Here is a 115343-nt window from a genome sequence, read left to right as displayed (position 1 = left end):
TTCATCACGTGAAAAAATGCTAAAAACGCCTGAAACAACAAAAGTTTTACCTACCAATTTATCGGTTGCATTCGGATTGAATATTTCTATCAATTCCAACTGAACTCCGTAGTTTTTAAGTCGATTGATGAGTAATTTATTATCATTGTTTTCAAAAAACTCCAGAACACTTTGGGCAATCTTCTCACCTATTTCATCCACCAAAATCAAATCAGTTAAGCTGGCTTTTGAAAGCGCTTCAATATTTTTGTAATGTTTGGCTAACTTCTTGGCAACCGTTTCTCCCACATAGCGAATTCCTAAGGCATAAAGCACACGGTCAAACGGAACTTCCTTAGATTTTTGCACTCCATTGACCAAGTTTTCTGCTGATTTTTGCGCCATTCTATCAAGTGGGAGTAACTGTTCAACTTTCAAATCGTATAAATCAGCATAACTGTGGACTAATCCGTTTTGATACAAAAGCGCCACCGTTTCGCCTCCCAACCCTTCAATATCCATTGCTTTTCGGGTGATGTAATGCTGCACACGTCCAATGATTTGCGGCGGGCAACCATAATAATTTGGGCAATAATGATTGGCCTCACCTTCATGACGAATGAGCTCAGTCATACATTCCGGACAATGTGTAATATAATGTATAGGAGATGCTTCTGAGTTTCTTTGAAATAAATCTACACCAATTATTTTAGGAATAATTTCACCCCCTTTTTCTACATAAACCACATCGCCAAGACGAATATCTAGCTTTTCAATTTGATCAGCATTGTGCAAAGATGCACGTTTTACAATGGTTCCTGCAAGTTGAACAGGTTCTAAATTGGCCACCGGCGTAATAGATCCTGTACGACCAACTTGATAATCAATTGAATTGATTCGGGTTGAGACTTGCTCCGATTTAAACTTATAAGCAATGGCCCAACGCGGTGACTTAGCTGTGTAACCGAGTTCATCTTGATGCTGAAAACTGTTTACTTTAATAACTACACCATCGGTTTCATAAGGCAAGTCATGTCGATGAACATCCCAGTAATCGATAAAAGCAAAAACATCCTCTAAATTTTGGGCAAGCTTAGTTTGTTGCGGAACTTTAAAACCCCACGAGCGCGCATGCGACAAACCATCGAATTGGGTATTAAACGGAAGATTATTTCCTATCAGAAAATAAAGCAAACAATCCAGCGGACGTTTGGCAACTTCAGCACTATCTTGCAACTTTAAACTTCCTGAAGCTGTATTTCTGGGGTTTGAATAAGGTGTTTCGCCAATTTCGATGAGTTCTTGATTCATTTTTTCAAAACCGGACAACGGTAAAATAATTTCACCACGGATATCAAACTTCTCAGGAAAATCATCGCCTTTTAATTTAAGCGGAACAGATTTAATAGTCTTGATGTTGGTAGTAACGTCATCGCCTTGAAAACCATCACCGCGGGTAACGGCTCGTTTTAGTTTGCCGTTTTCATAGGTAATGCTGATGGATGCTCCGTCATATTTGAGTTCGCAAGTATAAGCTAAATCAACATTGCCCAGCACTTTTTGAATGCGCGCTTCCCAATCTTTTAAATCGTCTTTTGAATAAGAATTATCCAATGAATACATGCGATATTCATGCTGTACGGTCTGGAAATTCTTGGTAATCGCACCGCCTACTCTTTGTGTGGGTGAGTTTTCATCAAAATATTCAGGATGTTGGCTTTCTAAATCTTGAAGTTGCTTGAGTTTTAAATCAAATTCAAAATCTGAAATCGTTGGTGCATCGAGCACATAATATTGATGATTGTGAAAGTTGAGTTCTTCGCGTAAGCTTTGAATGGTTTTGAGCACATCCATAAATTAACTGTTGTAAATCGATTGACTAAAATAGCTAATTTATCACAGTCTGACGGAAAAACTTACGAACGAATTACCTGCATGAGTTGTTGATACATTTCGCCTCCGCTAAGATATGCGCCTTGTTGTATCAAGCTGAAAATATCTGCATTGCGCTCTTGCGTATAGTTTTTCCGGCCTAATCTGATTTCAACCTCAGGCCCAAACATTTCTTGGTTGAGCCATTGCAAACCTTCTTGACTGAGCAAATCAATATCCGGGCGCAATGATTTGATGATGATGGATTCGATGTGCGATTCAAAACATTCAAACAAAAATACATGGGTATTTGAAAAATGCTCTAAGTAACGAGTTCTTGAAAGCACGCCTTCCCAAATAAGATCTGAAAAAACATCAAGTTCCTGTTCAGCTACTTCTGGTTTCTGAGCTTTGAGTTCGTCCCATTCGTTTTTATCAATGGTTTGAGATGCGAGAAAGTTAATGAATTCAGGGTGTAATTCTTCAAACTGTTCTTGGGTTAATCGAGCGTATTTCATGATACGAATGCTAATTTGTAGTTGAATGCACTAGCCCATTTGATATTAAGAGGAGGGAGTCCAGTGGACTTCAGGTATCATTCCTTATAAATATGCAAATAAAGCCCTAAGGTGTTACTAAAACCCTAGCCCGGATAGAAGCGATATCCTTTTGTTCTGGTGTTCAGAACAAAAGATAAAGCGGATAGCCGGATGAGCTTTAAATTAAAAAAAAATCCCGACTTAAAAATCGGGATTCTTGAAAAAAGTATTTCGAAATATTATTGCTCAGCAATTACTTCGTATGATAATTCAACCACAACTTCTCTGTGTAAACGAACGTTGGCAGTATATTTACCTGTACGTTTAACGATTCCGCTGGTGATGAATTTTCTGTCAATATTATGACCTGCTTTTTCTAATGCTTCAGCGATGTTCATGTTGGTCACTGAACCAAACAATTTTTCGCCACCTGCTTTAGAGAAAATTTTGATTTCAACCGCTTTCAAAGCTTCGCCTAATGCTTGAGCATCACTCACTAATTTTGCTTCTTTGTGCGCTTTTTGTTTTAAGTTTTCAGCCAATACTTTTTTAGCTGAAGGTGTTGCCATGTGAGCAAAACCTTGTGGAATAAGGTAGTTGCGACCGTAACCAGCTTTTACTGTTACGATATCATCTTTAAAACCTAAATTCTGTACGTCTTTCTTTAATATAAGTTCCATAATTGCTCTTCCTTATTATTTTAGTAAATCAGCCACATATGGCAATAATGCTAAATGTCTGGCTCTTTTGATAGCAACTGACACTTTTCTTTGATATTTCAAAGAAGTTCCTGTCAGACGACGAGGTAAAATTTTACCTTGCTCGTTTACGAATTTCAACAAGAAGTCCGGATCTTTATAATCTACATATTTGATACCGGCTTTTTTAAAACGACAGTATTTTTTGGTTTTGTTCGTTTCTATATTTAAAGGTGTAAGATATCTGATATCTCCATCTTTCTTACCTGAAGCTGATTGTTGGATATTTGCCATGATTACGCTTTTGCATTTAATTTGGTTCTTCTTCTCTCTGCCCAGGCAACCGCATGTTTGTCTAAGCTAACTGTAAGGAAACGCATCACTCTTTCGTCGCGTCTGAATTCAGTTTCAAAAGCCAATAAAACTTCTGGTGTTACTTTAAATTCGAACAAATGGTAAAAACCACTTTTCTTGTTTTGGATTTCATAAGCCATCTTTTTTAGGCCCCAATCCTCTTTAGAAATCATTTCGGCTCCACGGGAAGTAAGAAAATCTTCAAATTTGCTCACTGTTTCCTTTACCTGAACATCAGATAAAACGGGATTTAAAATGAAAACAGTTTCGTAATGTTTCATAATAATTAATTAAGGTGTTTTTTGAATAATCGCGCAAAAGTAGTAATTAAATTTTAATAAACAAGAAAAATGCATTTTTTATCGTTTAAACGCAAAAAAAACCGATAAACATTAGGTTGGTAATATAAAAGATTCTACATTCGCCTCACCAAATCTATAATAAATTAGAATTATGAAACTAAATTGTGTTGTAGTTGATGATAGTTCCATCCAAAGGATGATCATCGCAAAGCTAGTAAATAATCATCCAAATTTACATTTAATTGGAGATTTTTCTAATGCAATTGAAGCAAAAAATTGCATGTCGGTTCATACTGTTGATCTCATCTTTCTAGATGTTGAGATGCCGGTCATCAGTGGATTTGATTTTCTTGATGGTTTAAAGTCTAAACCACAAATCATTTTTATTACTTCAAAAGCAGAATATGCAATGAAAGCGTTCGATTATGACGCTACTGATTATTTGCAGAAACCTATTGCTTTAGATCGTTTTAATGCTTCGGTTAAAAGAGCAATGGATTTCCATATGCTCAAAAAAGAAAATCAAGAAGAAGAAGGCGAACATATTTTCATTAAAAGTAACCTTAAAAAACTAAAAGTGTACACTTCAAAAATCAAATGGATTGAAGCTTTTGGTGATTACGTGAAAGTGGTAACCGAAGAAGACAGCAACTTGGTTCTTTCAACGATGAAATCATTTGAGAAAGATTTATCAAAAGAAAAATTTATCCGAGTACACAAGTCTTACATCATTAATATTGATAAAGTAGAACGATTCAACAGTAAATACGCCGAAATCGGAATTACAAAAATACCACTAAGCCGCAACAAAAAAGACGATTTGATCAGAGCTTTGGCTATTGCCTAGTAAAAGTCAACGTTAACAGAAACTTTTACAGCTCTGAATTGCGCAACCGTATCAAAACTATCCAGTATTTTCTGGATAGTTTTTTTTATGCCGTTTAATGACTGATCTTGAGGGATTTTGATCAAAATCAATCGAATATATTCATTGCGGATTCTTCCCACCGGCGGCTCTTCAGGACCAAGAACAGGAATATTCAGATGTTGCTTCATAACATCAGTAAGCCACTGTGCCGATTGTTTGAGTTTTTCAAAATCGCGATGTTTAAGCGTAAGTCTTACCAATCGGGTATAGGGTGGATATTGATAAATTTTGCGTTCATATAATTGTTCGCGATACATGGCTAGATAATCGGTTCGGGTAACTTGCTGGATAATGTTATGATACGGATTATATGTTTGTATCATCACTTTACCTGATTTTTCAGAACGCCCTGCCCTGCCCGACACTTGAGTCATCAGCTGAAAACTCCTTTCAAAAGCTCTAAAATCAGGGTGATACAACATATTATCGGCATTCATGATACCCACTAAGCTGACTTTTTCAAAATCAAGCCCTTTGGCTAGCATTTGGGTTCCGATTAATATATCAGCCTCATGATTTTTAAAACTATCAATGATTTTCTCAAAGGCATATTTGGCACGGGTGGTATCTTGATCCATTCTGATGATGCGCGCCTGCGGAAATATCTGCTCTAGTTCTTGTTGCACTTGTTCGGTTCCAAAACCTTTGGTTTCAAGATCAACACCAGAGCAGCTATGACATCGCGACGGATTGGCCATTGAATAACCGCAATAATGACAACGCAACTGATTTTTGTGTTTGTGATAAGTCAAACTCACATCGCATTGCGGACATTGAGCCACATGACCACAAATCATACATTCAACCACCGGTGAATATCCTCGTCTGTTTTGAAATAGAATAATCTGTTCTTTGTTGGCTAAAGCATTTTGAATCTCTTCGATCAATGCATCACTGAAATGCCCTGTCATTTTCTTGCGGAAATATTTATCCTTAAGATCAACTAATTCAATTTCAGGCAAGCTAAAATTTCCAAATCTGTGCATTAATTCAACTAAACCATATTTGCCGTTTTGCGCATTGAAATAACTTTCAAGCGAAGGCGTAGCTGACCCCAACAAAACCTTGGCCTGATATTTTGCTGCCAAAACAATGGCTGTATCACGTGCATGATATCGCGGAGCCGGATCGTGCTGTTTGAAGGTTTGCTCGTGCTCTTCATCAATAATCACACAACCTAAAGTTTTAAACGGCAAGAACAAAGCCGAGCGCGCACCAATAACAATTTGTGCTTTTGAAGCATTTTGCAAAACATTGCGCCAAACCTCTACACGCTCATGATTACTGTATTTTGAATGATACACTGAAACCAATCCGCCAAAATGATTTCTCAAACGATCAACCAACTGAGTCGTTAAAGCAATTTCGGGCAACAAATACAAAACTTGCTTGTTTTGTTCTAAAAGCGATTTAATGAGTTCAATATAAACTTCTGTTTTTCCGCTTCCGGTAACACCATGCAAAAGGCAAACCTCTTTGGTTTTCCAATGTTCGAGTATTGAATCTTTGGCTAATTGTTGTTCGGCACTGAGTTCTAAGTTCAATAAAGCAAAATTTTCGGTAAAATCGACTCGGTCTTTCTGCAAAAAATAAACTTCAAAAACACCTTTGTCAATCAAACTCTTTACGGTGGCTGAAGACACTTGGGCAATATCAGTAAGTTGTTTAACCGAAATAGCTTCGGTTTGTATTGCTTTGAGCTGAAAATAATGCATCATCAGCTGAGTTTGTTTGCTGCCTTTCAAGCTATTGAGCAAATCATTTAAATGCACATCCTGAGCATAATCAGGATGCAATCGAATATACTTTATCAGTTTAGGTTTATAGGTTTCGGTAACTTCTTCGTGTATTGAAAGCACTTGTTTTTCAAGCAATCGATACAAAATCGGAAAAACTTTTTTCTTGTTTAATATAGATACAATCTCATCGATTTTCAAAGATGATTGATGTTGTAAAGCCTGATAAACCAAAAATTCATCATCGGTAAATTCTGAAGCATCAAAATATCGTTCAGTATTGCGGGTAACAATCGTTTCGCTTTCAAGCAATAATGAACTCGGCATGGCTCCGCGATATACTTCGCCCAGAGAACACATATAATACTGAGCCATCCATTTCCAATGTTCTATTTGAATTTCACTAACAATGGGTTGTTCATCAAGAATCTGATCAATTTCTTTTGCTTCATACAACAAAGGTTGGTTTTGATGCAAATCAAGAACCAAGGCTGTGTATAGTTTGCTTTTTCCAAACGGAACTACCACGCGCATTCCTTTTTTTATAAAATGAAATTCTGCCTCAGATATCTGATAAGTAAAAGTTTTGGGCAATGCCAAGGGCAAAATCACTTCGACAAAAAAAGGCATGGTAATGAATTTATTTAATACGTTCCCAAATTTGCGTGCGGCCTAACAAATTAATCCCAATAAATCCGCGTACTTTGAGGCGGTCACGGCTTTCAAGTGAAATGGAGCATTTGTATAGTTTTCCGTGTTTTGGGTCAAGAATTTTTCCGTGTGTATATTCGTCTTTGTCTTTAACCAAACCTTTAATGACTACTAACCCCAAAATTGGTTTGTTTTTATCTTCTCCTTGGCATTGTTCGCAGCGTGGAACTTTTACTTTGGGATTGAAAATTTCTATGACTTTCCCGTAAATTTTGTTCTGTTTCTCATAAATCTCAATAATCGAAACTGCTTTTCCGGTTTGATCGTCGATGGTTTTCCATCTTCCAAGAACAGAGTGATGTTGTGCTGATAAAAGCGCAGATAAAAACAAAAATGCTATAATCAGACCTTTTTTCATATTAAGCAGACAGTTCTTTTTCGCGCTTAAGTTTATTAATGAGTGCATCTAACTCAAAGCCCATGAGCAAAATCATACAGTTGAGCCAAATGTAAAACATCATGATCAGCAAGGTTCCTATTGAACCATACAGCTCATTATACTTAGAAAACTTTACTACCCAAATACCAAAACCGTAAGACGAAATAATAATCAGAATTGTTGTAAACACTGAACCGATTGATATAAAAGAACGTCGGCGATCATGACTCACGCCAAAGCGGAATAAAATTGAAGTTGTAAACAAAATCATCAAAATAACAAAAGCATATCGCCCCATAATAATCAGCGGAATGCGGTCACTGAGTACATCTTGAATAGATGTTGTCTGAATAAATACCTCAAAAACAACAATCATTGCTACGGTAAACAGTAATAAAAATGACAACACGAGCGAGATGCCCAAAGCCACAAAATACTGTCTGAAAAAACCGCGTCTGATGATGACGTGTTGTGAAGTTTCAAATCCGCCTAAAATAGCATTGAGCCCATTGGCCATCAATAAAATAGCCATCAAGAAACCCGTTGATAACAAACCTGAATGACTGTTGTTGAGGATATCACTGATGATGGAAGCCACAGCATCATAGGTTTTAGGCGGGACACTCTCGCCTACAAATCGCATAAAATCTTGCTGAAAACCTTCAATGGGTATGTACGGAATCAAGTTCAAAATAAACAGCGCAAACGGAAACAACGCCATAAAAAAGCTAAAGGCAATCGCTGCAGCTCTGTACGATAAGGCTCCTTCAGCCACCCCCAGAATATATAATTCAAGTAAATCATACAACGAAAGACCATGCAGCCAAGGCAAAGGTACTCGTTGGGTAACCCGCATCAAATTGCGCGCAACCGGAATTTTATTGATGACATTTTCAATCGGTTCGCTCATGTTTAAAACGCTTTAAGGCTTAAATCCATGTTGTATACCGAGTGCGTTAAAGCGCCCGATGAAATATAATCAACGCCACAATCTGCATATTGACGAATGGTTTTTTCGTTGATGTTTCCCGAAGATTCACTCTGACATTGAGTGCCGATGAGCGCCACCGCTGTTCGGGTGTCTTCAAAATTAAAATTGTCAATCAGAATGCGATGCACACCGTCACTTTGCAGGATTTCTTTGATTTCATCTAGGTTTCTGGCTTCGACAATAATCTTTAAATCAAGGTTATTTTGAGACAAATATGCTCTGGTTTTGGCAATGGCTTGCGTAATTCCGCCGGCAAAATCAATGTGATTGTCTTTGAGCATAATCATATCATACAAAGCAAATCGATGGTTTTCACCGCCGCCTATTTTGACCGCCCATTTCTCGGTAGCCCTAAATCCGGGGGTTGTTTTGCGCGTATCGAGAATTTTGGTTTGGGTGCCCGAAAGCAGCTGCACATACTGATGGGTTTTGGTAGCAATGGCCGACATGCGTTGCATAGAATTGAGTACCAATCGCTCGGCTTTAAGAATCGATTGCGAACTTCCGCTCACATGAAAAACCACATCGCCGTGTTGCACTGAGCTTCCGTCTTGAATAAAAACTTCTATTTCAAGCGATGGATCCACCGTTTTAAAAATCATTTCGGCAAACGATACGCCTGCAATAATGCCCTGATCTTTGACCAAAAGTTTGGCTTTACCACGCGCCTCTGCCGGAATACAAGCTAGAGAACTGTAATCGCCCGGACCAATGTCTTCGCGGATTCCGTTGTTGATAATCAGTTGTAATTCGTTTAGAAATTGAGCTTCAGAAATCATGTATTTGGGTATTTCAGGCTAAAAATAATCTTTTTTTACGGATAATACTACAGAGAAAAATTCCAAGGCAAAGTACTGTATAACAATTGCCCGTTTTTGACTTCAAGCGGCGATTCAAAATTGTTGGTATACAAAGCGCCGGTGCCCAAACCTTGCGGCATTGGATTGTTTTGCATGAAAGCCCATTGCGCAATGGCATTCAGACCAACATTACTCTCCAGCGCAGACGTGACCCACCAACCCACCTTATATTTTCGGGCGATATCAATCCACTGAGATGAACCTTTGAATCCGCCCACAAAACTGGGTTTGAGAATAATATATTGCGGTTTGATTTGCTCGAGTAAAGCTTCTTGATCTGAAGCCGAAAACACACCAATGAGTTCTTCATCTAACGCTACCGGAATCGGGCTCTGAGCGCATACATTGGCCATCTCATAAATTTGCCCTTTGGCGATAGGCTGTTCAATGCTATGAATTTTAAATTCAGAAAGTTGCGACAGTTTATCTAAAACATCATTTGATGAAAAAGCGCCATTGGCATCGACGCGAATTTCAATTTGTTCCGGGGAATAATGCGCTCTGATAAATGATAAAAGTGCGAGTTCTTTATGAAAATCAATAGCGCCGATTTTGAGTTTGATGCAATGAAAACCACTGTGCAATTTTTCATCGATTTGTTGGCGCATTGATGCTTGGTCGCCCATCCAAATCAAGCCGTTGATGGGGATTCCTTGTTCATGACGCGTAAAGGCTGATGGGAAAAGCTCAAATGGATGTTTTGAAGCCAACGACAAAAAGGCCATTTCTAAACCAAACTGTATCGACGGGAACTCGATCAATTCATCGTATAAAACGGCTAAACCCAAATGTATATTTTGGCAAGTCCAGCGCAGTTTTTCTTCGTAACCCGGACGATCGTCGGCGCTTAGACCGCGCAAAATTCCGCACTCGCCTATGCCGGTTTTGCCTTCGTGTTCTAAAAGAATAAACCAAGTTTCTTTTTGATGCAAAACGCCGCGCGAAGTTCCGGCAGGCTTTTTAAAGTTGAGTAAATATTGATGGTAACGCGCTTGCATTATTCTAGTTGCTTTAAAATGCGTTCAAAATCAGGGTGATGAATACCCATTTTTTCAAAAGTTTTGATGTCGGTTTGCGCTTGCTGAGCCCAACTTGTAGTATCAGTTACATTTTGTGAACGGAATTTTTTATACAAAGCTTTGGCATCAGAATAATGATCTTTGAGCAAATAAACATGCGACAATCTGAGTTGGGTGAGCAAATCAGTTGGATCGGCTTTTTGTCCTGCTTCTAAATATTTAAGCGCTTTGTCATATTGTTTGGTGAACAAATAACACAAACCCAATTGCCCGAAATCTGATGAACGCGGCGCCTCATTAACCACCGGAAGTAAAACCTTAATGGCTTCACCATATTGTGCTTTTGCTATGAAAGCTTCGGCTTGAGCTCGTTGCTTGTCAAATAAAACAACCGCAGCTCCGGATTCTTTATAACAGGCCAAACCGGCATCGCGAAACGCTTTGGTTTTTTCGGCCGCCAACAGTTTTTGATATTCGCTGTATTTGTATTGCTTTTGAATTTTATTCGAAACACAAACACAGTAATCATCGGCATCGGGAAGCTTTTGAGACAAATCGGTGGTTTTGCAAATATCAATGACCGATTTGCGTTTGTCGGGTGTCCAACCGCGGCTGAGTTTATAATCAACCCACGGAACGACTTCTAAGGCAATGCGCTGTTTGAGAATCCAGTTTTTGCTTTCAAAACCAAACCAAATAACTTTGTTTTTGAGACAAGCTGAGCTTTCAAGCGAAAGCCTGCGCGCATCTTTGTTGATGGGTTCTGATTGATAAAAACAAGCTGGCTCGGTGGTGCCTTCTTTTTGGTAGGCTAAAGCGGCTTCAGACGAGCTGAACAATCCGTAACGACACTGATCATCACCGGAAATTTTGGATAGCAGAAACACCGCTCCGGCCGAACCCGCACTAATACCGGTTGGGTCGGGAATGGCTTTGAGCAAAGAAACCAAACTTGAAGACAGCTTTTGATTTTCATCAAGCAGTGTAATTCTAAACACAATTTCGGTAGTGCCAACAGGTAATTCTTCTGTTGGAACGACGATTCGATCGCGTGCTGATACGGTAATCAAACGCGAAGTGCTGCGGGCTTTATCCCAGTAACCATCGGATTGAACCAGCACAAACAACGGAAATATCAGCAACCACAAAAAGTTGATTTTCATAGCGGGTTTTGAAGTGAAACTACTGCCCTAGCCCCGATTGCAGCCGATATCCTCGCGAAGTTTACGCAGCGAGATAAAGGCGAAAAGCGGGATTGAGCTTCAAAAAAAATTACAATTCGATACTTTGACCGATTTCAAGCAACATCAAATCTTTGCCTTTGTCAAAAAACTTGCGCTTGGCCTGGTCGTGGTTGATTTCAATATATCCGAAGGTATCGTAGTGATAACCCATGATTTTGTCGCACTCGATAAAATCTGAAGCGATGATGGCATCGTCAACATCCATTGTGAAATTGCTTCCGATGGGCAAAATGGCCAAGTCGAGTTGGGTGCGCATCGGAATGAGTTTCATATCGAGCGTTAAAGCCGTATCGCCGGCGATGTAGATGTTTTTGTGCTCGCCTTCGATGACAAAACCGCCCGGGTTTCCACCATAGGTACCATCGGCAAACGAACTGGAGTGAATGGCGTTGACATATTTGACCACTCCGAACTCAAATTTCCAGCTTCCGCCGTGGTTCATCATGTGGCCTTTGTAGCCTTTGGCCGCATAATGCGTCACGATTTCGGCATTAGAAACAATCACTGCCTGAGGGTTGTGCGCCATGATGAATTCAACATCGAGCGTGTGGTCTTGGTGCGCATGCGTTAAGAAAATATAATCAGGCTTAAGCGATTCAAGATTAATGTGAGCGGCTTTTGGATTGCCTGAAATAAAAGGATCTACTAAAATGAATTTGCCGGAAACTTCGATTCCGAGTGAGGCATGGCCGTAAAATGTAATTTTCATAAGAAGCTTTTTAAGCGTTGTTGACTAGGATATCTGAAAGGAAATAAATGAGGCATAACGAAAGTAAAACCGAAAGCATAAAAGTGCTCAAAGCCAATTTTTTAAGCTCAGGGTCTAAATCGCGCGGTTCGGTGTTGTTACGCACCGTTTTGAGGTGTTTGATCAGCGGAATATATACGATTAAAAACAAGTATTGATCAAAATGAAAATCGTTGAGCAATGCAAACAAAACTACCAAAAGCATAGCGCCAACGATTAAGAAATAGTGATATTTTTTGGCATTTTCACCGCCCATGCGCACCACCAAAGTTTGTTTGCCTGATTTTCTGTCAGAAGCTTCATCACGCATATTGTTTAGGTTGAGCACACCTACGCTCAGGAAGCCAATGGCGGTAGCCGGCAAGAAAAGTAAATAACCGTTTTCAAGTGATTTGGCAAACATAAAGTAAATGCCGACGGTACTCACCCAGCCAAAAAAGATAAACACAAATAAATCTCCGTAACCGCGGTATCCGTAGGCTGAGTTGCCCACAGTGTAGCGAATGGCAGAAGCCACGGCTAACAATCCGAGGATAAAAAAGAACACCGAATAACCAAAATGATAGGTTTTGAACGAAAAATAAATCAGCAAACTGGCCGAAAGCATGGTGAGTACTGAGGTAATCAACATGGCGCGTTTCATCTGTGCAGGTGAAATCACTCCGCTTTGTATGGCGCGTTTGGGCCCAATGCGATCATCGTTGTCGGTACCTTTGACACCATCTCCGTAATCATTGGCAAAGTTGGAAAGTATCTGCAAGCCCAAAGTAGTTGAAAGTGCCAAAAGCACAATTTTCCAATTGAACATAGATTGCGACATCGCGTAAAAACTTCCGAGAATAATGCCCGAAACCGAAAGCGGTAAGGTTCTGAGTCTGGCAGCTTGTATCCAGTGTTTCATTTGATTTATGATTAATTATTTTTTTGATTTACATCCAATTAACATCGGTTTTTTCAAGTTCATACAACCATTTATTCACATAGGGTTGAATGAGTTTCATCTGTCCCAAATCTAAGCGAATATTTCCGCCGGCAGTATGCAAAATCAAAGAACCGATTCCGATGCTTTTGTGCCAAAACAACTGTGATATGGTGATGCCTTGGATTTTTCCGGGTTCGATAATTTCATGGGTAATATCCCAAGCGCCACTTTGTTTGATGATAAAATGGTCATGTACAAACAATCGGTGATTTCTGTATTTAAAATATTGAACCAGCCCCACAAAAATAGTATAAATCAGCGCCGCAAAATCAAACATAGGCTCGGGATTTTGATACTGTCTGAAAAAGAAATAACCCACCAACGGAAGAACTATGGTCAAGAAAACGGCAAAACCCAACTTGCGAAAATTAGGGCTGAGCATCACGCCTTTTTCTGGGTTTTTTTGATACAGCAAATGCAGCATTGCGTCTTTTTCTGAAGCATTGCAACCGGGAATTTCAATGTGCGTATTTTTTTCTTCGCGTTCACTGTGCGCCGTTTGCTTGATTTGCAACTGAAGCACATTGAGTTTTTTCTGAAAATAATTTTGTGTAATCGACACAATTTGAACTTTCTCGGGCTTAAGAATCGTGCTCTTGGTATTGATGAGCCCAAATGACAAAAGCAATGAGCCTTTTTGACGCGTAATTTTGTAATCAAAGTAGCGAATAATGGTGCGCACTAAATTTATGACCACCACAACTACAAAAATCAAAAGAACCAAAAACAACAAGCCTAAAGCCATCGAACGACCTTCAACCATATGGTCATAACGATTGGATTCAAAAACTTCATCGCCAAAAAACTTCTCGATATAATCAAGCATCGTAAAAAAGAATACGAGCAACAGAGAAAAACTTTTGACGTAATTTGAAGTAATACCCACTTTAATCAAACTTGACAAACCAATACTTATAAATGGCTGACTTTCAGATTCTGAAATAAAATTATTTTGATTTTCGTCAGAGGCAATTTCTGAGGCTTTTTGGTTGTTGAGCAACTCTGATTTTAAGGCCAATGCCAAGTCATGCGATACGGCTTTGATTTTTCCTTCTTTGGAGTTGCTTCCGGCGGTATCAACCTCTAAACCATAAACGCCAATGAGCCTCTGAATGAGCGATTGTGTAATGTTGACTTGCTGAATTTTGTGCAATTGAACCGTAGTTTTGGTTTTGCTCAAAATGCCTTCTTGAATGATAAATTCTTGATTTTGGCGATCGAGATGAAAAGTAAAATTGATAAAACGCAGATAGGCAATAACGCCAATAACCACCAGCGCAGCCACTAAAATCAACACAAAATACAACATGCTGAATTCTTTGGCTTTAAAAAGCGTGATGGCCAAAACCGGCAAAAAAGCCCGTGCATACTCCTGAAGCGTATCGGCAAACATGACCAAAACACCCACTGGCGACTGCTTTTGCGGTTGATCAAAATCAGAAATCATGAAAGTTCTTTTTGAATTTTACCCATGAGTAATTGCTTGATATCTTCGGCTTGATGCTTTTTGATTCCGGGAATTTCAATATCGCCTGAATGACCGCCGGCAGTGAAGATCTCAATTTTAGCCAAACCAAACATTCTTGAAAAAACACCTTCGTGCAAAGCAACGTGTTGAATTCGGTTGTAGGGAATGACAATCGTGCTGGTAGCAATAACACCGCTTCGATACAAAACATCGTGTTCTCTGAAGGCAAAAGCTTTTTTGTTAAAACTAATTCTAGAAAGAACTAACGCAAGAACCCATGAACCAGTTAAAAAACCCAAATAAGGAATTACCTCCGGTTGATTCAAAACAACATACAAAACAACTCCAACTACAATTAATAAAATTATTAATAATTGTAGCAATATAACTTTCCAGTAAGATGCGCTCAAAGGCACAAACGCTACAGATTCATAACGTGGTAACTTAGATACATCAAGTGTTTCATTGGTGAAATTTTCCATAGAATTTTAATTTATGGCAGCCATTTATTTTTGCCGAAATCAGGTTTGCGTTTTTCTAAAAAGGCATTGCGTCCTTCTTTGGCTTCGTCGGTCATATAGGCCAGACGTGTAGCTTCGCCGGCAAATACTTGTTGCCCAACCATACCGTCATCAGTCAGGTTCATAGCAAACTTGAGCATCTTGATCGAAGTGGGCGATTTAGCGAGAATTTCTTGTGCCCATTCATAAGCGGTATCTTCTAGTTCAGCATGCGGAACCACGGCATTGACCATGCCCATCTCAAAAGCGTCTTGAGCAGAGTAATTTCGGCCTAAGAAGAAAATTTCACGGGCTTTTTTCTGACCTACTAATTTGGCCAAATAAGCAGATCCATAACCGGCATCGAAGCTCGTTACATCGGCATCGGTTTGTTTAAAAATAGCGTGTTCTTTGCTGGCCAACGTTAAATCGCAAACCACATGTAAACTGTGACCTCCGCCCACAGCCCAACCTGGAACCACCGCAATAACTACTTTGGGCATAAAGCGAATGAGTCTTTGAACATCGAGAATATTGAGTCTGTGGTAACCGTCAGCGCCTACATAACCTTGGTGTCCACGGGCATTTTGATCGCCGCCGGAACAAAATGACCAAATACCGTCTTTGGTAGACGGGCCTTCGGCAGAAAGTAAAACCACACCAATAGAAGTATCTTCTTGGGCATCGTGAAAAGCTTCGAGCAATTCTGCTGTGGTTTTAGGGCGAAAAGCGTTGCGTACATTCGGTCTATTGAAAGCAATTCGGGCAACACCGTTGGATTTTTTATAGGTAATATCTTCAAATTCTTTTACGGTAATCCAGTCAATCATATCAGTAATTGTATTAATTTAGCGTAAAAATAAAGCATTTTTTATATTTTCGACCTCAAGAAAATCCCTGAATCTGATTTATTTTTGAACAATCAAAAAGCTATGAACCGTTTTTTATCCACTAAGAATTTTTATACCGTTGGCATTCTCTGGACTTTGGTTTTGGGAATGATTTTTCTACTCTATATCGGACTCAAAAAAGAGCATGTCCCATTTTTTCCGGTGGTGGTTTTATCTGCTGTAATTGTATTGATTTTGTGGATATTACTCGACACACGCTACGTCATTAAAAGACATTTTTTACTGTATCGTTCCGGGCCTTATCGCGGTAGAATTGACATTGAAAAAATCAAGAAAATCAAGTATTTCTCAGGGTTATATGTTCCGGTGACGATGAAGCCAGCCTTAGACACCAAAGGTTTTATCATTACCTATAATCAATACGACGATGTCTATGTTTCTCCGGCGAAGCGCGAAATTTTCTTGTCAGAATTGCTTAAAATCAATCCGAATATTGAAGTGGTAGAAAATTAATCTATTAGGTAAATTCCGTCTTCTTTAATTTCTATCAGACGTTCGCGATAAAGTGTTCCCACTGCTTTTTTGAACGTTTTTTTGCTCATATTCAACAGTACTTTTATGTCATCAGGATGACTTTTATCATTGAGTCTGAGAAAACCTTTTTTGCTTTTGAGTTCATCTAAAATAATTTGAGCACTTTCTTCAACGTTTTCAAAACCTTCTTTTTGGAGTGAAATATCCAATTTATGGTCAGCGCGAATGGCTTTGACATAACCTTTGATTCGGTCGCCTAATCTGATGCGTTCGTCAAAAATTTCATCTTTGTAAATCAAACCTTTATGCTGTTGATTGACAATTACATTGAGCCCAAGTTCTGTAGTGTGCGATACAATTAAATCAACTTCTTGGCCTTTTTCAACGGTTAAATTTTCATTGCTCAAAAACTGATTTGTTTTACTAGAAGCCACCAATCGCTGAGTTTTGTCATCCAAATACAAATAGACTAAATAACGTTTGCCTTGCTCCATTTTGCGTGCTTGTTCTTTAAACGGAACAAACAAATCTTTCTCTAATCCCCAATCGAGAAAAGCACCCAACTGATTGGTATAATTGACCCGCAACAAAGCAAAATCATTCAAGTGAATATAAGGCTCAAGCGTTGTGGCCACGGGTCTTTCTTGCTGATCGAGATAAACAAAAACGCACAACTCATCGCCCACTTGATAATTTTGAGGAACATATTTATTAGGCAATAAAATTACATCTTCAGTCTCTGGGTTTCCTAAAAACAAACCTACTCCGGTTGACCTGAGAATGGTGAGTGTATGGTGTTGTCCGATGGCTATCATAGCAATATTTAAAGCGCGAAGATACGGAAGTTTCAGGCATGTCTACCTCAAATCTACCTATGATTTTATAGCTCAGAAACTTTATTTTATACTTTTGATTCAAAGAGCAAATTCTATGAAAAAAATACTTTTAATTGGTGCGGTCCTTTTTATCTATCAAATTCACGCACAAACCTTTGAATGGGTCAAAGCACCCGAAATTGATTTCAATAACAATCCGGATTTGATTGGTTATGTAACTACAGTTGATTCTGATAGCAATATTTATCTTTCTGGTTTTGCAGACAACCGATACATATACACCGACATTTTTGGCGACTTGTTTTTCAAGAAATACAATGATCAAGGCCAACTTTTGTGGGAAAAAACATTTACCGGAAAGGGTCAGATTTTTAAAATAACAACCGACAGTCAAAAAAATACGATTGTTGCTGCGGCCTTTATTGACCAATTAAATATTGAGGCCACCACATTGACATCTAACGAGCAAGGTGTTGAAGCTGTTTTACTAAAATTCAGCCCCGACGGAACATTGCTATGGCACGAAATCATTGAATTGGGCGAGTTCAACAACGTTAACTTTAAAGCTGTCGTAGTTGATGCGCAAGACAATATCTATCTGGGTTATGACAATTTCTGGAACTCAAACATCCAAAAACGATCTCCCGATGGGCAATCACTTTTAACCATCACGCAAAATAATGTGAGTCTTATTTCATCCGTAAGTATTGACAATCAAGGAAACATCTACGCCGCCGGTTCTTGTGCCGAAAGCAACGCAACCTTTAATGGTGTGAGTGCGCCAACTTCACTTACCTACAATACCTACATTTCAAAATACGACACACTTGGCAGTTTTCAATGGGTAAAATATGTTGAAGATATTACTTGCCCAACTCCGCAAGTGGTAGCTTATTCGCCAGATGCGGTGTATTTTTGTTCTGAGTTAAATGGTGATTTTTCATTCGACGATATTCAAATTGAAGGCCCACAGACGAGTTTTATGAGTGATTTTTTTCTAGCAAAACTCAATGCCGCTGGCCAATTTCAATGGGTGAAAGAAATCATCGGTAGCGGTAGAGCCTATCTTGGTAACCGAAACTTTTTAAATCTCGATGCACAAGGTAATATTTATTGGGTGGGCAGTTTTTCTGAAAGCATCAGTTGGAACAGTCAATTTCAATCGCAATCCAACGGTTTTAGAGATGCTCTAATACTCAAATATAATCCCGAAGGCGAAGTGGTTTTGGCCAAATCTGTCGGCGGTGATTCATATGATCGATTTGACAGTGTGGCCGTAGATCAAAGCGGAAACATCTACTTGAGCGGAATAGGCAGTAATAATTTTACTTTTGATGCAATCCCATTTTCGGGAAGTTCATTATATAATCCGTTTTTGGCTAAATTAAATCCAACTTCATTGAATTTGGCAAAACCAGAAAGCATGAATTCTTTGATTTATCCGAATCCGGCACACGATGTATTTTTTCTCAATTCTACAGGTGTAAAACAGCTGAGTATTTACAATTTACTCGGTCAAAAAATTAAAGAAGCAAACAACCCAATGAGCGGAATAGACATTTCAGACTTGTCATTCGGTACTTATTTAGTCAAAACAGATATGGGGGTTACATTTAAACTCATCAAAAACTAAGTGAGTTCATTAAAGTATTGCAGTAATATTTTGTTGTTTTCATGCGCGGGTGTAAAAACTTCTAAAATTGAAGGTTGATTATTAAACGAAAACAATCGTTTGGTATGTACAATGAGTTCACTTTCATTGTGGGCCGCAGCATAGGATAATCCGAACATTTTGGCTAAATGCTCAGCTGTAAGATTGTGCGCAGTTTCAAAATATTTGTGAAAAACTTTGTTTTCTTGATGGCCCGGCAAAATTCTAAAAATACCGCCACCGCCATTATTGATCAAAACAATTTTAAAATTCTTCGGAATATATTCGTTCCAAAGCGCATTGCTATCGTAGAGAAAACTAATGTCACCGGTAATGAGAACGGTAGGTTTTTGATGCATGGTGGCTGCGCCGATGGCCGTTGAAGTGCTACCGTCAATTCCGCTGGTACCGCGGTTGCAAAAAACACTTACTTGAGCATCAATTTCAAACAATTGCGCATAGCGAATGGCCGAACTATTGCTAATTTGCAACATCGATGGCTTGGGCAATTGCGGAAGCAGAATTTCAAAAAGCTTTAAATCTGAAAAAGGAATCTTGCTCAAATAAGCTTTGTGCTTGCGACTGCGCAGAATTTTTAACTCTTGTATTTGCGCGGCATATTCACTTTTGACTTGTTTAGTAAAAGGTAATATCTGATGAAAAAACTCATTGGCCTGTGCTTCAAAATGATGGGCTAAAGCGCCGAAAGTATTATAAGCCCTAAGCGGATCAATATGCCAATGATGCTCAGGTCTGTGTGTACGCAATAAAGATTTGATGCGTTTAGAAACAATCATTCCGCCAAAAGTAATCAGAACTTCGGGCTTAAATTGAGCAATATCTCTATCTTTAAAAGGCGTAATTAAAGTGTCGATATGGTTGATAAATGTCGGATGATGTAAATTCGAACTCGCTTCAGTCATCACCACAATTGACGGATCAGCAGCCCACCAATCAATAATTTCAGGATCAATTTCATTCGGATCTAAACTTCCTACCAAAATCAATTTCTTTTGTGCCGAATTCCAAATATTGGTACAAGCGATAACATCCTCGATAGAAATATTTTTAAAAACCTTCGCAAAACCGGAAATAGTTGGGTCAACCGATAATTTGCGCGACATCAAATACAACGGTTCTTCAAACGGAGCATTGATGTGCGTCGGACCTTTTTGAATATGTGCCACCGTAATGGCTTCATTGATTTTATAATCGTTTTCAAAACTTTCGCCTTCAGTTAAATTGGCATTATAAAGCGAATGATTTTGAAAGACATTCACCTGACGGATGGTTTGCCCGTCGCCAATGTCAATTTTGTTCTGTGGACGATCAGCCGAGATAACAATCAGTGGAATTTGACTGTAAAAAGCTTCGGCAAAAGCCGGATAATAATTGAGCAGAGCCGAGCCCGAAGTACACACCAAAGCCACGGGTTTTTTGATTTGCTGCGCGATGCCCAAAGCAAAAAAACCAGCGCAACGTTCATCGGCAATACTGTAACAATGAAATTGCGGATTAGCTGTAAAACCAAGTGTTAACGGAGCATTGCGCGAACCCGGAGAAATCACAATATGATGAACGCCTTTGGCCAGACAAATCTGAATAATACTCTGCGCTAAAGGTATTCTGGGGTAATTCATCTTATAAAAATGTGTCGCAAATTTACAACAACCATTTAATTTAGCAGACCGTTAGCGTTTAATTTGTCACAAAACCCAATATATTTGTTCGCATTTGCTTTAAAACCTTATCCATGAATCCGAAGCTATTCATTTTTGTATTCAGCTTTATAGCTTTGAACTTATCAGCTCAAGGCAAAATTGATTTTGACAGTTCCGGGTATAATTCGGTGATGCAACGCGCCAAAAAAGAGCACAAGCCCGTTTTTTACATGATGTATGCAACTTGGTGTGCGCATTGTAACAAAATGAAACAAGAAGTTTTTACCGATACACTCGTCAGCAATTTTATCAACAAACACTACATCAGCGCTTGGCAAGACATTGAAAAAGGCGAAGGCGGAATGTTTAAAAAGAGATTTGGTATAAAATACTTTCCAACGTTTATTTTTTTTGATGAAAACGGCAACGAACTCTACAACATCAGCGGTGAATTTAAACCTGCTGAATTTGTAGCCGAAGCCAAAAACGCCTTGATTCGTGAAAAACAATTGCCCTATTTAGAAGCTCAATTCAATGCCGATGTGAGCAATGCCGACAAATGTCTGGCTTACTTAACCGCACTCAACAAAGGACGCGACCGACAACTACTCTCGCCTATTGCAGCTAAATATCTAGCCACGCAAAAAGACGAGCAATTGGTGAGTGCCAACAACTGGAAGATTATTGCCAATGGTGTAACCGACATCAAATCGCGTGAGTTTCAGTATGTTTTGAGTCATATCAAAGAATTTGAAGGCGTTTCATCGGCCAAACGCGTTCAGCGAAAAATTGAGAATACCGTCAATGAATTCTTAACGCCGGCGGTTGAACTCAGCGATACCTTAACTTATAACAAACGACGCGCAATTGCGCAAACCATCAATATGCGCCGCGTAGATTCGTTGCTTTTTGGTTTTGATACGCAATTAGCGGTCAAAGTCAATAACTGGAAACTTTACAAAAAAGTAACCGCAGCTTCGGTTGAAAAATTTGCTTGGAATGATGCCAAAATGCTCCTGGATATTGCTGGGAATTATCAAAAAAACATCTCAGAACCGGCTGCGCTTTTAGAGGCCATTAAATGGACACAAAGAGCAATCACACTCAATGAAACTTATGATGCCGAGATTTTGCTCGCTCGTTTATACCTCAAAAATAAAGACAAAAATCAAGCGCGTGTTTGGGCCGAGAAAGCCAAAGCTAAAAATGCAGCTTTTGGTTGGAAAACACAAGAAGCGGATGATTTACTCAATCAATTGAATCAGAAATAAAATGGCTGAGATGACCATTCGCAATGCGGTTTTTGAAGATCTTGAAAGTATATTGAGCATCGTCAATCATGCGATTTTGCATACCACTGCCAATTATTTGTACGAAGCACAAACTGTAGAAGATCAGCAAAAATGGTGGGAAGAAAAACAACACAAAAAGTTCCCGATCTTGGTGGCCATGGTTGATGAACAGGTGGTTGGATTTGCTACGTATGGAACGTTTAGAGAAAAAATCGGCTATCGGTTTACCGTTGAACATTCTGTATATATTGCGCCAGATTTCATCGGAAAAGGCATAGGTTCTTCACTGCTCACCGAACTCATCAAACTAGCAAAATCTGAAGGTTATCATACCATGATTGGCGGAATTGACGCCGAAAATCAAGACAGCATTAAGTTTCACGAAAAATTTGGATTTACCCAAGTCGGGCTCATCAAGCAAGCGGCCTTTAAGTTTAACCGCTGGCTCGATTTGGCCTTTATGCAATTGATGCTTTGACTACGATTGGATCCAATGAAGGATTTCGGCATCGGTTGGTAAAGTTTGTGGCGAAACTACTTGAACCAAATGGCCTTTTTCATCAATGAGGTATTTTTGAAAATTCCACTCAACTTCTGAATCTTTGTAGCCGTTTTTCTCTTTTTGAGTCAAGAACTGATATATCGGATGCATGTCTTTACCTTTCACCGAAATTTTAGCCATCATCGGAAAACTCACTCCGTAATTGAGCGCGCAAAACTGACTGATTTCAGCATTGGTTCCGGGTTCTTGTGCGCCAAAATTATTAGCCGGAAAGCCTACGATCACCAAACCTTGGCTTTTGTATTTTTTGTATAAAGCTTCTAAATCTTTGTATTGAGGCGTTAATCCGCATTTTGAAGCGGTGTTGACAATCATGATTTTTTTGCCTTTAAGGTCTGAAAAATCAAAGGTTTTTCCGGATAAATCGGTTACTTTAAACTGATAAATGGTTTGCATAGAATTATTTTTGGAAGGTTGATTTTTTTTCTGCGCCCAAAATGAATTGGTTATAATCAAGCAGAACAATAAAGTAAAAGCTGTTTTCATGTGATTTATTTTGAGCTAAATTATTTATTCTAAAGAATTAGAAACCAAAACGAATCATAAAGTTATCAAAAATGAGAAAGCCCGCACATTTGAATCTACGGGCTTTCTACCAACACAATTAAAACAAACAACAAAACTGTTTAGCAATTTCAGAGTTAGATACGCAGAAGATGAAACTTTGGTTTTAAATAGTTTATCACAAAGGTTGTGTATGAGGTTAGTTTTTTTAGATTTGTAGAAACCAATCCAAACATCCATGACACAAGATGACTTATTACCGCTCATTCGAGCACAAGAAAGCCGAGGATTTACCATGCTCTATGATATGTATTCAAAGAGTTTGTTTGCTGTAATCAGCAATTTGATCAAAGACAAAGAAGAAGCTGAAGATGTACTTCAAGAAGTATTTGTCAAAGTTTGGAAAAACATTGATTCATACTCTGAATCTAAAGGCCGATTTTATACGTGGATGCTCAACATTGCTCGAAATTCAGCCATCGACAAATTGCGTTCAAAAGGTCATAAAAACAGCATGAAAAACCTCTCAGCAGATAATTTCGTACATCTGCTCGACGACAATAGCAGAACAAATCACAAAATTGATACGATAGGAATTCAAGATTTTGTCAAAAAACTAAAACCTAAATGTATTGCGCTTATTGAATTACTGTTCTTCAAAGGTTACACACAGCAAGAAGCTGCCGATGAATTAGAACTTCCGTTGGGAACCGTAAAAACCCAAAACAGAAATTGTATTAATGATTTGAGAAACTATTTAAAGATTAATTAATGAGTACATCAGAATATATCAGTTCAGGTATTTTGGAGTTTTATGTGTATGGATTGCTGAGTGAATCAGAAAACGAAACCATTGCACAATTAGCCAAAGAAAATACCGAAGTTCAGCAAGAAATTATTGAAATTGAAAACGCCATTATAGATTTATCCTCTAGTTTTTCTCCGGTATTATCCTTGAAAAATTTTGAAGCCATCAAAGAAAAACTCGCTTTAAAACAGGGCAAAACCATCGCTCTAAAACCCGATTCAAACAAATCTAAATATTGGGGATGGGCCGCAGCCGCAGTATTATTGCTGACATCAGGGCTACAATATATGCGCATCAACGAGACGCAATTTGACATGGCCAATATTGAAAACGAGAAAATTAAACTTCAAGAAAGCTTGGTCAACAGCGAGATTAAAAATCAACAAACCGAAGACAAATTATCGGTTTTGATGGATGCCAACAACTCCGTTGTTTCATTAGTCGGGCAAACCGTCGCACCCAAAGCTTTTGCCAAAGTATATTACAACAAAAATACGCAAACCGTTTATGTAGATGCCACCGGATTACCTGAGCCGCCAGAAGGAAAAGTGTATCAGGTTTGGGCTTTAAAACTCAATCCGCTTACCCCGACCAGTATTGGTTTATTGGCTGATTTTAAAGGTGATGACCACAAACTTTTTGCCGTAGATAAAGCTTCAGGAGCCGAAGCATTCGGAATCACGCTTGAGCCAGCCGGCGGAAGCAAAAGCCCAACGCTTGAGCAATTATACACACTCGGAAAAGTGTAAATTAAAAATATTGAATGATGTAAAACCGCTCTTAAATAGGGCGGTTTTTTATTTTTTACGGCCCACAAACCGAATCACCGAACCCAAACCGTTGTGGTATAAACCTTCGCTGAGTTCAATTTCTTTTTCTTCGAGTAGGATGATTTCATAATCTGAAAAATCAGCTTGAATTTCTTCCATTGAAAATAATGAAGCTAAATCTCTCGGGCCGCCTACTTTTTCGTTTCGGGCAATATATTCAAGGTGATTCTTGCTGAACGCTTCAAAAATAACATAGCCGCCGCTTTTGAGATAAGTATTGAGCACTTGATGCAATGATGATTTAATCTCTGCCGGAAAATGTGCATAAATTAAAGCGATGGTATCAAACTCATTTGGATTAAAGCCCAAATCTTCAAGTAACCCAACGCGATAATCAATGGTGACTTTGTTTTTTTTAGCCAATGCCCATGCTTTTTTTTGACCTTCAATACTGATATCAAAAGCCGAAGCATGCCATCCTTGTTGCGCTGCATAAACGGCGTTTCGCCCCTCGCCTTCGGCTGCCAATAAAATCTTGGCCGGAGCTAATAGGTCAAGCTGAAGTTTAAAAAATTCATTGGGCAATTCGCCATAGGCAAATGCATCGTCTTGATAGCGCTGGTCCCAACGCTGTGTCCAGAGGTCGCTCATGTTATTTTTTGTAGTGTTTTCGATAAAAGATATATGAAACAATGCCCAGCAAAGCAACGCATGCTACTGAATAATAGACAAATGATGGTGTAACCACTTTATCACCGCTGGCGTATGAATGCATTCCGGTGAGGTAAAAGTTCACCCCAAAATACGTCATCATAATCGAATAAAAAGCCACCACGCTCATGAGGTTAAATACCCAACGTCCGCGCAAACTCGGAACAAATCGGGCGTGAATCACAAAAGCATAAATCATGATGCTGATGAGCGCCCAAGTTTCTTTGGGATCCCAGCCCCAATAGCGTCCCCAACTTTCATTGGCCCATTGTCCGCCCAAGAAGTTGCCAATGGTAAGCATAATGAGCCCGATGGTAAGTGCCATTTCATTGATATAAGTAATCTCTTGGATGTTGAGTTCCATTTTGGCTTTGTTTTTCTCGTTGGTAAAAATCATCAGCAAAAGCGAAACAACGCCCAATACCATTCCGAGTGTAAACGGTCCGTAACTGGCTACTATCACCGCTACGTGAATCATCAACCAATAAGAATTGAGCACGGGTTGAAGGTTGGCAATAGACGGATCCATCCAGTTCCAATGCGCAATCATCAAAATCATTGATGCGACAAATGTTCCCGAAGCCACCGTGAGTTTTGATTTGATGTCAAAAGCCAAAGTAAAAAACATTGTTGCCCAAGCTACATAAATCATACTTTCGTAGGCATCACTCCAAGGCGCATGACCCGAAATATACCAACGCGCAGCCAGTCCGGCGGTATGCAACAAAAACAATAAACCGACAAAAATATGAAATACATTGATGGTCACACGCAAAAACTTCTTTTCAAAAAAGATATTTAAAATCGTTACGAGCAACATCAAAACACCCGTGAGCATATATAAATAATACAGCTTTTTGAAGATGTCGTACTTGTTGTAGGTAATTTCAGAATTGATTTTGTCATCGCTCGGACGCACCGCTGAACCGAATTTCTTTTGATAATTTTCAATGCTTTGCAAGAAGAAATTAGCGTTGACATAATTACCCTTGATAGCTGCACTGTCAAGCGCCTGCATATACAACGGCAAAATGTTTTTGGTAAACGTTGAATCAATACCGTGAATGTTGGCTTTGTCTAATTCAAGATACGAAACCCATTTGTTGTTTTTGTCATTCGGAACCGGATAGATGCGCAAAATGCTTCCGCTCAGAGCCGAGTTGAGCAAATTGACTTTGCGGTCGGTCTCGATAAAATCTTTTTGAAACTGATCCGGAACCGCCGCTTTGTAGGCCTCTTCTAAATAGCTTGAAAGCTTATAATTTCCGTTGTTATCAAAAAACTTGATAAACGGCGCATATTTTTGTTGGGCATCAACACCAATAATTTTGCGAATACTGTCATTGCCCGATTTGAGATAAATGAGCGGAACTTCAAACCACAACCTCGGAAATTGCGTCATCGATAAAAATACTTGGTCTGAATTGAGCTCTTTATACGTATCACTTTTACTGACTTTCCGCAACAATTCTGATGAAAACGTATTGATGGGTTTCATACGTCCGCCTTCGTCTTGCACAATCAATCGGCCAAATTTGGCGGCATGGGCTTCAGAAGTTTTATATCGATTGATCAGTGAATCAATTTGTTGCAACTTAGGCGCTTGATGCAGATGGTTTTGCGAGAACATTTGAACGCTTAAAAACAACATCAAAATCGAGAGCAATTGTGCTTTTTTCTGTTTGACTGTTTCGAGTTTGCGCTTGACTTCGGCAAAACGCGAATGTTTGGTAAACATAATGGCCATCAGCGAAAAGAATAGTAAAAAGTATCCAATATACGTGATGGTTGTTCCCCAGAAATCATGGTTCACCGAAAGCACCGTTCCTTGCTCGTCGTGATCAAACGACGATTGAAAAAAGCGATATCCTTTATAATCTAAAATGTGGTTCATATAAATGCGCGCATCTTGCTTTTGTTGGCCATCGAGCACGGTTACTTTACTTTCAAAAGCGGCATAGCTTTTTTCAGTTCCCGGGTATTTTTTGGCGATAAAATCATTGAGTTTAATCTGAAACGGCAACTCATAAACCTTACTGCCAAAACTTAAGGTAAAATCAAGTTTTCCGAGCGTAAAAGTTTCGGGAGCTCCCGCGCTTCCTTTGGTTCCGAGCAAAGTAACTTCTTTGGTTTTGCCTTGTGATTCAACCGTGACAATCAAGGCATCTTCGTGTTTTTTTGATTTAAAATCGTTTTTAGGTATAAAGGTTTTGAATCCTTTTTTGGCCGGCTCCGGAAAAACAAACTGTGTTCCGCCCACGCGATACAACGAGCGCAACATGAGCGGCTGTTTTTCATTTTTGACCAATTGGCCTTGCATACGATCAGCCATGCGCATGTATTGCCCATCAAACGGAGCTTGAATGGTGTAAATGTTTCCGGAAGTATTGATGTTGATGGCGCCTTGTACAAATTTGTTCAGTGAAAAAAGCGTATTGTGGATGTTCTGAACTTCGCCTTCTTTAAGATAATGCTCATGACGCGAACCATCGCCTGATTCAACCATTTTTAAGTATAAAGTTCCTTTGGCGTCTTCGCGAATGGTTTCGGTGGCGCCCATGAGGTAATTTTTATAACTGACTTTGAAAGGAATATCGGCAAAATCAGCTTGAATATCAAAATCATTGTTGGTCACCGGCGAAAGCAATAAGGGCTTTTCAAATACACGACGTTTCATGCTTCCTTGATAATCACCATCCACAAAAAGGGTCAAGAAAGTTCTGTCTGAATAGACCTTATTTTCAGTGGCTTGTTCGCGAATCGGCATCATACCTTCATAGCTGATATAACGCGTGATAGCGGCTCCGATGATGATGAAAATAAAAGACAAATGCAGTAATAAAGTGGCCCATTTTTCTTTGCGCATCAATCGATAACGCGGAATATTCCCAATGAAATTAATCAGGAAGAACAGGTGAATCGCTTCAAACCATTTGGAATTGTAAATCAGAATGCGGGCAGTATCAGTATTGTAAGTGCTTTCGATAAAAGTTCCGGAGGCCATGGCAACAGCATAAGCTATAAATAAAAACGCCATCAGTCGGGTTGAAAACAAGAAGGAAAGTATCTTTTTTTCCATCAAAATAGGATTAGTGAAACGACACGCAAAAGTAGATAAAAATGTTGATTGAATCGAGCGAACTATGATTCTTCAAATGTTAATTCTCCGCCAAAATTTTAAGATAAAATCGTTCTGACTTTATTCTGGTTGATATGGCATAAAATCAAGACTTTTTCAATAATTTTGCGGCATGATAAAAATCGGAATTGTAGGTTCGGGCAACGTGGCGCATCATCTGATTCAAGTCTTCCAAAAAGCTGAAGGCATGGATTTAGTTCAGGTGGTTGCTCGGAATCCGAATGCTCTTGAAGGCGTTATCGATGCTTCAAAAATCATCAACTCACCTTCGGATTTGCTTCCTTTAGATTTGTGTATCATTGCCGTAAGTGACAACGCCATAAATACTGTAAGCCAAGAAATTAAAATCATAAACTGTGTAGTTGCGCACACTTCAGGCAGCATGCCATTAGATGTTTTGTCACAAAACCAACGCGGGGTTTTTTATCCGTTGCAAACCTTTTCAAAAAACAAAGCCGTTGACTTTAAAAACATACCGATTGCCATTGAAGCATTGAATTCTGATGACCAAAAATTATTAGAAACGGTGGCCAAAAGTATTTCAGAGCATGTTTATAATATCAACTCTGAACAGCGAAAAGCCTTGCATGTGGCGGCGGTTTTTGCTTGCAATTTTGTGAATCATATGTATTCTTTGGGCGAAGAAATTTGCCGTGAACACCAAATGTCGTTTGATTTGTTGCGTCCGTTGATTGCTGAAACTGCCTCAAAAATTGAAGTTTTGTTGCCTAAAGATGCACAAACCGGTCCGGCCATTCGCCATGATCAAAAAACCATAGAGACACATTTAGCGATGCTCTCAGACGAAAATCAAAAAAATATTTACGCATTATTGACCCAATCCATTCAAAATCATGAATAAAAGTTACAAAGAAATCATGAACCAAATAACGACGTTTGTTTTAGACGTAGACGGCGTTCTGACCGATGGTTCAGTGCATGTAAGCCCAACCGGTGAAATGTTGCGCATCATGAATATTCGCGATGGTTTTGCCATGAAAGCTGCCTTGGAAAGTGGCTATAATGTTTGCATCATTTCTGGCGGAAACAATGAAGGCGTTCGTATTCGCCTCAGAAATTTAGGCATTACCGACATTCATTTGGCCTCACCTGATAAGGTTGAAACTTTTAAAGAATACACCGAGTTATATCAAATCAAACCTGAACAAGTTTTGTATATGGGTGATGATATTCCGGATTATCACGTGATGCAATTGGTAGGTTTGCCCACTTGCCCACTCGATGCCAGCCCAGAAATTAAAGCAATTTCAAAGTACATTTCGCACAAAAATGGTGGCCGAGGAGCGGTGCGTGATGTGATAGAACAAGTGATGCGCGTTCAAGGAAAATGGCATACCTATTACAACGGTCAACACGATTAAACCCAATCCCAACAAATGATTTTAGATTTTTTCAAGCTAATTCGCTACCGCAATTTACTCATGATTGCGCTCATGCAGTTTTTGTTTCGATATACCTTTTTAATATGGCAAAATGTTCCGTTGGCGCTGACGGATGTACAATACAGTTTGTTGGTTTTATCAACCATTTTAATTGCAGCGGGCGGTTATGTAATCAATGATATTTTTGATCAATCAACCGATACTGTAAACAAACCGCACAAAGTTTTCATCGGAAATGCATTTACCGAATCTGCCGGATACAATATATATGTAGCGCTCACTACTTCTGGCGTTGCGCTGGGTTTTTATTTGTCTAATCTAATCAACAAACCGAGTTTTGCTACCTTATTTATATTGATTGCTGCAACACTATATTTATATGCTTCGAATTTGAAGCAAAACTTACTCATAGGTAATTTTATAATTGCAACATTACTATCGGTAAGTGTTGTTATCATTGGTGTTTTTGAACTTTATCCAGTAACAACTCCGGATAACCAACCGCAAATGCGCGTATTGTTTTCCATCATGATTGATTATGCAGTTTTTGCATTTGTAGTGAATTTGATTAGAGAAATTGTTAAAGATCTCGAAGATGTCAACGGCGATTATAACCAAGGCATGAACACTTTACCGATTGCCATAGGCGTCAAAAGGGCAACACAAGTAGTTTTTGTTTTGAGTTTTGTTCCGATTGGAATGATACTCTACTATATCAACGAATATTTTATGACCAATAACCTATGGATTTCGGCGGGTTATACGCTCATTACTGTGGTGGCTCCACTCATATATTGTACTATTAAAATGTGGTCAGCCCAAAAAAAGAAAGAATTCAGCCATTTGAGTGGTGTTCTAAAATTGGTTTTACTATTTGGGATTCTATCAATAGCAGTGGTTACCTACAACATTCATCATCATGCTTAGAGAAAAATTCAAAAACCACAAAATCATATTGGCTTCTGGTTCACCCAGACGTCAGCAGTTTTTTAGAGATTTAGATCTGGACTTTGAAATTCGACTCAAAGAAGTTGATGAAGTATATCCGGATCATTTACAGGCCGAGGAAATTCCGATTTATTTAGCAGAATTGAAAAGCCTAGCCTTTGATGGTGAATTAATTGAAAATGAAATTCTCATTACCAGCGATACCATAGTTTGGCATGAAGGAAAAGCACTCGGAAAACCTGTTGATTATAATGATGCGGTTCAGATGTTGCAATCGCTTGCCGGCAAAACGCACATGGTATTTACTGCCGTTTGTTTTAAAACAATTTCAAGTTTTGAGGTAATAACTGCCAAAACTGAGGTAACTTTGCACAGTATATCACAAGAAGAAATAAAATACTATCTAGATCATTGTAAACCCTTTGATAAAGCCGGGAGCTACGGAATTCAAGATTGGATCGGTCAAATTGGCGTTGCCTCGATCAACGGAACCTACACCAATGTGATGGGATTACCGGTTGATTTGGTTTATAACTACCTAAAAAAATATAATATTTAGAAAAAATAACTTACAAAAATAACCAAAAAGAGCATTTTGTCGATGTTTTTTGTTAATTCGTCTGCTTTTTAAAAAAAAATAATACTACTTTTACACCCAGATAATGGCAATTCCGTATATGACTCGAATTGCAAATTGTTTAAAACATGAAAAGATTCGTACTTACATTATTGATAGTAATTATCTTTACGCACTTATCACAAGCCCAATCTGAAGCAAAACAAACCAGCACTGCTCCGTTGGTAGATCCGGTTACAAATTGTCAATTGCGCTATTACTATTTTCCGAACATTGAGGCTTATTTTGATACACAAAAAAGGTTTTATTACTTTAAACAAGACGGTGATTGGATAACCGCTGATGAAATTCCAGAAGGTTATAGAGGCTATTCAATTTATAATAAAGTGAACATTTTCATCAATGATTATGACGATGAAGATCCGTGTCAGTTTATTGAATTACATCGAAAAAAATATCCATATATAAATAACGACCGTGCTCTAAAGCTAATGCTTTCAAAAAAATAGTGGTTGTTAAAATAATCATAGGTATTATCACGATTTTTAATTTATAATTACATTTGAGGCTGTTGCAAAAAATAATTCATGCAAAAGCTTTACTTCTTCTTAATCATTTTTACATTCGGTTGTATACAAAATATTGAGGCTCAAAAACCTCTTAAGCCCAATTCAATAAATATTTATCATCAAATTCAAAAGCTCAACTTTTTGGGTTCAGTATTATATATTGCTGCACATCCAGATGATGAAAACACACGACTGATTACTTTTCTAGCCAACGAAAAAAAAGCGCGTACCGGATATTTATCACTCACTCGTGGTGATGGAGGTCAAAATTTGATTGGTCCTGAATTACGCGAATTGTTGGGAACAATAAGAACGCAAGAACTTATTGAAGCTCGAAAAATTGATGGAGGCGAACAATTCTTTACCAGAGCCAATGATTTTGGTTTTTCAAAAACTCCGACAGAAACCCTCAACATTTGGAACAAAGATGCTGTGCTTAGCGATGTTATATACAACATCCGAAAATTTCAGCCTGATGTGATTATCAATCGTTTTGATGCTAGAACACCCGGAACCACACATGGTCATCATACTGCATCAGCCATGCTCAGCCTTGAAGCTTTTGACAAAACCAATAAAAACGATATTTACCCAGAGCAATTAAATCTGGTAAGCACTTGGCAACCAAAACGTGTTTACTTTAATACATCGTGGTGGTTTTACGGAAGTAAAGAAAAATTTGAAAAAGCTGATAAATCTAAGCTTAGTGCATTAAATATTGGTGTTTATTATCCTTCAGTTGGAAAATCAAATCAAGAAATTGCAGCTTTGAGTCGAAGCCAACACCAATCACAAGGTTTTGGAAGTACCGGAACTCGAGGAGATGAAATCGAATATTTAGAATTACTCAAAGGTGATATGCCGCAAAATCCGAATGATCTTTTTGAAGGGATTGACACAACATGGAACCGCATTAAAGGCGGAAAAACCATTGGTGATTTACTTACTCAGGTAGAGAAAAATTTTGATTTTAAAAATCCATCGGCTAGTGTTCCAGATTTGATTAAAGCCTACTCTATGATTCAATTACTCGATGATCATCATTGGAAGGAAATTAAATCTGAAGAAATCAAAAACATTATTGCCGCCTGCACCGGTTTGTATTTAGAAGCTGTTACTTCTGTAAATGACGCTACACCCGGAAGCAAAATCAAAATTAAACTTGAAGCTATCAATCGCAGTAACCTTAACATAAACTGGCCGTCTTTTACATTATTACCAACAACAAATATTGACGCACAAACATTGCTCAGACCGGTTCAATCAGAGACTTTTACCCTCAAAAACAACAAAGATATTACAGAAGAAGTTGATTTTATCATTCCAGAAAAAATAACCTACACACAACCTTATTGGCTTGAAAACGAAGGCAATGTAGGTATGTACCGCGTTGATGATCAAAAAAAAATTGGGCTTCCAGATGTGATTCGTGAAGTGAAAGTAATTTTTAACCTTGACTTTTCAGGTGTGAGCATTCCTTTTGAGCGAACCGCTGTTTACAAGTACAATGATGATGTTAAAGGCGAAGTTTACCAGCCCTTTGATATTGTACCTGAAATCAGCACAACAATAACTAATAAAGTACTTTTGTTTAACAAACACCGAGCTCAAGAAATCGAAGTAAAAGTAAAAGCAGGTCGCGAAAAAGTAAATGGTCAGCTAATGTTGCAGCTTCCGCCCGAATGGAAAATCACTCCGACAAATTTTAACTTTGATTTAGACCAAAAAGGTGCCGAACAAACCTTTATTTTTGAAGTAACACCACCCAAAAATCCTATCGAAATAACGGCACAAGTTATTGCCTTGGTAAACAACAAACCGTTTAATCAAGAGCGAATCAACATCAGCTATCCACACATTGCTCAACAACAAGTGCTCAAAAATAGTCAGGCGCGACTTATTAAACTTGACATTAAAACCGGTGATGAAAAAATCGCTTATATCATGGGGGCCGGTGATGAAGTCCCGAAATACCTCAAACAAATGGGTTATGAAGTTAGCATTGTAAATCCAGAAGATATTACAGCTGAAAAACTCGCTTCATTTGATGTAGTCATGACGGGCATTCGTGCATACAACACCATACAAGCTTTGGCGCTTAAGCAATCAATATTGCTTGATTTTGTAAAACAAGGGCATACTATGATTGTGCAATACAATACTTTAGATGATTTGGTTACACCCAATATGTCGCCATATCCTTTAAAAATTTCACGAGATCGTGTAACTGAAGAAAATGCCGAAGTAACTTTTTTAGATCCGGAAAATCCTATTTTGAACAAACCTAATAAAATCACAACCAAAGATTTTACCGGTTGGAAACAAGAGCAAGGTTTATATTATCCAAACCAATGGGATACAACATTTAAAAGCATTATTAGTGCACATGATCAAGGTGAAACACCTAAAAACGGTGCTATTTTGGTTGCCCCTGTAGGCAAAGGACATTATATTTACACCGGTTTGAGTTTTTTTAGAGAATTACCTGAAGGTGTGTCAGGCGCCTATAGATTATTGGCCAATATGATTTCATTAAAATAATTATGACCGAAGAAAAATTTAATGTTTGGAAAAAAAGTTACACTTGGGTGTTGATTGCCAATGCAATCTATATTTTATTGTTTTGTTTGATGATGCTCATTTATTCTTAATATGCAGCAGTTAGATTGGATCGTACTTTCAGTTACCTTATTGTTCATAGTTTTTTATGGTGTCTGGAAAACCCGCGGAAGCAAAAACGTTGAAGAGTATATTCTGGGCAACAACCAAACGCCTTGGTATGTAGTTGGACTATCAGTTATGGCCACTCAAGCCAGTGCCATTACTTTTTTATCAACGCCCGGTCAAGCTTACCATGACGGCATGGGTTTCGTGCAATTCTACTTTGGTTTACCCATTGCCATGGTGGTCATTTGTGTCACGTTTATTCCGATTTATCATCGGCTAAAAGTGTTTACGGCTTATGAATATCTCGAACAAAGATTTGATTTAAAAACAAGATCACTAGCCGCTATATTATTCCTTATTCAGCGCGGATTGGGCACAGGTTTGACCATTTATGCCCCAGCTATTATTCTTTCGGCATTGTTGGGTTGGAACTTAACTTGGATGAATGTCATCATTGGCGTTTTGGTCATTATTTACACTTTTGTGGGTGGAACCAAAGCTGTTAATGTTACCCAAAAACAGCAAATGTTTGTCATTATGAGCGGTATGTTCATCACGTTTTTCTTGATTTTACATTTGCTCCCCAATGATATGACTTTTAGTAATGCGTTACACATTGCAGGAGCGAATCACAAAATGGATATTGTTGATTTTTCAATCGAACCTGAATTACGCTATACTTTTTGGAGCGGAATCACTGGCGGATTCTTTTTAGCGCTCTCTTATTTTGGAACAGATCAATCTCAAGTTGGGCGATATCTTTCAGGTAAATCCATCCGCGAAAGCCAAATGGGGCTCATCATGAACGGCTTTTTAAAGGTTCCAATGCAGTTTTTCATCTTATTAATTGGTGTAATGGTTTTTGTGTTTTTTCAGTTCAATCCGGTGCCACTTAATTTTAATCCGAACAACAAAGCCATTATTGAAAATTCAAAATACAAAGATGAATACCGCGAGTTAGAACAAAAACTCAGCAAACTCTCTGAAGAAAAAAAAGAAATCAACCTCATTTATATTGATCACTTAAACCAGAATTATGACAATCCGATTTTGCGCAAAGAGCTCGTGGCCATTTCAAGTAAAGAAAATGACCTACGCGATCAAGCGCGAGAAGTCATTGCCAAAGCCGATTCTAAAGCTGAAACCAATGATAAAGACTACGTTTTTATTCATTTTATTCTAAATTATTTACCCAAAGGATTAATTGGTTTATTACTCGCAGTAATTCTCTCGGCTGCCATGTCTTCAACGGCTTCCGGGCTCAACGCACTCGCGTCAACTACTGCAATTGATATATACAAACGCAATGTAAAAAGTGAAAAATCAGAGAAACACTTTGTCAATGCTTCTCGTTTCTTCACACTTTTGTGGGGCATCGTAGCTATTTTGTTTGCTTGTGTGGGCACTTTATTTGAAAATCTAATTCAATTGGTCAACATTGTGGGTTCAATTTTCTACGGAACCGTTTTGGGTATTTTCTTGGTTGGATTTTACCTTAAATACGTAAAAGCAAACGCCATATTTTTAGGTGCAATCATCAGTCAATTGACCATATTTTATATTTTTTATCTAGACAAAGTAAGTTTTTTATGGCTTAATTTTATAGGCGCAATGCTCACCGTTTTACTCTCACTTATATTTCAGTTTCTGAGTAAATCTCGAAAATTAAAAGCATAAAAAAATCCGCCATATAAGCGGATTTTTGTTTTTATGTAGAATCTTATTATTTCTTACTCCACTCGGCAATACTATCGTTGTTCATTTTTACATAATCATCATTTTTGGCGGCAGTAGCAGCAGCTAAAGAAATTTTAGCGGTTTCAATGGCTCCTTTTTTATCGCCCAATTTAGCTTGAATAAGCGATTTTTGACGGCTGTACCAAAATGGTTTTTCTTTGTTCAACTCAAGCGCTTTGTTGATGTATTCAAGCGCCTTATTCATATCACCATTTGATTGATAGAAATATTGAGCCGATGAAAAATAATCACTCGCTGAAGGTCCTGCCAGGGTTTTGTCAATACTGGTCATAGCCGTTTTTTGAGTTGGAACATCAAAACGAACCGATACCATCGTACGTTCCCAAGACAAATCTAAACTTGCAAAATTATTGTCTAAACTTCCTACCGAAACCGTGAAAGTTTCAACTGGTTTACTCAACATCAAGGCTTTTGCAGAAGTTTTTAAAGCTACTTTTGCTTCGTCCCAATTTTCCGGTGTCCCCCAATTATCGGTATCAGAATAAAAAATTACATCCCAAGCTTCAGCCTTTGGAATCGTAAACAAAGCATATTTTCCTTTTTTGAGTGTTTTACCATCAATCATAACATCATCTGAAAAAGATACCATGGAATTTTGATTTGCACCGGTTCTCCAGAGTTTACCAAACGGAACCAAATCACCAAAAATAGTTCTTCCTTTCATGCTAGGTCTAGAATATTCAATACTAACTTGGGTCAGACCTACAGTCTGTTCTAAAGATGATTTAGGGCTGGGTTGCGGGGTTTTAACTTGGGCTTGTGTAAGTTGAATCGTTGACAATACCGCTAGTGATAAGAGTAATTTTTTCATAATTGTTTTGATTTAGTGTTTTCAAAAATACGAATTCACTTGCCTGATATTGTTAAGGTAAACTTAAAAAAGCAATATTTTTGTTTAAACTTTTGAATATATAATTAAACAAAACTATCTTTACACAAACCTAATCAAAATGAGTTTACATCAAATCCACGTCAAACAAAACCTTCCCATCACCCTGCAAGAGGCTTGGGATTTTTTCTCAGACCCAATGAACCTGAACAAAATAACGCCCGACAATATGGGCTTTGAAACACTTTCAGGTGCCGATAAAAAAATGTATCCCGGACAAATTATTACCTATAAAGTATCACCATTTTTAGGCGTTAAATTAAATTGGGTAACCGAAATTACCCATGTAGTTCAAAACGAGTATTTTGTTGATGAACAACGCTTCGGACCTTATGCTCTGTGGCATCACAAACATTTCTTACGTGAAATTCCCGGCGGAGTTGAAATGGAAGATATTGTTGATTACAAACTTCCGATGGGTTTGATTGGTGATTTATTCCATCCTATTTTGGTCAAGCCCCGACTCGATGAAATCTTCGCCTTTAGATATCAAAAACTCATTGAAATCTTTGGAACATTTAACCCAAATCAATCATGAAAAATATTCTATTAATTGGTGGTTCTTATGGTATTGGTCTGGCCATTGCCGAGGCACTGCAATACGAAACTAATTTGTTCATCGCCTCAAGAAGTTTTGATGCATCACTTGAACTCAGAGCCACACATATTCAGTTTGATGCGCTCACCGATGCTCTTGATCTCACACTACTTCCCGATGAAATTCACGGACTAGTTTATCTGCCCGGAAGCATTAATCTTCGTCCTTTTAAAGGAATCAAACCTGAAGCTTTTGATGCTGACTGGCAAATCAACTTTGTGAGTATGGTGCGTGTATTGCAAAGTTTATTGCCTAAGTTAACTTCGACAGAACAATCCAGTATTGTTTTATACAGTACCGTTGCGGTTCAGTTGGGGATGCCTTTTCACACTTCTGTGGCCGCTTCAAAAGGCGCCATTGAAGGTTTTGCCAGAGCTTTTGCAGCCGAATACGCTCCTAAAATTCGCATGAATGTCATTGCGCCTTCATTGACCGATACGCCTTTGGCTGATAAGTTCTTGAATTCAGACGAGAAAAAAGAAAAAGCAGCACAGCGCAATCCGATGAAAAAAGTAGGCACACCACAAGACATTGCGCAAGCAACCTTATTCTTATTAAATAATTCCAGCAATTGGATGACCGGACAAATTCTGCATGTAGATGGCGGAATGTCTACCTTATCTATATAAATATGATCAACATTTTTTGGTTTCGCAGAGATTTAAGACTCGAGGACAACGTCGGGCTTTTTCATGCTTTGTTTGCTGATGAATCTGTCTTGCCGATTTTTATTTTTGATGCGACAATTCTTGAACAACTGCCTGCTGATGATGCACGCGTGAGTTTTATCCACCAACAATTGAGTTCGATGCAAAATGAACTTCAAAAGGTTCAAAAATCATTGGCTGTTTTTTACGGAAATCCTGTAGATATTTTTAAGAAACTCATCGTTGAAAACCAAATTCATACGGTTTTTACCAACCACGATTACGAACCGGCAGCCCGCAAGCGAGACTTAGAAATTTATCGCCTGCTCGAGCAACATCAAATTGAATTCAGAACCAGCAAAGACCAAGTTATTTTTGAGAAAAGTCAAATTACCAAAGACGATGGTTCGCCCTATGTTGTGTACACACCTTTTAGCAAAAAATGGAAAGAAAAGTTTTCTGAAACCTTGCTCACACATCACCCTTCAGAAACTTTACTTCAAAATATAACCACACATGCTTATCCGTTTTTGACCTTAAATGATTTTGGTTTTAAAACCTCTGAAATCATCGTCAAACCTTATAACATTAGCCCAAAACTCATTGATCATTACCAAGAAACCCGAAACTTTCCGGCACAAAACGGCACTTCAAATCTGAGTCCGCATTTGCGCTTCGGAACGGTATCTATTCGTCAATTGGTGCAACATGCTTTGCAATCGAGTAATTCGACTTTTCTCAACGAACTGATTTGGCGAGAATTTTTTATGCAGATTTTATGGCATTTTCCGCATACGGTTCAAAAGAGTTTCAAACCGGCTTATGATGCCATTGTTTGGAACAACAATGAAGAAGATTTCAAACGTTGGTGCGAAGGCAAGACCGGATATCCGATGGTTGATGCAGGCATGCGTGAGCTCAATGCTACAGGCTATATGCACAACCGTGTTCGGATGGTCGTAGCGAGTTTTTTGTGCAAACATTTGCTCATTGATTGGCGCTGGGGCGAAGCTTATTTTGCCCTAAAACTGCTGGATTACGAGCAAGCCAGCAACATCGGAAACTGGCAATGGGCCGCAGGCAGTGGCGTAGATGCCGCTCCGTACTTTCGGATTTTTAACCCAACTGAGCAAATTCGCAAGTTTGATTCAGATTGGAAATACATCAAAAAATGGGTTCCTGAGGTAGAAACTTCGGCTTATGCAAAACCAATAGTTGATCACAAAAAAGCACGCGAGCGTTGTTTACGTGTATACAAAACAGCCGTTGGATAAATCATAGATAATGAAAGTAGTTTGGTTCAAAAGAGATTTACGACTACAAGATCATGAAGCTTTGTTTCGCGCCATTGAAACCAAAGAAAAAGTCTTGTTGCTCTATATTTTTGAACCTTCATTAAAACAAGATGAACACTACAGTCAGCGTCATTTTGATTTTGTCAAACAATCATTGGCTGAATTACAAAAGGCGCTTCTGCCCTATCATACTCAGATTTTGATTGTTGAAGACGAAGCAGTCAATGTATTTCAAAAACTAACGGAAATCAGCTCAGTATCGGCTGTATTTTCACATCAAGAAACCGGTATTCAAAAAACATTTGAGCGCGATATTGCTGTAGCTCAATTTTTAAAATCAAAACAAATTCCTTGGAACGAATATATCTGTAATGGCGTTATTCGCGGATTGCGCAACCGACAAACTTGGAAAGAAGATTGGTATGATTTTATGGAAAAACCGTGCTTTTCGTTTTTGGCCAACGGCAGAACTTTTGTCAAATATGCCGAAATTGAAAAACTCGAAAATCATTTTACTTTGGTTTCGCTTGAAACTTCACAAGACACGCCTTTTCAAAAAGGTGGACGCTCAGTGGGTGAACGATATCTCAGAACTTTTTTAGAACAGCGTGTCGAAAATTATACCCGACACATTTCAAAACCTGAATTGGCGCGCAAAGGCTGCAGCCGACTTTCACCGTATATTGCTTGGGGCGTTTTTTCGGTCAGAGAAATATATCAACGAACCTGGCAAACCAGACAAAAAGGAAAATTCAAGCGATCAATCGACAACTTTGCCTCGCGTTTGCGCTGGCAAGCTCATTTTATTCAGAAATTTGAAATGGAATGTTCCATGGAATTTGAGCCGGTCAACAAAGGTTATCTCAAGCTCAAATTACCGGTAAACCCCATATATCACCGCGCTTGGTGTGCCGGTCAAACCGGAATTCCTATTGTGGATGCTTGTATGCGTTGCTTGAATACGACCGGTTATTTAAATTTTAGAATGAGGGCCATGTTGGTTTCATTTTATACCCATCATCTGATGCAACCTTGGCAAAATGCCAGTCCGCATTTGGCAAAACAATTTCTTGATTTTGAACCCGGAATTCACTATCCACAACTGCAAATGCAAGCGGGCGTTACGGGTGTGAATATGATTCGCATTTACAATCCGGTGAAAAACTCGCAAGAACACGATCCGGACGGAACCTTCATTAAAAAATGGGTGACTGAATTGGCTGATATTCCTACTGAATTTATCCACGAACCATGGAAACTCACAGCCATCGAGCAATTGTTGTACAATTTTAAACCCGGTGTTGATTATCCGCTGCCGATAGTTCACTTAGAACAAGCCCAAAAAAGAGCCACAGAATTCTTTTGGAATTACCGCAAAAATGAGCTCGTTCAAAACGATGGAAAGCGCATTTTGCAAAAGCACACACTGCCCAATCGCGATTAAAGCTGATGGATTCGCGTGTAATTGAGTTCAGAAAAACGTTGTATTTGAATATTGGCTAAGGAAATGTCTTGCGGATTGTTACCGTTGTTGGCATAACCAATACAAAACACGCCGGCAGCTCGCGCAGCAATGATTCCATTGGTGCTGTCTTCAATAATCAAACAATGTTTTTTGGGTGTTTTTGACAATGCAACTGCCTTTAAAAAAATAGACGGATCGGGTTTAGAACGTTCAAAATCTTCGCCTGAAACCCAATGCGAAAAATACTTTTTTAAATCAAATCGATCCATCACACGCTCAATGGTGTCGCGCGCTGACGAAGATGCAATCAGCAACTGAATTTGGTTTTGATGCAAATCTTGAATCAAATCTAAAACACCCGGCATCAGCGCTAATTGCTCGTGCGCATCAAAAACTTCATTGAAATACAGGAGTTTGGCCGCCGCGAGGGTTTGAATATCCTCATCTAAACCAAATTGATCTTTGAGCTTCTGATAAATATTGGGCGTTGAATTACCTGTAAAACCTGCATAAGTCTGCGCGTCAACCGCAATGTTGAGTTCTTTAAAATGGCGCTCGTACGCTAAATGATGCACAGGTTCGGTATCAACCAATACACCATCCATATCAAAAATAACGGTTTGCATTATGATTCTTTATCGAGCAAATGGCAAATTACCGTTTCGGCAGCGTGTAAGCCAAAAAGTGCGGGCATCCAGCTGTTGGTACCGTAAAACGATTTTTTAAAATTGGTTCCATCGGTCATTTTGATGCTGCCTTCGTCGGGTTTTTCATAAGAATAAACCACTTTAATGCCCGAAGAAATACCCATTTTTTTGAGGCGTTTACGAACGTTTTTGGCCAGCGGACAGTATTTGGTTTTTTTGATATCGGTAACCATTACCTTTGACGCCTCATACTTTCCGCCTGCGCCCATATTGCTAATGACTTTGATTTTTTGGCGTTTGGCCGAAGCAATCAAATTGAGTTTTGGGGTCAAACTATCAATACAATCGAGCACATAATCATACTCGGGTGTAACGATGCTCGTGGCTCTTTCGGGTGAGAGAAATTCTTTGATGCGCGTGAGTTTTAATTCAGGATTGATATCCATCAAACGGTCGCCCATAATGTCTACTTTGGGTTGCCCAACGGTAGAATGCAAAGCCGGCAACTGACGGTTAATGTTGGTAATATCTACTACATCGCCATCCACAATAGTCATACTGCCCACACCGGCACGTGCGATAAATTCGGCTGCAAACGAGCCCACACCGCCTAGCCCAACCACCAATACATGGGCTTTATTGAGTTTTTCGAGTCCTTCTTTTCTGAATAATAATTCGGCTCTTTCGGTCCAAATGGCCATATTTTATAATACTTTAGGTTGTTTGTATAAATACTTTTTGAAAATTCTCGGCAACAATTTGCTCGATTTGCTCTTGCCTATACGATTTACTCTGAGCAGCGCGCAAATATACGTCGGTTAAGTTTTCTTCAATGGTATCGGTCTCGAGAAAAAAACGATCATCGGGTATATTTTTAAAAACTTCGCCCAGTTCAGGGTTTCTGAGTAAATATTTTCCGAACGAAAGATAAAATCCGTTTTTTAAAAGTTGTTGTGCCGTGGATGCATTTTTTGAAAACCCGTGCACAATCATCGGAACGGTAAGGTTCATTCTGTTCTTGATTTCAATCAATTCTTGATAAGCCGCCACACAATGTAAAATCACGGGTTTTCGGAATTTTTCAGCCAAAAGCAATTGAGCTTCAAAAACGCTGATTTGCTCATTGAGCGATGTTTCAATACGTTTGTCCAAACCACATTCTCCAAGCGCTAAACAATTGGGCATGAGTAGTTTTTCGGAAATAATTTGCAATTCTGATACAAGTGTTTCAGCTTTGATTTTCCAAGGATGAATTCCGATGGAATACCACGGAATAGCATCGTCAAATTCTAACGGATATTGATTCACCAATTCAAGGATTTCTTCTTGACCTGAAAATCGATGGGTATGCAAATTGAAATAACGCATCAGTAGTGAAACTTTTTAACACCGGCTTCAATAGCCACCGGCAAATCATTCTCAAGCGGAACAATCGGACATGAATACTGATGATTATAAGCGCAATATGGGTTGTAAGCGGTATTGAAATCAATCAGAACTTCATTGGTTTTGGGCTTTTTCATGTCGATATAACGCCCGCCAATATAGGTTTGCTTGCCGCTAGTTAGATCTGAAAACGGCAAAAACAAATGGTCTTCATAACCCGGTTTTTTGATGAGTTCTTGGTTTTGATACAGATTGAGTTGGCACTTTTTTCCGTCTAATTCAAAATATAATACGCCATATTTAACATACATGGGCAAACGCGCCGTAGACGTTTTCATGCCAAACGGCTTTTGGTTATCAGTGCGAACAAAGCGCGCTTTGACCGCATATTTGGCTGAAACCGGATAAAAATCAAGCCCGGAGAATTTTTTTAAATCAGATTTTTCAAGCGGACTTTGCTTAGCATCGGCAAACTCAGCATTGAGGTTGAGTTGAAAAGCCTTGGCATCATCAGCCGTCCAGTTTTGAGCTGAAAGCGCACAAAAATGCAAAAGGCCAATAAAAACAATGAGTTTTTTCATGAAATAAATTTTCACAAAAATAAGCTAAAAATAAACTCAGCGCGTCTACCAACTGCATCAAAGTTTTACCTTTGCGCCAACTTTCCGATTATGATTTTCAGGGCATTTCAGAAGTATTTAGACAACTTCAAAGGTTTTAGACGCGAGGTATGGATTTTGGCCATCATTACCTTTATCAACCGCGCCGGAACCATGGTTTTGCCTTTTTTATCCAAATACCTTAAAGAAGATTTACAATTCTCTTATGCTCAAGTGGGTTGGGTAATGGTTTGTTTTGGACTGGGCTCTATGTTGGGCTCGTGGCTCGGCGGAAAACTATCAGATAAAATAGGCTTTTATAAAATCATGATTTTCAGCTTATTTACCAGCGGTTGTGCTTTTTTTATTTTGCAAATGATCACTTCTTTTTACGGTCTGTGCATTGGCATGTTTTTGATTATGGTGATTGCTGATATGTTCCGACCGGCTATGTTTGTTTCGTTGGGCGCTTATGCCAAACCAGAGAATAGAACCCGAGCATTAACTTTGGTTCGATTGGCAGTGAATTTAGGTTTTTCAGTGGGACCGGCTTTGGGTGGACTCATCATTATGAACATTGGATACAAAGGTTTGTTTTGGGCCGATGGAGCAACTTGTATTGCAGCCATTACCGCTTTTGCTTTGTTGGTTAAAGAGAAAAAGAAACCTGAAGATTTAAATGCAGCCAACCATCCTGAAAATTTGCCGAGTTCTGTATTCAAAGATCATATTTTTTGGGTATTTATCTTTGTTTGTTTTGTAACAGCTATGATTTTCTTTCAACTGTTTACCACGCTTCCGCTTTATCATCACGAACAATACGGATTGACAGAGTTGCAAACCGGATTGCTGATGACGCTCAACGGTTTGATTATTTTCTTGCTTGAAATGCCCACGGTAACCTTATTTGAGCGCAAACAAATTGACAAATTGCAAATTATTTTGTGGGGCTCGATCATGATGGCGTGCAGCTTTTTTGTTTTGTTGTACAACGCATGGGCCGGCGTACTGATTATTAGTATTTTGTTTATGACTTTTGGCGAAATGTTTATTTTTCCGTTTTCGAATTCATTTGCACTCAGCAGAGCACCCAAAGGACACGAAGGCCGATACATGGCTTTTTATACCATGAGTTTTAGCCTGGCGCATATCATGAGTTCAAAAACCGGCATGGAAACCATTAGTCATTTTGGATATACTACCAATTGGTGGCTCATGGGATGCCTCGGCATTACCGGAGTTTTATGTTGTGTTTGGTTGCAAAAACAAATGGCATTAGAACGCGCCAAAAGCCTATAGAAACTTTCTTTTAATTTCAGTCAGAGATAATTCGGTGGTAATGAGTTGCTCCATAATTTGGGTTCGTAAATCATCTATATTTTGGTGATTCAAATGTTTGGCCCAAGCATCGGTGGTGAGCAGTTGCCGAATACTTTTGATGATTTGGGTTGTTTGTGCAGCGGTTCGCAAAACAAAATGCGACTGAAATTTCGGGCTGTCTTTGTGCGCATAATGCACTTGGCCGCTGGCGGCATCAAAAGAAATAAAATACAATTTTTCAAAATCATTATCGCGGTAAAACCAATCCCAACAAGCAAAGCCAATTTTGGTTCTATGTTCTGTAATGGCTCCGTCAGATTGCAAACGCCATTTGCAGTTGGCAGCGCGACCCCAATGATTTGAAACTCGGTAAACACCTTGCTCCGTAAAATAATAACAACTGCCCGAAGCGCTTTGATAAGATAATTTTAGTTCATGAATGGCTTCTGCCCTAACCTGCTCAAAAACGCAGTAGGTATGTTTGTGAAAATTATTTCGGTGATAAGCAGCAGACATGAATTGATTATATTTAAAGGCAAAAATAGAACGAACCGCGCTATGAAAAAAGAATATTGGGATGTTTCAGACGAGCAAGTTATTGAAAAAACAGGCAAACCCATTGCCGACTGGTTACAAATACTAGACAAATTCAAGGCGGCTGAAAAGAAATCAAATGATGTAGTTGCCTATTTGCAAACCGAATTTGAGGTTCCACGCTATTGGGCACGAACACTGACCACACTTTACTTAAAAAGCAAATCTGAACTTTAAATCACCCAAGAAGCTAAACTTCTTAAACCTTCTAAACTTTAATAAACTTCTATCATTTACTTAAATTTTAGTTAAATAACTATTTTTTTAGTTGTGTAACTAAATTTATAGTTGTACGTTTGAATCGCGTTGTACAGCTTCAGACCGCGTTAGGGATTGAGGCTTTGTTTGAGCTCGCGTCTGCAAGGCGCAGCGAGTGCCGAAAGCCCGGCAGAATGCAACGCCCAAGAAATAAGTTTAAAAAGTTTATAGCGTTTAGAGATGCAAAAATTGACCAACAAAGAAGAAGAAATCATGCACATTCTCTGGAAATTAGAGAAGGCATTCGTAAAAGAAGTAATGGCTGAAATTACCGATGAACAGCCGCATTACAACACGCTTTCAACGATTATCAGAAACTTAGAAGACAAAGGTTTTGTAGCGCATAATGCTTTTGGAAACACGCATCAGTACTACCCGATTGTGAGTAAAGATGACTACCGCAAAAAGTTTATGACCAATGCCATTGATGCTTTTTTTAATAGCTCTTACAAAAGTATGGTATCGCATTTTGCGCAAGAAGAAAAGATTTCAGCCGATGAATTGCGCGAGATTTTAAAAATGATTGAAAAAAACGATAACCAAGCCTAGTTATGGAAACGCTCGCTATTTACTTGCTCAAATCAAGCGCGCTGATTGCTTTATTTTATGGCGCTTATGTGTTGTTTTTGCGACAAGAAACTTTTTTTAGAAGCAATCGTTGGTTTTTGCTTTTAGGCTTGGTTACCTCGGCTGTTTTACCACTGATTACTTTTACCAAAACCATTTGGATTGAACCCAAAACCGTGGTTGAGCCCTTGGTTACTGAAGTCAAAACGCTCACCGAGCCTATGGTTTATGAAACTTTAAAAGTAGCGCAAGAACCTGCTTTTGAAATCAACGGATGGATCGTTGCTGCCAGCTTGTATGGATTAGGCATTTTGATTTTGTTGTTTAGATTGCTGTTTGATCTAAAACAATTGCGCGGATTGCTCAGCGGAAAAATCATTCACCGGGAAGAAGGCTTTAAATATGTGGAAGTTTCTGAGTCGGTGGCGCCTTTTTCATACTTTAATTACATTGTTTTTAATGCATCGCTTTTTGACTCGGCTGAATTGCAGCATATATTGGCACACGAACGCGTACATTGCCGTGAAAAGCATTCGCTCGATGTGCTTTTAGCGCGCCTATTTTGTATTGCTTTTTGGTATCATCCGCTGATTTGGCTGTACAAAAAATCGATGATGCAAAACCTGGAATTCATTGCCGATAGCGAGGCGCTTAAATCAATAGCGCAAACTTCTGAGGCCAAAAAATCATATCAATTTACCTTATTAAAAGTGACGACGCATCAAAACTGTGTGGCCATCACGAACCCTTTTTATCAATCATTAATCAAAAAACGAATCGTTATGTTGAACACAAATCAATCAAAAAAGAGAAATGCTTGGAAGTATTTCGTAGTTATTCCGGCCTTGTTGGCATTCTTGCTGTATTTTCAAACCAAGATTATTGCACAAGAAAAACAAACCACAACCCACCACGGCGAGCCCAAAGTATCAGTGGTTATTGACAAAAACACCACTGATGAGCAACTCAAAAAAGAAGCCGAAAGACTCAAAAAAGAGCACAACGTTAAACTTAAATTTTCAAAGGTAAAACGCAATGCTTCGGGTGAAATTACCTGCATCAAAGTTGAATACAACGATGGTAAAGGCTCAAAAGGAACTTCGCAATACAACAGCGATGAGGCTATTGAACCGATTCATATTTATCAAAATGAAAAAGGTGGTTTTACTATGGGCAACGGTAAAGTTGAAAAAGAATCTCGTTATGCTTATGTATATCACTATAATGACCAATCTGACGAACAAGACAACAATGATGTGGTGGTAGAAATTGAAGCACCAGAGACACCCGAAGCACCAGAGGCTCCTGAAGCTGCAGAAATTCCTGAGCCGGCCGATGCGCCCCATGCTCCTGCTCCGCCAGCTAGAATCAGTAAGAAAATCATCATCAAAGGCGACAAAAATGACAAAGCAGGCATGCGTGTGATTGTCAATGGCGAAACGATTGATGTTGATCCGGAAAAAATTATTGCCGAATTAGATCCGATCATCATTAAATCGCTTTCTGATGTGGGTGATATTCGCGTTGATATTGATACAAAAGACATCAATAAAATAACTCGTGATGCGATGAGACAAGCGCGCGATGCCATGAAACGCTCCAGAGTTGAAATCAGAAAATCACTAGATAATCGTGAAGCATCTGAGCAAGATTTAGCCGCAGCCAAAAAAGAACTCGAAGCTGCGCGCGAAGAAATCAAGCAAGCCAGACTAGAAATGGAAAAATCCAGAGCCGAGCTAGAAAAACTCAGAGCCGAAAGCAAAAAGAAAAAATAAACTGAAAAGACTGCCTTTGAGCAGTCTTTTTTATCTTTGAAAAAAAATCATGTACAAGTTATTAGCGCGTTTAAACAAACTTTTGCTTCCGAGTTTTACCAAAAAACAACTCGATATGAGCAAAGCAAAAAAATGGCAGTTGGCCATCATAGCTTGGCGATATTATGTAACTAGCCGAGCTTTAGACGCTTAAGTTTATTGAGATAAAAAGTATTGATTTTTTTTAAAAATTGATTTGCATAATAGTTATTAATACCTATATTTGCACCCACAAAATCGGCCTCGTGGCGCAACTGAATAGCGCATCTGATTACGGCTCAGAAGGTTACTGGTTTGAATCCAGTCGAGGTCACGAATAAATACTCTAAACATCAAAAAAACGCCAAGTTCACTTGAGCGTTTTTTTGTTTTTAGCGTATTTTCAAAGCGGAGCTTTGCTGGATGTGCGCAGCACAATCCAGTAATTCAAAAAAAACATCCCCAACCACAAATCACCCAAACCCAAAGAATTTGCGAAGCATAATTCTTTAAAAGTACAACACTCAATTAAAATTATAAACCATAGAAAGACCATAGAATTTGCGAAGCACAATTCTTTAAACAAACTATCAAGATTATTCAAAACACTTCCTATACGGTCTACGTAAAAGCGAGCAGCGTATGCTCGGCAATAATATTTTTTTCGTAGAAACCAAACATAAAGCCAACAAAATCAAGCCATGGTGCTTAGCAAGTGTTGTTGTATGCCCCTTTATTTTTAAGTTTCGTTTTTCCTTAGCGTAACTTTTTAGTTTTTTAAAAATAATTTGAACGCAACGATTGGAATTCAAACCTTTTTTTTTGATTTGTTAAAATGTGTCATTTTTTTCGAAAAATAAAAAATGACACAACTTTTGTGTCAAAATAAAATTTTTAAAAAAAATGACACAAAGTTGTTGCAAATTGTTTTTCCATTTCAGAATTGCAACAGAAATACTTTTTAGCATTTCAGTTTGTTTTGATAAAACGGAGAAAAATATTGATTAGTTTTTCAGGAAGTTATTTCGAAATCGAGTTTCAATTCGCGTCTCGTTTTGGGGTTTCCAAAACTCCCAACTTCTCCCTATCTTTCACTCCTACAACAAAATCATGACAACATACCTTTTTCAAATAGAATTTACCAACCAAACCTTTGAAGATGATTGGCTTAAGCTCAAAGAATTTGAAAAATGCATCTTTAAAAATTGTCATTTTTCTCGGGTGAATTTTATCGGAGTAACGTTTGTTGATTGTGTTTTTCAAAATTGCCACTTTGATCAAGCCAAAATCAACCATACCGCCTGGCGAACTGTTGAGTTTACTGAATGTTCAATGATTGATGTAAATTTTGCCATGAGCGACAAGCTTATTTTTGAGATTCGTTTTTTTTATTGCCGATTAGACTTCTCAAAATTTTACGCTTTGAAACTCAGAGATACTGTTTTTGAAAAGTGCAGTTTAATTTCGGTTGACTTTATGCAAACAGATTTGTCTAAGACACTTTTTGATGATTGTGATTTGTATAAAGCCGAATTTGAAAAAGCAAAACTGGAGCAAGCTGACTTCAGAACCAGTCGCAATTATAGCATAAATCCTGAGAAAACTAAACTCAAAGGAGCTCAATTTAGCCTTCCGGAAGCTAAAGGATTACTGGAAAAATATGATATTCTTATTGTTGATTGATAAACATTTCTTTAAAAAAAGATAACACTGTATTGTTTTCTGCTGGTTTTTTATACATTTGGACTCGAAACAGGTTTTCAAAGTTCACGCCCTAATTGACTTCAACCGCTTTTCTTAGCCTTTCAATTGAAAACCCCACCACCATGTTTTAAAATTACACTTAAAGATGTTCAGATTATTACCCGATGAAGAATTCAAAGAAATAGAATTCAATCAACCCACCAAAAAGCATTATTGCGTTTCAAACAGAGGCAGATTAGCTAGTTATACTAATTCAATAGAAGATGGCCAAATCATCAACGGAACCACTTCAGATGGATATAGAGTTTTAAAGCGAATCCGTTCAGTTGAAGAACGAGCCCAATCAAAATCAAAATCCAGAACAGAGTCTTTTTTTGTATACAAACTAGTAGCTAAATATTTTCTTCCAAAAACATCTGAAGATCAAATCTACGTTTTGCATTTAGATTATGTCAGAGATAACGATAATGTAAAAAATTTGCGCTGGGCAAACTATGAAGAAAAAATGGCGCATTACAAAAAAAGCCCACACGTTATTAAAGGTAGAACCAAAACCATTGAATCAAAAATCAAATCTGATGGGCCTAAATTAACTGCTACCAAAGTAATGTTGATTAAGAAAATGCTTAAAGACCCTAAAGGAAAAACCCGCGGAAAAATGATTGCCAAACAATTCGGCATCAGTCAAACGCATTTAAAACGCATTGAGCGCGGAGAGAACTGGGGACACATTATTGTGTAATTAGATTTTTTTTTCAAGAACGTAATCTTGCATCAAATATCCATGACCGATAGGTAGGTCAACTTCTTGAATAACATTAAATTTATTTTTACGATAAAAAGCGTATGCTTTGTTAAACCTATTGACATTGAGAATTATGGCTTTTGAACCAGCTATTGCAGCCTTTTCGGTCACTTCATCAAGTAGTTTTTGACCTGCCCCTAACCCTTGCGCTGATGGCAAAACATATAATTTATGCAACTTTATCAGGCCTACATCAGGATAATTGTGCTGAAAAGCTGCAAATCCAATGGGCTTTTGGTTGTCATGAATGATTAAAAATTCGTGATTTTCTTCAAAATTTTTTAGAAGTGCTTCTTTTGAATAAAATAAATCAAGCATATAACGAACTTGATCCAACATCAAAATGGTTTGATAGGTACTGGGCCATGTTTCATAAGCAAGATGCTGAATAACCGGAATGTCTTGTACGGTGGCTTGTGTGGTGGTGAGCATATAAAAATTGTTTGGCTAAAAAACTTAGCCGTGAACCGTCTCACGCTTCCCGTAACGAGCTATAACACTAGCTTCAAAATCAAGCCATTCTCTCCATCGTTTTTCAACGTCAATTCCTTGTCCGTATTTGCGTGCATAACCAATAAAAGTGGTATAATGCCCAGCTTCACTTTCCATGAGTTCTCTGTAAAACTCAGCCAATTCAGGATCTTTTATGTTTTCTGAAAGCACTTTGAATCGCTCACAACTTCTGGCTTCAATCATAGCCGAAAACAGCATGCGTTCAACAAAACCTGAAACTCTGCTTCCGTTGTTACTGCTGCGCATATATTGGGCAAGCTCGTTCACATATTCATCTTTGCGTTCGCGCCCCAGTTTGAGTCCGCGTTTTTTGATGATGTCATGTACTCGCTCAAAATGTTCAATTTCTTCTTTAGCCAAAGCCAACATATCGGTTACTAAATCCTGATATTCTGAGTTAATCGTTACAATGGTAATCGCATTTGAAGCCGCTTTTTGTTCGCACCAAGCGTGATCAGTTAGAATCTCTTCAATATTTTCTTCAACGATATTTACCCAACGCGGATCGGTTGGCAATTGCAATCTAAACGTGGACATATTTTGAAATAATTTGCATCAAATGTACAATAATTTATATGCGTTTAAATTTGAAAAATGCTAAAATTATACACAAAAAAGGCCATCTTTTCAGACAGCCTTATTTTAATTTTTAAAAGATATGCTAGAAAACAAACATCGGTCGGTCGCTCATCATTTCGTTGACTTCATCGGCTACTTGCTCGATGATTTCTTCGTTGTTGATGTTCATCAAAACACGATCAATCAAATCAACCACGGTTTCCATATCGGCTTCTACCAAACCACGCGTAGTAATAGCCGGCGTTCCGACTCTGATGCCTGAAGTCACAAATGGCGATTTATCATCAAACGGAACCATATTTTTATTTACAGTAATTTCGGCGCGAACCAAAGCGTTTTCAGCTTCTTTTCCGGTAATGCCTTTGTTGCGCAAATCAATGAGCATCATGTGGTTGTCCGTTCCGCCGGAAATTAAATCATAGCCACGTTTGACAAAAGCCTCGGCCATGGCTTTGGCATTTTTTTGCACTTGCATGGTATATCTAAAGAACTCATCAGACAAACACTCGCCAAAGGCCACCGCTTTAGCAGCAATAATATGCATCAATGGTCCGCCTTGATTGCCCGGAAAAACGGCCATATCTAATAAATTAGACATCATTTTAATCTCGCCTTTCGGAGTGGTATAACCCCACGGATTTTCAAAATCTTTACCCATCATAATCATACCGCCACGGGGTCCGCGCAAGGTTTTGTGTGTGGTTGTTGTCACAATATGGCAATGCGGAATCGGATCGTTCATCAAGCCTTTGGCAATCAGACCGGCCGGATGTGAAATATCAGCCAAAAGCAAAGCACCAACGCTGTCAGCAATTTGTCTGAAACGCGCAAAATCCATATCGCGGGTATAAGCCGAAGCTCCGGCTATGATCATCTTTGGTTTTTCACGCTCGGCTATTTCTTGAATTTTATCATAGTTGAACTGACCGGTTTCTTTTTCAACGCCATAAAATACCGGACTGTACAAACGACCTGAAAAGTTGACGGGTGAACCATGTGTTAAATGCCCGCCATGCGAAAGGTCAAAACCTAAAATTTTATCTCCGGGTTGCAAACAAGCGGCATAAACCGCTGTATTGGCTTGCGAACCTGAATGCGGTTGCACGTTGACATATTCGGCTCCGAACAAGGCTTTGGCGCGATCAATAGCAATTTGTTCTACCACATCAACTACTTCGCATCCGCCATAATAACGTTTGCCCGGATAGCCTTCTGCATATTTATTGGTCAAACAAGAACCGGCGGCTTCCATGACTTGATCACTCACAAAGTTCTCAGAGGCAATGAGTTCAATTCCGTGAATTTGTCTGTCTTGTTCTTCTAATATAAGGTCGAAAATTTGCTGATCGTGTTGCATAATATTTATTTGTTAAAAGCTGAGCAAAATTAATCAATTCGGTTTGTTTAATTGACATATAATAATATATTTGGTAGCAGAATTTTCAACAATAAATCAACACGCACATGCCCACAACCGCTAATAATCCGAAGAGAAAATCTTGGCTTTCAGTTCCAGAAAACTCCGACTTCCCCATTCAAAATATTCCTTTTGGCGTATTCATTACCAAAGACGACGTAATCACCATTGGTTCGCGTATTGGCGATCACGCCATTGATTTGGGCGCTTTGCAACAACTGGGCTATTTTGAAGGTATCGAACTTACCGATGATATGTTCATGCAAGACACGCTCAACGATTTTATCTCTGACGGAAAAAAAACCTGGCGCTTGGTGCGGGATCGCATTGCTGAAATTTTTGATGCCGAAAACCCAAAATTGCGCGAAAACACTGCGCACAAAGCAGTGGTGGTTTGCCCGGTAGATGAAGTAGAGATGCAGCTTCCGGTGCTCATTGGCGATTATACCGATTTTTATTCGAGTAAAGAACACGCCACCAATGTAGGGATGATGTTCAGAGATCCGGCGAATGCTTTGTTGCCCAATTGGCTACACATTCCGGTGGGATATCACGGCCGAAGTTCAACGATTGTGCCTTCGGGCATTCCGGTGCACAGACCGATGGGACAAATTTTACCCAACGGAGAGACAACACCTGTTTTTGGACCGTCGCGCTCGATTGATTTTGAATTAGAAATGGCTTTTATTACCACCGATGCCAACATTATGGGCGAAAACATTCCGGTGCATGAAGCCGAAGATTATATTTTCGGGATGGTATTGCTCAACGATTGGAGCGCCCGCGATATTCAGAAATGGGAATACGTTCCGCTTGGGCCGTTTTTGGCCAAGAACTTTGCCAGCTCAATATCGCCGTGGATTGTGACCATGGATGCCTTGGAACCTTTTAGAACCAAAGGCCCAAAACAAGACCCGAACCCACTGCCCTATTTGCAACAAAAAGGCAAACACGCTTATGATATTCACTTAGAAGTTTCGATTGCGCCAGAAAATGTTGCACCCACGGTGGTTTCGCAATCAAACTTTAAATATATGTATTGGTCTATGAGCCAACAGCTCGCGCATCATACCTCAAACGGTTGCCGCGTAAACTCAGGCGATATGATGGGCTCCGGAACTATTTCTGGGCCAACACCCGACAGTTACGGCTCAATGCTCGAACTCACTTGGAACGGTAAAAACCCGATCAAAATGCAAGACGGAACAGAGCGCAAATTCATCAATGACAATGATACGGTGATCATGAAAGGATATTGCAAAAACAATGAAGTACGCATTGGTTTTGGCGAAGTTTCAAGCAAACTGTTGCCGCCATTTGTACGCAAATAATCAACTTGACAAATGCCCTAGCCTTGATAGAAGCGGCAGCCTTGTGCACCGGGGTTCGGTGCACAAGCTACAGCGGATAGCAAGAAATAGCTTCAAAAAAAATATGAAAACAAAACTCCTTTTATTTATATCAGCCTTAGCTTTGACCGCCTGTGGTGTCAAGCAAACCCGCGAAGCCGTGGCCTCCGGAAATTACGACGATGCCATTTATACCGCAGTGGACAAACTGCGTTCAAACAAAAACGCCAAAGGCAAACAAGACTATGTGGTGTTGCTTGAAGAAGCTTTTGCCAAAGCCAAAGAACGCGACCAGCGCAATATTGCCGTTTGGTTTAAAGATGCGAATCCGGCCAATTTAGAGTCGATTTTTAATACGTATAGACAACTCAACGACCGACAAGAATTGATTCGTCCGTTGTTGCCGCTGCGCGTACTCAAAGAAAACCGCGACGCACAATTTGCGCTTGAAGATTATACCGAGCAAATCACGAGCAGTAAAAATGCTTTGTCAAAACATTTGTATTTGACTTCGGTGGCTGCGCTCATGAACGGCGATAAAATGGCTTGCCGCCGCGCTTTTGATGATTTGGTTTATTTGAATCAGATCAATCCGGGCTATAAAGATGTGAATAAACTCATCAAAGATGCGCAATTCAAAGGCACTGACTTTGTAGTGGTCAGCACAGCCAATCAAACCCAAATGGTGATTCCGAAAAGGTTGCAAGACGATTTGCTTGATTTTAGCACTTTAGGCCTAAACGACAAATGGACCACTTTTCACAGCAACAAACAAAAAGGCGTTGATTACAGTTATGGCGTTTCTATTGATTTTAGACAAATCAACATTTCGCCCGAGCGCATTGCCGAGAAAGAAATCATCAAAGAAAAACAAATCAAAGACGGCGTTAAAAAGTTACTTGACAACCGCGGACGTGAAGTTAAAGACAGCCTCGGCCGCCCGATTTATGTAGACAACATGAAAAACATTCGCGCTTATATATATGAATCAACGCAAACCAAATCGGTACAAGTCACCGCCAAAATTGATTATACCGATTTAAAAAGCAAGCAGTTGTTGCAAACCTATCCGCTGGCCAGCGAGTTTGTGTTTCAACACATTTATGCGCGCTACAAAGGCGATAAACGCGCTTGTGACCAAGATTATCTACCGAATTTTGACCGCCGAGAAGTACCGTTCCCAAGCAACGAGCAAATGGTATTTGATTGCGGCGAAGATTTAAAAGCCAAACTCAAAAGCATCATCAAACAACACAAAATCAACCCATAATTCATCTTACTTTTCCAGTTAGAAGCGCTTACTCAATTGAGTAGGCGTTTTTTTTTATTCGCCAAATGAGCATTCACAAGGCTTGACAAACTTTAACACACAAATCGTTGAAAATCAGTTAGGGTATTGTTTCTTTATATTGTTTCAGATTCGTGTTGCCCCACGACTACTATAGCTATTTTAAAAACTTAACCCATTTTTAAACACTGATACTATGCACCCTGATCACCAAAACCCTAGGAGCGACACCAGTCTTTACTGCAGCTGGTTTGGCCACCGACTCAAATTACTCAGAAAAATCACCTTGCATTTTGAAGAGTACCATTGCAAAACTTGTCAGAAGCAGTTCACACGTGACTTACACGGAAAAATCGTTACCCTCACGCCTTTGCTCAGAGATGTCAACGACACCATTGCTCACCTGTATCAGAGGCGCAATCAATATAGAGCCAACCTCTAGTCATTAAATCACAAAGCCACTAAATTTGATCTTTAGTGGCTTTTTTATTTTTGGGGCGTTGCCTTTCACATTGGCTTGCTCAACGTTGGCTCATCGCTACAACAGTCAGTTAAACTATTCTTTTTCACTCCGCAACGGCCGGGCTTTCGGCTGCACGCGGTGCTGGCCTCTATCCCTAACGCGTATGCAGTATGCGCTGAGTAGTGGCTGCATCAATGAGGCTGTGCGAAGCATCATACACTGAATGCCCGTTGCGCACCACCAACACTTGCGGTGACTGATGCACCACGTTGAACTTTTCAGCTATAGCATTAGAAATCTCTCTATGCTCTAATAAATCCAATAAATACAAATCATCCTCATGATTTTTCGGATATTCTTTTTCAAATTGTTTGAGCGCCATTTTACTGATACCGCAACGCGTGCTGTGTTTAAAAATCACGGCCGGCTTGTTTGATGAAGCTTCAATAATGGCTTCAAGCGTGGCTATATCTTCGAGTGACTTCCAAGCAAACTGCGGCGCATCATCGTTTGAATTTGATCCGGATAAAAAAGAAAATAGACCCATAATGTCTCATTTAAAGTCAAAATGTCTGTAAACCAAGCGCGCTAACCGACACTTTGTCTGCTTCATAGCCTTGGAATAACAATTGACAAGCAGCACAAAAATAATTTAAATCAACACACAAACCCCAAAATAATATGAATACAAACAAATTAACTATTAAATCGCAAGAAGCCTTGCAACAAGCACAACTGCTCGCTCAAAGTTATGGACACGCTCAAATTGAGAACGAACATTTATTTAAAGCCATTTTAGAAACCGATGAAAACGTAGCTCCGTTTTTGCTCAAAAAACTCAATGTAAATCTGGGCTTGTTTCAGCAAATTCTCGAGAGCACTTTGCAAAGTTTTGCCAAAGTTTCGGGCACTGAAGTCATGTTCTCACGCACCACAGCCGCTACGCTCAACGAAGCCGAAATCATAGCGCGCAAACGCAACGACGAATACATTGCCATTGAACATTTAATCATAGCACTGTTGGGTTCAAAAAGCAAAGTCGCTCAAATTTTAAAAGACCAAGGCGTCACCGAAAAAGCGCTTACCGCAGCGGTAGACGAATTGCGCAAAGGCGAACGCGTAACCTCTGCTTCGGCTGAAGAAACGTATAATTCGCTCAACAAATACGCAAAAAATCTCAATGAACTCGCCCAAACCGGCAAGCTTGATCCGGTCATTGGCCGCGATGAAGAAATTCGCCGCGTATTGCAAATCTTAACGCGCAGAACCAAAAACAATCCGATGCTTGTGGGTGAACCCGGCGTAGGTAAAACTGCCATTGCCGAAGGTTTGGCACATAGAATCGTCGATGGTGATGTGCCCGAAAATCTCAAAGACAAAATTGTTTTTTCACTCGATATGGGTGCGCTCATTGCCGGAGCCAAATACAAAGGTGAGTTTGAAGAACGCTTAAAATCAGTGGTCAAAGAAGTTACTTCTGCCGAAGGCGATATTGTTTTGTTTATTGATGAAATTCACACGCTTGTGGGTGCCGGCGGTGGCGAGGGCGCGATGGATGCGGCCAACATTCTCAAACCGGCATTGGCCCGTGGCGAACTCAGAGCCATTGGCGCCACCACGCTTGATGAGTATCAAAAATATTTTGAAAAAGACAAAGCACTGGAGCGTCGTTTTCAGAAAGTCATGGTGGATGAACCCGACACCGAGAGCGCCATATCTATTTTGCGCGGCATCAAAGAAAAATACGAAACGCACCACAAAGTACAAATCAAAGACGAGGCGATTATAGCCGCTGTTGAACTTTCGCAGCGCTATATCACCAACCGATTCTTGCCCGATAAAGCCATTGATTTGATGGATGAAGCAGCCTCAAAACTGCGTATGGAAATCAATTCAAAACCTGAAGAACTCGATGTGCTCGATCGCAAAATCATGCAGCTCGAAATTGAGATTGAAGCCATCAAACGCGAGAAAGACGAGAGCAAACTCAAATCATTGGGTTTAGAATTGGCCAACCTTAAAGAAAACCGCAATGAGATTTTTGCCCAATGGAAATCTGAAAAAGATATTGTTGACAACATTCAATTGGTCAAACAAGAAATTGAAGATTTTAGATTCGAGGCCGAACGTGCCGAAAAAGAAGGCGATTACGGCAAAGTAGCTGAAATTCGTTACGGCAAAATCAAAGAAGCTCAAGAGCGATTAGATGGTTTACAAAAACAACTCGCCGAGTATCAAGCCGGAAGTTCGTTGATAAAAGAAGAAGTAACCCGAGAAGATATTGCCGAAGTGGTGGCCAAATGGACCGGAATTCCGGTAACAAAAATGCTGCAAGGTGAGCGCGAAAAATTACTCAAACTCGAAGCTGAATTGCACAGACGCGTCGTGGGGCAAGAAGAAGCAATTATGGCCGTGAGTGATGCGGTTCGTCGCAGCAGAGCCGGTTTGCAAGACATGAAAAAACCCATCGGAAGTTTCTTGTTTTTAGGAACCACTGGTGTCGGAAAAACCGAGTTGGCCAAAGCGCTTGCTGAGTATTTATTTGACGATGAAAATGCCATGACGCGCATTGATATGAGCGAATATCAAGAACGTCACAGCGTGAGCCGATTGGTGGGCGCGCCCCCGGGTTATGTAGGTTATGACGAAGGCGGTCAACTCACTGAAGCGGTGCGCAGAAAACCTTATTCAGTGATTTTGCTCGATGAGATTGAAAAAGCGCATCCGGACACGTTTAATATTCTTTTACAAGTATTAGATGAAGGCCGATTGACCGACAACAAAGGACGTTTAGCCGATTTCAAAAACACCATCATCATCATGACTTCAAACATGGGAAGCCAGATTATTCAAGAAAAATTCGAGAACCTCAAAGGCGGAATTGAAGCGGCCACCGAAGCGGCCAAAATCGAAGTATTGGGCTTGCTCAAACAAACGGTTCGCCCGGAGTTTATCAATAGAATTGATGAGATTGTAATGTTTACGCCGCTCACCAGTGAGAACATTGCACAAATCGTCGGGCTTCAGCTTAAAAGCGTCACCAAAATGCTCGCCCAACAAGGTATTACACTTGATGCAACACCTGAAGCCATTGCATATCTATCCGAAAAAGGATTTGATGCCCAATTTGGGGCTCGTCCGGTAAAACGCGTGATCCAAAGAGAAGTACTCAATGAATTATCTAAAGAAATTCTCGCCGGAAAAATAAGTGCCGACAGTATTGTGCTCATTGATGCTTTTGACGGAAAACTAGTGTTTAGAAATCAAGCTGAATTGGTGAAATAATCAAAAATGCTAATCAAATAAAAACCCTGCTTCATTTGAAACAGGGTTTCTTTTTTGGTTGATTTTTCAAAAAAAAACGCCTATTAAGTTTTAATTATTTATTTTTGATTCGCTTACAAAACAAAACATGAAAAAATTACTCTTCCTGTGTCTGGCTTTTGCGGTTCAGGCTACAGCTCAAGTTGCTTCAACTGATGCGTCAACACCAGCTGAAACCGAGAAAATATATCGTTCAACAGAGGTCGATTTAAAACCTCAGGTAAAAGATGGAAATTACACTTTATCAATGTTTATCAGTGATAATTTTAAATTTCCTCCGGCCATAAAAAATAAAAAAATCACCATTTTTACTAGTTTTATTATTGATAAAAACGGCAGCATGTCTGATATCAAAGCATTTCATATCAATGTAAAAGATTATATCGTGACCGATAAAGTAAAAATCGCCACTCAAGACGAAAAAATTGAAGAAGCCGATCAGATTGAAACCATGAAATCCGAAGCGGTACGCGTACTCAAACTGTTTGGTAAAACTTGGCAGCCGGCAGTCAAAAACGGTCAGCCGGTGCGCTGTTTATACAACTACCCTATTCATTTTAATGTGGAATAATTCCGTTTGATGACAGCGGGCTTAAAAAAATACAAAGAGAGCATTGGCTTCGGGATTTCGATAGCAGTGCTTTTTTTTATTTTGCGCTGGTTTGAAATACGTTATTTGATTTTTACCCAACAATACGATGTTTTTTTTGGGTTGGTTGCATTGATCTTTACTTTTCTGGGTATTTGGTTGGCCAAGCAACTCTCCCGTCCTAAAACCATTTTGATTGAAAAAGAAGTCGTTGTCAAGTCTAACAAAATTGAAACTATTGATTGGGCAAAAGTTGATGAACTACAAATCAGCAAACGCGAGCTTGAGGTTTTAAACTTGTTGGCCACCGGAAAAAGCAACGACGAAATTGCGCAATCGCTTTTTGTATCGCGCAATACCATCAAAACGCATATTGCCAATTTGTATCAGAAATTAGATGTTAAGCGCCGAACTCAGGCCGTTGACAAAGCGAAATCATTTCATATTTTAGAATAATACTTTCGGGTGAAAAATCAAAAATCACCCAAAAGGATGAAGCGCTTTTCAAATAATTAAAACAACTTCGCAACCTAATTTAAACACAAATAAGTATGAAAAAATTAATTCTTACTAATGGAATCATCGGCGGAATCATCGTATCAATCATGATGATGATCTCAACAATCGTCTTCAAATGCGACCCAAACATGGAATCGAGCATGGTTATTGGCTACACCGGAATGCTGATTGCCTTTAGCTTTGTATTTATCGGTATCCGAAATTACCGCAACAAACAAAATGGCGGATTTGTCAACTTTGGCAGTGCTTTTAAAATTGGTTTGTTGATTTCACTTATTGCTTCGACTTTTTATGTAGTGAGCTGGCTGATTGAATATTATTGTTTCTTTCCGAACTTTATGGAAAAATACAGTGCAGCTGCCATTCAAAAAATAGAAAATGATCCGCACATTACTGCTGCTGAACTCACGGCTCAAGTGGACCAAATCAAAACCATGCAAGAAATGTATAAAAACCCGATTTGGGTTATCTTATTTACTTATGCTGAAATATTTCCGTTGGGCATTATAATATCACTCATTAGTGCTTTAATTCTGAAAAAGAAACCGCAATAAATAAAAAAACTCCAACCGAATTAGTTGGAGTTTTTGTTTGGATTATTTTTCTCTGGTCAGAATAATTTCACCGCCTTGAATGAGTTTGGCTTCGGTTTTGGTCTCATTAAATTGAATCACGATTCCATAACTTTCATGCTTGAATCTATCTTTACCGTCCGGAACCAAAGGCAAAGTTCCTTGTCCCACCGCAGTAGCTTTTAAGATTCCGTCTTCTTCTTCAAAAATAACTTTGATCGGAAAATTTTTGCTTGAAAAAGTTCCTAAATACGGATCAAGAATAACATCTTCTTCGAGTTTATCTTTACCAGATGTCCATGTATTATTGCTTGGGTTAAAATCTGGAAGTTTTTGATTTGGATCTAAACGAACGCTTTCGAGTTCCTCATTTACATTCGCTTTAAATGTCCAAGAAGTGTTGCGCATCCAAATTTCAACAGGCAAATTTTGGGTAAAAGTTTTTCCGGATTTGGTTTTGAACTGAACCGCAACAGGCATCGGCATTTTTTCTAGATTTTCAATCGTTACTAAGATGCCTTTGGTTGGGTCATTTTTGATGTATTTTACTTTGCTGATGCCTTGATCTAATCGCCAATTGTTGAGATACCAGCCGCGCCAGAACCAATTTAAATCTTCACCGGCAACGTTTTCAATAGTTCTAAAAAAGTCATCTGGAGTTGGGTGTTTGAATGCCCAGCGATTGATATAGGTTCTAAATGCATTGTCAAAACGCTCTTCGCCCAAAATTTGCTCACGCAATAAAGTAAGCCCTTCACCGGGTTTCATGTAGCAAAGCAATCCTATGTTGTCTTCTTTCATCGCATCTGGTGTTACCATTACAGGCTCTAATTCAGGATTGGTCAAGAAAACTCCGGCTTGATTCATATTTTGGTCAGGTTCTTTATATTCGCCTGCGTTAAAATCACGTCCACTAAGTGAATTGATAAAAGTATTAAAACCTTCATCCATCCAAGCAAAAACACGTTCGTTTGAACCCACAATCATCGGAAACCAAGTGTGTCCGAATTCGTGATCAGTAACGCCCCACAAACCTGCTCCTTTTGATGTCCATTCACAAAAAACGATGCCCGGATATTCCATTCCGCCTTCATTACCTGCCACATTGGTGGCTGCCGGATATGGATATTCATACCATCTTTTTGAATAGTTTTCGATACAAGCTTTGGTATATTCGGTTGATCTGCCCCAGGCTTTATCACCAGAGCTTTCAACCGGATAAGCACTGATGGCTAGTGATTTTTTTCCGCTTGGCAAATTGATGCGCGCAGCATCTATAATAAAAGACGATGATGATGCCCATGACACATCGCGAGCATTTTTGATTTTAAATTTCCAAGTCAAAGTAGCTTTTCCTTGTGGACGCGAAGCTGGATTAGTTACTTCATCAGCAGTTCTAATGGCCACTGTTTTTTCGCTATTTTTGGCTTCGGCCCAACGTTTTTGTTGTTCAGTAGTGTAAACTTCTGCTGGATTTTGCAATTCACCCGAACAAACCACAATATGACTTGAAGGCGCAGTAATAGCCACATCAAAATCACCGTATTCTAAATAAAACTCTGCCCCAATATACGGATTGGTGTTCCAGCCTCTGATGTCGTCATAAACACTCATGCGCGGATACCACTGAGCGATCGTAAAGATTTTTCCGTTTTTGGTATCCAATACTCCGGTTCTGTCTGAACCATATTTAGGTGAAATGTATGAAAAAGATATTTTGACTTTGGCTTTAGCGCCATTGGCTTTGAGCTCCTGTGGCAACTGAATTTGCATACGCGTATCTGTGATGGTATACTTTAATTGTTTTTCAATAGTTTTGGCACCAACCGTCTCCAACAATGCAACAGAAGCAATTTTAAAACCGCCTTCAAAGGTTTCTCCTTTGGTGCCTCCTCGACTTCCACCAGGGCCAATAACAGCTGCACCACGAGAATCTTTTTTAAAGGCATTTTGCTCTAAATTCAACCACAAAAATGAAAGATCATCCGGGCTGTTGTTGGTATAAGTTAAAACTTCAGTTCCAATAATCTCATTAGTAAGTTCATTGAGTTGAGCTGTCAATTGATAATCTGCCCTATTCTGCCAGTATTTTGCGCCAGGCTGACCACTTGCAGAGCGGGTTTCAGTACCATTCTTGGTATAAAACAACGGTGAAAAAGCTTGCTTGTAATCATAGTTAGACACGGGCGGATTTTGTTGCGAAAAACCTGTTAATGCAACAGACATAAACGCAACAAAAAACCACTTTCTGATGGTTTGGTTCATAAAATTGAATTTTAAATTAATAATCCGGCGACATCAGTCTTTAATTTCCGGATTTGTTACAGCATTGAGGGATTCAAAATGCGAATCTTTCATAGCATTTTTTTTGCGTTGCGCAGCTTCTATGGCTTTGACGATTTGCTGTTTCTGAGTCAAACCGAAAAAAGAAACATACTGAAACATTTCGTGAATAAAATAGCCTCCAATAATTGAGGCTGAAATAACGATGATGAAACTAAAGATAGATCCCATGGTTTAAGGTATTTAGTAAGATTTGGCCTAACAAATATAAAAAATGATTCTAAGCCACCATATAATTTTTTTGAAAACACACCGTTGAAAAGTGTTAAATTGGCAACTTAAATTCAAATACATGAATCCGATAAAAATTCTTTGGGTCGATGACGAAATTGATTTACTCAAACCTCATATTCTATTTTTAGAAAAAAAAGATTACCACGTAACTACATGCAACAATGGTCGTGATGCAATTGACATCTTTGAAACAGGAAATTTTGATATTGTTTTTTTAGATGAGAATATGCCAGGAATGAGCGGCTTGGAAACTTTGGCTGAAATCAAAGAAAAAAAATCTTCAACGCCTGTAATCATGATTACCAAAAGTGAAGAAGAGTATATTATGGAAGAAGCCATAGGCTCAAAAATAGCTGATTATCTCATTAAACCTGTTAATCCAAATCAGATATTGCTGAGCATCAAAAAAAACCTTGACCATTCAAGATTAGTTTCTGAAAAAACAACACTTGATTATCAGAAAGAGTTTCGAAAAATTGCAATGGAAATGGCCATGGTCAATAGCTACGAAGAATGGGTTGAATGCTACAAAAAACTTCTGTTTTGGGAGCTTGAACTAGAAAATATTCAAGACCAAAGTATGATTGAAATTCTCGAATCGCAAAAAGTAGAAGCCAATATGCAGTTTGGCAAGTTTATCGAGAAAAACTACGAAGATTGGTTTGAACCAAGCACCGGAAACAGCAAAAATTCCAAAACTGACAAGCCCATCCAGTCACACACTCTATTTAGAGAATTAGTGGTTCCTGAGATCACCAAAAAAGACCGCCCGATTTTGTTTGTAGTAATTGACAATATGCGCTACGATCAATGGAAATCAATTGAAAACACCGTAACCAATTTATATAAGCTCGAGAAAGAAGTTCCTTATTATGCCATTCTACCTACGGCAACTCAATATGCTCGAAATGCTATTTTTTCAGGTTTATTGCCTATTGAAATGGAAAAACAATACCCGCAATATTGGAAGAACGACGTAGACGAAGGTGGTAAAAATTTATTTGAAGCAGAATTTTTAACAGCACACCTTAAACGTCTGGGATTGAATATAAAACAAGAATATTTTAAAATTACCAGCTTGGCCGGCGGTAAAAAGTTGGCCGAGAATTTCAAAGCCTACAAAGACAATCAACTCATCACAGTGGTCTATAATTTTGTCGATATGTTATCTCACGCCAAAACCGAAATGGAAGTAATCAAAGAACTGGCCTCAGACGACAAGGCTTATCGTTCACTCACTTCGAGTTGGTTTAAAAACTCACCTTTACTTGAAATCATTCAACAAGCGCAAAAACTTGGCTTCAAATTAATAATTACTACCGACCACGGAACCATCAATGTCAAAAATCCATCAAAAGTTATTGGTGACAAAAACACCAGCTTAAACCTTCGTTACAAAACCGGTCGCAGTTTGACCTACGAAGACAAAGACGTTTATGCGGTTCGCGACCCAAAAAAAATTGGGCTTCCGGCCATCAATATGAGCAGTTCATACATATTTGCCAAGAATGATTTATTTTTGGCCTATGTAAACAATTTCAATCATTATGTAAGTTACTACCGCAATACCTATCAGCACGGTGGAATCTCACTCGAAGAAATGATTGTTCCATTTTTGGTATTCAACCCGAAATAAACTTTATGAATATTACATTCTCATTAGACGAAATACAACAAACTGCTCAAAAAGTATTAGACCAAAAACCACACAAAGTAATCCTCTTCTTTGGTGAAATGGGCGCTGGTAAAACTACATTCATCAAATCGTTAGCAAAAAAATTGGGCGTTGAAAACACAACTAGCAGCCCAACGTTTTCGCTCGTTAATGAATACCAAGACAGCAACCGAAATCCGGTGTATCATTTTGATGTATATAGACTAAAAACCGAAGCCGAAGCTTATGATATGGGCATTGACGAATACTTATACTCCGGGCATTGGTGCTTGATTGAATGGCCCGAAAAAATTCCGACGCTCATACCAAATGAGCACAGCGTTATCAAAATCCGATCACTGGCTGATGGTCGTCGTGAAATAGAATTTAGATAAGATTTGCTTGGGCTGCTTTCATCTTTTTTATAACTTAGACCGGCATTATTGAATACAACACATCATGGCGTTAACTCCGTTTACCAAACAACAACTGCTTCCGCAAGAAGAAAAACTTGAAATTGCCCGTCACAAAAGCGAACTTTTTATCGGAATTCCCAAAGAAACCAGCTATCAAGAACGCAGAATATGCTTAACCCCTGACGCTGTAAATTCATTAACATCGCACGGACACCGTGTAATGATGGAAGCCGGAGCCGGGCTCAACGCCAGTTATACCGATCAAGAATACAGTGATGCCGGAGCAGAAATCACCAATGATACACAAAAAGTATTGGGTTGTCCGATGTTGCTCAAAGTTGAACCGCTGACTATGGACGAAATCAAAATGGTCAATTCGCAAACCATCGTCATATCGGCCATTCAGCTTAAAACCAGAAAAAAAGAATACTTCGAAGAGCTATCCAAAAAGAAAATCACAGCTTTGGCTTTTGAATTCATCAAAGATGAAGACGGTTCATATCCTGCCGTAAAATCGCTGAGTGAAATTGCCGGAACTTCTTCTATTTTGGTGGCTGCCGAACTTATGATTGGCAAAGGTTTACTCTTCGGGAACATCACCGGAGTTCCGCCCACTGATGTAGTGATTTTGGGCGCTGGAACCGTCGGTGAATTTGCCGCAAAAACCGCACTCGGACTCGGAGCCAATGTCAAAGTTTTTGACAATTCAATCACCAAACTCCGCAGATTGCAGAACAATTTAAATCAGCGCATATTTACTTCAACCATTCAACCCAAATCATTACTCAAAGCGCTCCGCAGATGTGACGCCGCCATTGGCGCCATGCGCGGAAAAGACCGTTGCCCTGTTGTGGTTACAGAAACTATGGTAGAACACATGAAAAAGGGCGCTGTGATTGTTGATGTGAGCATTGATACAGGTGGATGTTTTGAAACTTCAGAAATCACCACCCATGAAAAACCAACCTTTGTCAAAAGTGGTGTGATTCATTATTGCGTGCCCAATATTCCTTCGAGGTATTCAAAAACAGCATCGCTTTCTATCAGCAACATCATAACACCTTATTTACTACAAGTGGCTGAAGATGGCGGAATCGAGAGTGCCATTCGCTGCAATAAAGGACTCAAAAACGGCGTGTATCTCTACCACGGAATCCTGACCAATCAAGCTATAGGCGATTGGTTTAATTTACCTGACAGCGATATTAATTTAATTGTTTTTTAAAGAAGCTTTACGCTACCTTTGCAAAAAAAATCAACATGAGTTTTCGTTACCGCTTTGCCTATTATTTGATTGGTTTTACCTTGGGATTGTTTTTTGTAACTGCTGTATTTATGGGTAAAGACACGCGTTGCAATTATTTTCCAAATGCACGTGTGCTCAATAATATGCGCACCAAACCTTTTGAATTTTCGCCCAAGGCTGTCGCGCAAATGAAGCAATGTCAAGTTGATTCTACCGATATCAAAAACTCGCTTACTTACGGAGATGTTGACTTTGATAAAAGCAATATCGCAGTGGCCAAAGGCGGAAAACGATACATCATTGAAGGCAGAAACAGCAAACAGCAAAGCATAACTCTTGAAGTGGTTAACTATGAAAATCGCGCAGTATTGACTCAAGTAACCAAACCTTAATTTCTTCAGGCATTCTTGTAAATTGCTGATTTTCTTAATCAATAGCCTAAAGAAATTTCTCTTAAACAACCATTATTCATACTTTAAAGTAAAAGATTAAACGATAATCTTTTAAATTTGAATCATTCAACAAGCATCTGATTCAAAATCACTTTTTAAGCTATGAAAAGAAAAATAGAAATTCTGCTTGCGTTTACGTGTCTTTGCATACAAAATATTCAGGCGCAAAATTTACTCAACAACAGCGATTTCGAAAACGGAGGCAACGGAGTCGGATTCAGTATCAACAGTAGTTTTTACAACAACATCAACCCGCCTTATTCGGGGACAACTTCGCCCGGAAATTACTCGGTGACCAATAATCCGCAACCCATGAATACGGCATTCTTTATTTCAGGAGGCGATCACACCACAGGCACCGGAAATATGTTGGTGGTTGACGCAACATCAACCGGCGGACAACAAAGATTCTGGCGCGCGGGTAACAACGGCGAAGGCATTTGCAATTTAACTCCTGGCGCTAATTATAGTTTTCATTACTGGATCAAATCAGTCTCTACACAAGTTACCGGACCCAACAGTCAGGCCATCATTGGTTATCAAATTATTGGAGCAAGCAATATTACTCTTTTTGCCGGAAGCGCTACTGCACCATTGCCGGCAGACGGATGGCAAGAAGTTGTATACACCTTTACAGCTACCAACAATTGTGTCAATATTGAGCTTTGGGACAACAATACCCAAACCATCGGAAACGATTTTGCCGTTGATGATTTTGCATTGTTTGGTCCGCCTGAGCCCTTTAACCTTGAATATTCAACGATTAACCCAAGTTGTGTCGGAGCCCAAGATGGTTCAATTATCGGTTATGGTTCAGGAGCAAATCCGCCTTATACTTTTTGGATTACTGGTCCTGTTTCAGCCAACAACGGAACAGGTATTTTTACCGGATTGCCCGCCGGAACTTATACACTCAATATCCTTGAAGGAGCCGATGGTGAAATTCACATCAACGATATTGTTCTGAGTGAACCCCAAAATTTAATCCTAAGCCAACCCACAACCATATGCCCAAATCAAACAACAACACTTTCAGTCAGCGGTAGTAATTCGGGTTACCAATGGACTTCAAACCCTATTGATAACAACCTGAATCCATCGGCTGCAAGTCAGCTGGTAAGTCCTTTACAAACAACTGTTTATTCGGTAAGTTCTGATGTAGCAATTAATAGAAATCTCATCTTCAACCATGACTTTTCATTGGGAAACCAAGGTTTTGTGACCAATTATATCTATTACGCACCCAACAATCCTACCGGTGCCCAACGCGCTTATGGTATAGTAACCAATCCACAAACTTGGGAAAGCGGATTTGCTTTGTTTGGTGACCATACCGGAAACAACGGACTGATGATGGTGGTTGATGGTTCGCCGCAAAATTCAGGAAATGATAAAGTTTGGTCACAATCAGTTCCGGTAACACCTAACCAAAATTATACTTTTAGTTATTGGGTAAGAACAGCGGCCTTGCCGAGTCCGGCTAATTTAGAAGTAACAATTAATGGTTCTTCTATCGGAATCGATACCGCCCCTAACAACACCCTTACTTGGGTTAATCGCTCTTACACTTGGAATTCAGGAAATAATACAATAGCTCATATTGTATTGTTAGACAAAAACACAGTACTCACCGGTAATGATTTTGCTTTAGACGATTTATCTTTTGTGGGGCCAACTACAAATTGTATACAGACAAAATCCGTCACCATTACAGTAAACAATCAGGTGGTTCCTGATTTTCCACCCGCCATAACCATTTGCAGCGGCGGAACCGTTCCGACTTTATCAAACACTTCGCCTAACGGAATCACCGGAACTTGGTTGCCATCAGTAGTCAGTAATACAAACTCAGCGGTTTATACCTTTACGCCCAATCCTGGTCAGTGCGCTGGTTTTGTTGAATTTACTGTAACTGTGAATGACAACAACATTACGCCAACCTTTACCCAAGTAGGCCCATTTTGTGCCGGAGAAAATATCAGTGACCCTTTGCCATTATTTTCTGAAAATGGTATTTTAGGACATTGGACACCCATTTTTGACATCCATCAAACTACAACCTACACCTTTATTCCCAATCCAGGACAATGCGCCGGCACAGTGCAAATGACGGTTCAAATCAACCCGAAAACAACCCCAACCTTCAGTCAAATTGGTCCATTCTGTAGCGGACACATCACCAGCAATCCATTACCGACACTGTCTAGTGAAGGTATTTCAGGAATTTGGTCTCCAACGTTCAACAATCAAGCAACTACAACCTATACCTTTACTCCAAACGAAAATCAATGTGCACAAGCCACAACTGTTGAAGTGGTGATTATTGAGAATAATCTAACACCAGTTTTTGATTTTGGTCCATATATGACCGGCTGTTACAGACCCATCAGTGAAACACCTCCGATAGCACTTCCAGAAATTTCAGACAATGGTATTTATGGTTATTGGTCACCTGCAACGATTGATTATTCTACTGTTGGTGAAACCCTTTATACCTTTTACCCATTGGTAAACACTTGTGCTAGCCTTTATATGCTAACAATAAACATCATCGAAGTACCTGATTTTACAGTTCACTCTGATTGTATTGATGATAATTTAGTGCTCAGCGTTAAGCTTTTTGAAGTGGTTGAAGACAGTCATTTTACTTGGTATAATGAACAAAATGAAATCATCAGCACAGATTCATCAGTTTTAATTTCCGAAAAAGGAACATACAAAGTAGTCAAAGAAATCAACGGTTGTACCCGAGAACAAACTGTTGTTGTAACCAGTGTCAATTGTAAAATACCCAAAGGAATCTCACCAAACGAAGACACATTCAACGACTCTTTTGATTTGAGCAATTTAGATGTTAAACGTTTAGAAATATTCAATCGATACGGTACCGAAGTATATGCCAAAAGCAATTACAAAAAAGAATGGTCAGGCAAAGACTACAATGATCATTACTTGCCTGATGGAGTGTATTTTTATGTCATCGATTTTTATTCCGGAAAAAACAAAACCGGATGGGTCTACATCTCGAGAGAACACTAAAAGCCAGATTTTTTTTATATCCAATCAGCTTGATTGTTTTTTTTAGAATTATATCTGATTTAAAGCCTTTTAGAGAACATTATTTGTTTAAATTTGTGCACTGAATTTTCTCTCTCATAAATTCAAATCTTATGAAAAATAAACTACTGGCCATTCTTATGATGGCATCGGCATTTGGCTTTGCTCAAAATGCAATTTGGAACACTTCATCAAAAGTTATCGATCCAACCAAAATCATCGAAAACAAAAAGAACTTAACCAAATTTCAACTGTACACTTTAGATTTAAATGCATTACAAGTTGCTTTAAAAAATGCTCCTGAACGTTTTGGATCCATGCAGAAAAAGGGAATCATTGCTGAAATTCCAAATGCTGAAGGCAAATTAGAAAAGTTTGCATTTTATCAATTTTCGAATATGGATCCGGCATTAGCCGCTAAATATCCTGAAATCAAATCTTATGTCGGACAAAGCCAAGACAATCCCGGTGCAGTTATCTATTGTAGCTTATCGCCACTTGGGTTTCAAGGTATGTTGCTCAAAGCTGATCGTTCGGCCGTTTTTATTGAGCCTTATACCTCAGATTTGAGCAGTTATGCAGTATACAACAAAGCCGATAAGGTTCAAGGGCTAAGCAAATTTGAGTGCCGTATGGTTCAAAGCATGCCTGAACAAACCATCCGATCATCAAACATCGCGGCCAGACCCAACGCTGATGATGGTATATTGAGAAACTACAGATTGGCCTTGTCCGTTACCGGAGAATACACCACTTATTTTGGCGGAACCAAAGCATTGGCACTTGCCGGAATGAACGCCACCATGACGCGTGTCAATGGCGTTTTCGAAATGGACTTTAATTCGCATATGAATCTCATTGCCAACAATGATGTACTGATTTATACCAACGCTGCAACCGATCCATATTCTGCAGCTGCAACCGGATCTGGCGGAGCTTGGAATACAGAATTGCAAAACAACCTAACCAATACTATAGGCAACGCTGCTTATGATATCGGACACTTGTTCGGAGCTAGTGGCGGCGGTGGTAATGCCGGTTGTATCGGTTGTATTTGCGTTGATGATACAGCTAGTACAACTGATGAAAATAAAGGTAGCGGTTTTACTTCGCCAGGTGATGGTATACCGCAAGGGGATAATTTTGACATTGATTATGTAGCCCATGAAATGGGGCATCAATTTGGTGCTAATCACACTTGGACGCATGGCGGAAACGAAGGTACCGGAGCACAAATGGAACCGGGTTCAGGCTCTACAATTATGGGTTATGCAGGAATTACTTCTCTTGATGTTCAGCCACACTCAGATGCCTATTTTCATGCTATTAGTATTCAACAAGTAACCAACAACATCAAAACCAAAACGTGTTCAACTAACATCAATACCGGTAATGCTATTCCAACAGCCAATGCCGGTTTAGATTATACGGTCCCTAAAAGTACTCCTTTTTTATTAACCGGTGTAGGTACTGATGCCAACGGAGATACACTCACCTACTGTTGGGAGCAATTTGACAATCAAACCAATGCTACAGCTCCGAGTGCTACCAAAACTTCAGGTGTAAACTTCAGATCTTATAATCCGACTACCAGTCCGAGTAGGTCTTTTCCAATTCTAGCATCAGTTTTAACCGGGGTCACAACTACTGCCGGGTCAGAGGTAACTGTTGAAGCCATACCATCGGTTGCGCGAACCTTAAACTTTAGATTAACCGTACGCGACAACAAAGCCAATGGTGGCGCCAACAACAGCGATGATATGATTGTAACAGTCAATGCAACTGCGGGACCATTTGCAATCACAGCACCCAATACCGCAGTTTCTTATGTGGGTAACAGCAGTCAAACCATTACATGGAACGTAGCCGGAACTACCGCCAACGGAGTGAATTGTGCCAATGTAGATATATTGCTCTCGACCAACGGCGGAACCACTTTCCCAATTGTATTGGCCTCAGCTACTGCAAATGACGGGACACAAGCCATCTCTATTCCGAACATCCCCGGAACCACCAACCGCATTATGATCAGAGGAACAAATCATATTTTTTACGACATATCCAATACTAATTTTACAATCACTGCCGGAACAGCCGACACCACACCGCCAACTGCTCCAACACTAACTGCATCAAATACAACTTCAACAACTACGCAACTTTCTTGGTCGGGCGCTACCGATAATGTAGCGGTAACCAACTATGAAGTATACCGAAACGGAGCTTTGTTGACCACCACTCAAAATACAACGTACACGGCTACCGGTTTAACGGCTGCAACTACCTATACCTTTAACGTAAAAGCAAAAGATGCTGATGGAAATGTTTCACCCTTGAGCAACACCGTGAGTGTAACCACTGCTGCTCCAGATACCACAGCACCAACCGCTCCAACATTAAGTGCCAGCGGAACCACCATGACCACAACCAATTTAAGTTGGACAGGAGCTACAGATAACGTAGGGGTAACTTCATATGATGTTTATCAAGGAGCTACTTTACTCGGTAATACCACTTTTACTACCTACAACGTAACCGGATTAACCGCAGCAACCACCTATGCCTTTACTGTAAAAGCAAAAGATGCTGCCGGGAATATTTCTGTAGCGAGTAATGTGGTCAGTGTAACTACACAAGCACCAGATACTACAGCTCCTACAGCACCTACTTTAAGTGGTACCAATATTACCAGTACAGGATTATTGTTGACTTGGACTGGAGCAACCGATAATGTTGGTGTTACCTCGTATGATGTATATCAAGGTGCAACATTGCTCGGTAATACACCCAACAGTAACTATACCGTAACTGGACTAACGCCACTAACAACCTATAGCTTCACGGTAAAAGCAAAAGATGCTGCCGGAAACGTATCTCTAGCGAGTAATACATACACAGTTACCACAGCCCAATTCACTTACTGTACCTCACAAGGAAACAGTGTAGCTGATGAGCTTATTGGTCGTGTTCAAATGGGTACGATTGACAATGTTTCAACAGGTGGTTCTGGTTATACCGATTTTACAAATCTTTCAACCAATGTTAATTTGGGCTCAAGTCAAACCATCACCATTACCCCAACTTGGACCGGATCTACTTTTAGTGAAGGTTATGCAGTGTTTATTGATTACAATCGCGATGGTGATTTTGTAGATGCTGGTGAAACAGTATACACACGTGCTGCATCAACTACCACTCCTATTGTTGGAACTTTTACAATTCCAACAACAGCCACAACAGGTGTTACCCGCATGCGTGTTTCTATGAAATACAACGCAATTCCTACAGCTTGCGAGACTTTCTCATACGGACAAGTCGAAGACTATTCAGTCCAAATTTTAGCTGCCAGCAATACACTTAACATAAAAGCTTTTATTGAAGGATTTTACAACACAGCATCGCATCAAATGCAAGCGGTTAAATTTAATCAAGGAACATCCAGTTCAACAACTGATACCGACAACCTTGATATTGAACTAAGAGATCCTTCTACTTATGCATTAGTAACTACAGTTCAATCTACCATTAAAACAGATGGAACCGCTGTTTGTACTTTTAGTCCTGCACAAATTGGCTCATATTATATTGTTGTCAAACACCGAAACAGTATCGAAACTTGGAGCGCTAGCCCGATAACCCTTTCTGCGACAACCACAAGTTATGACTTTTCTAACTCAGCTAATAAAGCATATGGTTCAAATATGATTTTATTAGAACCTGGGGTTTGGGGTATCTACTCAGGCGATTTATCACAAGACGGTATTGTAGACGCTACTGACTATGTGTTATGGGAATCAGACTACAACAACTTTAGTTTTGGTGATTTTGTTACTGATCTCAACGGTGATGGTGCAGTCGATAGTTCTGATTACGTAATCTGGGAAGCTAACTATAACAACTTTGTTTTTTACAGTACTCCGTAAAACAACTCAATTATAAAACAAAAAAGCAGTCCTAAACAGACTGCTTTTTTTGTTTGTGGGCGATGAGGGGTTCGAACCCCCGACCCCCTCGGTGTAAACGAGGTGCTCTGAACCAGCTGAGCTAATCGCCCTTAAAGGTGGGTGCAAATATACATTTAGAATTCAGAACTGCAAGTCTAAACACAGAAAAATATTCTACTAAATATTTGTTAATTCTTACCCAGCTGTACACAAGTGCTTTGCGGCACAAAAAACAGTAGCTTACTTTTGAGGCAAATTATATTTTATGGCCCGTTTTAAAGAAAACGATTTACCCAAATCAAAAATTACCTCAAGTGCTTTGCAAAAAGCAGCGATGATTTTTAAATATTCCGGCAATCACAAGTGGAAATTTTTTGTCGGGCTAATATTCTTAATCCTTACCGGAGCCACCGCTCTTGCCTTCCCAAAACTCATGGGTATGTTGGTAGATTGTGTCAAAAACCACGATACAAAAATGGCCAACAACATAGCGCTGGGCTTAGTGGGCATTTTATTTCTGCAATCGTTTTTTTCATTTTTCAGGCTTTCGCTGTTTGTCAATTTTACTGAAAACACCTTGGCCAATTTGCGATTAGCGCTTTATGAAAACTTGGTCAAACTTCCAATGACCTTTTTCTCTCACAAGCGCGTGGGCGAACTCAACAGCCGCATCAGCGCTGACATTTCACAAATTCAAGACACCCTTACCTCTACCATTGCTGAATTTTTAAGACAGTTCATTTTAATCATCGGAGGCGTCATTCTATTGGCCAGCGAAAGTTTTAAACTTACTTTACTCATGTTGGCGGTAGTTCCACTCGTGGCTATTGCAGCGGTTATCTTCGGGAGATTCATCCGCAAGTATTCAAAAAAAGTACAAGATCAAGTGGCCGAAAGCCAAGTCATTGTTGAAGAAACCTTACAAGGCATCAGCATCGTTAAAGCCTTTGCCAATGAAGCTTATGAAATTGCCCGATATGCCACCAAAGTGCGCGAAGTCGTAAATCTGGCCATCAAAGGCGGAAAGTATCGCGGTTATTTTGCTTCGTTCATTATTTTTTGTTTGTTCGGATCCATTGTCGCGGTAGTTTGGTATGGCGTACAACTCAGCATCAGCGGAGAAATGAGTGTTGGTCAACTCATTTCGTTTGTATTATATTCAACTTTTGTGGGCGCCTCATTTGGCGGAATTGCCGAACTATATGCTCAGATTCAAAAAGCCATCGGCGCTACCGAACGCGTGTTTGAATTGCTTGAAGAAACACCCGAAAAGATTGGTCAAACCCAAGAAGAATACAAAATCAACGGCAATGTTTCATTTCAAAAAGTGGCTTTTAGCTATCCGTCCAGAAAAGAAGTTCAGGTTTTAAAAGACGTGAGTTTTGAGGCCAAACACGGTCAAAAAATTGCCATTGTCGGCCCGAGTGGTGTGGGTAAATCAACCATAGCTTCGTTGCTTTTGAAGTTTTATGATATTGAGGGCGGAAACATTCTCATTGACGGAAAAAATATTTCAGCATATCCGCTTGAAGTTTTACGCGGCCACATGAGCATTGTACCACAAGATGTAATTTTATTTGGCGGAACCATTCGCGAGAACATCGCCTACGGAAAACCCGGAGCCTCAGATGCCGAAATCAACCTAGCTGCACAACAAGCCAATGCACTCAACTTTATTGAAGGTTTTCCTGAAAAAATGGAGACCATTGTGGGCGAACGCGGTATCAAACTCTCGGGCGGGCAACGCCAACGCATTGCCATTGCGCGCGCACTCTTGAAAAATCCGAGTATTCTTATTTTGGACGAAGCCACTTCATCGCTCGACAGCGAAAGCGAAAAATTGGTTCAAGAAGCGCTTGAAGTTTTGATGCAAGGGCGCACGAGCATCATCATTGCGCATCGTCTTTCAACGATTCGATCTGCAGATTCTATCCTTGTTCTCGACCAAGGAAAAATTACAGAACAAGGAACACATTCCGAGCTCATGTCTATTGAAAACGGAACCTATAAAAACCTCAGTCAACTTCAATTTAGTCATGTTTAAAACCGTACAAATGAAAAAATCAATCGTCTTTTTATTATTGATTTCAATCAATACGCTTGCGCAAACCAAAAATGCCAAGCCTTTTGTTTTGGGTTATTCAGATGAAGTTGAATCAAAAATACTTTCTGAAAAACGAACCCTTAATGTGTATTTACCCGAAGGATATAAAGCCAACGACACCATTCATTATCCGGTGATTTATTTGCTCGATGGTGGTGCTGATGAAGATTTTATCCACACCGTTGGATTAGTTCAGTATAATACTTTTTCATGGATCAACCGCGTTCCGCCAAGTATTGTTGTAGGCATTGCCAACACCGACCGAAAACGCGATTTTACTTTTCCAACCTCAGTTGATGCTGAAAAAAAAAGGTATCCAAGCAGCGGAGGTTCTGCAAAATTCATCGAGTTCATCGAACAAGAATTACAACCTTTTATAGCCAAAAACTACAAAGCCAATCGTCAAAGTACAATCATCGGGCAATCGTTGGGCGGATTATTGGCTACACAAATCTTGTTTGAAAAACCAGAGCTTTTTAATCAATACATCATCATCAGTCCGAGTTTGTGGTGGAGCGATGGTGCTTTACTCAAACAAAATCCGGCTATTTTAAGTGAAAACTTTACCCGTAAAGCTCAGGTGTACATCGGTGTCGGAAAAGAAGGCGTTTGGGCCTCAACTCCTACTACACCGCATGTTATGGAATTGGATGCCAATCTTTTGGCTGATAAAATACGAAGCGCCAAAAACAAAAATGTTCGGGTATATTTTGATTATATGCCCGAAGAAGATCACGCAACTTCTTCGCATCCGGCCGTTTTTAATGCGTTTAGACTTTTGTATCCAAAAAAATAATTATCGCTTGAGCGAGAAATGCGCTTTGAATATTTTGGATACATTTTTCTCGGTATATTCTACGCTAAACCAATAATCGGTTGACGGTAGTTCATAACCATTGTAGGTTCCGTCCCAACCTTTACCGGATGGGCTGATTTGCTTGATTAATTTTCCGTAGCGATCAAAAATATAAATAATCGATTGCTTCTGATCGGCTAAATCAACAATATTCCAAGTATCGTTATAACCATCATTATTCGGGGTAAAAAACTTCGGATAACTAATGACCAAAATCTCTTCAGACAATTGGGTACATCCATCTTCATCAATCACATAAACCGTGTGTATGCCCGGAGGAACATTGTAAAAAACATTTGAATACTGAATCGGTCCGTGATCCAGTTGATACATATAATTTCCAGAAACGTTCACGTTTACACCAACCATCGGATTTTCGGTAAAAGCATCATATCCGTAGGTACTCATGCTTTGGGCGCCATTAATTGCAGAAACATTTACCTGCACCGGTAACGAGACACAACCTGTAAAACTGTTGGTGGCCACTACTTCATAAGTTCCCGCTTGAGTAGCTTGATAGGTTGAGCTCGTAGCACTCGTTATAACCGCTGCGTTGAAACTCCACACAAAATCATAAATAGAATCATTCAAATAGGTATTAATTGTATAAGGTTTAGTGACTGAATTGGTTATATTATTAATACAAATTACACCATCTACAGGTTGCGGTTCAGGCAACGGATTAACGCGAACGGTTACTACAATAGGCAATCCGTCACAACCATCTGAATTAGGAGTAACTGTGTAATAAACATTTCCGGGTGAACTATTCACAGTGGTTAATGTTTCTGACAAAACACTACCACTACCGACATTTGAACCATTCACCTGGTCAGCCAATCGAACCCAACTGTAAGTGGTATTGGGCAACGAACTAGTAAAAGAAACACTAAAAGTATCTCCGGAACAAATCGTCACATTCTGACTCGAAGCAGTCACTACCGGAAGTGCTTTAATTATAATTGAAGTTGATGTAGTTTGTTCGGCACATCCAGCAGCAGCTGGCATAGTATAAACCACTTGATAACTCCCGGCAGCACTTGCGTTAGGAACAATCGCTCCTGTATTCGGATGAATCGATAAGCCAGCCGGAACAGAACTGTAAGTTCCGCCTTGTGTCCCCACGCGCGTAACATTTAAAATGACAGCTTCAGAATTGCAATATGCATTTGACGGGTAAGATATTGTTGCCGATGGAATCGCCGTAATGGTCAGCGTTGTGGTAGCCGTTTGCATCGGGCATCCGCCCACAGCGGCCATCGTATAAGTTACGTTGTAATTTCCGGCTAAACTCGTACTCGGTATAATAGCACCAGTGTTTGCATCAATGGTCAACCCGGCCGGTGTAGCGCTGTAGGTTCCGCCACCTGTGCCCGTACGCACCACACCTTGTGCACCGGTCAATGACTTGCAATAAGGTGTGGACGGATAACTAATTGTCGCTGCCGGTAAAGTCGTAATCACTACATTAGCTGTTGTGGTTTGGGCAGCACAACCCGCAGCTGCTGGCATTGTATAGGTAACCGTATAAGAATTCGATAAACTGGTATTAGGTCTAATTGCTCCTGTGTTGGGGTCAATGGTCAAGCCGGACGGTGTGGCGCTATATGTTCCGCCTGCTGTACCGGTTCGGGTAACCGCTTGCGCTGTGGTGAGTGAATTACAAAACGGAGTCGCATAGCTAATAGTCGCGGTTGGAATCGCCGTAATGGTCAGCGTTGTGGTAGCCGTTTGCATCGGGCATCCGCCCACAGCGGCCATCGTATAAGTTACGTTGTAATTTCCGGCCAAACTCGTACTCGGTATAATAGCACCGGTGTTTGCATCAATGGTCAAGCCGGCCGGTGTAGCGCTGTAGGTTCCGCCACCTGTGCCCGTACGCACCACACCTTGTGCACCGGTCAATGACTTACAATAAGGTGTGGACGGATAACTAATTGTCGCTGCCGGTAAAGTCGTAATCACCACATTGGCTGTTGTGGTTTGGGCAGCACAACCTGCGGCTGCTGACATTGTATAGGTAACCGTATAAGAATTCGATAAACTGGTGTTGGGTCTAATTGCTCCTGTGTTTGGGTCAATGGTCAAGCCGGACGGTGTGGCGCTATATGTTCCGCCTGCTGTACCGGTTCGGGTAACCGCTTGAGCTGTAGTGAGTGAATTACAAAACGGTGTTGCATAAGATATCGTCGCCGACGGAATCGCAGTAATGGTTACCGGCGTCGTAGCTGTTTGCAGGGGACATCCGCCCGTAGCGGCCATCGTATAAGTTACGTTGTAATTTCCGGCTAAACTCGTACTCGGTATAATAGCACCGGTGTTTGCATCAATGGTCAAGCCGGCCGGTGTAGCGCTGTAGGTTCCGCCCGCAGTTCCGGTTCTCGTAATCGCTTGGGCAGTAGTGAGTGATTTACAATAAGGCGTGGACGGATAACTAATTGTAGCTGCTGGTAAAGTCGTAATCACTACATTGGCTGTTGTGGTCTGGGCAGCACAACCTGCGGCTGCTGACATTGTATAGGTAACCGTATAAGAATTCGATAAGCTGGTATTCGGTCTAATTGCTCCTGTGTTGGGGTCAATGGTCAAGCCGGCTGGTGTGGCGCTATATGTTCCGCCTGCTGTACCGGTTCGGGTAACCGCTTGAGCCGTGGTGATAGAATTACAAAACGGAGTCGCATAGCTAATAGTCGCGGTTGGAATCGCGGTAATGGTCAGCGTTGTGGTAGCCGTTTGCATCGGGCATCCGCCCACAGCGGCCATCGTATAAGTTACGTTGTAATTTCCGGCCAAACTCGTACTCGGTATAATAGCACCGGTGTTTGCATCAATGGTCAATCCGGCCGGTGTAGCGCTGTAGGTTCCGCCACCTGTGCCCGTACGCACCACTCCTTGTGCACCGGTCAATGACTTGCAATAAGGTGTGGACGGATAACTAATTGTCGCTGCCGGTAAAGTCGTAATCACCACATTGGCTGTTGTGGTTTGGGCAGCACAACCCGCAGCTGCTGGCATTGTATAGGTAACCGTATAAGAATTCGATAAACTGGTATTCGGTCTAATTGCTCCTGTGTTGGGGTCAATGGTCAAGCCGGCTGGTGTAGCACTATAAGTTCCGCCTGCTGTACCGGTTCGGGTAACCGCTTGAGCCGTGGTGATAGAATTACAAAACGGTGTTGCGTAACTAATGCTTGCTGTAGGTACTGCCGAAATCCTAACTTGAGTAGTGACTACTTGAGCCGGACAACCACCTGAAGCTGGAATCGTATAAATAACTGTATAATTGATTGTATTGCTCGAGCTTGGTGTTATAGCACCAGTGTTGGGATTAATCGTTAATCCTGAGGGCGAACAAGTAAAAGTGCCTCCGGTTGTACCAGTGATGGTAACGGGCTGAGGAGTTGTTAATGAGTTACAATAAGGCGACAAAGGATAACTTATAGTTGCTGATGCAGGTACATTTATGGTTATAGTACCATTCATAACCGCATGAGGAGTACATCCACCCGAGCTTGTTACTGTATAATTAAACGAACCGGTTTGAGTTGGAGTTCCGCTGATGGTTAGAACCCCTGAAGCAAAAGTACCTGTTACACCATTAGGCAAACCACTTACAGAAGCACCAGTAGCACTTCCGCCAATTGTATATTGAATTGTGGCTATAGATGAATTTTCACAAATAACCTGGTTTTCAGTAGCTGAAGCAGTTGCAAGGGTAACAATCGAAGCAGGTTTAAGCAATACTGACTTGGTCAAAACAACATTCACACTACAAGTTGCACCTAATGAAATTGAAACCGTATTGAGGGTAACCGCTGCTGTCACAGCATTTACAGTAACGCTCCCGATACCGCTAGCATTTAAGGTTACGGTTTGGCTAGCCCCACCATTGATATTATAAGTTACAGTTGCACTAGCTGTTCCGGTTATGGTAAAAACCGCTTGACCACCAGAGCATATCGGAGAAGTTGCATTAACGGCAGTAATATTTGGAACGCTTGAGGTTAAAGTTACGGTTGACGGATTAGTACAACCCACAATATCCGTAAGTATGTTGGTATAACTTCCGGCATTTAATCCTGAAATAGTAGCTTGTCCATTGGCGTTACCCGTTAGTGAAATCGTAACCGGTGCTCCATCGTCAAGATACGTAATTTGATGGGTCTGAAAAGCACCCAAACCGGCTACTTTAATCATCCCGTTGCTACCGCCGCAAGTAGGGTTAATTCCAACAAAAGTAGGACAAACAATTGAACAATCTGTACTTCCGGCACCCGTTTGGCCTGCGTTGGTTTGTTCCATGGTGATAAACCCGGCATCTCCGTCATAATTGGTAATCAACACCATATAAACTTCGCCAACCAAAGCATTGGGAATCGTTGCGTTTTCAATAGGTGCAGGATCATAACTACAGTCAACAACATTTCCGGTACAGTTGTGATCGCCATTACAATCGCCCAAGGTAAAATCATTACAAGCCGATATTGGGTCAGGAAATGGCCCCCAAATGGCAAAATCTACATCTAAACCGTTACCGGTGTTGTTGGGTCCGGTTGATTGTTTTATTTCTAAATCAATCACCCCTGAAATACCAATAGACAAATAATACCAAGCAGGATTCGGAGCTGTATTTAAACAAGTATTGTCGGTAACTTCTTGAGGAGCATCAGGAACATTGTCGCAATCACTTAAATTCGGGTATTCTAAACCTGAATCGGCACAAAACGGATTAGCGCCCGAGCAAACCGAATTAGTTGGTGCATTTAAATTGCCTTGGGTTGCACTACATGAAATAGTAGCTTCCCAACCCGATCGCTGATTGTTGTTATTTGACGAGAAAACAACTGTAATACAGCCCGAAGGGTCACTTGAAGTAACAACACCCGAACAATCTGTGGGCGAAGAATCAAAATAGTTGGCAATAATATCGCCTGAAGTTCCGGTACCATTGTAAATGGTCATATAATCGCGAAGATTATTTGCTATTTCAATATCAAATGCGGTAAAAGTCAATTGAATATATGTGCCCGGTGTCGCGGGGCAAAAAGTCAATTGATAATCTTCATTAGCGCTGTAATTTCCGGTAGCATCACCCGAATCATAAAAAGTTCCGGAACACGTATTAAACGATCCGTTTTGCATGATGTAGGTTTGCGCCTGAACCGAAACCGAAAGCAACAAAAACAGCAATAGTATTTTTTTTGTCATCCCTACTGCTTATGTATTAATACTTACTCGGTTCTATCACAATGGCATAATCCGTCTGATCAACCACAACAATCAACCTTGATTTATTGAACATGGCAAAATCATACTTCAGCGGATTAAAGCTATTCGGGTCAAAAACGAGCTCTCTTTTTAGGTTCGGATTATAATCATTAACCAAGGCAATACTTGATAAAAGCGGTAGTTTGCTGTTCTTGTATTTAGGATTGAGAACAATATGAACACGTTGCAAAAAATCTGTAGTATATTTAAGTCTGAGTGAATTGTTTTTAAAAAACAATCCTTCGGCAGACTCTGCATACACTTCACGAATAAAGTGTTCAATTTGCTCTTTTGAATAAGAAGATTCCTTAGGTGCTTGTGCAACACTAAACGAAGCCAGCAACACAAAAATAAACAGACCAATAATGGCACATCCAACTTTTTTCATAGCTCTTTTTTACGTTAAAAATGGCAAATTAGGGACAACCATGTTTGGAGTCTGAAACAAGCAAGCAAAAAAAAACCCTACCTGAATAGATAGAGTTTTTATAATATTCGTTAATTTATTGTTTAGTTTTTGTTTTTTCGGCGGTCTCGTTCAGTTTTTATCAGTGTCAATTCTCTACTGGTTTGTCCGGCTACAGAAGTATTTTCTTCAGCGCGACGAATCAAATAAGGCATCACATCGCGTACCGGTCCAAAAGGCAAGTATTTGGCTACATTATATCGGTGTTCTGCTAAATTGTAGCTAATGTTGTCACTCATTCCATACAACTGACCAAACCAGATGCGCGGGTCATCTTTAGCAATCCCTTTTTCCTGCATCAATTGCATCAAACGATAAGAACTTTCTTCATTGTGGGTACCGGCAAAAATGGCCATGCGGTCTATATGCTCAATCATATAATCAACCGAAGCATTGTAATTGTCATCAGTAGCTTGTTTTGAAATACAAATGGGTGAAATATAATTGCGCTCTTCGGCACGGGCGTTTTCTTTTTCCATGTAGGCACCACGAACAAGCTTCATTCCGATATAAAAACCTTCGGCTTTGGCTTGCTCATGTAGCTTTTTCAAATAATCCATTCGGTCCCAACGGTACATCTGTAATGTGTTGAACACTATGGCTTTTTCACGGTTGTACTTACGCATCATCTCGGTCACTAAATCATCGGCGGCATCTTGCATCCAGGTCTCTTCAGCGTCAATCAGTAACGCTACATCGCGTTGGTGCGCTTCTTTACAAACTTGATCAAAACGCGCCACTACTCTAGCCCATTCGGTTTGTTCAGCTTCTGACAATTCTTGCTTAGCCCCCACTTTTTCATACAAATCAATACGACCAAAACCCGTAGGTTTAAAAACCGCAAAAGGTATCGCATCGCGCTCAGCTGCAAAAGCTACTGTTTTTAATGTCATAGCAAGTGCCGCATCAAACTGAGCTTCTTCTTCTTTGCCTTCAACCGAATAATCCAACACCGATGATACCCCTTTGGTAAACATTTTATCCACCACCGGCAAACAATCATCTTCGTTGACACCGCCACAAAAATGGTCAAAAACCGTAGCGCGAATCAAACCTTCAACCGGCAAATGTGCCTTGATGGCAAAATTGGTTACGGCTGTACCAATGCGCACCAGCGGTTGACTGTCAATAAGTTTAAACAAAAAATAAGCGCGTTCTAGTTCGGTATCGCTCTTGAGTGAAAAAGCTATCTGGGTGTTGTTAAAAATGGGTTGCATAGAGGATTTTAATAGTTTGACAAATATAGATAGTATTACATAATAATTTATCAAAATTACCTTATTTTGCAGCGCAATTTATACGATTTCTATGTCAGTCCTACAGGCCAATGGTTACCAAGTTTATTTTCAGGATGCTGCCTATCAAGCGCTCAACGAGCAACTGGCCGAACAAGCTTATTCGGGCATTTATATCTTGGTCGACGAAGGCTCACATGAGCATTGCTTGCCGAGTTTCTTGGCACAAGTGGCTACCGAAATACCTATTGAAATCATTGAATTTGAATCAGGCGAACAACACAAAAATCTATACACCTGTCTTGAAGTTTGGCAAGCCCTGACCGAATTGGGCGCTGACCGCAAAAGTCTGATCGTCAATTTGGGTGGCGGTGTGGTGACTGATTTAGGTGGCTTTGTAGCCTCGGCTTATAAAAGAGGTATTGATTTTATAAACGTGCCCACAACACTTTTGGCGATGGTCGATGCGTCTATTGGCGGAAAAAATGGTGTTGATTTAGGGGCGCTCAAAAACCAAATCGGCGTGATCAATGCCCCAAAAATGGTCTTGATTGATGTGGCGTTTTTAGAAACACTCCCACAAAATGAAATGCGCTCTGGTTTGGCCGAAATGCTCAAGCACGGTTTGATTTACGATCGCGCATACTGGAACGAGTTTCTTGATTTGGGCTCTATGAATTGGACCGAACTCGAACGATTAATTCAGCGGTCAATTGAAATTAAAAACGACATTGTTCTACAAGATCCAACCGAAAACGGCATCAGAAAAGCCTTGAACTTCGGGCATACCATTGGTCACGCAATTGAGAGCTATTTTCTGGATCAACCCGAAAAACCCAACTTACTCCACGGAGAGGCCATTGCAGCCGGCATGATCATAGAGAGCTTTATGGCTTGGCGAAAAAACCTGATTTCGCAAACCGAACTCAACGAAATTAAAGCGGTTATTTCTGATATTTTTGAAACACTCTCAATTCAGCCCGACGATGTTTCGCCCATTATGGATTTGCTCATTCACGACAAAAAAAATGAGTATGGCCAAGTTCAATTTGCGCTCATTGAAGGTATTGGTAAAATAATCATCAATCAAACCGCTGAAAAAGAAGAAATTAAAGAAGCCTTTGCCTACTACAGAACTTAATATTTTTTTCACCCAAAACGTTGCACAGCAAATTTTTTATTTTTTACATTTGCGCAGTAATGAACAAAAGAACCCCACATCCCGAAGTATCAGTCACTAGTGGCGTTAGCCCGTTTTTTCGGTTTATCAAAAACGCCGACAAAACGTTTCTTCTGTTGACTGTCTTGAGCCTGGGATTTTTGGGTCAGTATGCCGAAGAACTTCAGATTGTGTACGCCAACATTCGAGTTTGAATTTAAATTAAAATTTGGTCTTCTATTTTTTAATTTAAAATCATCCATCGCTAATGAATACTAAATATTACGACTTAATCAACCAAACGTTCTACTTTCCGCAAGAAGAATTCACGCTCAACAAAGACAACTTATTGTTTCACAACATTGATTTGATGAACTTGGTTGAGAAATACGGAACACCGCTTAAGTTTACCTACTTGCCGCAAATTTCAACCAACATCAACAAAGCCAAAGGTTGGTTTAGAAAAGGCATGGAAAAAATCGGATACGAAGGCAAATACTACTATTGCTATTGTACCAAGAGTTCGCATTTTCAGTTCATCATGAACGAGGCGTTCAAAAACAACATCCATATTGAGACTTCGTCGGCTTTTGATATCAATATTGTCGAAAAATTACTCGAAAACGGAAAAATCAATAAAAACACTTATGTTGTTTGCAACGGATTCAAACGCGACGGCTACATCGAGAACATTGCGCGCCTGATGAACAATGGGCACAACAAAACCATTCCGGTGATTGATAACTATGAAGAACTCGATTTGCTTCAAGAAAAAATCAAAGGAAAATTCAAAATCGGCATTCGCATTGCCGCCGAAGAAGAACCTAAATTTGAGTTTTATACCTCGCGTTTGGGCATCGGTTACAAAGACATTGTTCCGTTTTACCGCAAACAAATTCAAGAGAACAAAAAGGTCGAGCTTAAAATGCTTCACTTTTTTATCAATACCGGCATTCGTGACACGGCCTACTATTGGAACGAATTGCTCAAGTGTATGAAGGTGTATATCGCCCTCAAAAAAGAGTGTTCAACACTAGACAGCTTGAACATTGGCGGCGGATTCCCGATTAAAAATTCATTGGCCTTTGAGTATGATTACCAATATATGGTGGATGAAATCCTGAATCAAATCAAAATTGCTTGTGACGATGCCGAAGTTGAGGTACCGCATATTTTTACCGAATTCGGTTCGTTTACCGTAGGTGAAAGCGGTGGCGCGATTTACCAAGTTTTGTATCAGAAAAAACAAAACGACCGCGAAAACTGGAACATGATTGACAGTTCGTTTATTACTACTTTACCCGATACTTGGGCCATCAACAAACGCTTTGTCATGCTGGCCGTAAACCGTTGGAACGACACCTACGAACGCGTTTTATTGGGCGGAATGACTTGCGACAGCGATGATTATTACAACTCTGAACAGCACATGAACGCTGTTTATTTACCAAAATACAACAAAGAAAAACCTCTGTACATCGGATTTTTCAATACCGGTGCCTATCAAGAAACCATTGGCGGATTTGGCGGATTACACCACTGTTTGATTCCGCAGCCTAAGCATATTTTGATAGATCGCGACGAGAACGGAATCATCGCTACCGAAGTTTATTCAGAACAACAAACCTCTGAAGAAGTATTGGCTATTCTTGGATACAATAAATAATTTACGAAGTTTTGCCAATTTCAAAAAAAATATTTTCTTTGGGAAGTCAACCTATTAATATAAGACAAGCATAAAATGAGCAAAGGACCGATCAGTCAGTTTATCGAAAAACATTATCTTCATTTCAACGCAGCCGCTTTGGTTGATGCTGCCAAAGGTTATGAAGCCCACCTATTAGAAAACGGAAAAATGATGATTACCCTAGCCGGTGCCATGAGTACCGCCGAGTTGGGAAAATCACTGGCTGAAATGATTCGCCAAGACAAAGTGCACATCATCTCGTGTACCGGTGCGAATCTTGAAGAAGACATCATGAATTTAGTGGCGCACAATTCGTACAAACGCGTACCGAATTACCGCGATTTAAGCCCGCAAGAAGAGTGGGATTTACTCGAGAACCACTACAATCGTGTGACCGATACCTGTATTCCTGAAGAAGAAGCTTTCCGAAGATTACAATCGCATTTATACGATATTTGGAACAAAGCAGACAGTCAAGGCGAACGTTATTTTCCGCATGAGTTTATGTATCAAATGATCAACTCAGGGGTGCTAAAACAATACTACGAAATTGACCCGAAAGATTCATGGATGGTGGCTGCGGCCGAGAAAAACCTGCCTATTGTAGTGCCGGGTTGGGAAGACAGCACCATGGGCAACATCTTTGCATCTTATTGCATCAAAGGACAGTTCAAACCCACCACCATGAAAAGCGGTATTGAATATATGATGTGGTTGGCTGATTGGTACACCAAAAACTGCGAAGGCAAAGGCGTTGGATTCTTCCAAATTGGTGGAGGTATTGCCGGAGACTTCCCGATTTGCGTGGTGCCGATGTTGTATCAAGACATGGAAATGCACGATGTTCCGTTCTGGAGTTATTTCTGCCAAATCTCTGATTCAACCACCAGTTACGGCTCTTATTCAGGTGCGGTTCCGAATGAAAAAATCACCTGGGGGAAACTCGATATCACCACTCCAAAATTTATTGTTGAATCTGATGCTACAATCGTGGCGCCTCTTATATTTGCATATCTACTAGACCAATAATTATTACTTAACCTATGAAACGTATCATTGTAGACTATTCAAAACTCACCAATGAAATCCTCAACCTCTTGATGGAAAAATTTCCTGACGGCTACGACGATTCCAACATCATCCGTTTTAGAAATGCCCAAAACGAATTGATTGAAGCCGTTGAAGTGCGTACTGAAGACACTATTTATTTAGTAAAAGTAAGCACCAAATTGGCCAGCCGTTTGGAGAAATTCGAAGAAGACGACGATATTGACGATATTGTAGAACCAATCGATGTAATTAAAGACATCGAAATGGAAGACGATGCAACGGCTTCAGAAGATGAAGACGAAGAAGAAGTTGATGTGACCAAAGATCCGGGCGGTTCTGATGACGATGAAGATGATGAAGATGAAGACTTTGAAAGCAGCGACAACTTTGACGACGAAGACGAAGACGAAGAATAAAACAACAGGAACCTTTCGGGGTTCCTTTTTTTTGCCATGAAAATCAAGAGCTTTCCCCCTATTGTCAACCCTCAAACCCGAGTTTTGATTCTCGGAACCATGCCCGGAGCTGCTTCTTTAGCTCAAAGCGAATACTACGCGCATCCGCAAAACCAATTCTGGAAAATCATGTTTACCATTTTTGCATACCGAACCACTCCCGAAACTTTTGTCGAAAAAGTAAAACTAATACAACAAAACCACATCGGTCTGTGGGATGTGCTTCAGTATTGCGAGCGCGAAGGCAGTCTGGACAGCAACATCAAAAACCCAGAAGAAAATGATCTACCGGGTTTGCTCAAACAATATCCGAACATTCAAAAAATCATCTTCAATGGGCAAGAAAGCCATCGGTTATTTCACAAGAAATTTGGCCACTTAATCCATCTTGAAAAACACATCATGCCCTCGACCAGTCCGGCGCATACGCTCGAGTTTGAACACAAATTAGCGGCTTGGCAAAAAGCGCTTAACCATTGAGATAGCGTTCTTGAAATACGCGTTGGTGGTGGTTCTGATGCCCGATGATTACAAAACCCAAAGCCCGCACCGACATCGGTTGGCCCGAAGCTGTGCCGATTTGCATGAGCTCTTGTTCGTTAAAACTCTTAAACATTGATAAAGTAGCTTGTCGCACCACAGCCAATTCTGAAAGCAAATCTTGAATACTACGTTCATTAGCCCGGGCAACATCTACATAAGCATCTTCGTCAAAACTAGCGAGCGGTGTTGCATCATAGCGCGCAAAACGCAACGCTCTGTAGGAAAAAATGCGCTCGGCATCCATGAGATGCACCAAGATATCCTTAATCGTCCATTTTCCCTCGGCATAGCGGTAATCAAATTTGTCCATCGGAATGTTTTGCACAAACTTAATGAGTCGGTGCACCGAGATTTCGAGTTCTTCGATCAATGAATATTCGTCAGAAACCGCGTTGATGTAATTGGCGTAATAGGCCGCATACTCGTTTGAAGTAATTTGTTTGATGTTCATATTAAGCTGAATTTCTGCTCGCATTGGTATTGCCAAAGAGCGAACGTGTGACCATTTTTTGATATAATTCGATAAGTTCATTGGATGAACCGTCTTTTTGAAGTTGAGCAATGCGCATCATAGCATACTGCTGAATCACCAGCAAAGGCTTAACGATTTGCTCGCGCATAGCAATAGATGCTTGGCCGTCCGGATAGTTTTGCATGAGCTCTTGGTGTCCGGCAATTTTTAAAAGCAAACGCTTACTCAAAAGGTATTCGTTGTGTATGATTTGCCAAAATGCGCCAAACTCAGCATCGTCTTTCATGTAAGCCGTTAGGGCAAAAAATGATTTGGCCAAGGACATCATACTGTTCTCCAACAAGGTTTTAAAAAACAACGACGAGTCGTACAACGATTGAACTTCGTCCCAACGCCCGGAATCTTCAAAGTGTTTCAAAGACGAACCCACGCCAAAAAAGCCCGGGACATTTTGTTTGAGTTGGCTCCAAGAACCCACAAACGGAATGGCGCGCAGTTCAGAAAACTCTAATTGTTCCGCACTTTTGCGCTTTGACGGACGGCTGCCGATATTGGTTTTAGCATAATAGTTCAGCGTACTCATTTTTTCAAGATACGGAATAAACTTCGGATGTGCTTTAAAACGCGTATAAGCTTCAAAACCCACTTGTGCCAATTCGTCCAAAACGGCCTTTTGCTGGTTGTTCAAACTTGATTGTTCTGCCCAAAAAACTTGATTCGAAACCCCGGCACTGAGCAAGTTTTCTAAATTGTGCCGGCAAGAATCAAGGGTTCCGAAATTTGAACTGATGGTTTGCCCTTGCACGGTTACTTGAATTTGTTGGTGCTCTATATGCGGGCCGAGTGATGCGTAAAACTTATGTGTTTTTCCACCTCCACGCGCCGGAGGTCCACCGCGCCCGTCAAAGAAAATCACTTCAATGCCGTAACGTCTTGACACCTCGGTAATGGCTTCTTTGGCTTTGTATATACTCCAATTGGCCATCAAATAACCACCGTCTTTGGTTCCGTCTGAAAAACCCAGCATCACGGTTTGTTGGTTGCCGCGTCTTTGCAAATGAGCGCGGTAATCAGCACACTGATACAATTGTTCCATGACCCGATGTGCCTGTTGCAAATCGTCAATGATTTCAAACAACGGAACTATATCTACCGTAGGCTGTTTCCAACCGCTTAGGCGCATTAGGGCATATACCTGCATAACGTGCTCGGCGCTTTCACAATTGCTGATGATGTACCGATTGGCTCCTAATGCACCGTTTTGTTCCTGTATGTAACGCATGGCTAATATCGAATCAAATGTTGATGACACTAATTCATCAGTATAATCACCGGGCTTAAAGTCAGCTTTGAGTTGTGCTAAAAAATCAAGTTTTTCGGCCACAGACCTCTGCCGGTCATCAGGCGGATACAATTGCAAAGATTTAAAAACCGACTCGTGAATTTTGCTGTTTTGGCGAACATCAAGCGTAGCAAAATAAAATCCGAACAAAGTTATTTTATGGATGAGTTCGTTGATTTCATTTAAATACAGCGATTGATGCTCATCAACCACAATTTGTCTGATGGCCAGCAATTGATTTTTAAAGTCATCACAACTGATATATAACTCACCGCGTGAATAAAAAACCGAGCGATAAATTTTGTCTTCTAAATCGGCCAACAAATCATCAACCCTATTGAAGGTTAGTTTGCGTTTGAGGCTACGGATATCTTTGTAATAACATTTTAAGATCGATGACCTCAGGCGGTTGGCTACTTGCAAAGTGATTTCGGAAGTAACAAACGGATTGCCGTCACGGTCACCACCGGGCCAGAAACCCAATTGCAAAATCGGGTGCTGCATATCTTGGCCGGCGTATATATTCTTTTGTATATAGGTCATCATCTCGCCGGCGGTTTGATAGAATACGTTTTCTAAATACCAAGTCAAACTCACCGCCTCGTCATAAGGGGTAGGCTTTTGTTTTTTGATAAAAGGCGTTTTTCCTAATTGGGCCAGCAGTTGTTTGATGGCTACTAAATTGTCTTGCCGAATGGCTTGGGTCAAGTCAGTTATGATGCCCAAAACACTCCCCGGATAAAACTGCGTTGGGTGGGCCGTCAATACCGGTCTTACCTGAAAGGTATTTAAGTAAGCTCTGCAAGCCTCGGTCAAACCGCGAGCTTCAGCAGTTTCTTTGATATCGCGCAAAGAACCTTTGCCTTCCATATTGTTAACCGTTGAAAAGGCTGCATCTTCAATAGCATCAAACAATACGATTTGTCGTTCAATAAATTGTATAAACCTAAACAGCAAACTGATTTGCTCGTGTTCTGAAGGCGCCTCTAAATACTTTTGACTAAAAAAAGCAACAATATCAAGTGGTGATTCTTGTTGTTCAAATCCGCGGGCACAAACCTCTGAAAACAAAGGCAATAAAACCCCAGTATTCCCAACAGCATCAAACGGAAGGGTCAAAAAAACACTGTTGTACACATAGTACTTTGAGCGTATATGTTGGTCAAATCGTTCGGTTTTGGTAAGTGCATACATGATAAAAACAGTCAAATTCAACAAATAAAAAACCCCAAGCTTTCACTTGAGGTTATATAGATATAGATGCGTTCAAGTGATTACATATTCTTGAAAATCGTGTGCATCAAACGTTTCTTATCGTTGATACTTTCTTCAAGTGAAATCATCGTTTCGGTTCGGTATACACCTTCAATATCATCAATCATATAAATCACCTCTTTGGCATGTTTGGTGTCACGGGCACGAATCTTACAGAAAATATTGAACTTACCGGTGGTTACCGATGCTACGGTAATGTACGGAATTTCATTGATGCGTTCCAACACAAACTTGGTTTGCGAAGTGTTGTTCAAGAAAACACCAATATAGGCTATAAACGAGTAACCCAATTTGTCGTAATCCAACACCAATGACGAACCTTGAATAATTCCGGCATCTTCCATTTTCTTAACGCGGACATGTACTGTTCCGGCAGAAATCAACAATTTTTTTGCAATATCAGTAAATGGAATTCTGGTATTGTCAATTAACATGTCTAAGATTTGGTGGTCAACTTCATCTAATCGAAACTTGCTCATAAATATTCTGGTTTGTTTTAATGTCTGCGCTATTCAATCTAAAATTGCTGTTTTTTTAACAGATGCTTCAAATTTATAAATTTTTCGAAACACCATTAACAATTTCAGTGTTTTTTCCTAAATAAAAATCAGCTTTTGATTCTAATTTCGGAATATTGTTTTGATTGTCAGAATACAAAGCACCTTTAGCATCAAACGTTTGGTGTCCGTGAAAACCGTTTAAATCTCCTATCTGAGCAAAAACAGCCTTCCAACGAATCTGATTCTCATACAATTCTTCTACAAATTGTATCGCGAAATTCGTATTTTTTTCAATACCATCATAATTTATTTTGACATTTTTATAAACAATATCAAAAAAAGCAACTTTATTTTGAGGAATATTTAAGTAATCTTGCGTTTTATTGCTAACTACAACGTTTTCGTAAATATATTGTAAAGAACTAAAAAGCGCAATAAACATCCATTTTCTGGTGTGTTCCCGTTCATAATCTTCAGGATGGTGACCGGCCTCAAACAAAATAGTAGGTACACCAGCCGCTTGAAACGTATCGCCCACACAGTTGAGGTTAAAGGCGTCGTCAAATCGGCCTACTTGTCCGGGTATGTATTTTTGCAATTCTAGGTTCATCGCCACAATCACTTCAATGGCCTGCAAACGAGTGGCGTTGATATCGCGATCAAAATTATAAGCGGGCGCCAAAAACGATACGGTAGCCGGCTGGTGGGTATTACCCACTGCATAAATGGTTCGCTGATCGTGCAGATTGAAACAATAATGCGGTTCAAATTTTTCAAAACAACTGCGCAACGCTCTACTTTCGGGTTGGCTTAGTGACTGTGCATCTCGGTTCAAATCAATGCCCACAGCATTTTCACGCGTATAGGCTTGCGAGCCATCCGGGTTGAGCATCGGCAAACACATCAACGTAAAATGCTCAAGCCAAGCTTTTGCCTGAGGTTCAGCGCTGGTCAAAAAGTTAAAAAAATCAAATAGGGCTTTGGTGGTGGTACTCTCATTGCCGTGCATTTGCGACCACATCAAAATACGCTGGGCACCGGTTCCTAAAGTCACCGCATACAAAGGTCGGTCTTGAACCGAACTCCCAATGGTGGTTACCGAGCCAGCTGGTAGTTTTTGCAATAGCGGCTCAATATGTTCTAGGTTGAGGTATCGGCCTGAAATGGTTTTTTGGCGATACTGATTGGCGTAGAAAGCTGTATTCATATATCAAAGTGAATCGTCGGTTGGAATATCAAAATCAAACTGCGGATGTTTACCGCGGGCATTTTTAAAATGCGGCAATAATATTTTTAAATCTTGCTCGTAGTTTTGGGTGGGTTCAAATGGCTGCCCAAAACGAACTTCTTTACGGCTGTAATCAAAAGCTACCGGAATAATCGGTACGCCGGCTTTGAGCGCTATATAATAAAACCCCGATTTGAGTTCGGTTACCTTTTTGCGGGTGCCCTCGGGTGAGATGCCCAGCCTAAAAACCGGTTTAGTTTTGAATATTTCGGCAATGGCATCAACTTTATTGAGCCCTCCGCTTCGATCAAGCGCCGCGCCGCCCATCCATTTAAAATAAAAACCAAACGGAAAACGGAACAACTCTTTTTTACCTACAAAATGCATGTCTAAACCCAAGATACCACGAGAAAACAACCCCAAATAAAAGTCATGCCAGCTGGTGTGGTGCAAAATCATAAACACACATTGTTTTATGTTAGGGTCAACCGAACCTATAATTTTCCAGCCCATCAAACGGCCAAAAATAAATCGATAAAGGGCTGATTTCATAACAAAGTATTTCTGTAAAATTAGCATTAATCTGCTATTTTTGAGAAAATTTTTCGAATGCTCAAAAGATTACTCAGTTATATTGTTCCGATTAGAATTCATCAGAAAAAATCTTCGGTGAGCAAAAACCTTGAAGTAACTTGGGCCAACGGACAATTGGTGCTTGACTCAAAAAACACCAATTACTCCTACGGAAGCCTACAACGCGTGCTTAGAAAAGGCCTCAAAAAAATTGGTTTTGACAACATCCGCAACATGCAAGAAGTGTTGATTTTGGGTGTGGCTGGCGGCAGCGTAATCAAAACCTTAACCGATGAAATTAAATGTACCGGCAAAATCACCGGTGTTGAAATTGACCCCGAGGTGATTGCCTTGGCCAACGAATATTTTGATCTCAACCAAATTCCGAACCTCAAAATTGTCATCGACGATGCTTTTGATTATGTGTTGCGCACCCCCTTTAAATACGATTTGATTGTAGTAGATATTTTTCAAGACACTGCCATGCCTAACTTTTTGTTTGAAAAGTTTTTTATGACACGCCTTGGCTCGTTGCTCAAACGCGATGGGTATATTTTGTTTAATACGATGATTTTAAACAAAAATGACAACGCCCGCAATGACCAATACCACGCACAGTTCAACGACAAACCTTTTAGGGTAACTCGTTTGCCGCGGGTTGAATCGCATAATGAACTCATTTTGATTCATCGATATCAATAAAAAAAGGAAGCCTCGTTTGAAACTTCCTTTTCTATCAATGATAAGCTATTCTAGCTTTTCGGGGTCACTACTGAATCAACCACATGAATTACTCCGTTTGACTGATTTACATCTTTGATGGTCACGGTAGAGGTGTGACCGTTTTCATCTATAAGAACCAAGGCATTATTCTTCATGGTAACCATTAGAGTTCCTCCTTGAACAGTCTTGAAAGTGGCTGTGCCTTTTTCTTTTTTAATTTTTGCCATGATTTGTGCGGCACTGAATTTACCGGCCACCACATGATAGGTCAAAATACTTTGAAGGGTTTTGATGTTTTCTGGTTTGAGCAAAAAGTCAACCGTACCGGCCGGCAATTTGGCAAAAGCCTCATTGGTGGGTGCAAATACGGTAAAGGGTCCGGCCCCTTGTAGGGTTTCAACCAAACCGGCAGCCTTGACCGCTGCCACCAAAGTAGTGTGGTCTTTTGAGTTTACGGCATTTTCAATAATGTTTTTGGTAGGATACATCGGGGCACCGCCCACCATTTTTGTTTTTTGCGCCCACATTTGTGCCGAAGCAAATAGCAATGTCAACGCACACACAGTAGTAATCCATCTTAAAGTTCTCATAGTTGTAGGGTTTAATGATTTATAAGCCCATGTACGCCTTTGAAGATGATGTGGTTTTGTATTGGGATAATTTTAACGATTGAGCATTTGCCGTGCACGCTCTAAATCTTCGGGCGTATCAATGCCTACACCTACATGCGCCGTTTGCACCATTTGAATACGTTTGCCAAATTCTAAATACCTAAGTTGTTCTAGTTTCTCAGCAGCTTCTAAAGTTTGCATGGGCCATTGGGCAAAATCCATAAGGGCTTGTTTGCGAAACGCATAAATACCAATGTGCTGAAAATAAGTCACTGAAGCATCGGCATCGCGCATATGCGGAACCACCGAACGCGAAAAATACAGCGCGCGATTTTGACGGTCAACCACCACCTTAACGTTGTTCGGGTTCTGAATTTCGTCGGGCTTTTGAATCGGTCGCATGAGCGAAGCCAAATCAATTTCACGGTGGGTATCAGCTTTAAAAACGGCAATGAGTTGGGCCAATGAATCGCGATCAATAAACGGCTCATCGCCCTGCACATTGACCACTACATCAACCGCCAAATCAGCTACAGCCTCGGCAATTCGATCACTGCCCGACTCGTGGGTTTTGATGCTCATGATGGCTTTACCGCCTTGAGCAACAATCTCTTGAAAAATCAAATCAGAATCAGTCACCACAAAAACATCGTCAAACAATTGGGTGTTGACGGCCGCCTCATAAGTGCGTGTAATCACGGTTTTACCCCCCAAATCTTGCATGAGTTTGGCCGGGAATCGGGTTGATGCATAACGAGCGGGAATGACGGCTATGGTTTTCATTGTATAGTTGCTGAGCGGCTGAGTTAATAAGATTTTGTGGGGCTAAGATAAGGTTTTTTTTGAGCAGCTGAGTAACTGAGTACCTGAGTGCCTGAGAGGCTACGCGAAATGATTAACGATTAACGATTGTTGATTTTTGATTTTGAATCAGAGTAACCGATAAGCCGTTGGAAGCTAATTTTGAAGCATTATTAGTAATTCCCAATTCGTAATTCGTAATTCGTATTTCTTACAGCGCAGCAGGCAAATAAAGTTTAAGAAGCTGATTTTGAAGCATCATTAATAATTCCCAATTCGTAATTCGTAATTCGTAATTCATAATTCGTAATTCGTAATTCAAAATTCTCACACCGCCCATCCTTACCTTTTTACTAAACCCCTAGCCTATTTTCACGAACAAGCTTTATCTTGGTTAAATATTTGCCGCCAAACATGAAAAAACATACATGGCCAAACCGCAGAAATTAAACGCTGTGCAGAAATACTTCTGCAGGAATACCAAAATAATTTTTGAGCTTTTGCGCCATTTTTAGTGTGATTTCTCGTTTGCCGGATAGAATTGCAGAAACATGTCCTTTGCTTCCAATGATTGGTTCAAGATCTTTGTTCTTCATCCCTAATTCTTGCATTTTATATTTAATAACTTCTAATGCATCAAGTTCAGGCAATTGATAATGTTTCTCGTCGTAATCTTTAACTAAAACCATCAATAAATCAAGCTCATCACTTTCTGGCGTGTTGGGTTCTGCGTGAAAAATTTCCATGAGTCGCACAGAAGCTTTGTTGTAATCGTCTTCTGTTTTTAATACTTTCCAGTTCATATTTATATTTTCTTTGTCAAAATTGAAGTGTCAAATTCAACGGTTTCAACATTTATTTTATCGTATTCTTTATGGGTTCCAAACCAAATTACATAGCAAGCTGATTGAGTAAAGTTCACTGAAACAACTAATCTGAAGTCATTGCCTTTTATGTTAAAAACTACGCGATTGTTATTTACCACACTTGCGTTTCCATAAACTGCTTTTAATTCATTAAAATTATTCACCACAAGTTTTGAAATCTCATGAGACCAAATCAGCAAAGGCGTTTCAGCTGATGGATACTTTTTGCAGTAATATAAAATGGTTTTCTTAACTAGAACTTTCACAAAGCAAATGTAATAAAAGTTTTCATTTTGCAAACTAAAATTAAATGCATTAAGGTATTGATTTGATTGTTAGCTTACAGCACATGTAGCGTTACCATTTGTTTTTGTATGCTTGAATCTTTTTTAATGCAAAAACTTTACCTTAGCACAACATAAGCGAATTGCATATTTACCACAAAACATGGCCACAATACGTTACCAGATATTGCAAAAAAAATTGTCGCAAAAAATTGGATACTTTGTTTTAAGTAATAACTTTGTGCTTACAAAAATAAAAACAAAATGGATGTTTCTGTTATTCCTATCGGCAACTCAAAAGGCATTCGCTTGTCAAAAACTCTATTGGAGAAATACAATATAACGGACAAGGTAGAACTTATTCTTGAAAAAGGATACATCATTCTTAAACCAAAATCAGAACCTAGAAGTGGTTGGGAAAAATCATTCAAAAAGATGCATCAAAACGGAGACGATAAACTCATGATTGACGATGTATTTGAAGATGAAAATTTTGAAGAATGGAATTAAAACAATATCAAATAGTTTTGGTCAATCTTGACCCAACAATCGGAAGTGAAATAAAAAAAACTAGACCGTGCGTAATTATTTCACCAAACGAAATGAATAAATATTTACAGACAATTGTTGTTGCGCCCATGACGAGCAGTTCTAAAAATTATCCAACAAGAATTGAAGTTCATCACAACAAAACCAAAGGTTGGATTGTGCTTGATCAAATCAGAACTGTTGACAGAATTCGAATTATTAATATTTTTGAAAGTTTGACCGAAAAGGAAATTCAAAAAGTTAAGGAAATTATGAAAGAAACTTACGTTGATTAAAAGAAAAAATAAATGAAAAATTTAATAAAAAAAACTAAAATTATTTTGATGATAATTTCAACAGCTTCACTTTTATTTGCCTGTAGCAGTGACAGTAACTCTACACAAAATACACAAGTAAGCTTAATCAATAAGTGGTTTATCAATAAATGGGTTTATAATAATGTAAACAGAACTTTGACCGAATGTGATAAACAAGGATATATTAAATTTAATTCAGATGGAACATTTGAAAGAAAAACGTACAATTTAAATGGAACAAATTGTGAATCAGATAGTGTTGATAATGGAACTTACACTTTTAATACTACTGCAAATAAGATTATTATAAACTTTGATGATCCGGATGAAGGTGCACAAGTTGAAACTTATAATAATGTTGAACTCACAAATACAACTTTAAAATATACTTGGGACGAAGACGGAAACGGAACAGATGAATACAACCTAGAATTTAATAAATAAATCTGTTGCTAACAGCGCCCATGATTTAAACTTTTTACTATACTCCGAGCCAATTTTAACAAAACAAAGCCGCCAAACTTTTAACAATCAATACAAATGAGCAACCGGATCATCATAATATTTTACTTTCTCTTGGCAATAGCCAGTGTAGAATGTTATGCCCAAAATATTGCTCAGCAGAACCAAGTATACAAGAAAAAGGGAAAAGTCTATTTAACGCAAACAAATCAACCTTTTACCGGATATGTTGAAGCTCGATTAAGCAGCGGAAAAATGCTCTTTAAAAAAGGGTATGTTCAAGGCAAAAAAATAAGTTATACCTTATATTATGATTATGCCAAAGGCAATGAATTAATCCGTTTTGAGAAGTTCTACAATGCAAACAAAAAAATAGTAAAAAGTGTTTATTATACCAAAGATCAAAAAACAAAATATGTAACCGAGTTTGAAGAAAACGGAGACAAAAAACTCAAAGAAGAATATCACGATGGAGCAATATATTACCATTGTGAATATTTAAACAATAAAAAACACGGCAAAGTCTACGGCTATGACCAAAACGGAAAACCCGTAGAATGTCATTACCAAAACGGCAAATTTATCAAGTAATTATTGCTAACTCTGGCAAGAGCGGCTTGTTTGGGTGTAACCAAATATTTGTGTTAAATACTATTTCATGAAAAGTATTGGCTACTACTGCCACCCCTCTTAAATCTGCACCTCATCTAGGGTCAAAAAGTTACTTAGAGGGCATATTCATTAAGTTGATTACTCTTTCAAATAAAAAAGCGGGCATTAGCCCGCTTTAGTTTTTGGTTGCAAAAAAGGTTTAAGCCGTGAGGTCTCTTTTTCTGGTTTCAACAAGGTTGATAAAAGCATCAATCTCGCTCAGCTGATTGATTACTCCGGCCAAGTCAGCTTCTTTTTCAAGTAAAGCCACAACACCATTGCTTTCTTTGCGCACTTCTAACAAGAATTTTTTATACTCAAGTCTTGTTTTTTTGTTCATGGCGTCTTCACGTGAGCTTCCTTCAGGCAACATAGCAATTACCGTATCGGTAGCAGCAATCTCAGCCATGATTACTTGAAGATCCGCATCGAGTTCGGCAGCAGTAGTGGCGTAACGCGCAGTTAAACGCTCATCAGAAAGCTTTTTGAAGTTTAAGTCAGCTTTCTCTTTGGCAGCCCATGAAAGTAAAACATTGCAGTCGGCTACATCTGTTACATTGTTAATTGAATAGTTCATAATAAAAAAATTTAAGTTAAACATTTGCACAACCTAACTTTTAGATTGCTCAACGAAACTAGGATAAGCCGTCATTGCTTCCAAAAAAGTGACCGAAAATGACCGAAAATGACCGAAAATGACTGAAAATGACTGAAAATGACCGAAAACGACCGAAAACGACCGAAAACGACCGAAAATGACTGAAAACGACCGAAAATGACCGAAAATGACCGAAAATGACCGAGGTTAATTCAATAAAAAAAACATCTAAAAACCAACAACAAGCCTTTATTTACAAGGGCTAAAAGAAGTATTGACCCAAAAAATCGGGGCAATTATTTCCTATAAAATTAAAAGGCCATTTAAAATGCTTAAAAGCTAAACGCAGAAGATTCAATATGTATACAACACAGGCACAACTTGCGCTGCGTTTAGCCAAGTAATTGCCCTATTTTTATAACATCAATTAGTGTCGCGCTGCCCATTTTAGGCTCAAAGTTGTCGTTCTAATTGTTTCAGGGTAGCTTTTAAAATTTTTTCTTCAAGCCCAAGTATTTCAAGACGATGTTGTTGATGTGCCAACTGAGCAACCGTTTCATCGGGTTTGGGCGCTTGCAACAACAATAAATTTGCTACCCCTGTTGCTCTATGGGTTTGATGCTTTTTGTGACTGCTAAAATACTCGGCCAAGCGGCGGCGATTTTCTTGACAGCGTTCTTGCTCTTGTGTTTTAGCTAGCTGACGCTCAAAATGTACGAGTCGTTCTTGGACTCGGTTCAGTCTGCGCTGGGTTTCTTTGAGCTGTTTTAATGAAGGCACCGGTGCTTTGCGCTGGGTGACCACAGGTTGCAAAGCAGTAAGCATTTCAGCAAGTAGTTGTTGCGCCTCAAGTGGCAAATCGCGTTGTCCGAGCTCGTGCATGGCCCATTGGCTTCTACTCACCCCCAGTAGCATAGCTATTTCTTGTTGGGTAAGCCCCAGCATGGTTCTAAAAGGATGTTGCTTTTTCATGATTTATTTTTTGTGACAAAATTTAAAAATACTTTTTTTTTGCCACAAAAACCGTGACAAATTTCAAACTTACTTTTATTTTGTCACAAAAACTGTGACAAATTTGAATTTTACTTTTTATTTGTCACAAAAAATTTTGCAGATCGCGATGATGTTAGTGACTGAGATGCTGAGTGACTGAGAAGCTGAGATACTGAGAAGCTGAGATACTGAGTACCTGAGTGACTGAGAAGCTGAGATACTGCGCTCCACGAATGAAGCGTGTCATTAATTCTAACTTCTGAGTTCCTGACGATTCTTTGTAGTGTGTAGCTCATTCAACATACAACATACAACATACAACATACAACATTCAACATACAACATTCAACATACAACATTCAACATTCAACATACAACATACAACATTCAACATTCAACATACAACATACAACATTCAACATACAACATTCAACATACAACATTCAACATACAACATACAACATACAACATACAACATTCAACATACAACATTCAACATACAACATACAACATTCAACATACAACATTCAACATACAACATTCAACATTCAACATACAACATACAACATTCAACATACAACATACAACATTCAACATACAACATTCAACATTCAACATACAACATTCAACATACAACATTCAACATACAACATTCAACATACAACATTCAACATACAACATTCAACATTCAACATTCAACATTCAACATACAACATACAACATAAAATCATCCCTTCTACCCCAAAGCCCAACGGGCTAAAAAAGTTACGAAGCTTAGTCTGAAACCTAATTCTTAATTCCTAATTCGTAATTCGTAATTAGCTGAGTGCCTGAGACGCTGACTGCCTATGCCCGATAGCAGCAAATAGTATTAACACAGTTGGCAAATCCACGCTATCGGGTATGAGAGAACAGAAAGCTTGACGATTACACAATTCAAAAAATCAACAATCAAAAATCAACAATCGTTAATCGTTAATCTCTAAACACTTCCGTAAAATCCCCTCCACAATTAGGGAAAACCCTAATAAAGCATGTGCGAATATGCTGTAATATTGTGTACAAAATATTTTTCTGAGCGTTTTTGATGGGCACTACCCCTAGCAAACCGTGGTGGCAGATGCGTGAAAGCGCCCGAAAAATAAGGGCGCGAGTACTTGGGGGTGTGGGAGAAATTTGGTAGGTTTGAGCAAACAAGATGAATTAAAAATGACAAAACAAGTAAAGGCAAAAAAAGAAAAATCAATTGAAGAAACCCTTTGGGATTCAGCCAACAAACTCCGAGGCACGGTTGAATCATCTGAATACAAACACGTAGTATTGGGGCTTATCTTTTTAAAATTTGCCGGTGATAAATTTAACGAACGCCGTAAAGAGCTCATAGCCGAGGGTAAAGAAAAATTCCTCGAGATGAAAGAGTTCTACAACATGCAGAACATCTTTTATCTGCCCGAAGAAGCGCGTTGGAGTACCATTACAGAAAACTCCAAACAAGCCGATATTGCTTTAAAGATTGATACGGCACTGCATACCATCGAAAAAAACAACCCTTCGCTCAAAGGGGCATTGCCTGACAATTACTTCTCGCGCCTGAATATGGATGTGAGCAAATTGGCAGCCCTACTCGATACCATTAACAACATTGACACCCTACGCGATAAGGAACAAGACATTGTTGGCCGCGTGTACGAATACTTTTTAAGCAAGTTTGCCTTGGCCGAAGGAAAAGGAAAAGGCGAATTCTACACCCCAAAAAGCATCGTCAACCTCATCGCCGAAATGATAGAACCCTACAAAGGAACGATTTACGACCCTGCTTGTGGCTCAGGCGGAATGTTTGTACAGAGTATTAAGTTTATTGAAAGCCACCACGGCAACAAAAAAGAGATTTCTATATACGGCCAAGAATATACAGCAACCACCTATAAACTGGCCAAGATGAACTTGGCCATACGGGGTATTGCCGCCAACTTGGGCGATGTACCTGCCGATACCTTTGGCAAAGACCAACACCCCGATTTAAAGGCCGACTTTATCATGGCCAACCCGCCCTTTAACCAAAAAGACTGGCGTGCGGCCGATGAGCTCACCGATGACCCGCGTTGGCGAGGCTATGACGTACCTCCTACCAGCAATGCCAACTACGGTTGGATCTTAAACATGGTGAGCAAACTCTCTGAAAATGGCGTAGCCGGTTTTATCTTGGCCAATGGCGCTTTAAGTGGCAGTGGCACCGAATACGAAATACGCAAAAAACTGATTGAAAATGATTTGGTAGAAGCGATTGTGATTTTGCCTCAAAACATGTTTTATACTACTGGTATTAGTGTAACACTATGGATCTTAAATAAAAATAAAAAAGCAAGAACAGTAGTATTACCCGAAGAAACACGTAACTACCGCGACCGTCAAAATGAAATACTGTTTTTTGATTTACGCCAAAAAGGAATCCCATTTGAAAAGAAATTTACCCAGTTTTCTGAAGAAGAAGTTCGTGACATCGCTAAAACATATCACACTTGGCAAACCGATAAAGAGGCCTATACAAATGAAGATGAGTTTTGCTACAGTGCTACCAAACAAGAAGTAGCTACCAAAGACTACTCTTTAGTACCCAGCAAATACATAGCCTTTGTAAACCGCGATGAGCAGGTAGACTATGACAGTAAGATGAAAGCCTTACAGCAGGAAATGACCGATTTGTTGCGGGAAGAAGCGAAGTCAAAAGACGATTTACTAACCGTTTTTAAGGAATTAGGGTATGACATCAAGTTATAAAAAGTTGGGTGACTATATAAAAGAAGTTAATGTCAAAAACACGGATTTATCAGTTACCAATCTTATCGGTGTTAGCATCGAAAAAAAATTCATAAAATCGGTTGCAAATATTATTGGGACTGACATGTCCAACTATAAGTTAATTACTAAAAATCAATTAGCTTGTAAGTTAATGAGCGTTGGTAGAGATGAAAAATTACCAGTTGACTTATACTTAGAGAATGAAGCTTCTTTAATTTCTTCTGCATATTATGTATTCGAACCAAAAGACAAGAACGAGCTGTTACCAGAGTACTTAAAAATGTGGTTGTTTAGAAGTGAAACTGATCGTTATGTTGGTTATGTGAGCGGTGGCGATGTCCGTGGTGGAATATCATGGGATACCTTTTGTGAAATTCCAATTAAAATCCCTACACCTGAACAACAACAACAATTGGTTAACGAATACCACACACTTCAAAAGCGTATTGATTTAAATAATCAATTGATTGCTACATTAGAACAGACGGCACAGACAATTTATAAGCAGTGGTTTGTGGAGGGGATTGATTTAGAGAATTTGCCTGAGGGGTGGGAAATAAAGAAGCTTCAGGATTTTTGCGATATCAAAGGAGGTAAAAGATTACCGAAAGGTGAAGAACTTAATGATAACAAAAATGGTAATCCGTACATTAAAGTTGCTGACATGACAAAAAAGAAATTTGTTGTTTTGAATAATTCATTCCAATATGTTGCAGATGATATTCAAAAGTCAATATCTCGATATATTGTTCAAAATGGTGATATTATAATTTCGATTGTAGGTACAATAGGACTTGTAAATATAATTGATAGCTCTTTGGATGAAGCTAATCTCACCGAGAATTGTTATAGATTAACAAACTTTAAAACTGTCCATTCTGACTATATATATTACTATCTAATTTCACCTTTAGGTAAACAAGAAATTGAATTAAGAACTGTTGGTGGAGTTCAGGGTAAGTTGCCAATGTATAATGTTCAATCACTACCCATTGTACTCCCAAATGAAGATTTATTAGAAAAATTTGAAAAAAGTTTAAACCCAATAAATAAATCACAAGCCGTATTAACAAAAGAAAATCAAAAACTAGAGGAGTTGAAGGAGTTGTTGTTGGGTAAGATGGCTAAAGTTGAGGGTAAATTAGAAACTATAGAAAACTAGTCATGGCAGAACTAATCTATAGTGTAAATCAAGTTTTTGGCAGTTATCTCAATGTTGGGCAGCAATACAATATCCCAGAATATCAAAGGGGCTACAAGTGGAGTGCACAACAAATTGAGCAGCTACTGAATGATATCAATGATTTTGAAACAGATGGCGATGAAGACTTATTTTACTGTCTGCAAAATATAACATTGGTATCTCAAAAAGATACCAAGGAGAAAATAAATGTTGTTGATGGACAACAAAGACTAACCACTATTGCGCTACTGCTTACTTATTTAGGTGTATATGAAAAGGTAGAAGGGAAATTAATATATGCAGTAAGAGAAACATCCAATAATTTTATTCAACTGCTCATTACTGAATCAGAATTTTTAGAATCAGTTTTAGAGAGCACCGATTTTCAGAATTTTGTTGAAGAAAAAGGTAGTGATTTTGATTTTCAGGACATTTTCTTTATGTATAATGCTATTAAAACTTTTCAGCATTGGTTTACTATGAATCCTAATGTAAACAAGGAAAGTTTTAAAAGCAAAATTCTAAACAATGTAAAGCTGATTATAAACAGAATAGAAAATATCTCAGAGCAGGAGTTGTTTATGAATTTAAACACCGGAAAAGTCCCTTTGGATGGAGCTGACCTGATACGTGCCATTTTGATTACCAGAGTTGCCAAACAAGAAATGGAACTCTATGACCCGAAAAATATTAAGGATGTTGTTAGATTAAACGAAAGAAGAATACGAATTGGATGGGAACTGGACGAGATAAATCAATGGTGGAATCAGGAAAATGTGAAAGAGTTTTTTCTTCCATTCGTGAAAATATTTACGGATGCTGAGGAGACCATAAGTTTTGATTTTAATATTAATGCTATTAACCTATTATACAGTTTATGGCTGCAAAGTCTTAAAAAAGAATATAGTGATGTTGAAAATAAATATAAATCAGTAAAGCTGAAATATTTTGAAACAAAAAAGATCAGTGCTTTAAAACTGTATCACGATATTTTATCACTTCACAGAACTCTGGTTGATTGGTATGATGATAGGACAATATATCATTACTTAGGTTATTTGGCTAGCAACAGCCCTACTTTTAACTTCAGAAGTATTGTAAATTTCTGGAATAATAAATCCAATACCCGTGATCAATTTAAAAATGAATTGAAAAGATTAGTTACGGTCACAGCATTTGGCGTTGAGGGCAAGCCTAAGCAAGGATTTGAATATTGGAAAGGGAAAATACTTGATTATAATACAGGTGAGAAAACAAATTGGTATGACAGTAAACAACTTGAAAAAACACTCGTCTTATTAGATATTATTGACCTTTCAGAAAATGAGTACTTACCATTTTTAAAATCGACCCATTTTAAGAAAAATGATGAAGATAAAGAGCATATATATCCTGCTACTCCCAAAAGCATAAAAGAATTAAAAAATAATGATGCTCATGGATTAATCAACTCCTACTTACGAAAATTAAATTTAACTGAATTGACAGAAACCGAGGAGGAATGGATGGAATTGGATGAATATGAAAAGGAAGAAATTTTAAATAATTTGTCTAAAAAAATTCATGAGGAAACCAATATCAATTCTATTGGGAATTTAGTTTTACTACATTATAGTATAAACAGAGGTTTTGGTAATGATTATTATATTGACAAAAGAGCTAGCGTGATAAAAAATACCCAGCTAGGGAAATATGTTAGACAACACACATTAAAAGTATTTACTAAACAACTAAATTCATCAGAAGATTTAAATGATTGGACGATGAACGACATTGCTAATAATGCTAACAAAATAGCATTGTCATTAGAGGCTTTTGTGCAGAAAAAACACGAGCAGGTATGAAGACTAAAAATTATTTAAAAGAGCAAAATATTTTATTCCTATTGTCTCAGAACAATTTTATTATTCCTGAGATTCAAAGAGAGTATGTTTGGGGAAATAATCCAAAGGTATTACTCAATTTTATTGAAAATATCAAATCTAAAGCTTCTGATGGTTGTTTAAGTTGTGGTACCCCAACAAATAAATCAAAAATAAACATTGGTTTTTTATATACTTATAAGCCCGATTATGTAACAATAGATAATGAAAGGTTTTTAGATGAAAATTTAATTGATGGACAGCAAAGGTTTACCACACTTTTCTTATTGTTGTTTTACTTCAGTATTAAAGAAGTCCGAAAAGATGATTTTTTAAACCTAATTCGTTATGAAGAATTACTCTCAATGGCATTTGATTACAAAGTCAGGAATTTAACACATAGGTTTTTACTCGAACTCGTAGAAAAGAGCGATACTGTTGAACAATTATTAAATCTGCAAGGACAAACATGGTTTTTAAATGATTATAAAAAAGATCCTTCTATAAAGGCAATTATTAAAGCATTGGAAATAATATGCTCTTTTTTTGTTGCAGACAAAACAATATATTTTGATTACATATTAAGCTACGTAAGGTTTTGGCATTTTAAAACTGAAGCAACATCTCAAGGGGAAGAATTATACATAACCATGAATGCACGAGGAGAAGCTCTTTCAAAAAATGAGGAGACAAAGGCATCTATCATGGTGAAAGATGATCAGCAAAATGAATGGGGAAAAAAATGGGAAAACTGGCAGGACTTTTTTTGGAAACGAAAAGGTCTCCATAATTCGAATTCAGACTCTGGGTTTAATGAATTTCTAAGATGGGTTCAAATTATAGAAATGACTGAACAAAATGAAGATATTAACAACGATGACGATGATGAAAATGCTGAAAATGTAAAAGAGATTATCCGGTTAATTCAGGCTGACGAAATTGAATTAAAAAACCAGTATTTGACTTTAGAAATCCTTGAAAAATATTTTAAAGCATTGGACTATATCTTTAATGAATACCATGCAGACACAAAAACACTGGAAACAATCTACACCATTAAAACTGACCTATTGCCATTGCGCTTGTTACATCCTGTAAAAAAGCATATCGAACAAATGGAGTGTTTTCTGCTGCTTCCCGCTATTCTTTATTGCAAAAAGTTGATTGATGCAGGTAAGCCTATAAACAATCAAAATCTTTTCAGATTAATTCGTTTTTTGAGCACGTATAAAGATGATGTTACAATCAGAAAAACTATTAACAAACAGGTCATTAATGCATTAAAAATGGTGACCAATCTTTTAGAGAATTCAGACGATATTGCAGACATTACTTTATTAAAGCGATCATTAGTCTCCAAATCAATATTAACAAACGATGTCGATTTTAAATTGAGAATATTCAAAGCCTTTAAAAATAGAAATGAGATTGAAGATTTATTCTGGAAATATGAAGACCATACAGTAAACAAAGGAAAAATTGGCCATTTGATTCAGGCATCTTATTTTAATCAGGTATCTATTTTAAATTTTGAATACAAACGAGATTATACTAATGTAAGCGTAGAAAATTTTAATTTAGAGATTTTTAAAAGCATTGCTGAAAAGTTTGCCATACTATTTGAAGATAATGATAATATATCTAACAAGATTTGGTCATTACTTTTGTTGTCTGGTTATTTTAAAAAAGGGAACTATTACAACGTTCATGATTTGGTAGTCTGTCCCAATTCAGATAAAGAGGCGGTAATACAAAATAAAAGTTTTTTAAAGCATCTTCATCTATTGAAAACAAATCAAACGTTAGCAAATTATATTGAACAGACAAACAAGACTTTTTTTGATCAATATAAGGAAATTGAAGATTTAAAGAATGAAGACGATTATATAAAACAGATATTTGTCTATCAACTAGCATTAAGAAGCATAAATAATTGGAATTGGTCTAAAGGAAAAAATTTTGGTATTTTTAATAGAAATAAAGATAAAAATTTTAATTGTTTCTTTAATCACAAATATCAGTATCAACATTATATACAAAGATGGCAAGGTGCTGAATATAATTTTTTTGAACATTCGAAGATGAATGTTACCAAGTATTTAAAAACAAACAATATTTTCTAATGAGTATTAAAATGAAATCCACCAAAACCCAACAATTATAAAATAGACTACACCAACCCATACCCCATGAGCGAATCGCAAAATATAGAATGGAAGCAATCCTGGCATGACGACTACCTAAAATGGATTTGTGGTTTTGCCAATGCTATTGGAGGTACCATCTATATTGGTAAAAATGATGCGGGTGAGGTAGTGCATTTAGATAACTATCAAAAGCTTTTAGAAGACATTCCGGCCAAAATACGCAATTATATGGGTATTGTTTGTGATGTACAATTGCTTGAGGAAGCAACAAAGAAATACATTCAAATAAAAGTAAACCCGTATACGGTTCCGGTTTCGCTAAGAGGTCGCTACTATTATCGAACCGGCAGTACCAAAATAGAATTAACCGGGGTAGAACTCAATGAATTCCTACTCAAAAAAGCCGGAAAGACTTGGGATGATGTGATGGAAGAAAGTGCGAGTCTTGCTGATATTGCCCCTGAAAGCGTGGCTTTTTTTAAAAAGGAGGCCGCGGTTAGCGGTCGTTTACCCAAAGACCTACTGGATTTACCTTTACCAGAAACCTTAGAAAAACTTCGATTGGCCCACGGAAACCAAATCAAGCGTGCCGCGCTTATTTTGTTTGGAAAAGACCCCAACCGGTTTTATCCGAACTGTAAAGTTAAAATTGGTCGCTTTGGCAGTACCGATGCTGATTTACGATTTCAGGAAGTTTTAGAAGGGAATCTATTAGAATTATTAAGTCAGGTTCCTGAACTACTAAATGCCAAATTCTTAACCAAACCTATTGTTTTTGAAGGATTGCAACGCATAGAAAAAGAGACCTATCCTGTTGCCGCCCTGCGCGAAATGCTGTTAAATGCGTTGGTACACCGTACTTATATGGGCGCTATGATTCAGATTAGGGTATATGATGATAAGATTACTATTTGGAACGAAGGTACTTTACCCGAAGGCATGACTCTTGAAAGTTTGAAAGGACACCATGTATCGAGGCCCAGAAACCCCATAATTGCCGATGTTTGTTTTAAAGCCGGCTATATAGATTCATGGGGGCGCGGCACCATTAAAATTTATGAAGCCTGTCAAGAAGCCGGACTTCCTGAACCCGAAATCACAGTGTTAGATGGTGGTATTTTAGTTACCTTACACCATGAGGCAGCAGGTGGTCAAATAGGTGGTCAAATAGGTGGTCAAATAGGTGGTCAAATAGTTACCGAAAGACAAAAAGAAGTATTGCAGTTACTACTACAAAAAAATACCATCACCAGAAAAGAACTGGCCAAACAACTCGGGATTGCCGAATCAGCCATCCAAAAGCATCTGAAAGCATTAATCAATGCCAAAGTAATTAGCAGAGTGGGAACTAAAAACGGATATTGGAAAATAGAAAATTAAAATGAAATTCACCGAAGCCCACTTAGAGCTCTCTTTTATTGACTTGTTAACCCAACAGTCTATGCAGCACCGCAATGGTAAAAGCCTTCGCAAAGCTGAGACCAGTGGTTTACAAGAGCCTGAGAAATTATATGGGCACATTGCCACTGAAAATGTATTGTTGCTAGACGAGCTCAAAAACTTTCTCAAAACACAATACGCCCCACACAACATTTCCGCGTCTGAAATTGACTCAATTGTCCGCAACCTTGAACGATTGCCCGCTTCTGATTTGTATGAATCAAATAAAGCATTCATGAAGTTGCTCTCAGATGGCTTTGTTTTAAAACGAGAAGATACCCACCAAAAAGACATATTCATTCAGCTGATTGATTTTGCACAACCGCAAAATAATACCTATACCGTGGTGAACCAATTGGCCATTAAAGGCTATGAAATGCGCATCCCCGATTTGATAGTGTATATCAATGGGTTACCGCTGGTGGTTTTTGAGTTTAAAACCGCCATTCAAGAAGAAACCACCATACACGATGCGTATATTCAGCTAACGGTGCGCTATAAAAGAGACATCCCCGAGTTGTTTAAATACAACGCTTTTTGTGTGATCAGCGATGGCGTGAATACCAAAGCAGGTTCATACTTTGCGCCTTATGATTTTTACTATGCCTGGCGCAAAATAGCCGGTATGGAAAACGAAGCCGACGGCATTGACTCCATGTTTACTTTGATTCAAGGCATGTTTCATCAAGACCGTTTGTGCGATATTATTCAGAACTTTATCTACCTGCCCGACAGCAGCAAAAAGAATGAAAAAATAGTGTGTCGCTACCCGCAGTATTATGCGGCTAATAAATTGTTTGACAACATCATTCAAAACCAAAAACCGCAAGGCAACGGAAAAGGTGGTACTTATTTTGGCACGACCGGTTGCGGCAAAAGTTACACGATGTTGTTCTTATCGCGCTTGTTGATGCGCAGCACGCATTTTAAAAGCCCTACCCTTGTGCTCATTACTGACCGCACCGATTTAGACGACCAACTTTCGGCACAGTTTACCAATGCCAAAGGTTTTATAGGCGATGAAAACATTGTTAGTGTAGAAAGCCGCTCTCACCTGCGTGAGTTGTTACAAGGGCGCAACAGTGGCGGGGTTTTCTTAACCACCATACACAAATTTACCGAAGACACCCAACTCCTCACCGACCGCTTTAACGTGGTTTGTATCTCTGATGAAGCGCACCGCAGCCAAACCAACTTAAACCAAAAAGTAAAACAAGTAGATGGCGGTATCAAAAAATCATTTGGCTTTGCCAAACACTTGCACGACTCTTTGCCCAATGCAACCTATGTAGGGTTTACCGGTACGCCTGTTGATGCCACCATTGATGTGTTTGGCGAGATTGTAGACGCGTATACCATGCGCGAATCAGTAGCCGATGAAATCACCGTACCGTTGGTGTATGAAGGGCGCGCAGCCAAAGTATTACTACACAACGACAAACTCAAAGCAATAGAATCATACTACGAGCAATGCGCAGAAGAAGGCAGCAACGAAAACCAGATTGAAGAGAGCAAAAAAGCCATGTCACAAATGAATGTGATATTGGGTGACCCTTCCCGTTTAAAAGCCTTGGCAGAAGATTTTGTAAAACACTACGAAAAACGGGTTGAAGAAAAATCAACCGTATGCGGTAAAGCTATGTTTGTGTGCAGCAGCCGTGAGATTGCTTATGCCTTTTATCAAAATATACTGGTGCTCCGCCCCGATTGGGGTATGGCTAAAACAGCCGAACACCCCGAGCAACTGAGCGAAAAAGAAAAACGCGAGTTGGTACCGATTGAAAAAATAAAAATGGTCATGACCCGCAGTAAAGACGATTCTAAGGCGTTTTACGATTTGTTGGGCACCAAAGAATACCGCAAAGAATTAGACCGCCAGTTTAAGTTTGAACATTCAAACTTTAAGATAGCCATTGTAGTAGATATGTGGCTTACCGGATTTGACGTACCTTTTTTAGATACTATATACATTGACAAACCCATACAACGCCACAACCTGATACAAACCATATCGAGGGTTAACCGCAAGTTTGAAGGTAAAGAAAAAGGATTGGTCGTTGATTATATCGGTATCAAAAAACAAATGAATATGGCCTTAGCGCAATACAATAACAACGCGACCGACAACATAGATGAAGTGGAACAATCGGTAGTCATTGTGAAGAATCATTTAGACTTGTTAGACAAGTTGTTTCATAAGATTGATACCTCATTATACTACACCGGCAGACCGTTGGAGCAATTGCAAACGCTGAACAAAGCGGCAGAATTTGCCCAAACCACCAAAGAATTAGAAAACCGCTTTATGAATATGGTCAAGCGGTTAAAGGCAGCCTTTGATATTTGCTCGGGCAGTGAATTAATCACAGCTATAGAAAAAGACCACATTCATTTTTATATAGCCGTGCGCTCAATCATCTATAAACTAATCAGAGGTAATGCACCCGATGCAGCACAAATGAATGAGAAAGTTCGGGTGATGATTCAACAGGCCATCGAGAGTCAGGGCGTAGAAGAAATCTTTAAACTCGGAAATGAAGAAGCCCATGAAATTGACTTATTCTCAGATGATTATTTAGCCAAACTAGATAAAATAAAGTTGCCGCATACCAAGTTCAAACTATTGCAAAAGTTACTAGAACAAGCCATTGACCGCATGAAAAAGGTCAATAAAGTTGCAGGCATTGATTTTTCAAAACGATTAGAATACATCGTACAACGCTACAACGAACGCAAAGAAAACGATGTACTGCGCAGCGAAGTTTTAGAAGATTTTACCGATGAAATTATTGCCTTATACTACGCTATTAAAAAAGAAAACGAAAGCCTTGAAGAACTGGGCATCAACATTGAAGAAAAAGCATTTTACGACATTCTAAAAATGCTAACCCTAAAATATGACTTCGCTTACCCCGAAGAAAAGCTATTGACCCTGGCTAAAAAAGTAAAAGAAGTAGTTGATGACAAAGCCAAATATACTGATTGGAGCAAACGCGACGACATCAAAGCCGAACTGAAAGTTGACTTAATCATTCTACTGGCCGATAATGACTACCCACCGGTGGATCGTGATGAAGTTTATAAGGAGATTTTTGAGCAAGCTGAGCATTTTAAGAAGAATAGATAAAAGTAAAAAGCCTCTATGAGAGGCTTTTTTATTTCAAGCCCACCAACATGCAATACTGGATAGGTACAAACAACGACCACTCCATTTTTTTGTGACAAAATTTTAAAAAACTTTTTTTTGTCACAAAATCTGTGACAAATTTCAAATTTACTTTTATTTTGTCACAAAAACTGTGACAAATTTGAACTTTACTTTTTTTTTGTCACAAAAAATTTTGTAGATCGTGCTGATATTAGTGACTGAGCGGCTGAGTTTGTTAATTGTTAATCTTTATGCGCAGCTTCTCAGGCACTCAGCTTCTCAGGCACTCAGGCACTCAGCAAATTACGAATCGGGCTTCAATCTAAACTTCTTAAACCTTTTACACTTTTTAAACCTATATTGGTTTCTCGGTTACACCAATGTTTCAGAAATCAACCATAGTTATTCTTTAATCGTTAATCGTTAATCTTCACTCGACTGCGCTCGGGGTGACAAGGCATCAGTTTACACTGTTGTTTCCAATCAACTTCTTAAACTTTCTACACTTTTTAAACCTATATCAGGCACTCAGCAAATTATGAATTACGAATTACGAATTATGAATTATGAATGGGGCTTCAATCTAAACATCTTAAACTTTCTACACTTTTTAAACCTATATCAGGCACTCAGCCCCTCA

105 protein-coding genes and 2 tRNA genes (1 of these 107 only partly in view) are annotated in these 115343 nt (G+C 39.3%); 59 read left to right on the top strand and 48 right to left on the bottom strand.

Features of this window, described 5'->3' with window-relative positions:
• The 5 genes from ligA to rpsF all read right to left on the bottom strand — a co-directional run.
• Positions 1-1833 carry the 5' portion of an NAD-dependent DNA ligase LigA gene (gene ligA / locus KIH23_RS05365; RefSeq protein WP_213211746.1) on the bottom strand. It extends 174 nt beyond the left edge of the window, so the window shows 1833 of its 2007 coding nt (coding positions 1-1833); it begins with the start codon at positions 1831-1833; its stop codon lies beyond the left edge, outside the window.
• A 62-nt stretch (positions 1834-1895) separates the two neighbouring features.
• Positions 1896-2369, bottom strand: coding sequence for a DUF6495 family protein (locus KIH23_RS05360; protein WP_213211744.1), 474 nt, complete (start codon positions 2367-2369; stop codon positions 1896-1898).
• A gap of 260 nt (positions 2370-2629) precedes the next feature.
• Positions 2630-3070, bottom strand: coding sequence for a 50S ribosomal protein L9 (gene rplI, locus KIH23_RS05355; protein ID WP_213211742.1), 441 nt, complete (start codon positions 3068-3070; stop codon positions 2630-2632).
• A 15-nt stretch (positions 3071-3085) separates the two neighbouring features.
• Complete coding sequence (gene rpsR / locus KIH23_RS05350) at positions 3086-3382, bottom strand: 30S ribosomal protein S18 (protein WP_213211740.1); 297 nt, start codon at positions 3380-3382, stop codon at positions 3086-3088.
• Positions 3383-3384: 2 nt separating this feature from the next.
• Positions 3385-3723, bottom strand: coding sequence for a 30S ribosomal protein S6 (gene rpsF / locus KIH23_RS05345; protein WP_213211732.1), 339 nt, complete (start codon positions 3721-3723; stop codon positions 3385-3387).
• A 172-nt stretch (positions 3724-3895) separates the two neighbouring features.
• Between rpsF and KIH23_RS05340 the strand changes: the two genes are divergently transcribed.
• A complete protein-coding gene (locus tag KIH23_RS05340) occupies positions 3896-4591 on the top strand; it encodes a LytR/AlgR family response regulator transcription factor (RefSeq protein ID WP_213211730.1) in 696 nt (231 codons plus the stop codon).
• Here the strand turns inward: KIH23_RS05340 and priA are convergent.
• From priA to KIH23_RS05285, 11 genes are all read right to left on the bottom strand, one after another.
• Positions 4588-7038 (bottom strand): primosomal protein N', encoded by a 2451-nt coding sequence (gene priA / locus KIH23_RS05335; RefSeq protein ID WP_213211729.1) that lies wholly within the window; start codon positions 7036-7038, stop codon positions 4588-4590. The genes KIH23_RS05340 and priA overlap by 4 nt on opposite strands.
• A gap of 10 nt (positions 7039-7048) precedes the next feature.
• Positions 7049-7477: a DUF2147 domain-containing protein gene (locus KIH23_RS05330; RefSeq protein ID WP_213211727.1), complete on the bottom strand. Its 429-nt coding sequence runs from the start codon at positions 7475-7477 to the stop codon at positions 7049-7051.
• Between the two features lies 1 nt (position 7478).
• Positions 7479-8408 carry a YihY/virulence factor BrkB family protein gene (locus tag KIH23_RS05325; protein ID WP_213211725.1) on the bottom strand — a complete coding sequence of 310 codons (930 nt, stop codon included), beginning with the start codon at positions 8406-8408 and terminating at the stop codon, positions 7479-7481.
• 2 nt (positions 8409-8410) lie between these two features.
• Complete coding sequence (gene nadC, locus KIH23_RS05320; protein WP_213211723.1) at positions 8411-9268, bottom strand: carboxylating nicotinate-nucleotide diphosphorylase; 858 nt, start codon at positions 9266-9268, stop codon at positions 8411-8413.
• 47 nt (positions 9269-9315) lie between these two features.
• Positions 9316-10347 carry an o-succinylbenzoate synthase gene (locus tag KIH23_RS05315; protein ID WP_213211721.1) on the bottom strand — a complete coding sequence of 344 codons (1032 nt, stop codon included), beginning with the start codon at positions 10345-10347 and terminating at the stop codon, positions 9316-9318.
• Positions 10347-11531, bottom strand: a complete 1185-nt coding sequence (locus tag KIH23_RS05310; protein WP_213211719.1) for a tetratricopeptide repeat protein — start codon at positions 11529-11531, stop codon at positions 10347-10349. Before KIH23_RS05310 ends, KIH23_RS05315 begins: the two co-directional genes overlap by 1 nt.
• 109 nt (positions 11532-11640) lie before the next feature.
• Positions 11641-12321, bottom strand: coding sequence for a metal-dependent hydrolase (locus KIH23_RS05305; RefSeq protein WP_213211717.1), 681 nt, complete (start codon positions 12319-12321; stop codon positions 11641-11643).
• 10 nt (positions 12322-12331) lie between these two features.
• Positions 12332-13261 carry a 1,4-dihydroxy-2-naphthoate octaprenyltransferase gene (gene menA / locus KIH23_RS05300; RefSeq protein WP_213211715.1) on the bottom strand — a complete coding sequence of 310 codons (930 nt, stop codon included), beginning with the start codon at positions 13259-13261 and terminating at the stop codon, positions 12332-12334.
• 28 nt (positions 13262-13289) lie between these two features.
• A complete protein-coding gene (locus KIH23_RS05295) occupies positions 13290-14789 on the bottom strand; it encodes a PH domain-containing protein (RefSeq protein WP_213211713.1) in 1500 nt (499 codons plus the stop codon).
• The gene (locus KIH23_RS05290; RefSeq protein ID WP_213211711.1) at positions 14786-15292 is read right to left on the bottom strand and encodes a PH domain-containing protein; all 507 of its coding nucleotides are present in this window, start codon (positions 15290-15292) and stop codon (positions 14786-14788) included. The genes KIH23_RS05295 and KIH23_RS05290 overlap by 4 nt, the downstream gene beginning before the upstream one ends.
• A gap of 11 nt (positions 15293-15303) precedes the next feature.
• Positions 15304-16137 carry a 1,4-dihydroxy-2-naphthoyl-CoA synthase gene (locus KIH23_RS05285; protein WP_213212209.1) on the bottom strand — a complete coding sequence of 278 codons (834 nt, stop codon included), beginning with the start codon at positions 16135-16137 and terminating at the stop codon, positions 15304-15306.
• Positions 16138-16242: 105 nt separating this feature from the next.
• Between KIH23_RS05285 and KIH23_RS05280 the strand changes: the two genes are divergently transcribed.
• Complete coding sequence (locus tag KIH23_RS05280; protein WP_213211709.1) at positions 16243-16674, top strand: PH domain-containing protein; 432 nt, start codon at positions 16243-16245, stop codon at positions 16672-16674.
• Here the strand turns inward: KIH23_RS05280 and KIH23_RS05275 are convergent.
• Positions 16671-17510, bottom strand: coding sequence for a S1 RNA-binding domain-containing protein (locus tag KIH23_RS05275; protein ID WP_213211707.1), 840 nt, complete (start codon positions 17508-17510; stop codon positions 16671-16673). The two genes, KIH23_RS05280 and KIH23_RS05275, sit on opposite strands and share 4 nt — an antisense overlap.
• A gap of 115 nt (positions 17511-17625) precedes the next feature.
• On the opposite strand from KIH23_RS05275, the gene KIH23_RS05270 reads away from it, so the two are divergent.
• Positions 17626-19164: a T9SS type A sorting domain-containing protein gene (locus KIH23_RS05270; RefSeq protein ID WP_213211705.1), complete on the top strand. Its 1539-nt coding sequence runs from the start codon at positions 17626-17628 to the stop codon at positions 19162-19164.
• Here the strand turns inward: KIH23_RS05270 and menD are convergent.
• Entirely contained in the window at positions 19161-20822 is a 1662-nt protein-coding gene (gene menD, locus KIH23_RS05265) for a 2-succinyl-5-enolpyruvyl-6-hydroxy-3-cyclohexene-1-carboxylic-acid synthase (RefSeq protein ID WP_213211703.1), read from the bottom strand. The genes KIH23_RS05270 and menD overlap by 4 nt on opposite strands.
• A gap of 113 nt (positions 20823-20935) precedes the next feature.
• Between menD and KIH23_RS05260 the strand changes: the two genes are divergently transcribed.
• Positions 20936-22114, top strand: a complete 1179-nt coding sequence (locus KIH23_RS05260; RefSeq protein WP_213211701.1) for a thioredoxin family protein — start codon at positions 20936-20938, stop codon at positions 22112-22114.
• A gap of 10 nt (positions 22115-22124) precedes the next feature.
• Positions 22125-22613, top strand: coding sequence for an N-acetyltransferase family protein (locus tag KIH23_RS05255; RefSeq protein ID WP_317197023.1), 489 nt, complete (start codon positions 22125-22127; stop codon positions 22611-22613).
• Here the strand turns inward: KIH23_RS05255 and KIH23_RS05250 are convergent, their stop codons facing one another.
• Positions 22614-23183 (bottom strand): glutathione peroxidase, encoded by a 570-nt coding sequence (locus KIH23_RS05250; RefSeq protein ID WP_213211697.1) that lies wholly within the window; start codon positions 23181-23183, stop codon positions 22614-22616.
• 256 nt (positions 23184-23439) lie between these two features.
• Here KIH23_RS05250 and KIH23_RS05245 point away from each other — a divergent pair, with 256 nt between their 5' ends.
• Together KIH23_RS05245 and KIH23_RS05240 are read left to right on the top strand one after the other, a co-directional pair.
• A complete protein-coding gene (locus KIH23_RS05245; protein ID WP_213211695.1) occupies positions 23440-23973 on the top strand; it encodes an RNA polymerase sigma factor in 534 nt (177 codons plus the stop codon).
• Positions 23973-24758, top strand: a complete 786-nt coding sequence (locus KIH23_RS05240; RefSeq protein WP_213211693.1) for an anti-sigma factor domain-containing protein — start codon at positions 23973-23975, stop codon at positions 24756-24758. Before KIH23_RS05245 ends, KIH23_RS05240 begins: the two co-directional genes overlap by 1 nt.
• Positions 24759-24806: 48 nt before the next feature.
• Here the strand turns inward: KIH23_RS05240 and KIH23_RS05235 are convergent, their stop codons facing one another.
• Both KIH23_RS05235 and ccsA read right to left on the bottom strand, forming a co-directional pair.
• Entirely contained in the window at positions 24807-25430 is a 624-nt protein-coding gene (locus KIH23_RS05235; protein WP_213211692.1) for a class I SAM-dependent methyltransferase, read from the bottom strand.
• Between the two features lies 1 nt (position 25431).
• The gene (gene ccsA, locus KIH23_RS05230; protein WP_213211690.1) at positions 25432-28569 is read right to left on the bottom strand and encodes a cytochrome c biogenesis protein CcsA; all 3138 of its coding nucleotides are present in this window, start codon (positions 28567-28569) and stop codon (positions 25432-25434) included.
• A 172-nt stretch (positions 28570-28741) separates the two neighbouring features.
• On the opposite strand from ccsA, the gene KIH23_RS05225 reads away from it, so the two are divergent.
• From KIH23_RS05225 to KIH23_RS05195, 7 genes are all read left to right on the top strand, one after another.
• Complete coding sequence (locus KIH23_RS05225; protein WP_213211684.1) at positions 28742-29491, top strand: Rossmann-like and DUF2520 domain-containing protein; 750 nt, start codon at positions 28742-28744, stop codon at positions 29489-29491.
• Positions 29484-30011, top strand: a complete 528-nt coding sequence (locus KIH23_RS05220) for a KdsC family phosphatase (protein WP_213211683.1) — start codon at positions 29484-29486, stop codon at positions 30009-30011. Before KIH23_RS05225 ends, KIH23_RS05220 begins: the two co-directional genes overlap by 8 nt.
• Before the next feature lie 15 nt (positions 30012-30026).
• Complete coding sequence (locus KIH23_RS05215; RefSeq protein ID WP_213211682.1) at positions 30027-30959, top strand: geranylgeranylglycerol-phosphate geranylgeranyltransferase; 933 nt, start codon at positions 30027-30029, stop codon at positions 30957-30959.
• On the top strand, positions 30952-31539 hold the full coding sequence (locus KIH23_RS05210; protein WP_213211680.1) for a Maf family nucleotide pyrophosphatase: 588 nt from the start codon (positions 30952-30954) through the stop codon (positions 31537-31539). The genes KIH23_RS05215 and KIH23_RS05210 overlap by 8 nt, the downstream gene beginning before the upstream one ends.
• 146 nt (positions 31540-31685) lie before the next feature.
• Entirely contained in the window at positions 31686-32066 is a 381-nt protein-coding gene (locus tag KIH23_RS05205) for a hypothetical protein (protein WP_213211678.1), read from the top strand.
• Between the two features lie 78 nt (positions 32067-32144).
• The gene (locus KIH23_RS05200) at positions 32145-34667 is read left to right on the top strand and encodes a PIG-L family deacetylase (RefSeq protein WP_213211676.1); all 2523 of its coding nucleotides are present in this window, start codon (positions 32145-32147) and stop codon (positions 34665-34667) included.
• Positions 34668-34778: 111 nt separating this feature from the next.
• On the top strand, positions 34779-36470 hold the full coding sequence (locus KIH23_RS05195) for a sodium:solute symporter (RefSeq protein ID WP_213211675.1): 1692 nt from the start codon (positions 34779-34781) through the stop codon (positions 36468-36470).
• A gap of 46 nt (positions 36471-36516) precedes the next feature.
• Here the strand turns inward: KIH23_RS05195 and KIH23_RS05190 are convergent, their stop codons facing one another.
• On the bottom strand, positions 36517-37362 hold the full coding sequence (locus tag KIH23_RS05190; RefSeq protein ID WP_213211673.1) for a DUF2911 domain-containing protein: 846 nt from the start codon (positions 37360-37362) through the stop codon (positions 36517-36519).
• A gap of 139 nt (positions 37363-37501) precedes the next feature.
• On the opposite strand from KIH23_RS05190, the gene KIH23_RS05185 reads away from it, so the two are divergent.
• From KIH23_RS05185 to KIH23_RS05170, 4 genes are read left to right on the top strand one after another with little or no spacing between them, the layout of a single operon-like run.
• Complete coding sequence (locus tag KIH23_RS05185; RefSeq protein WP_213211671.1) at positions 37502-37978, top strand: SRPBCC family protein; 477 nt, start codon at positions 37502-37504, stop codon at positions 37976-37978.
• Entirely contained in the window at positions 37975-38667 is a 693-nt protein-coding gene (locus KIH23_RS05180; RefSeq protein WP_249684794.1) for an SDR family NAD(P)-dependent oxidoreductase, read from the top strand. The genes KIH23_RS05185 and KIH23_RS05180 overlap by 4 nt, the downstream gene beginning before the upstream one ends.
• Before the next feature lie 2 nt (positions 38668-38669).
• Positions 38670-39959 (top strand): cryptochrome/photolyase family protein, encoded by a 1290-nt coding sequence (locus tag KIH23_RS05175; protein WP_249684792.1) that lies wholly within the window; start codon positions 38670-38672, stop codon positions 39957-39959.
• A gap of 10 nt (positions 39960-39969) precedes the next feature.
• Positions 39970-41424, top strand: a complete 1455-nt coding sequence (locus KIH23_RS05170; RefSeq protein ID WP_213211669.1) for a cryptochrome/deoxyribodipyrimidine photo-lyase family protein — start codon at positions 39970-39972, stop codon at positions 41422-41424.
• Here KIH23_RS05170 and KIH23_RS05165 read toward each other — a convergent pair.
• From KIH23_RS05165 to KIH23_RS05150, 4 genes are read right to left on the bottom strand one after another with little or no spacing between them, the layout of a single operon-like run.
• Positions 41421-42071 (bottom strand): HAD family hydrolase, encoded by a 651-nt coding sequence (locus KIH23_RS05165; protein WP_249684791.1) that lies wholly within the window; start codon positions 42069-42071, stop codon positions 41421-41423. The two genes, KIH23_RS05170 and KIH23_RS05165, sit on opposite strands and share 4 nt — an antisense overlap.
• A complete protein-coding gene (locus KIH23_RS05160; RefSeq protein ID WP_213211667.1) occupies positions 42071-42793 on the bottom strand; it encodes a ThiF family adenylyltransferase in 723 nt (240 codons plus the stop codon). The genes KIH23_RS05165 and KIH23_RS05160 overlap by 1 nt, the downstream gene beginning before the upstream one ends.
• A gap of 13 nt (positions 42794-42806) precedes the next feature.
• Positions 42807-43460, bottom strand: a complete 654-nt coding sequence (locus KIH23_RS05155) for a TatD family hydrolase (protein ID WP_213211666.1) — start codon at positions 43458-43460, stop codon at positions 42807-42809.
• Positions 43460-44059: a DUF1684 domain-containing protein gene (locus tag KIH23_RS05150; RefSeq protein WP_213211664.1), complete on the bottom strand. Its 600-nt coding sequence runs from the start codon at positions 44057-44059 to the stop codon at positions 43460-43462. The genes KIH23_RS05155 and KIH23_RS05150 overlap by 1 nt, the downstream gene beginning before the upstream one ends.
• Positions 44060-44149: 90 nt before the next feature.
• On the opposite strand from KIH23_RS05150, the gene KIH23_RS05145 reads away from it, so the two are divergent.
• On the top strand, positions 44150-45376 hold the full coding sequence (locus KIH23_RS05145) for an MDR family MFS transporter (RefSeq protein ID WP_213211662.1): 1227 nt from the start codon (positions 44150-44152) through the stop codon (positions 45374-45376).
• On the opposite strand, the gene KIH23_RS05140 is transcribed toward KIH23_RS05145, so the two are convergent.
• The gene (locus KIH23_RS05140; protein ID WP_213211660.1) at positions 45371-45913 is read right to left on the bottom strand and encodes a hypothetical protein; all 543 of its coding nucleotides are present in this window, start codon (positions 45911-45913) and stop codon (positions 45371-45373) included. The two genes, KIH23_RS05145 and KIH23_RS05140, sit on opposite strands and share 6 nt — an antisense overlap.
• 42 nt (positions 45914-45955) lie before the next feature.
• On the opposite strand from KIH23_RS05140, the gene KIH23_RS05135 reads away from it, so the two are divergent.
• The 7 genes from KIH23_RS05135 to KIH23_RS05105 all read left to right on the top strand — a co-directional run bounded on the left by KIH23_RS05135 (position 45956) and on the right by KIH23_RS05105 (position 51055).
• On the top strand, positions 45956-46168 hold the full coding sequence (locus KIH23_RS05135; protein WP_213211659.1) for a DUF4287 domain-containing protein: 213 nt from the start codon (positions 45956-45958) through the stop codon (positions 46166-46168).
• 261 nt (positions 46169-46429) lie between these two features.
• Positions 46430-46798 carry a BlaI/MecI/CopY family transcriptional regulator gene (locus KIH23_RS05130; protein ID WP_213211657.1) on the top strand — a complete coding sequence of 123 codons (369 nt, stop codon included), beginning with the start codon at positions 46430-46432 and terminating at the stop codon, positions 46796-46798.
• A 2-nt stretch (positions 46799-46800) separates the two neighbouring features.
• Complete coding sequence (locus tag KIH23_RS05125) at positions 46801-48591, top strand: M56 family metallopeptidase (RefSeq protein ID WP_213211655.1); 1791 nt, start codon at positions 46801-46803, stop codon at positions 48589-48591.
• A 49-nt stretch (positions 48592-48640) separates the two neighbouring features.
• Positions 48641-48784, top strand: a complete 144-nt coding sequence (locus tag KIH23_RS05120) for an SsrA-binding protein (RefSeq protein WP_213211654.1) — start codon at positions 48641-48643, stop codon at positions 48782-48784.
• 85 nt (positions 48785-48869) lie between these two features.
• Positions 48870-48943, top strand: a tRNA-Arg gene (locus KIH23_RS05115).
• A gap of 776 nt (positions 48944-49719) precedes the next feature.
• The gene (locus KIH23_RS05110; RefSeq protein ID WP_213211652.1) at positions 49720-50292 is read left to right on the top strand and encodes a pentapeptide repeat-containing protein; all 573 of its coding nucleotides are present in this window, start codon (positions 49720-49722) and stop codon (positions 50290-50292) included.
• 166 nt (positions 50293-50458) lie between these two features.
• The gene (locus KIH23_RS05105) at positions 50459-51055 is read left to right on the top strand and encodes an NUMOD4 domain-containing protein (protein WP_213211650.1); all 597 of its coding nucleotides are present in this window, start codon (positions 50459-50461) and stop codon (positions 51053-51055) included.
• On the opposite strand, the gene KIH23_RS05100 is transcribed toward KIH23_RS05105, so the two are convergent.
• From KIH23_RS05100 to glyA, 3 genes are all read right to left on the bottom strand, one after another.
• Positions 51056-51550, bottom strand: a complete 495-nt coding sequence (locus KIH23_RS05100; protein WP_213211648.1) for a GNAT family N-acetyltransferase — start codon at positions 51548-51550, stop codon at positions 51056-51058.
• A 24-nt stretch (positions 51551-51574) separates the two neighbouring features.
• Positions 51575-52168 (bottom strand): tRNA-(ms[2]io[6]A)-hydroxylase, encoded by a 594-nt coding sequence (locus KIH23_RS05095; protein ID WP_213211640.1) that lies wholly within the window; start codon positions 52166-52168, stop codon positions 51575-51577.
• Between the two features lie 124 nt (positions 52169-52292).
• Entirely contained in the window at positions 52293-53567 is a 1275-nt protein-coding gene (gene glyA / locus KIH23_RS05090) for a serine hydroxymethyltransferase (RefSeq protein WP_213211638.1), read from the bottom strand.
• A 107-nt stretch (positions 53568-53674) separates the two neighbouring features.
• Between glyA and fahA the strand changes: the two genes are divergently transcribed.
• The 3 genes from fahA (at position 53675) to KIH23_RS05075 (ending at position 56706) form a co-directional block, all read left to right on the top strand.
• On the top strand, positions 53675-54958 hold the full coding sequence (gene fahA / locus KIH23_RS05085) for a fumarylacetoacetase (protein WP_213211636.1): 1284 nt from the start codon (positions 53675-53677) through the stop codon (positions 54956-54958).
• 103 nt (positions 54959-55061) lie between these two features.
• Positions 55062-56246 carry a hypothetical protein gene (locus KIH23_RS05080; protein ID WP_213211635.1) on the top strand — a complete coding sequence of 395 codons (1185 nt, stop codon included), beginning with the start codon at positions 55062-55064 and terminating at the stop codon, positions 56244-56246.
• 214 nt (positions 56247-56460) lie between these two features.
• Complete coding sequence (locus KIH23_RS05075) at positions 56461-56706, top strand: hypothetical protein (protein ID WP_213211634.1); 246 nt, start codon at positions 56461-56463, stop codon at positions 56704-56706.
• A gap of 175 nt (positions 56707-56881) precedes the next feature.
• On the opposite strand, the gene ytxJ is transcribed toward KIH23_RS05075, so the two are convergent.
• Positions 56882-57274 carry a bacillithiol system redox-active protein YtxJ gene (gene ytxJ / locus KIH23_RS05070; RefSeq protein ID WP_213211632.1) on the bottom strand — a complete coding sequence of 131 codons (393 nt, stop codon included), beginning with the start codon at positions 57272-57274 and terminating at the stop codon, positions 56882-56884.
• Positions 57275-57408: 134 nt separating this feature from the next.
• Here ytxJ and clpB point away from each other — a divergent pair, with 134 nt between their 5' ends.
• The 4 genes from clpB to KIH23_RS05050 all read left to right on the top strand — a co-directional run bounded on the left by clpB (position 57409) and on the right by KIH23_RS05050 (position 61713).
• Positions 57409-60012 carry an ATP-dependent chaperone ClpB gene (gene clpB, locus KIH23_RS05065; RefSeq protein ID WP_213211630.1) on the top strand — a complete coding sequence of 868 codons (2604 nt, stop codon included), beginning with the start codon at positions 57409-57411 and terminating at the stop codon, positions 60010-60012.
• Between the two features lie 127 nt (positions 60013-60139).
• Positions 60140-60622, top strand: coding sequence for a hypothetical protein (locus tag KIH23_RS05060; protein WP_213211628.1), 483 nt, complete (start codon positions 60140-60142; stop codon positions 60620-60622).
• 9 nt (positions 60623-60631) lie between these two features.
• Positions 60632-61096, top strand: coding sequence for a response regulator transcription factor (locus KIH23_RS05055; RefSeq protein ID WP_213211625.1), 465 nt, complete (start codon positions 60632-60634; stop codon positions 61094-61096).
• 95 nt (positions 61097-61191) lie between these two features.
• Positions 61192-61713 carry a DUF4199 domain-containing protein gene (locus KIH23_RS05050; protein ID WP_213211624.1) on the top strand — a complete coding sequence of 174 codons (522 nt, stop codon included), beginning with the start codon at positions 61192-61194 and terminating at the stop codon, positions 61711-61713.
• A 42-nt stretch (positions 61714-61755) separates the two neighbouring features.
• Here KIH23_RS05050 and KIH23_RS05045 read toward each other — a convergent pair whose 3' ends face one another.
• A complete protein-coding gene (locus tag KIH23_RS05045; protein WP_213211622.1) occupies positions 61756-63996 on the bottom strand; it encodes a M1 family metallopeptidase in 2241 nt (746 codons plus the stop codon).
• 33 nt (positions 63997-64029) lie between these two features.
• The gene (locus tag KIH23_RS05040) at positions 64030-64245 is read right to left on the bottom strand and encodes a hypothetical protein (protein ID WP_213211620.1); all 216 of its coding nucleotides are present in this window, start codon (positions 64243-64245) and stop codon (positions 64030-64032) included.
• A gap of 121 nt (positions 64246-64366) precedes the next feature.
• Between KIH23_RS05040 and KIH23_RS05035 the strand changes: the two genes are divergently transcribed.
• The 6 genes from KIH23_RS05035 to KIH23_RS05010 all read left to right on the top strand — a co-directional run bounded on the left by KIH23_RS05035 (position 64367) and on the right by KIH23_RS05010 (position 75056).
• Positions 64367-65944, top strand: a complete 1578-nt coding sequence (locus KIH23_RS05035) for a response regulator (protein WP_213211618.1) — start codon at positions 64367-64369, stop codon at positions 65942-65944.
• Positions 65945-65949: 5 nt separating this feature from the next.
• On the top strand, positions 65950-66357 hold the full coding sequence (gene tsaE, locus KIH23_RS05030) for a tRNA (adenosine(37)-N6)-threonylcarbamoyltransferase complex ATPase subunit type 1 TsaE (RefSeq protein ID WP_213211616.1): 408 nt from the start codon (positions 65950-65952) through the stop codon (positions 66355-66357).
• Between the two features lie 64 nt (positions 66358-66421).
• Complete coding sequence (locus KIH23_RS05025; protein WP_213211615.1) at positions 66422-67603, top strand: alanine dehydrogenase; 1182 nt, start codon at positions 66422-66424, stop codon at positions 67601-67603.
• 35 nt (positions 67604-67638) lie between these two features.
• Complete coding sequence (locus tag KIH23_RS05020; protein ID WP_213211613.1) at positions 67639-68016, top strand: DUF4258 domain-containing protein; 378 nt, start codon at positions 67639-67641, stop codon at positions 68014-68016.
• A 162-nt stretch (positions 68017-68178) separates the two neighbouring features.
• On the top strand, positions 68179-71115 hold the full coding sequence (locus KIH23_RS05015) for a gliding motility-associated C-terminal domain-containing protein (RefSeq protein ID WP_213211611.1): 2937 nt from the start codon (positions 68179-68181) through the stop codon (positions 71113-71115).
• 131 nt (positions 71116-71246) lie between these two features.
• Positions 71247-75056 (top strand): reprolysin-like metallopeptidase, encoded by a 3810-nt coding sequence (locus KIH23_RS05010; RefSeq protein ID WP_213211609.1) that lies wholly within the window; start codon positions 71247-71249, stop codon positions 75054-75056.
• 56 nt (positions 75057-75112) lie between these two features.
• Here the strand turns inward: KIH23_RS05010 and KIH23_RS05005 are convergent.
• Positions 75113-75187, bottom strand: a tRNA-Val gene (locus tag KIH23_RS05005).
• 155 nt (positions 75188-75342) lie between these two features.
• Here KIH23_RS05005 and KIH23_RS05000 point away from each other — a divergent pair.
• Together KIH23_RS05000 and KIH23_RS04995 are read left to right on the top strand one after the other, a co-directional pair.
• Positions 75343-77121: an ABC transporter ATP-binding protein gene (locus KIH23_RS05000; protein ID WP_213211607.1), complete on the top strand. Its 1779-nt coding sequence runs from the start codon at positions 75343-75345 to the stop codon at positions 77119-77121.
• Positions 77122-77131: 10 nt separating this feature from the next.
• On the top strand, positions 77132-77977 hold the full coding sequence (locus KIH23_RS04995) for an alpha/beta hydrolase (protein WP_213211605.1): 846 nt from the start codon (positions 77132-77134) through the stop codon (positions 77975-77977).
• Here the strand turns inward: KIH23_RS04995 and KIH23_RS04990 are convergent, their stop codons facing one another.
• From KIH23_RS04990 to KIH23_RS04980, 3 genes are all read right to left on the bottom strand, one after another.
• Positions 77978-83245 (bottom strand): T9SS type B sorting domain-containing protein, encoded by a 5268-nt coding sequence (locus KIH23_RS04990; RefSeq protein ID WP_213211603.1) that lies wholly within the window; start codon positions 83243-83245, stop codon positions 77978-77980.
• Positions 83246-83261: 16 nt separating this feature from the next.
• Positions 83262-83693 (bottom strand): hypothetical protein, encoded by a 432-nt coding sequence (locus tag KIH23_RS04985; RefSeq protein WP_213211601.1) that lies wholly within the window; start codon positions 83691-83693, stop codon positions 83262-83264.
• 122 nt (positions 83694-83815) lie between these two features.
• Positions 83816-84988: a proline dehydrogenase family protein gene (locus KIH23_RS04980; RefSeq protein ID WP_213211599.1), complete on the bottom strand. Its 1173-nt coding sequence runs from the start codon at positions 84986-84988 to the stop codon at positions 83816-83818.
• Positions 84989-85079: 91 nt separating this feature from the next.
• Here KIH23_RS04980 and aroB point away from each other — a divergent pair, with 91 nt between their 5' ends.
• From aroB to KIH23_RS04950, 6 genes are all read left to right on the top strand, one after another.
• On the top strand, positions 85080-86147 hold the full coding sequence (aroB, locus tag KIH23_RS04975) for a 3-dehydroquinate synthase (protein WP_213211597.1): 1068 nt from the start codon (positions 85080-85082) through the stop codon (positions 86145-86147).
• 59 nt (positions 86148-86206) lie between these two features.
• Positions 86207-86380 carry a hypothetical protein gene (locus KIH23_RS04970; RefSeq protein ID WP_213211596.1) on the top strand — a complete coding sequence of 58 codons (174 nt, stop codon included), beginning with the start codon at positions 86207-86209 and terminating at the stop codon, positions 86378-86380.
• Between the two features lie 53 nt (positions 86381-86433).
• Positions 86434-87831, top strand: a complete 1398-nt coding sequence (locus KIH23_RS04965) for an arginine decarboxylase (protein WP_213211594.1) — start codon at positions 86434-86436, stop codon at positions 87829-87831.
• A 75-nt stretch (positions 87832-87906) separates the two neighbouring features.
• Complete coding sequence (locus KIH23_RS04960) at positions 87907-88881, top strand: deoxyhypusine synthase family protein (RefSeq protein WP_213211593.1); 975 nt, start codon at positions 87907-87909, stop codon at positions 88879-88881.
• Between the two features lie 14 nt (positions 88882-88895).
• Positions 88896-89318, top strand: a complete 423-nt coding sequence (locus tag KIH23_RS04955) for a DNA primase (protein ID WP_213211592.1) — start codon at positions 88896-88898, stop codon at positions 89316-89318.
• A gap of 36 nt (positions 89319-89354) precedes the next feature.
• A complete protein-coding gene (locus tag KIH23_RS04950; protein WP_213211590.1) occupies positions 89355-89837 on the top strand; it encodes a DNA-deoxyinosine glycosylase in 483 nt (160 codons plus the stop codon).
• Here the strand turns inward: KIH23_RS04950 and KIH23_RS04945 are convergent.
• The 5 genes from KIH23_RS04945 to KIH23_RS04925 form a co-directional block, all read right to left on the bottom strand.
• Complete coding sequence (locus KIH23_RS04945; RefSeq protein ID WP_213211588.1) at positions 89827-90351, bottom strand: DinB family protein; 525 nt, start codon at positions 90349-90351, stop codon at positions 89827-89829. The genes KIH23_RS04950 and KIH23_RS04945 overlap by 11 nt on opposite strands.
• A 1-nt stretch (position 90352) precedes the next feature.
• Complete coding sequence (locus KIH23_RS04940) at positions 90353-92908, bottom strand: phosphoenolpyruvate carboxylase (RefSeq protein ID WP_213211586.1); 2556 nt, start codon at positions 92906-92908, stop codon at positions 90353-90355.
• Positions 92909-92988: 80 nt separating this feature from the next.
• Positions 92989-93468 carry an Lrp/AsnC family transcriptional regulator gene (locus KIH23_RS04935; protein ID WP_213211584.1) on the bottom strand — a complete coding sequence of 160 codons (480 nt, stop codon included), beginning with the start codon at positions 93466-93468 and terminating at the stop codon, positions 92989-92991.
• 73 nt (positions 93469-93541) lie between these two features.
• Positions 93542-94696: a M14 metallopeptidase family protein gene (locus tag KIH23_RS04930; RefSeq protein WP_213211581.1), complete on the bottom strand. Its 1155-nt coding sequence runs from the start codon at positions 94694-94696 to the stop codon at positions 93542-93544.
• 3 nt (positions 94697-94699) lie between these two features.
• Entirely contained in the window at positions 94700-95269 is a 570-nt protein-coding gene (locus tag KIH23_RS04925) for a 1-acyl-sn-glycerol-3-phosphate acyltransferase (RefSeq protein WP_213211579.1), read from the bottom strand.
• A 57-nt stretch (positions 95270-95326) separates the two neighbouring features.
• On the opposite strand from KIH23_RS04925, the gene KIH23_RS04920 reads away from it, so the two are divergent.
• Positions 95327-95992, top strand: a complete 666-nt coding sequence (locus KIH23_RS04920) for a spermidine synthase (RefSeq protein ID WP_213211577.1) — start codon at positions 95327-95329, stop codon at positions 95990-95992.
• A 50-nt stretch (positions 95993-96042) separates the two neighbouring features.
• Here the strand turns inward: KIH23_RS04920 and KIH23_RS04915 are convergent, their stop codons facing one another.
• The 4 genes from KIH23_RS04915 to KIH23_RS04900 form a co-directional block, all read right to left on the bottom strand.
• Positions 96043-96603, bottom strand: a complete 561-nt coding sequence (locus KIH23_RS04915) for a fasciclin domain-containing protein (protein WP_213211575.1) — start codon at positions 96601-96603, stop codon at positions 96043-96045.
• A 72-nt stretch (positions 96604-96675) separates the two neighbouring features.
• Positions 96676-97407, bottom strand: coding sequence for a 3-deoxy-manno-octulosonate cytidylyltransferase (gene kdsB / locus KIH23_RS04910; protein ID WP_213211573.1), 732 nt, complete (start codon positions 97405-97407; stop codon positions 96676-96678).
• A gap of 464 nt (positions 97408-97871) precedes the next feature.
• Complete coding sequence (locus KIH23_RS04905; RefSeq protein ID WP_213211571.1) at positions 97872-98228, bottom strand: type II toxin-antitoxin system HigA family antitoxin; 357 nt, start codon at positions 98226-98228, stop codon at positions 97872-97874.
• A 2-nt stretch (positions 98229-98230) separates the two neighbouring features.
• Positions 98231-98557, bottom strand: coding sequence for a type II toxin-antitoxin system HigB family toxin (locus KIH23_RS04900; RefSeq protein ID WP_213211570.1), 327 nt, complete (start codon positions 98555-98557; stop codon positions 98231-98233).
• 282 nt (positions 98558-98839) lie between these two features.
• Here KIH23_RS04900 and KIH23_RS04895 point away from each other — a divergent pair, with 282 nt between their 5' ends.
• The 4 genes from KIH23_RS04895 to KIH23_RS04880 all read left to right on the top strand — a co-directional run bounded on the left by KIH23_RS04895 (position 98840) and on the right by KIH23_RS04880 (position 100473).
• Positions 98840-99085 (top strand): AbrB/MazE/SpoVT family DNA-binding domain-containing protein, encoded by a 246-nt coding sequence (locus KIH23_RS04895; RefSeq protein WP_213211568.1) that lies wholly within the window; start codon positions 98840-98842, stop codon positions 99083-99085.
• Positions 99076-99399, top strand: coding sequence for a type II toxin-antitoxin system PemK/MazF family toxin (locus KIH23_RS04890; RefSeq protein ID WP_213211566.1), 324 nt, complete (start codon positions 99076-99078; stop codon positions 99397-99399). The genes KIH23_RS04895 and KIH23_RS04890 overlap by 10 nt, the downstream gene beginning before the upstream one ends.
• 12 nt (positions 99400-99411) lie before the next feature.
• Entirely contained in the window at positions 99412-99864 is a 453-nt protein-coding gene (locus KIH23_RS04885) for a lipocalin family protein (RefSeq protein WP_213211564.1), read from the top strand.
• A gap of 96 nt (positions 99865-99960) precedes the next feature.
• On the top strand, positions 99961-100473 hold the full coding sequence (locus KIH23_RS04880) for a hypothetical protein (protein WP_213211562.1): 513 nt from the start codon (positions 99961-99963) through the stop codon (positions 100471-100473).
• Between the two features lie 220 nt (positions 100474-100693).
• On the opposite strand, the gene KIH23_RS04875 is transcribed toward KIH23_RS04880, so the two are convergent.
• Complete coding sequence (locus KIH23_RS04875) at positions 100694-101110, bottom strand: hypothetical protein (RefSeq protein WP_213211560.1); 417 nt, start codon at positions 101108-101110, stop codon at positions 100694-100696.
• A 474-nt stretch (positions 101111-101584) separates the two neighbouring features.
• Complete coding sequence (locus KIH23_RS04870) at positions 101585-102103, bottom strand: helix-turn-helix domain-containing protein (protein WP_213211559.1); 519 nt, start codon at positions 102101-102103, stop codon at positions 101585-101587.
• A 304-nt stretch (positions 102104-102407) separates the two neighbouring features.
• Here KIH23_RS04870 and KIH23_RS04865 point away from each other — a divergent pair, with 304 nt between their 5' ends.
• The 7 genes from KIH23_RS04865 (at position 102408) to KIH23_RS04835 (ending at position 114682) form a co-directional block, all read left to right on the top strand.
• Entirely contained in the window at positions 102408-102884 is a 477-nt protein-coding gene (locus KIH23_RS04865; RefSeq protein WP_213211557.1) for a hypothetical protein, read from the top strand.
• A 449-nt stretch (positions 102885-103333) separates the two neighbouring features.
• A complete protein-coding gene (locus tag KIH23_RS04860) occupies positions 103334-104902 on the top strand; it encodes a type I restriction-modification system subunit M (RefSeq protein WP_213211554.1) in 1569 nt (522 codons plus the stop codon).
• Positions 104886-106085, top strand: a complete 1200-nt coding sequence (locus tag KIH23_RS04855) for a restriction endonuclease subunit S (protein ID WP_213211553.1) — start codon at positions 104886-104888, stop codon at positions 106083-106085. The genes KIH23_RS04860 and KIH23_RS04855 overlap by 17 nt, the downstream gene beginning before the upstream one ends.
• Before the next feature lie 2 nt (positions 106086-106087).
• Positions 106088-107950 carry a DUF262 domain-containing protein gene (locus KIH23_RS04850; RefSeq protein ID WP_213211551.1) on the top strand — a complete coding sequence of 621 codons (1863 nt, stop codon included), beginning with the start codon at positions 106088-106090 and terminating at the stop codon, positions 107948-107950.
• Positions 107947-110091, top strand: coding sequence for a DUF262 domain-containing protein (locus tag KIH23_RS04845; RefSeq protein ID WP_213211549.1), 2145 nt, complete (start codon positions 107947-107949; stop codon positions 110089-110091). Before KIH23_RS04850 ends, KIH23_RS04845 begins: the two co-directional genes overlap by 4 nt.
• A 66-nt stretch (positions 110092-110157) precedes the next feature.
• The gene (locus KIH23_RS04840) at positions 110158-111495 is read left to right on the top strand and encodes an ATP-binding protein (RefSeq protein WP_213211547.1); all 1338 of its coding nucleotides are present in this window, start codon (positions 110158-110160) and stop codon (positions 111493-111495) included.
• 1 nt (position 111496) lies between these two features.
• The gene (locus KIH23_RS04835) at positions 111497-114682 is read left to right on the top strand and encodes a type I restriction endonuclease subunit R (RefSeq protein ID WP_213211545.1); all 3186 of its coding nucleotides are present in this window, start codon (positions 111497-111499) and stop codon (positions 114680-114682) included.
• Positions 114683-115343: the final 661 nt, after the last annotated feature.

Origin of the sequence: Flavobacterium sp. CYK-55 (genome assembly GCF_018413465.1) — a bacterium.
Taxonomy (GTDB): domain Bacteria; phylum Bacteroidota; class Bacteroidia; order Flavobacteriales; family Flavobacteriaceae; genus Flavobacterium.
This window is presented reverse-complemented; position numbering and strand designations above follow the sequence as displayed.

What these genes read in the sequence shown, in the direction of transcription:
- KIH23_RS05040 (WP_213211620.1), bottom strand. Translation starts at nt 64,245, where the DNA reads ATGGGATCTATCTTTAGTTTCATCATCGTTATTTCAGCCTCAATTATT.
- KIH23_RS05025 (WP_213211615.1), top strand. Translation starts at nt 66,422, where the DNA reads ATGGCGTTAACTCCGTTTACCAAACAACAACTGCTTCCGCAAGAAGAA.
- KIH23_RS04890 (WP_213211566.1), top strand. Translation starts at nt 99,076, where the DNA reads ATGGAATTAAAACAATATCAAATAGTTTTGGTCAATCTTGACCCAACA.
- KIH23_RS04905 (WP_213211571.1), bottom strand. Translation starts at nt 98,228, where the DNA reads ATGAACTGGAAAGTATTAAAAACAGAAGACGATTACAACAAAGCTTCT.
- KIH23_RS04850 (WP_213211551.1), top strand. Translation starts at nt 106,088, where the DNA reads ATGGCAGAACTAATCTATAGTGTAAATCAAGTTTTTGGCAGTTATCTC.
- KIH23_RS05325 (WP_213211725.1), bottom strand. Translation starts at nt 8,408, where the DNA reads ATGAGCGAACCGATTGAAAATGTCATCAATAAAATTCCGGTTGCGCGC.
- KIH23_RS04860 (WP_213211554.1), top strand. Translation starts at nt 103,334, where the DNA reads ATGACAAAACAAGTAAAGGCAAAAAAAGAAAAATCAATTGAAGAAACC.
- KIH23_RS05175 (WP_249684792.1), top strand. Translation starts at nt 38,670, where the DNA reads ATGATCAACATTTTTTGGTTTCGCAGAGATTTAAGACTCGAGGACAAC.
- KIH23_RS05270 (WP_213211705.1), top strand. Translation starts at nt 17,626, where the DNA reads ATGAAAAAAATACTTTTAATTGGTGCGGTCCTTTTTATCTATCAAATT.
- KIH23_RS04840 (WP_213211547.1), top strand. Translation starts at nt 110,158, where the DNA reads ATGAGCGAATCGCAAAATATAGAATGGAAGCAATCCTGGCATGACGAC.
- clpB (WP_213211630.1), top strand. Translation starts at nt 57,409, where the DNA reads ATGAATACAAACAAATTAACTATTAAATCGCAAGAAGCCTTGCAACAA.
- KIH23_RS04955 (WP_213211592.1), top strand. Translation starts at nt 88,896, where the DNA reads ATGAAACGTATCATTGTAGACTATTCAAAACTCACCAATGAAATCCTC.
- KIH23_RS05165 (WP_249684791.1), bottom strand. Translation starts at nt 42,071, where the DNA reads ATGCAAACCGTTATTTTTGATATGGATGGTGTATTGGTTGATACCGAA.
- KIH23_RS05205 (WP_213211678.1), top strand. Translation starts at nt 31,686, where the DNA reads ATGAAAAGATTCGTACTTACATTATTGATAGTAATTATCTTTACGCAC.
- glyA (WP_213211638.1), bottom strand. Translation starts at nt 53,567, where the DNA reads ATGCAACACGATCAGCAAATTTTCGACCTTATATTAGAAGAACAAGAC.
- priA (WP_213211729.1), bottom strand. Translation starts at nt 7,038, where the DNA reads ATGCCTTTTTTTGTCGAAGTGATTTTGCCCTTGGCATTGCCCAAAACT.
- KIH23_RS05195 (WP_213211675.1), top strand. Translation starts at nt 34,779, where the DNA reads ATGCAGCAGTTAGATTGGATCGTACTTTCAGTTACCTTATTGTTCATA.
- ccsA (WP_213211690.1), bottom strand. Translation starts at nt 28,569, where the DNA reads ATGGAAAAAAAGATACTTTCCTTCTTGTTTTCAACCCGACTGATGGCG.
- KIH23_RS04875 (WP_213211560.1), bottom strand. Translation starts at nt 101,110, where the DNA reads ATGAACTATTCAATTAACAATGTAACAGATGTAGCCGACTGCAATGTT.
- KIH23_RS05170 (WP_213211669.1), top strand. Translation starts at nt 39,970, where the DNA reads ATGAAAGTAGTTTGGTTCAAAAGAGATTTACGACTACAAGATCATGAA.
- KIH23_RS05210 (WP_213211680.1), top strand. Translation starts at nt 30,952, where the DNA reads ATGCTTAGAGAAAAATTCAAAAACCACAAAATCATATTGGCTTCTGGT.
- rplI (WP_213211742.1), bottom strand. Translation starts at nt 3,070, where the DNA reads ATGGAACTTATATTAAAGAAAGACGTACAGAATTTAGGTTTTAAAGAT.
- rpsR (WP_213211740.1), bottom strand. Translation starts at nt 3,382, where the DNA reads ATGGCAAATATCCAACAATCAGCTTCAGGTAAGAAAGATGGAGATATC.
- KIH23_RS05215 (WP_213211682.1), top strand. Translation starts at nt 30,027, where the DNA reads ATGATTTTAGATTTTTTCAAGCTAATTCGCTACCGCAATTTACTCATG.
- KIH23_RS05330 (WP_213211727.1), bottom strand. Translation starts at nt 7,477, where the DNA reads ATGAAAAAAGGTCTGATTATAGCATTTTTGTTTTTATCTGCGCTTTTA.
- kdsB (WP_213211573.1), bottom strand. Translation starts at nt 97,407, where the DNA reads ATGAAAACCATAGCCGTCATTCCCGCTCGTTATGCATCAACCCGATTC.
- KIH23_RS05140 (WP_213211660.1), bottom strand. Translation starts at nt 45,913, where the DNA reads ATGTCTGCTGCTTATCACCGAAATAATTTTCACAAACATACCTACTGC.
- KIH23_RS04935 (WP_213211584.1), bottom strand. Translation starts at nt 93,468, where the DNA reads ATGAGCAAGTTTCGATTAGATGAAGTTGACCACCAAATCTTAGACATG.
- KIH23_RS04940 (WP_213211586.1), bottom strand. Translation starts at nt 92,908, where the DNA reads ATGTATGCACTTACCAAAACCGAACGATTTGACCAACATATACGCTCA.
- KIH23_RS05275 (WP_213211707.1), bottom strand. Translation starts at nt 17,510, where the DNA reads ATGATAGCCATCGGACAACACCATACACTCACCATTCTCAGGTCAACC.
- nadC (WP_213211723.1), bottom strand. Translation starts at nt 9,268, where the DNA reads ATGATTTCTGAAGCTCAATTTCTAAACGAATTACAACTGATTATCAAC.
- KIH23_RS05095 (WP_213211640.1), bottom strand. Translation starts at nt 52,168, where the DNA reads ATGTCCACGTTTAGATTGCAATTGCCAACCGATCCGCGTTGGGTAAAT.
- KIH23_RS04965 (WP_213211594.1), top strand. Translation starts at nt 86,434, where the DNA reads ATGAATACTAAATATTACGACTTAATCAACCAAACGTTCTACTTTCCG.
- KIH23_RS05015 (WP_213211611.1), top strand. Translation starts at nt 68,179, where the DNA reads ATGAAAAGAAAAATAGAAATTCTGCTTGCGTTTACGTGTCTTTGCATA.
- KIH23_RS05080 (WP_213211635.1), top strand. Translation starts at nt 55,062, where the DNA reads ATGAAAACAAAACTCCTTTTATTTATATCAGCCTTAGCTTTGACCGCC.
- KIH23_RS05180 (WP_249684794.1), top strand. Translation starts at nt 37,975, where the DNA reads ATGAAAAATATTCTATTAATTGGTGGTTCTTATGGTATTGGTCTGGCC.
- KIH23_RS05225 (WP_213211684.1), top strand. Translation starts at nt 28,742, where the DNA reads ATGATAAAAATCGGAATTGTAGGTTCGGGCAACGTGGCGCATCATCTG.
- KIH23_RS04870 (WP_213211559.1), bottom strand. Translation starts at nt 102,103, where the DNA reads ATGAAAAAGCAACATCCTTTTAGAACCATGCTGGGGCTTACCCAACAA.
- KIH23_RS04945 (WP_213211588.1), bottom strand. Translation starts at nt 90,351, where the DNA reads ATGAACATCAAACAAATTACTTCAAACGAGTATGCGGCCTATTACGCC.
- KIH23_RS05240 (WP_213211693.1), top strand. Translation starts at nt 23,973, where the DNA reads ATGAGTACATCAGAATATATCAGTTCAGGTATTTTGGAGTTTTATGTG.
- KIH23_RS05105 (WP_213211650.1), top strand. Translation starts at nt 50,459, where the DNA reads ATGTTCAGATTATTACCCGATGAAGAATTCAAAGAAATAGAATTCAAT.
- KIH23_RS05235 (WP_213211692.1), bottom strand. Translation starts at nt 25,430, where the DNA reads ATGAGCGACCTCTGGACACAGCGTTGGGACCAGCGCTATCAAGACGAT.
- KIH23_RS04855 (WP_213211553.1), top strand. Translation starts at nt 104,886, where the DNA reads ATGACATCAAGTTATAAAAAGTTGGGTGACTATATAAAAGAAGTTAAT.
- KIH23_RS05055 (WP_213211625.1), top strand. Translation starts at nt 60,632, where the DNA reads ATGACAGCGGGCTTAAAAAAATACAAAGAGAGCATTGGCTTCGGGATT.
- rpsF (WP_213211732.1), bottom strand. Translation starts at nt 3,723, where the DNA reads ATGAAACATTACGAAACTGTTTTCATTTTAAATCCCGTTTTATCTGAT.
- KIH23_RS04895 (WP_213211568.1), top strand. Translation starts at nt 98,840, where the DNA reads ATGGATGTTTCTGTTATTCCTATCGGCAACTCAAAAGGCATTCGCTTG.
- KIH23_RS05000 (WP_213211607.1), top strand. Translation starts at nt 75,343, where the DNA reads ATGGCCCGTTTTAAAGAAAACGATTTACCCAAATCAAAAATTACCTCA.
- KIH23_RS04925 (WP_213211579.1), bottom strand. Translation starts at nt 95,269, where the DNA reads ATGAAATCAGCCCTTTATCGATTTATTTTTGGCCGTTTGATGGGCTGG.
- KIH23_RS05010 (WP_213211609.1), top strand. Translation starts at nt 71,247, where the DNA reads ATGAAAAATAAACTACTGGCCATTCTTATGATGGCATCGGCATTTGGC.
- fahA (WP_213211636.1), top strand. Translation starts at nt 53,675, where the DNA reads ATGCCCACAACCGCTAATAATCCGAAGAGAAAATCTTGGCTTTCAGTT.
- KIH23_RS05310 (WP_213211719.1), bottom strand. Translation starts at nt 11,531, where the DNA reads ATGAAAATCAACTTTTTGTGGTTGCTGATATTTCCGTTGTTTGTGCTG.
- KIH23_RS04880 (WP_213211562.1), top strand. Translation starts at nt 99,961, where the DNA reads ATGAGCAACCGGATCATCATAATATTTTACTTTCTCTTGGCAATAGCC.
- KIH23_RS05315 (WP_213211721.1), bottom strand. Translation starts at nt 10,347, where the DNA reads ATGCAAGCGCGTTACCATCAATATTTACTCAACTTTAAAAAGCCTGCC.
- KIH23_RS05130 (WP_213211657.1), top strand. Translation starts at nt 46,430, where the DNA reads ATGCAAAAATTGACCAACAAAGAAGAAGAAATCATGCACATTCTCTGG.
- ytxJ (WP_213211632.1), bottom strand. Translation starts at nt 57,274, where the DNA reads ATGGGTCTATTTTCTTTTTTATCCGGATCAAATTCAAACGATGATGCG.
- KIH23_RS05295 (WP_213211713.1), bottom strand. Translation starts at nt 14,789, where the DNA reads ATGATTTCTGATTTTGATCAACCGCAAAAGCAGTCGCCAGTGGGTGTT.
- KIH23_RS05145 (WP_213211662.1), top strand. Translation starts at nt 44,150, where the DNA reads ATGATTTTCAGGGCATTTCAGAAGTATTTAGACAACTTCAAAGGTTTT.
- KIH23_RS05120 (WP_213211654.1), top strand. Translation starts at nt 48,641, where the DNA reads ATGTACAAGTTATTAGCGCGTTTAAACAAACTTTTGCTTCCGAGTTTT.
- KIH23_RS04915 (WP_213211575.1), bottom strand. Translation starts at nt 96,603, where the DNA reads ATGAGAACTTTAAGATGGATTACTACTGTGTGTGCGTTGACATTGCTA.
- menA (WP_213211715.1), bottom strand. Translation starts at nt 13,261, where the DNA reads ATGAAACACTGGATACAAGCTGCCAGACTCAGAACCTTACCGCTTTCG.
- aroB (WP_213211597.1), top strand. Translation starts at nt 85,080, where the DNA reads ATGTCAGTCCTACAGGCCAATGGTTACCAAGTTTATTTTCAGGATGCT.
- KIH23_RS05045 (WP_213211622.1), bottom strand. Translation starts at nt 63,996, where the DNA reads ATGAACCAAACCATCAGAAAGTGGTTTTTTGTTGCGTTTATGTCTGTT.
- KIH23_RS05255 (WP_317197023.1), top strand. Translation starts at nt 22,125, where the DNA reads ATGACCATTCGCAATGCGGTTTTTGAAGATCTTGAAAGTATATTGAGC.
- KIH23_RS04835 (WP_213211545.1), top strand. Translation starts at nt 111,497, where the DNA reads ATGAAATTCACCGAAGCCCACTTAGAGCTCTCTTTTATTGACTTGTTA.
- tsaE (WP_213211616.1), top strand. Translation starts at nt 65,950, where the DNA reads ATGAATATTACATTCTCATTAGACGAAATACAACAAACTGCTCAAAAA.
- KIH23_RS04995 (WP_213211605.1), top strand. Translation starts at nt 77,132, where the DNA reads ATGAAAAAATCAATCGTCTTTTTATTATTGATTTCAATCAATACGCTT.
- KIH23_RS04930 (WP_213211581.1), bottom strand. Translation starts at nt 94,696, where the DNA reads ATGAATACAGCTTTCTACGCCAATCAGTATCGCCAAAAAACCATTTCA.
- KIH23_RS05135 (WP_213211659.1), top strand. Translation starts at nt 45,956, where the DNA reads ATGAAAAAAGAATATTGGGATGTTTCAGACGAGCAAGTTATTGAAAAA.
- menD (WP_213211703.1), bottom strand. Translation starts at nt 20,822, where the DNA reads ATGAATTACCCCAGAATACCTTTAGCGCAGAGTATTATTCAGATTTGT.
- KIH23_RS05075 (WP_213211634.1), top strand. Translation starts at nt 56,461, where the DNA reads ATGCACCCTGATCACCAAAACCCTAGGAGCGACACCAGTCTTTACTGC.
- KIH23_RS05190 (WP_213211673.1), bottom strand. Translation starts at nt 37,362, where the DNA reads ATGAAAAAATTACTCTTATCACTAGCGGTATTGTCAACGATTCAACTT.
- KIH23_RS04960 (WP_213211593.1), top strand. Translation starts at nt 87,907, where the DNA reads ATGAGCAAAGGACCGATCAGTCAGTTTATCGAAAAACATTATCTTCAT.
- KIH23_RS04845 (WP_213211549.1), top strand. Translation starts at nt 107,947, where the DNA reads ATGAAGACTAAAAATTATTTAAAAGAGCAAAATATTTTATTCCTATTG.
- KIH23_RS04885 (WP_213211564.1), top strand. Translation starts at nt 99,412, where the DNA reads ATGAAAAATTTAATAAAAAAAACTAAAATTATTTTGATGATAATTTCA.
- KIH23_RS05110 (WP_213211652.1), top strand. Translation starts at nt 49,720, where the DNA reads ATGACAACATACCTTTTTCAAATAGAATTTACCAACCAAACCTTTGAA.
- KIH23_RS04985 (WP_213211601.1), bottom strand. Translation starts at nt 83,693, where the DNA reads ATGAAAAAAGTTGGATGTGCCATTATTGGTCTGTTTATTTTTGTGTTG.
- KIH23_RS05200 (WP_213211676.1), top strand. Translation starts at nt 32,145, where the DNA reads ATGCAAAAGCTTTACTTCTTCTTAATCATTTTTACATTCGGTTGTATA.
- KIH23_RS05360 (WP_213211744.1), bottom strand. Translation starts at nt 2,369, where the DNA reads ATGAAATACGCTCGATTAACCCAAGAACAGTTTGAAGAATTACACCCT.
- KIH23_RS05305 (WP_213211717.1), bottom strand. Translation starts at nt 12,321, where the DNA reads ATGAAAATTACATTTTACGGCCATGCCTCACTCGGAATCGAAGTTTCC.
- KIH23_RS05020 (WP_213211613.1), top strand. Translation starts at nt 67,639, where the DNA reads ATGAGTTTTCGTTACCGCTTTGCCTATTATTTGATTGGTTTTACCTTG.
- KIH23_RS04950 (WP_213211590.1), top strand. Translation starts at nt 89,355, where the DNA reads ATGAAAATCAAGAGCTTTCCCCCTATTGTCAACCCTCAAACCCGAGTT.
- KIH23_RS05340 (WP_213211730.1), top strand. Translation starts at nt 3,896, where the DNA reads ATGAAACTAAATTGTGTTGTAGTTGATGATAGTTCCATCCAAAGGATG.
- KIH23_RS05290 (WP_213211711.1), bottom strand. Translation starts at nt 15,292, where the DNA reads ATGGAAAATTTCACCAATGAAACACTTGATGTATCTAAGTTACCACGT.
- KIH23_RS05155 (WP_213211666.1), bottom strand. Translation starts at nt 43,460, where the DNA reads ATGCGTTATTTCAATTTGCATACCCATCGATTTTCAGGTCAAGAAGAA.
- KIH23_RS05050 (WP_213211624.1), top strand. Translation starts at nt 61,192, where the DNA reads ATGAAAAAATTAATTCTTACTAATGGAATCATCGGCGGAATCATCGTA.
- KIH23_RS05220 (WP_213211683.1), top strand. Translation starts at nt 29,484, where the DNA reads ATGAATAAAAGTTACAAAGAAATCATGAACCAAATAACGACGTTTGTT.
- KIH23_RS04970 (WP_213211596.1), top strand. Translation starts at nt 86,207, where the DNA reads ATGAACAAAAGAACCCCACATCCCGAAGTATCAGTCACTAGTGGCGTT.
- KIH23_RS04990 (WP_213211603.1), bottom strand. Translation starts at nt 83,245, where the DNA reads ATGACAAAAAAAATACTATTGCTGTTTTTGTTGCTTTCGGTTTCGGTT.
- KIH23_RS05185 (WP_213211671.1), top strand. Translation starts at nt 37,502, where the DNA reads ATGAGTTTACATCAAATCCACGTCAAACAAAACCTTCCCATCACCCTG.
- KIH23_RS04980 (WP_213211599.1), bottom strand. Translation starts at nt 84,988, where the DNA reads ATGCAACCCATTTTTAACAACACCCAGATAGCTTTTTCACTCAAGAGC.
- KIH23_RS04920 (WP_213211577.1), top strand. Translation starts at nt 95,327, where the DNA reads ATGCTCAAAAGATTACTCAGTTATATTGTTCCGATTAGAATTCATCAG.
- KIH23_RS05160 (WP_213211667.1), bottom strand. Translation starts at nt 42,793, where the DNA reads ATGGCCATTTGGACCGAAAGAGCCGAATTATTATTCAGAAAAGAAGGA.
- KIH23_RS05260 (WP_213211701.1), top strand. Translation starts at nt 20,936, where the DNA reads ATGAATCCGAAGCTATTCATTTTTGTATTCAGCTTTATAGCTTTGAAC.
- KIH23_RS05250 (WP_213211697.1), bottom strand. Translation starts at nt 23,183, where the DNA reads ATGAAAACAGCTTTTACTTTATTGTTCTGCTTGATTATAACCAATTCA.
- KIH23_RS05150 (WP_213211664.1), bottom strand. Translation starts at nt 44,059, where the DNA reads ATGAAAAAACTCATTGTTTTTATTGGCCTTTTGCATTTTTGTGCGCTT.
- KIH23_RS05060 (WP_213211628.1), top strand. Translation starts at nt 60,140, where the DNA reads ATGAAAAAATTACTCTTCCTGTGTCTGGCTTTTGCGGTTCAGGCTACA.
- KIH23_RS05125 (WP_213211655.1), top strand. Translation starts at nt 46,801, where the DNA reads ATGGAAACGCTCGCTATTTACTTGCTCAAATCAAGCGCGCTGATTGCT.
- KIH23_RS05035 (WP_213211618.1), top strand. Translation starts at nt 64,367, where the DNA reads ATGAATCCGATAAAAATTCTTTGGGTCGATGACGAAATTGATTTACTC.
- KIH23_RS05245 (WP_213211695.1), top strand. Translation starts at nt 23,440, where the DNA reads ATGACACAAGATGACTTATTACCGCTCATTCGAGCACAAGAAAGCCGA.
- KIH23_RS05280 (WP_213211709.1), top strand. Translation starts at nt 16,243, where the DNA reads ATGAACCGTTTTTTATCCACTAAGAATTTTTATACCGTTGGCATTCTC.
- KIH23_RS05100 (WP_213211648.1), bottom strand. Translation starts at nt 51,550, where the DNA reads ATGCTCACCACCACACAAGCCACCGTACAAGACATTCCGGTTATTCAG.